The sequence below is a fragment of the Bradyrhizobium sp. LjRoot220 genome (genome assembly GCF_964252915.1).
Classification (GTDB): domain Bacteria; phylum Pseudomonadota; class Alphaproteobacteria; order Rhizobiales; family Xanthobacteraceae; genus Bradyrhizobium.
In genome coordinates this window covers 112,814-225,412 of the sequence record NZ_CAXUPS020000005.1, presented here as the reverse complement: position 1 = coordinate 225,412, position 112,599 = coordinate 112,814, and the positions used below count along the sequence as shown (strand labels likewise).

Sequence of the window (112,599 nt, the reverse complement as noted above, 5' to 3'; positions counted from 1 at the left end):
TGTGTCGAACACATAGTGGACGGTATAGGGACCGCAGGCCTCGTTGGAGAGCCGGATCGAGCCCGGACCATTGAACATGTTGATCTTGCCGCGCGCCTTGGAGATCTCGAGCGCAGCAAGCGCGGTCGCCGACGCCGCCACGTCGAACAGCATTTCGACCCCCTGATTGTCGAACATGTCGCGGGCGATGTTGGCGGCGAGGTCGGCCTTGTTGAGATGGTCGGCAGCGACGATCTCGATCTTGCGACCAAGCACCTCGCCGCCGAAATCTTCCACCGCCATTTTCGCAGCCAGTTCGCTACCCGGCCCGGTGATGTCGGCGTAGAGCCCGGACATATCGAGGATGCCACCGAGCTTGAGCGGAGGCTTGGCCTGCGCCAGGGCCGCGGTGCTCGACATCGCCAAGGTAATTGCCGAGACAGCTGCGAAAATGCCCGTGACAACCCGTTTCATGAAGCCTCCCTTTTCTGGCTGCCGCATTGCTTGCGGCTTTCAATTTCACGCGGCGCGATCATGCCGCATGGCCCCCACAGCGGCAAGGCGCGCGCGCAACGCGTTGCGCATGCGTTTTTCCGTTAAGCGGAATGGTGCCTCACAAAGTTCGTCATGCCCGGCCTTGTGCCGGGCATCCACGTCTATGTTTCACTAGTGAGAGAAAGACGTGGATGACCGGGCATAGGCGAGCGGAAGCGACGCCGTCCTTCGGCTACGCCCGGCCATGACGCAAGAGAGGAAAGCGTCTCGAAAGGAACGAGGCCAGGAACGACGACTGTGGCCTCATGGTTCGAGACGGCGCAAGCGCGCCTCCTCACCATGAGGATAATGATGCGGTATGCTCGACTGCCAACACAAGGAGCCAACACCGACGGTATGAGACATCCGCACCAACATAGTCACGTCTCGCGCATCGCAGCCATGCTCATCTGTGGCTCGGTCGTCATGGCCGTCACTCCGGCAAACGCCGCCGGCTGCAGCTTCGAACCGCAGGGCGAGGGCCGTGTCACCGCCGTGCTGGACGCACGCACTTTTCGGCTCGACGATGGGCGTGAAGTCCGCCTCGCGGGCATCGCGCCTTCAATCAACGACAAGACGGAGGCCACCGCAGCTCTGTCATCGATCGTCACCGGGCACGAGGTGACGCTGCGCGGCGAGGACGACGCGCCGGACCGTTATGGCCGCCAGTCCGCCTTCGTATTCCTGCCGGGTTCCGAGACGACAGTGCAAAGCGAGTTGCTGCGTCGCGGCGAGGCGCTGGTTTCGACCGAAATGGCCAGCAAGGACTGCGCCGCGGAGCTGGCGGCCGGCGAGGCCGAGGCGCGGCAGGCCAAAAGGGGAACCTGGGCCGATCCCACGGCCATAAAAAACGCGGAAAGTCCCGGCGATATTTTGGCCGGGATTGGGCGCTTTACGGTGGTCGAGGGCAGGGTTTTGTCCGTGCGGCAGGCAGGGGCAACGACCTATCTGAATTTTGGCCGGAACTGGACACGGGACTTTGCTGTGACTATTTCAAGGCGCATGGTACCGGCGTTCGAGGCGGCCGGGCTGTCACCTAAGTCCCTCGAAAATCGACGGATTCGTGTCCGCGGCTATGTCGAGGCGCGCGGCGGGCCACGGATCGACGTGCTCCGGGTGGGGCAAATTGAAGTGCTGGGTGGGAACTGAAGGGTTTTCGAGCGAAGTGGGTACCGTTCGCGTGAAGAAAACGCGTCAAAACAGGATTTCGGGCGAGCCGATTGAATCCAACCGGATCGCACCCTCGATTCAGAAGAGAAGAGTGGGCTGACGTGACGCAGCGTTCAGAACGGCGCGAGGGGAGTACAGGCCGCCGCCTTTTGGCTGCGCCGGCCGTGCTGTGCGCTGCGTTGACGCTGTCGGCCTGCGGCAGCGTCGGCGGCCGGTTCGAGACCGCAACGCCGACGACGGCTACGTCGCCCGCCAAGCCAGCCCGCACCGTGGCGCAGACACCGGCGAGCGAGCGCGAGCATGAGCGTATCCTCTCCTCCTATGGCGGCGCCTACGACGATCCGAAGCTGGAAGCGCTGATCAGCAAGACCGTCGACCGGCTGGTCGCGGCCTCCGATCGTCCCGACCAGGCCTATCGGGTCACGATCCTGAATTCCGGCGCGGTCAACGCGTTCGCACTGCCGACCGGCCAGCTCTATGTCACGCGCGGCCTGATTGCGCTCGCCAGCGACACCTCGGAATTGTCCTCGGTGCTGAGCCACGAGATGGCGCACGTGCTGGCGAAACACGCCTCGATCCGCGACGACAAGGCAAGGCAGGCCGCCGTCGTCACCCGCGTCGTCACCGACATGAGCAACGATCCGGATCTCACAGCGCTGGCGCTCGCGAAGACAAAACTCACAATGGCGAGCTTCTCCCGCGCGCAGGAGTTCGAGGCCGACGGCATCGGCGTCGGCATTTCGGCGCGCGCGCATTTCGATCCCTATGGCGCTTCCCGCTTCCTGAGCGCGATGGAGCGCAACGCCGCGCTGAAGGCCGGCAAGACCTCGCTCGATCCCCGCGCGCAGGATTTCCTGTCGTCGCATCCGGCAACCCCGGAGCGGGTGCAGAACGCGCAGAACTCGGCGCGGCAATATTCGTCGCCGGAAGGCGGCGAGCGCGACCGCGAGACGTATCTGGCCGCGATCGACAACATCGTCTATGGCGAGGATCCCAGCGAAGGTTTCGTGCGCGGGCGACGTTTCCTGCATCCCAAGCTGGGCTTCACCTTTGCGGCCCCCGAGACCTTCACGCTCGATAACACCGCGCAGGCCGTGATCGGCGTCCGCGAGGGCGGCACGCAGGCGATGCGCTTCGACGTGGTACGGGTGCCGGCGGAGCAGACGCTCGGCGATTATCTCAATTCCGGCTGGATGGACGGCGTCGAGAAGGCGTCGACCGAGGATATCACCATCAACGGCTTCCCTGCCGCGTCGGCCTCGGCACATGGCGACCAGTGGCAGTTCAAGGTCTACGCGCTGCGCTTCGGCAGCGACGTCTACCGCTTCATTTTCGCCGCCAAGCAGAAGACCACCGAGAGCGAACGCAACGCGCGCGAGACCGTCAATTCGTTCCGCCGCCTGACGCTCGAGGAGATTCAGGCGGCACGTCCGTTGCGCATAAAAGTCATCACCGTGCAGCCCGGCGACACCGTGGAATCGCTCTCGCACCGCATGGCCGGCGTCGACCGCCCGGCCCAGCGCTTCCGCATCCTCAACGGCCTTGACGCCAACGCCCAGGTCAAGACCCGCGACCGCGTCAAGATCGTGGTGGATTGACGCGCCAAAGGCGCGTCATCCCCGATGCGCAGTTGCGCATCAGGGAGCGCGATGCGAACCCGGGATCTCGAGATTCCACCACTGTCCACTGTCGTCACGGACAAGCGAAGCGCGGTCTCAGATGCGCAACTGCGCATCGGGGGACCTACAACCACCGATGTAGGTTGTCGCACGACGCTGTGGCTCCAGCGGCTTCCAACAACACGCATTCGTGGCTATGGGTCCCCGCGTTCGCGAGGACGACGAGTGAATGTATGGCGAGCGCTGCCGTCTACTCGCTCACGACCAAGCCTCAGTGCGTCGTGGGCTCGAGAACCACGACCACGCCGGTCATTTCCGGCTCATGCGGCCTCAGACTGGTGAGCGTTGCATCGCTCCAGTCCGCGAGACTGACGACTTCGCCGCTTTGAGCATCGGTCTCGGGCGCTCCCGCAGGCTCCAGAACCTTGAGGCCGCGGCTGTCGAGGAAGAACGTATGATTCCCGAACAAATTGTTCAGTTGGGGAACTGCCGGGTGATTGTCGGGAAGAACCTCAGCATCGAATTGGCTCAGGGTCTGTTTAACCTGCGTCGAGTTCAGCTTCATTATCTACTCCATCCAGTTTTCGACTTTTAGCCCGTCTGCGTGTGCTCTCCTCCCGGACGCGAAACCAGGCTGAGAGCTTCCCCGGCCACGCCATCGCCGTCGACATCCCCGAGCGACAGGATGCCCACAAGGCGCTTGTGGCGATCCAGCACCGGCATACGCCGGACCTGGATCTCGCCCATGTTGAGCGTCACATCCTCGATGTCTTGATCGTCAAAGCAGTACTTGACGTTGGTCGTCATGACGTCACGGACCTTGGCATCCGGGCCCTTACCCACTGCAACACCGCGAATGGCGATGTCACGATCGGTAATCATGCCAACAAGCCGGTCATCATCGCCGACAGGCAGAACCCCCGCGTCAAGTCCCGCCATGGCGATCGCCGCCTGCTGGATCGTTTCGTCCGGACTGGCGACGTAGACATCGTGCGTCATTGCTTCGCTCACTTTCATCCGACAAACCCCTTTGTGCTTATTACAGGTCTTACAGGTCCTTGTTACAGGTCCTTGCCGGGCTTGCTCCCGCCCGGACTTGCCTGCCGCCGCATGTGTGGCAGACCAATCCTGGGCAAAGCCGATCCACTTCGTTCCCGATTGAACAATGCAATGGATCGGTGCAGCCGAGCCTTGCTTGCCGACTACCTCCATCGAATGAACCCGCTCCAGAAACGTTCCCGACCATCGCGGTAAACTTTAAATCGGCTACGGTCGGGCTTCCGTGCTTTCGCTTACATGTCTCTCTTCTCTCTCGCGTTAGCTGCCGCCGGACTTGCCGAAATAGCCGACCCGCGGCTCAGGCGGCGACAAGCCGCTCTATCTCGGCAACCGGGTGCGACGTCAGCTCCTTTGGAATTTCCGCGGTCACACGCGCGATGACCTCCGCGTGAAGCGCCTTGCGAATATTGCCGAGCACTTTCGGCGGCGCGATGATGATAAGTTTCTCGAAAAGATTGGCGTGAGCATGGCGATATAGAGCGTCGGCGAGTTCGCCGGCAAATCGCTCCTCGGCAATGTAATGCCAGTCCGCTTCTTCCATGGCACTTCGGGCAACACCAACACTTGCATTGGTCCGGCCCGGACGATCGCTACCCTGCTCGCGGGTTGGCGGATTGTCGCGCTCGAGAACCTGCTCGACGACCAACCGGACCTTTTGCGCATGGCCTTTGTTGCGCAGGAACAACGCTTTTTGACCGTCGCCGACGAGAATGAGAGTATTGTGGGAGACGAGCGGCCTGGGTTCCGTGACCATTTCGATGATGGGCTCCATTGGCTGCTTCAAGTTGACGCGCGATCCGCAACGCTTTGATCTGGCGTTCAGACTAACGCGCCAGCCGTTGCGCAGTTTCCTAATTCGGTCGCCGGCATCGTGCGCAATTGCGCGCCACCCGCAGCGGGGACTGCACGGCTGCGACGCAAAGTAAAAATCATGAAACAAAAATGCCGGGAACGGATGGATCACCGATCCCGTTGTGTAAGCGCAGGGAGGCGGATGAAACGCGCGCCGATACGCCGGTTCCATCCTTGCCGCACACCTCGTATCGAAAGGGCAGCCATCATGGAAATCAGGAATTTCAGGGATATGTTCCTTGCGGAATTGCAGGAACTCGTTGACGTCGAGGGTCAATTGACCGATGCGTTGCTGCGCATGGCGGGGGCCGCATCGCATCCTGCATTGAAGCGTGCATTGGTTCATCATCGCGCCGAAACGGAGACTCAAAGGGAACGGCTGTTGACCATCCTGGGAAAACATGGCGCCAGTCCCACGGCGCATATCGACCAGGCTATGCAGGCGCTCATCGTCGAGACCAAGAAGATGCTCACCATGTTGAAGGTGGACGATCTGCGCGATGCGGGCCTGATCGCGTCCGCCCAGAAGATCGAACATTACGAGATTGCCGCCTACGGCACCGCCGCAGCCCTTGCTGGCCAGCTGGATCTGCGCGACGAGCAGAAAATGTTGCACCTCAGCCTCGAGGAAGAGCGACGGTTCGACGTGCATCTGACCGAGCTCGCCAAGCGCGAGGTAAATCCGGACGCACTGGCGGCGTAGGGAAGCGCGACTGGGCGAACATCGCGATGGATTGAGGCGCGAAAAGCGCGGCACACATTGCTCGGCGTCCCCGCGAACGCGGGGACCCATAACCACGACTGCTCGTTGCCGGAATCCGCCGTGACTTCAGCTTCGCGCGACGATGACCATCGGTGGCTATGGGTCCCCGCGTTCGCGGGGACGACGTGTTGATAGATCTTCAGCAAATAACAACCAAACAAAAAGCCCGGTCTCTCGACCGGGCTTTTCATTTCAAAATCCAAGAGAAACCGCTTACGCCGCCTCGTCCGCGACGGCCGCGTCGTCACCGTCGGCGTCGGCATCATCGCCGTCACCCTCGGCTTCCGCGTTGCCTTCGGTCTTGGCGCCGCGGCGCGGGCTCTTGGCGAGCTGGCTCTCGATTTCCTTGACCGCTTCGGTCTCCGTCGAATGCTGGACGACGGCGATTTCGCGCGACAGCCGGTCGAGCGCGGCTTCATAGAGCTGGCGTTCGCTGTAGGACTGTTCGGGCTGCGATTCCGAGCGGTAGAGATCGCGCACCACTTCGGCGATCGCAACGATGTCGCCCGAATTGATCTTGGCTTCGTATTCCTGCGCCCGGCGCGACCACATCGTGCGCTTGACGCGCGCGCGGCCCTTGAGCGTTTCGAGCGCCTTCTTGACCAGCGCCGGTTCGGACAGCTTGCGCATGCCGACATTGGCGACCTTGGCGGTCGGCACCCGCAGCGTCATCTTGTCCTTCATGAAATTGATCACGAACAGCTCAAGCTTGGCGCCGGCGATCTCCTGCTCCTCGATCGCCAGGATCTGGCCGACCCCGTGAGCGGGATACACCACGAATTCATTGGTCTTGAAGCCCTGGCGCTGGGTGAGAACCTTCTTCGGCTCCTCCACGCGCGGGGCGGCGGCCTTCGGGGCCACCACGGCAGCCTTCGGAGCCACAACGGCGGCCTTGGGCGCCACGACGGCAGCGCGAGGGGCGGTCATCTTGGGGGCAGTCTTGGCAGCGACCTTCGAGGCAGTGGCCTTCGAACCCGTCGCTTTCGCGGCGGTTTTTGCAGTCTTATCTGGCATTGAGCTTCTTTTGTTTTTCGAGGACTTTGTGGCCGCAGCCTTCTTGGCTTCCTTTACGGACGCCTTGGCACGGCCTTTGGTTGCGCTGCGGCTGGCCGCGGCGGCTTTTTTCGAAGTCTTTGAAACACTCTTTTTACGCGTTTTCTGTGACACAGCCTGCGCGCGGAACTGCCACGCCCCTGTTCGATGTTTTTTACGGACCACCGGGAGGGCCAAAGTTACGCAAGGCCGTGTCCGGCTTGTAATGTGCCCAATATAGCACATTTTCCGCAAAAATCAATGATTTACGCCCTGTTTCGGACCTTTGCAGGGACCTTTCGGTCATAAGTCCGTCAACAAGGTTAAATCGGCAGGCAATGTATGGGTCTGATGGCCCCGAATTAGGTTCAGATCAGGCTTGAAGCGCATTTTCGCGGGGGAACGGCGATCCAGCGAATCAGTCTCCGGTACCGGGTTCCTTGGAAAAATATTTCTCGAACTTGCCTTCCACGCCCTCGAATTCTTTCGCGTCGGGTGGCTGGTCCTTCTTCTGGGTGATGTTGGGCCAGGTCTTGGCGTATTCGGTGTTGACCTCGAGCCACTTCTCGAGCCCGGGCTCGGTGTCCGGCTTGATGGCGTCGGCGGGACATTCGGGTTCGCAAACGCCGCAGTCGATGCACTCGTCGGGATGGATGACCAGCATGTTCTCGCCCTCGTAGAAGCAGTCCACGGGGCATACCTCAACGCAGTCGGTATATTTGCATTTGATGCAGGCATCAGTGACGACGTAAGTCATCCAGGACTCCGAAAGGGTGGCTCCGAAACGATCAACTTTTTCCGGGGTTTGCGTAGCGCATGAACTGCGCAGCCGCAAGGGAAGTGGCAAAGGAAGAGCAAGGCAGCAGCAGGCCGGCCGGAGCGCCTGAAAGCACGGCTTTTCAAGGGTCAGACAGGCTCGTCCGCAGATAGTCATTCCCTGCGGTTCTGCAAATCCTCGTAAGTTACGCGGGCGGCCGCGGCATCGCCCCGCCGCTCGGAAAATCCGGCCACTTTCAGCACCCGCACCGAATTGTCGAGCCCGACGGTGACGACATCGCCGAGCTTCACCGTATGCCCCGGCGCTTTCTCGCGCACGCCGTTGATGCGAACGTGGCCGGCTTCGACGAGGGCGGCAGCACTTGTGCGGGCCTTCACCACCCGCGCATGCCACAGCCATTTATCGAGACGCTGTCGCTCCAGAGATTACCGATCCTTGTTGCCGGCGAGCTGTTCCTTCAGCGCCGCCAGTTTGGCGAAGGGCGAATTGGGATCGATCGGACGGTCGCGCTCGCGCGGCGCGGCACTGGTGGCGTATTGCCGGTGCGACGGGCCGCTATCGCGCTTGTCGCGGCCGCCCTTGTCACGCCCGCCGAAATCGCGGCCGCCTTTGTCGCGCCCGCCGCCCTTGTTGCGGTCGCCCTTGTTGCGATCGCCGCCGAATTTCTCCGGACGGCCACCACCGCCAGCCTTGTCGCGGCGGTTGTCATCGCGGCCCTTGCCTTCGAAGCGCTCGCGCGGCGGACGGCTGTCGGGACGCGCCTCCTGCGCCGGTGCGCCCTCGGCCGTTGGCGCGGCAGTGGCATCGACGGGCGCGCCCTCGCGGGGTTTGCGGAATTCGTTGTGGCGGCGGCCGCGGCGATGGCGCTGCTCGCGGCCTGCAGCAGCCTCGCCGCCTTCGCCCGCGGCCGCGGGCGCAGCCCCATCGGCGCTGCGTTCCTGCGGACGGCCGTGATGACGCTGGCGGTTGCGGTCGTGGTGCGGACGGCGCTCTTCCGAACGGCCACCGGGACGCCAGACCTCCACCAGCTCGGGCACGGCAGGCGTATCGGGCGTGGCTTCGGCAGCGGCTTCGGCCGGGGCGGCGTCGCCGGCGACGGTCTCGGTCGTTGCTTCCGCAGCAGCGGTTTCTTGAGGCGCCATTTCTTCAGGCGCAGTTGCCGCTTCGGGCGCTACTGCAACCGGCGTGTCCGCGACCGGTGTTTCCACGGCCGGCGTTTCGGCCGGCGCAGGCTCTGCGGCGGCTTCGACTACAGGGGCTGCTTCCACCGCGGGCTCTTCCGCCGGGGGCGGCGCGAGCGTGACTTCGGGCAGCAAGGCGGCCGACGGCGCGGGATCGCCGGAGACCGGCTGCGCCACCGTCTCGTTGGCGATTTCAGCGGTTTCAGCCGCGCCCTCCACCGGCGTGTCCGCAGCAGCGTCAGTTGGCGCCGCCTCAGCTATGGACGGCGTCTCGACGGCGCCCTCCGCCACCACTTCTGCAACATCAGGCGCTCCTGCAACCACCGGCTCGGTCGCCGCTACCGGCTTCGGCGGCAGCGGGGCGCGCTTTTCCATGCGGTAGCCGAGCGCGCGCAGGATCGAGGCGAAATCTTCGCCCGCCGAACCGGTCAGCGAGGTCATCGCCTGCGTCACCACAAAGCCGCGGCCATCGAACGCGCCGGCGGGCTTGGCTCCCGGCGAACTCTCGCGCCACGCCAGAGCGGGACGAATGAGATCGGCGAGACGCTCCAAAATATCGACGCGCACCGCGCGCTCGCCGGCCTGGCGATAGCCGAGCACGCGATAGGCATCGCGCGGCAGCGCCTTGTCGACCGGGAACGACGTGCGGCCGCTGCTCGCCAGATGCTGCGCATTCGACAGGACAGACATGTCGACATTGTCCTGCTTCTCGGCCCACAGCAGCGACGCCAGCGAGCGCGCCGCGGGTTTTAGCAGGCCGGGGAAATAGATGTGATAGGCGCCGAAGCGCACGCCATACTTGCGAAGCGTCGCGCGCGAGGGCTGGTCGAGATCCTTCATCTCGGCGGTGATTTTTGCGCGCTCCAGCACGCCGAGCGCCTCGATCAATTGGAACGCGATGCCGCGCGCGATGCCGGTGATGTCCTCGGCTTTCGCAAGGCCGAACAGCGGGCCCAGCAGCTTTTCGATATGCGTCTTCAGCCACAGATCGAGCCGCGTCTGCACGGCTTCGCGTGCCGCGCCATTGAGCCGATCGTCGGCGATGATGCGCAGGCGCGGATGCAGCGCGTCGTCAGCTGCGACCAGCTTCGCCACCGCATCGCCGGTCCAGCGGATGGTGCCGTCGGACGTCAGCACGAACTGATCGTCCGGGGCAGCGCTGAGCTTTTCGGCGCGTGCGTCGATCTCGCCGGCCAGCACCTGCTGTGCTGCCGCCTGCAACGCCTTGGCGTCGGAGCCAGCCTCTGCTGCATCTGGTGCGAAGGTGAATCCGTCGAGGCGGCCGATCACATGGCCTTCAACGATCACTTCGCCGGTCTTGCCAATTTCCGTATTCAAAACACTGTTCTCCCGCAGGCGGCGCATCAATACACTGGTACGGCGGTCAACGAAACGCTCCGTTAGCCGTTCATGCAGCGCATCGGACAATTTATTTTCAACCTCGCGCGTGATCCCCTGCCAGTGGTCGGGGTCACCCAGCCAGTCCGGCCGGTTGGCGACGAAGGTCCAGGTGCGGATTTGCGCGATCCGGCCCGACAGCGTGTCGATATCGCCAGTGACGCGGTCGGCCTGGTCGACCTGGGCGCCGAACCATGCGTCTGGAATCCGGCCCCTTTTCATCAGGAACCCGTAGAGCGTGGTCACGAGTTCGGCATGGGCGGCGGGCGCCAGGCGGCGGTAATCCGGGATCTGGCAGGCGTCCCACAGCCGTTCCACGGCAGCCGGCCCGTGGGCCATCTCCCGCACATCGCCGTCGCGTGCCGCATGATCGAGCACGCGCAGATCCTCGGCAATCGGCGCCCGGGTCAGCACTTCATGCTGCGGCGACAGCGCCAGCGAGACCTGCAGGCTGCCGAGCGAGGCGAAATCCAGCTTGGAATTGCGCCATTGCAGCATTTTGACGCTGTCGAAGGTGTGGTTCTGCAGCGCGTTCACCAGTTCCGGCTCGAACGGCGCGCAGCGGCCGGTGGTGCCAAAGGTGCCGTTGCGCGTGGCGCGGCCGGCGCGGCCCGCAATCTGTGCGAACTCCGACGGATTGAGGCGGCGGAACTGGTAGCCGTCGTATTTGCGGTCCGAGGCAAACGCGACATGATCGACGTCGAGGTTCAACCCCATGCCGACGGCGTCGGTGGCGACGAGATAATCGACGTCGCCGTTCTGGAACATCTCGACCTGCGCATTTCGTGTGCGCGGCGAGAGCGAGCCGAGCACCACGGCCGCACCGCCATGCTGGCGGCGGATCAACTCGGCGATGGCGTAGACTTCATCGGCCGAGAACGCGACGATCGCGGTCCTTCGCGGTTGGCGCGTGATCTTGCGGTCGCCGGCGAATTCGAGCTGCGACAATCTGGGGCGTGTGACGATCGACGCGCCCGGCAGCAGCCGCTCGATGATGGGCCGCATGGTCGCAGCCCCCAGCAGCAATGTCTCGTCGCGGCCGCGGCGGTGCAGGATGCGATCGGTGAAGACATGCCCGCGTTCGAGGTCCGCCGCGATCTGGACTTCATCGACCGCAAGGAACGACACGTCGATATCCCTGGGCATCGCTTCCACGGTCGACACCCAGTAGCGCGGGTTCTTCGGCTTGATCTTCTCCTCACCGGTGATCAGCGCGACGGCTTCCGTGCCGGCGCGCGCGGCGATCTTGTTGTAGACCTCGCGCGCCAGCAGCCGCAGCGGCAGGCCGATGATCCCGGACGAATGCCCCAGCATCCGCTCGATCGCCAGATGCGTCTTGCCGGTGTTGGTCGGCCCCAGCACCGCGGTGACGCCGGCGCCGGGAGCCCGTTCATGGCCGAACGTGGACGAATAGGAGAAAGCCATATTTTGCAGGTGTTTCTTGCTTATCGGGCAACGCCGCGCGGTTTGAATTGTGTGTCAGTTTGCGACGGTGATGCGGTCGCGGCTTAAGCTCTGGAACGAGTCTAGAACGAATCGCGCCCGAATCGCTGACTCTTACTGAAACTGGCTTCGTTCACCGCAACATCCAGCGTTAGTGTTCGTGATGCGGCACTAGATCAAGTTTGCCTGGGCTCCACAAGGCGGGGTTATTGGGCGAATTCCCTTAAAATTGAACGGGGCCGGAGTCGAATCAGAAGCGGTGAAGAGTCAATGGGATTCATGGGCTCCAATCCCTCCCCGTCATCCCCGCGCAACGGCTGCGCCGTTGTCGCTGGAGGTGCGAGCCTTGCGGTGCACTTGCACCGCTGGGCGAGCCTCGAAGGATGCACGGCCCGGGCTGTCGCCCTTCGAGGGCCGTGCTGCGCACGGCCACCTCAGGGTGACGGTCAAACAGCTGCGAAAATCCCTACTGCGTCTTCGCCACCTTTGGCGGCGCGGCGGTGGTGACAAAACTTGTGGCTTCCAGCATCGCGGGCCCGAAAGGCGTCGGGATGGTCATGCGGAACGGAACCAGGATGCGGGTGCCGGCGATCGGCACGAAGGCGATCTCGATGTTGCGCTGGCTGGCGAGGTGTTTGATCACGGGGCGATCGGGGATATAGCCCGCGACCGGCGTGAAATAGACCGCGCAGACCACCGCGGGCCCATGATAGCCGCGCTCGGCCCTCACATTCTCCATGCGCTTGTAGTCGAGCTTGAGGTCGTAGCGTAAGCGCCCATCGAAGATGCCGGTGCCGGTGCGGCAGGCCTCCGGCGACAGCGGATCGCCCGTGCCGGGCACGCGGATCATCGAGCCCGTCATCGGATCGAGCACGTTTTTGCGATGCGCTTCCGTCACGACGATGCGGTCGGCATCCACCGGCGGCTCCGGCTCGATCGAAAAATCCTTCACCCCGCCATTGGCGATCACCAGCCGCACGGTCTCGGATTTTTTCGAGCTCGTGGTGGTCGCGGTATAGGAATTGGCGACCAGCGCGCCGCCCACGACGCGGCCCTGCGAAGCCCCGGACCCCTTGCCGCCGGAGAACGCCTGCAGCAGCCCGGTGGAACCGCCCTGCGCGGAGGCCGAGAACTGGTCGTCGCCGATTTCGATGGTCCAGGTGCCCTTGCCGACGGGAATCCCCGCCAGCGTGGCTTCATAATGAGCATCGAGCCGGCCCTGCGCGGAGGCCCGCTGCGGCGCCAGCCACAGCACTGCGGCGGCCGCAAGACTGCCCAGCAGGCCGAACTGATGCGAAATGGCGCGTGTGGTCACGTAACTGACGGTCCTGCTGGCGCGAGCTCTTGTTTATCTAATCAAAAATATCCGGCAAACAACGCGTGGCGCCCTCGCGGTGGCTCAATCCGCAGGGAATAGGAGATGTCGGCGGGGATTGCGCCCTTTATATGGTCCTTAAAGCGTTGATATCCTTAAAGCCTTGATAGCTATAATACCTGGGAACCGCAGCCAAAGCGGCTTTGGCCCGGCTCCGGCGGGCGCGCAAAATCTCAGCCGAAACGGCGCAAAACCTTGACGCAATGGGCCTTGCGCCCTATACGTCCGCGGTTCCTGGAAATGGACATGATTTTGGACCCCCGCGCGGCGCCATGATGCGCTTGCTGGTTGCGGGGATGGAAGAGGATTTTTGCGATGTCTCGGCGCTGCGAACTGACGGCCAAGGGCCCGCTGGTGGGTCACAAGGTGAGCCACTCGAACATCAAGACCAAGCGCCGGTTTCTGCCGAACCTGGTCAACGTCACCTTCATCTCGGACGCGCTCGGCCGCAACGTGCGCCTGCGCGTCTCGACCAATGCGCTCAAGAGCGTCGACCACAATGGCGGCCTCGACGGCTATCTCTTGAAAGCCAAGGCCGACGTGCTGTCGCCCCGCGCGCTGGATCTCAAGCGCGCGATCCAGAAGAAGGTCGGCAAGCCGGTGTACGAGAAGAAGGCGAGCTGAGGGTTAGCTCCGCTTCATTGGCGGTGAGAGAGTTTTGAACGGCTGGGTCGAAAGACCCGGCCGTTTTTGTTTGTGGAGTGTTGCCGGAAATCAAAACTGTGTTGTAGCGACTTTCATCCTCAAAACCGGAAAGGCCACTCTCATGTCGACGGTAACTTCGTTTGACGACGCCATCAAGAATGCGGGCGGCGAAGATGGTTGCTCCCTGCTGCTGGGAAATGGCTTTTCAGCAAAGTATTTTAGTTACCGTTCGTTGCTTGAAAAGGCCGATATGAAAGCAGACGACCCAATTCGTCGACTTTTTGATCAGCTCAAAACGGTGGATTTTGAGCGCGTGGTCAATGCGCTTGAGGGGGCGTCTGAAGTCGAGACGGCCTACGGAAACAAAGAACACGCAGAGCAGCTCAACACCGACGCTCAACGCCTGCGCGAAGCGTTGGTCCATGCCATTCGCGGAACTCATCCAGCTCATCGAGACGACATCGAAGACATGATTCCTAGTTGTGTGACGTTCCTGTCTCATTTCAAGAAAGTATTTACGCTCAACTACGACCTCCTTCTAAATTGGGTGAGTCTTGCTGATACAGCAAATCTTACCGACGGGTTCGGTTTGGGTGAACGGCGAGGTGGATTTCAAGGACCCTTCGCCCTGAACGCATATTGCAAGGTCTTTAACCTCCACGGCGGGTTACACCTCTTTCGAAACGGCGAGGACGTCGAAAAGAGGCTGGCTGGCACCACGGGTGTGATTGATGCGATTGCGCAGACGATCACCGCAGGGAGACGGTTTCCTATTTACGTTGCGGAAGGTACTTCGCCCGCTAAGCTGGCGCGCATTAAGTCAAACAACTACCTTAGCCACTGTTATGAAAAACTTGGCGCAAGCGCGGGGTCCTTCTTTGTACTCGGCCACTCAGCCGACCCGAATGACGCGCACATATATCACGCAATATTTAGATCAAAGATAAAGCATTTATACTTCTGCATCTACCAACCCGATGCGGACAAGCTCAAAACCATTAGCGGCGAACTTGCGCGCTACAAAGAACGGGCTGGTTCAAAAATTGATTACACCTTCGTTGATTCAGAATCGGCACACGTCTGGGATCGAAAGCTCGCCGGCGCCGGCCGATGGCGTTAAGGGACAACGACATCAGGCACCTCTCGATCATGCCGAAACTAATGGCATCCTGTTGCATCGACCATAAGTAAGCACGATTTCAACGACTCTGGCCCTCTCCAGTACGGCTACGACAACACCAAACCGCGATCAAGAAGATCGTCGATATAGGCTTCGCGCGAAACTACAGGGTTGGCCTGGGCGGCCAGAATGAGTGCTTCGACAACTTGTCGTGCCAACGAACGCGCCAGAACCCGTTCCCTGGTCGAGATCGACTGCATGTTCCGGCCATGCAAATAAGCGCTTCGGATGTTGAAAAGCGCCTCATACTCGTCCGCAAAACGACGATCTCCCAAGAGACCTGCCACGCGGCTTCGCATCCGTTTGGTAGCGCCCATGCCTTTATTTCGATCAGGAGTGACACGAGCCTTCGGATTATAGTCAGCATGCAAACCGAGCGCGGCTTCGATCGTCGTGATGTGTGCGAGCATCTCATCGACTCCCTCACTCAAGAAAGCTCGGACAAAGAAATGAGCAACGGGCGTCTCGAAAAGTGGAGACCGCCGGATGAGACTGACTATGTCCCAACGCGATTGATCCCACACTAGAAGCTCAGACTGCGCGTCGTTGCTAAGCGGCAAGCCCACAGGACGCAAGACTTCGACCGTGCTTGCGCCATCCTGATAAATGCGCTCTTCCCAACTGAGGCTGTCTGGAGAGGGTGGAGATTTAGGCCCGACGAACAAATCGTCATCGATCGTATAGACCCAAGGAATACGGAAGCCCCGCCAATCTACTTCGTGGAATTCAGCCCAATTATCCCAGGGAGCTAACAGCAAAAAGAAGAGCGCATCTTCAATGGCGGCAGGAAAATGCCCCTTGTGTGGTTCAATCCGACCGAGATCCTCACTGAGATTGGTGAAAAGTAACGGAACCGCTCGCGCTTCCGGATTACGGTCAATATGCACCCGCTCCTCGACAACGAGCCAATGAAACTCAGAGAAGCGTTCGGCATCAAATTCCGCGGACGGAAACGCGCGTCGGAGCCGCGGGGCATCGATCACCGATAAGAGTTCCGACGCGGTGAACCGACCAACGCGCGCCGGCCCGAAAGTAATCGATGGCAATTCGTCCGCCATATCTAACGGCGCAAGATGGACACGCCGTGTGTGCGTAGCGCGCAATGCCGAATCTAGGCGTTGTACAGCCTCCAAAACTGGAAGGGATAACGTCGCCGCATCTGCCGGGAGAGTCCACGGCAACCCAAGCGATCTCAGTGCCGTCGAGAGCGCGAAACTGGGTCCACTCTTGCCCGTATTCTGGTAGCCATACCGACAAGCTTCGCGAACACGAACGAACGCTGGTTCTCGCAGTAAATTTTCGGGTGCAGGTGGCTGCAGCTGCCAGAGACCAGCCATGGCTTCGCGAAGCTCGGCGCTCGGTCCCGCATCGGTATTAATCATCCGGTTATACGGAGCTTACGCAACAACTTCGCCAAGACCTGTTCGTAGTTTTCCGGCCTGGTGAAGTCTGCGTAAAGCTTCCCCTTGAGAAATTCAGGAAGCTCGCACTTCTCGTAAAGCAGAGGCAAGACAACGACCTGACCCCTGGCGATTTCGCGATTCATCGCAACATCTAACTCCTTCTTAACCCAAGGCGCATCAATCGATTTCGTCGACAATACGGCCGCAATGTATCGGCTAAGCTTTAATCCTTCTTCGATTTTGGAAATTAGTGAGTCGCCGATCTCGATCTCGGCTTCATCGATCCAGACACGAGACACGCCCCGCGCCAGCAAATCGTCCCGAAGGCGCCGCACGAAGGGCTTGTCCGCACCAGTGTGGCTCAAGAATATCCCGTGATATCTCTCCTGCGAGGAATCGGCTTTATCCAGCGCCAAGCTGTCCCGCACGAGCTGATTTTCCGCCTCGGGAGACGTTGGCGGCGTTACGAGCCAACCAACTGTCGTGCCCAGAGCCACGCGCCCCCCGACGCTGTATCCCTCCGGCGTCGAGGCGATAGATGTGTAGCCCTCGACCTCATCACCCAAGCATAATGTCCAGCCCGCACGCGATAGGACTTCGTAATAACGCGTGAACGGACTATCTGTGTCGACAGTGCCCATGCGTCGGCCCTTCTTCACTAGTAGATTCGCGCGCGTGACTAGCGCGGCAACCTTTGGTGCGGCATAACCGAGATAGGTCTCGCGATAGCCGTAAAAATTCACCCGCTTCGGTTCAGACAGGCACCAAACAACAGTCGTGCCGGCAGCTAAAGCCGCCTCCATCTCTTTCTGCCGATCGGCGGCCAAGAAGGCTGAATCAATATCATAGTCGTCATTCTGACGCTTCAATTTGCCAAGTTCACCTTGATCGTCCGAAAACTCTCCGGGTGTTCCGAACAAGAAATGGCTGTAACTCTGCGGATTGATAATTATGGAGTCATATTCATAAAGCGGAAATGCTGAACGCTTGCGATCGACGCCAGGCTGGCAAAGCCCCAGATTTTCGATCTCGACGCCATCAAGGCTTTCACCCTTGTAGGTTATACCGACCGTCAGCATTCTTTTCATTTTGGTCCATCCACTGAATTTGATCCATCATAGCTGTTATCACGCTCAAGTTTTGAACTAAAATGAATCAGCTAGAGGTGATATACTGAGATTCGGTGCCCAGCTGAACCGTCCGGAAAGCGGATGCACCCTCGCCTCCCCCGCTAAGCTTCCAGCTGTACGAGGAACGGGGCACCCTCATGGAATCCAGAAACATCGTCATCTGCTGCGACGGCACCGGCAACGAGATTTCCGAGAACATCTCGAATGTGCTGAAGCTCTATCGCTGCCTGCGCAAGACCGAGAAGACCGAGCCGCGGCAGCTGGTGTTTTACGATCCCGGGGTCGGCACGCTGGCGCGGCCGGACACGTGGCAGCGGTTCAAGCAGAATTTCAACGCCATCCTCGGCCTCGCCACCGGCTATGGGCTCGATGACAATGTGCTCGCTGCCTATGGCTTCCTGGTGCAGAACTGGCGCGAGGGCGACCAGATCTATCTGTTCGGCTTTTCCCGCGGCGCCTACACCGTGCGGGTGCTGGCGGGGCTGATCCACAAGATCGGCCTGATCACGGAACAGCAGGCCAATCTCGCCGGCTCGGGCTGATCGCCTACAAGCAGTTCTCCAGCGACGAGGCGCCGAAGCTGCGCGCCAAGTTCAGGGGGATCCTTGATGCCGGCGCCGCGGAAGAGGCGCTGCCGCCCTCTCCGTTCGACAACGCCGCGCAGTTCGCGCGCATCACGTCCGCGCGCTGGCCCACCATCCGCTTCGTCGGCGTCTGGGATACGGTGGCGAGCGTGATCGTGCCGCGGCCCGACCGGTTCTATTGGCCGAGCCTGGAAGAACTGGCCTGGACGCTGCAGAACCCGAGCGTGCAGATTTTCCGGCAGGCGATCTCGATCGACGAGCGGCGCGCCATGTTCCGGCTGAAGAAGTGGGACACGCCGCAGACCTACAAGCCGGTCCGCTTCAACGACATCAAGAACGCGCCGCAGGATATTTCGCAGGTGTGGTTCGCCGGCGTGCATGCCGACATCGGCGGCGGCTATCCGGAAAAGCAATCAGGCGTCTCGAAGTATCCGCTGCTCTGGATGATCGAGGAGGCCGAAAAAACCGGCCTCAAATTCAACCACGCCAATGTCAACCAGCTCGCCTGGGGGATTCCGCGCAAGAACAGCCCGTTCAGCTATGTCGCGCCGGATGTGCGCGGCGAGGTGCATGATTCGCTTGTCGGCGCGTGGTGGATTTTGGAATTATTGCCGAAGCGCGCGAAGTACAGGGAATGGCCGGAACGGCAGGTGCATTTTGGACTTTACATTCCGGCCGCGGAGCCGCGGCTGATTCCGGAAGGCGCCGTGGTGCACGAGTCGGTCGTGAAGCGGATGGCGGAGGTCGGGAATTATCGCCCAGTGAACCTGCCCGAGAGGTACGAGACATGGCCGATGCCGGTGAAGGCGGAGGCGGCGGAGATGACGGAGGTGTGAGGCTCTTGCTTACCCTCCCCTGGAGGGGGAGGGTCGACGCGAAGCGGCGGGGTGGGGTGATCTCTCAACACGGGCACTGTTCGTGTGGAAACACCGTCACCCCACCCCGTCTCGCATTTCGCTGCGCTCATGCGAGCCGACCCTCCCCCTCCAGGGGAGGGTAAATAACTGCGGCGAAGTGGCACGACGGGCAAATCACTTCCGATTTACGGAAATCATGTCAAGCTAAAAATTGCAGTCAGCAGAAAATATTTCGCTTTCCCAGAATGGAAAATCAGTTTATATCTCCGCCATCCCGTCCCGCCAGAGGGGCGCATCATGATCGTCACGATCGTTGGGACGGGTCGCGGTGGACGCTGGTAGCGCCGATAACGAACGGCGCGAGAGCGTACGGCAAAGGCGTGTGGTCCTGACGTCGCGTTGCTGGCGTCAATGCACCTGGAGGCAATAGCTTTCAGGGCGCAACGGAGGCAAAAGAGCCGTTCTCCGGGGAGAGCACGTTATAAGCCGTAAAGCCATTGCGCAGGGAATGTCGGATGTTCTCCGCTGCCCTGTATGCTCGTGTGCGCACCTTTTTGTGCACATTGCACACGAGATCGCGGGTGCAGCGCGCATCCGGCATTCCCTGCGCCCTCTGGATTGGGGGTGGAGATTTGCAAGACCCGGGCGAAATGCGTCGCGGGAGGGTGAAGGTATGCGCGCAGTGCGTCTGCCAAACCCGTCATCCCCGCGCAACGGCTTCGCCGTTGTCGCTGGAGGTGCGAGCCTCTTCGGCGAGCCTCGAAGGATGAATCGGCCACAGCCGGGCCGTCGTCCTTCGAGGCGCGTAAGAGCGCGCACCTCCCGAGCGAACGCAATTGCGTTCGTCCGGGGATGACGGATTGGAGAGCGCGCGATGCCAACACCAACACAAATTGTCCCGAACGCAGCGAGCCAGTTCTCCGTAGTTTCACTGAGTGGCACCTCGGCCACGGCACCGGGCTTGTCCAGCTTGTCAGCGTTTTCCCAAATGCCGTTTCTTATTGTCTTGCAGGCACATCCGACAACACGCGGGCACTGCACAACGGGAACGAAGAAGCGTAGCCCGGATGAGCGGAGCGATATCCGGGGAACAACCAAGACCCGTCCCGGATATCGCGGAGCCTGTCATCGGGCGCGCATTCGCGCGACCCGTTGGCTCATCCGGGCTACACGCCGGCATGCTCAAATTTTACCGTCTCTTCAGCTATTGCTCCTACCCTTTTCCCTTGTGCCAGAATTGGCTTCGAACGCTCAGGACGAGCGATGCTAGAACAATCCATCGCCGATGAGGTCGAGGAGGCCATCCGGGCCGGCTCGGCGCAAAAACACCTCGAGACCTTCCGCCGCGTCACGGACCTGTTCCTGACCTCGGCCGACGGCTTCAACGGCGAACAGATCGAGCTGTTCGGCGACGTGCTCGAACGCCTGATCAAGACCATCGAGCTGCGCGCGATCGCCGACGTCAGCGCGCGCATCGCGCTCGCCGAAATGAGCAGCCAGCTCGCGTCGGTGAAGCAGGCGCCGCCTGCCGTGATCCGCCGCCTCGCCCACAACGACGAGATCTCGGTCGCGGCTCCCGTGCTGACCGAATCCGCGCGGCTGTCGGCCGAGGACCTGGTCGAGCTGGCGCAAACCAAGGGCGAGCAACATCTCTTGGCGATATCCGGGCGCTGGTGGCTGGCCGAGATCGTCACCGACGCGCTATTGGCGCGGCATTATCCGAGCGTCAGCCGCAAGATCGTCGCCAATCCCGGCGCGAAAGTTTCCGCTGAGGGTTTTGCGGTGGTGCTGGCGCAGGCCTTGCACGATCCGGAGCTCGCGGTCGAGACCGGCATCCGCATCGACCTGCCGGTGGAGCTGCGGCGGCAATTATTGCGCGACGCCACCGAAGCGGTGCGCTCGCGGCTGTTGTCGCGCGCGCCGCCGCATCTGTTCGAGGAAATCCGCGGCGCGATTGCGGCTGCCGCCGAGGACGCCAACCGCGAAATGTCGCGCGCGCGCGATTTTGCTTCCGCCAGGCGCTACGTGACGCTGCTCGCCAAGAACGGCCAGCTCAATGAATCTGCATTGCTGAGTTTTGCCAAACAGCGAAAATACGAGGAGACCGTGGCGGCGCTGGCCGAACTGTCGCGCTCCGGCATCGACGTCATCCGCCCCCTGATGCAGAGCCTGCGCGACGACGGCCTACTGATCCCCTGCCGCGTCGCGGGCCTGAGCTGGGACACCGTCAGCGCCGTGCTCGACAGCCGCTTTGCCTCGGGGAGTATGGGCCCGCACGAACTGGCCACGGCCAAATCGCAATACGCCAAGCTGACGCTGGATAACGCGCAGCGCATGCTGCGGTTTTGGCAGGTGAAGGCGACGGATGCACCGCCGGGGATGAATTGACGAATGCGCTAAAGCGCATTCGTCATCCCGGGGCGCATCGAAGATGCGAACCCGGGATCTCGAGATTCCGGGTCTGGTCCTTCGGACCATCCCGGAATGACAATCACTACGCCGCGCGAATCAGATTCGCGTCGAGATGCTTCAGCCGCGGCATCACTTCCTGCTTCAGGAGCCGCAACGAATGGTGCCACGCTTCCGGCTTGTGCTTGTAGTCGAAGCCAAACACCAAAAGCGTGCCGAAGCCGCCGACCTCGTGATAGATCTTCTCGATCTTCTCGGTGACGGTGGCCGGCGAGCCGACGATCCAGTTGCGCTTCGCGCAATAGTCGACGGTGACATCGCTATCAGGCACCTCGGGCGCGTGCTTGAGGTAGTCCTTGAAACCGAAATGCCCGAGCAGGGGGAGAAAATACTCACTCATCATCCGGCCCATCATGTCGCCGGTCGACAGCCGCCAGGCTTCCTCGTCGGTATCGGCGACGAACACCTCGCGCACCAGCCGCCAGTCCTGGCGGTTCGGCTTGCGGCCCGTCTTGGCGGCACCGATTTCCACGGATTCCCAATGGCTGCCGACATAGGCCGGGTTGAGGTTGAGGCTCATCGGAATATAGCCGCGCTCGCCCGCGAGCTTGAGGGTGTCCGATCCCTTGGACAGCCCCGCGACGCCGATCGGCGGATGCGGCGCCTGCAACGGCTTGAGGTGCGGCTTGAGAAAATCGAACATGGTGTCGGGCTTGTCGACCTTCCAGAACTTGCCGCGGTACGACCACGGCGCATCCTCGGTCCACATTTTGAGGATGATCTCCAGCGCCTCGCGCGTCATGTCGCGGTTCTGGCCACTCATCCCGTCGACGTTGAACATCGCCCAGTCGCTCGGCAGGCCCGACGCCGCGACGCCAAAGTTCAGGCGGCCGCCGGAGAGGTGATCGAGCATGGCGACACGGTTGGCCAGTTCCGCGGGGTGGTGATAGGGCAGCAAAAAGCCGCCGGGGCCGAGGCGGATATTCTTGGTCTGCAGGAACGCCTGCGCGAGGATCAGGTCGGGCGCCGGATGCGGCTCCCAGGGCGCGGTGTGATGCTCGCCGATCCAGGCTTCCTGATAGCCGAGTTCATCGAGCCACCGCAGCGTCTGCAGGTCCCAGTCGTGACCCTCCTTCAACCCGCACTCCGGCGGATGGGACGGCATCGTGAAATATCCGATCTCCATGGGGCGTCCTCTCGCTGTTTATTTTTCAAAACGCGTCTGTCGCGCGCAAGCGAGAGCATAGCACGCCGGGCGTGTGGCCGAGATATGACGAATCCAGCGGGCAGAGGTTCGTGGGTAATCATCGTCATTCCGGGATGGTGCGCTAGCACCAGACCCGGAATCTCGAGATTCCGGGTTCGATGCTTTGCATCGCCCCGGAATGACAGTCCGAAGAGTCGCCTAGCGCGTGCCGAACGTCGTGGCGCCGAACAGCGCCTTATGCGTCGAGGGTTGCGAACGCCAATATTGCGGCGGCGCAAACACTTCGCCGCCGAGTTCGGCGGCGGCATGCCAGCCCCAGCGCGGGTCGTAGAGCATGGCGCGGGCGAGCGCGACCATGTCGGCCTTGCCCGACGCCACGATCTCCTCGGCCTGCCTGGCTTCGGTGATCAGGCCGACCGCAATCGTCGTGAGCCCGGTCGCCTTCCTGATCGCCTCGGCGAACGGCACCTGATAGCCGGGGCCGAGCGGAATCTTTTGCAGCGGCGAAACGCCGCCCGAGGAAGCGTCGATCCAGTCGACGCCGCGCTTCTGCAACGCCCTGGCGTACTCGATGGTCTGCGCCAGATCCCAGCCGCCCTCGACCCAATCGGTCGACGACAACCGCAGGCCGACCGGCTTGTCGGAAGGGAACGCCGCGCGCACCGCGTCGAACACTTCGAGCGGAAAGCGCATGCGATTTTCCAGCGACCCGCCATATTGATCGGTACGCCGGTTGGAGATCGGCGACAGGAATTGATGCAGCAAATAACCGTGGGCGCTGTGCACCTCGATGGCGTCGATGCCGAGCCGCTCGGCGCGCTTCGTAGCCATTACGAACGCATCGCGCACCCGCGCGAGGCCCGCCGCGTCGAACGCCAGCGGCGGCGTCTCGCTCTCCTTGTGCGGAACGGCGGATGGCCCCTCCGGCCGCCAGCCGCCTTCGGAAACCGGGATCAACTGGCCGCCATCCCACGGCGTGTGGCTCGAGGCCTTGCGGCCGGCATGGGCGAGCTGGATCATCACGGCAGCCCTGGAGCGCTTGCGCACCGAGGCCAGGATCGGCTTCAGCGCCGCTTCGTTGGCGTCGTTGTAGAGGCCGAGACAGCCCGGCGTGATCCGGCCGATCGCTTCGACGGCTGTCGCCTCGATGCAGAAGATCGCGGCCCCCGACAGCGCCAGCGAATTGATGTGCGTGAAGTGCCAGTCATTGGCATCGCCGTCGACCGAGGAATACTGGCACATCGGCGCCACCATGATCCGGTTGGCCAGCTTCAGGCCGCGCAGCTGGATCGGGGAAAACAGGTTGCTCATAGGAAATATCCGGGACCAGGAGGGAAGGATGCCGGTGCCCAACGTAGCGAGCCGCCTGCCCCGTCTCAACCCGCCGCCTGCGCAACCCTCCCCTTACTGTTTGATCCCCGCAGCCTTGATCAGCTCCATATTGGCCGCGATCTCGCGCTTGAGCAGCGCGTCCATCTCGCCGGGCGTCATCGGCATCGGCTCGATGGCGAGCTTTTTCAAACCCTCCTGCGTCACCGGATCGGCCAGCACCTTGCTGCCTGCCGCATGCAGTTTGTCGACGATCTCGCGCGGCGTCTTCGATGGCACCAGGACGCCGAACCAGATCGCGCTGTCGGCATCCTTCAATCCGATATCGACCGGGCTCGGCACGTCAGGCAACTCGGCGGCGCGCTTGGCTGTCGACACCACGAGCGCACGCACCTGGCCCTGGCGGATCAGCGGCAGCGCGGTGGCAAGCGGGCAGAAATAGAAATCGATACGGCCGCCGAGGATATCGGCGATCACTTCGCCTCCGCCGCGATAGGGAATGTGCGTGGCTTCAAAGCCGGCGGCGAGCCGGAATTTCTCGGAGCTGATATGCACTGCGCTGCCGATCCCGACCGAGCCGTACGAGATCGATCCGGGCTTCGCCTTGGCGTCCGCTATGAAATCCTGGATGGTTTTCCACGAACGCGCGTTCGGCACGATCATCACATTGGCAGTGGAGCCGATCATCAGCACCGAGGCGAGGTCGCGCGCGGCATCGAAGGCGAGATTCGGAAAGATCGCCGGCGCGATCGTCAGCGCGTTGGAATTGGAGAGAATGCTGTAGCCGTCGGGATCGGCCTTGGCCACCAGCCCCGAACCGAGCGTTCCACCCGCACCTGCACGGTTCTCGATCACGATCGGCTGGCCAAGCTCAAGCGCCAGACGATCGAACAGCAACCGCGGCACGACGTCGGCCGCACTGCCCGCGCCAAAGGGGATGGTCGCCTTGATCATCCGGGTGGGCCAGGTCTCCGCTTGGGCCGCAGCCCCCGCGAAAATCATCGAAAGCACGCAAATGGCGCGAATGGACTTGTTCATCAAACACTCCGGTTTCGTTGCCGGGAGCATTGCAAGAACCGTTCCGCAAAACAGGCAAAAAGGGATCGGAGGTCAAAGGAGAATGCATTGCAGATAACGTCTCGCGATGACGCGGCAGGCGCTCAATCCACCAGCGTGAACTGCAGCAGCAGATTGCGCTGGATCATCGAAAAATTGTCGTCGGAGACCAGCGTCAGCACCGTATCGCCCGCATCCGTCACATGGGCGTCGATGCCTTCCAGATTGTCGATCTCGCTGCCGAGATCGGCGTTGAAGATCGTGGGACCGTCGATCACGGCGCCCGGCGCGATTGAATTCGGCGCGATGCGCCGGATCCGGACCCCGATGCCGCCGAGCATGGAGAACTTGCGTTCCAGCAACAGCAACTGCCCCGAAGGCAACAGCACCGCGTCGCTGACGTCGAAATTCTCGGTGCGGCGGATGCTGAACTGGCCGGGCGTCCTGCCGCCGATCAGAAAGCCGATGATGTTGCCGTCGCCGTCGAGCCCGCGTTCGGAGAAGGCGATCAGCGTTCCCGCCAGCGGTTGGCCCTTCGGCACCGTCACCAGCGCTTCGATACCTTTGTTGAACGGCAGCTTGCGCGCCGCCAGCGGCAGCGGCACCAGCTCGCCGGGCGCGCGCGTAAAGCCCTTGGCGAAATCGAACCGCAATATCTGATTGACGCGTTCGAGGGCGACATAGACATTCGCGCCGTCCAGCGCGACCGCCTCGGTATCGTACCAGCCGCGCGCGGTGATCGGCTTGCCATCGGGACCGAGGATCGGCGACGCCTCGACATCGTCGAGGCCGGTCATCTCGCGGCCCTTGTAGACGATGCGGCCGGTGAACCAGCCGCCCTTGTCGCTGATGGCGATGAAGCGCTCGCCCTTGGCGTCGAGCCGCAGCCCGGACAGGCCGCCGAAGCCGCGAAACCGCGAGGTCAGGATCAGCCCGCTGCGATATTCCAGCGAGCCGTATCGCACATGGGAGCGGTCACGGGTGTCGAACGACGGCAGCGGCCTTGCATGGACCTCGATCGAGACCGGCGCGGTGACCGAGTATTCATCCCGCATGGCCGGCTTCGGCGGCCGCTGAACCGCGGTCTGCGCCTGCGCGATGGCGGGCAGCGCCACGGCCGAGAAGCCCGCCGCTGCAGTTTTCAGAAAGCGGCGGCGGCTGAAGGTAGCGCGCATACTCTCAGGAATGCAGGCGACGCGGACGGCGCGTTGTCGTGGGCGCGGCGCCGTGGGTCTCACTGAAAAGCTCGGCGAGCTTTTCAGTGATGGCGCCGCCGAGTTCCTCGGCGTCGACGATGGTAACCGCACGGCGATAATAGCGCGTGACGTCGTGACCGATGCCGATCGCAATCAGTTCGACCGGCGAGCGGGTCTCGATTTCCTCGATGATATGGCGCAAATGCCGCTCGAGATAATTGCCGGGATTGACCGACAGCGTGGAATCGTCGACCGGAGCGCCGTCGGAAATCATCATCAGGATCTTGCGCTGCTCGGCACGTCCGAGCAGGCGCTTGTGCGCCCAATCCAGCGCCTCGCCGTCGATGTTTTCCTTCAAAAGCCCCTCGCGCATCATCAGCCCGAGATTTTTTCGCGCGCGACGCCAGGGCGCATCGGCGGATTTATAGATGATGTGGCGCAGATCGTTCAGCCGGCCCGGATTGGCCGGCTTGCCGGCGGCCAGCCACGCCTCACGGGATTGCCCGCCCTTCCAGGCGCGCGTGGTGAAGCCGAGGATCTCGACCTTGACGCCGCAACGCTCCAGCGTCCGCGCCAGAATGTCCGCGCAGGTCGCCGCCACCGTAATGGGCCGGCCGCGCATCGAACCGGAATTGTCCAACAGCAACGTCACCACGGTGTCGCGAAAGGTCGCTTCCTTCTCGTGCATGAACGAGAGCGGATGATAGGGATCGGTAACCACGCGCGACAGCCGCGCCGGATCGAGGATGCCTTCCTCGAGATCGAATTCCCAGGCGCGGTTCTGCTGCGCCATCAGACGGCGCTGCAGCCGGTTGGCGAGCCGGGCGACGATGCCCTGCAGATGCGCGAGTTGCTTGTCGAGATAGCTGCGCAGCCGTTCCAGTTCGTCATGGTCGCATAGATCTTCCGCCGCGATCACCTCGTCGAACTTCGGCGCAAAGGCGTGATATTCCGGCCCGCGCGGTTCGTTGGCGCCGCGCGAATTCGGCCGCGTCGCCTCGCCCGGGGTCTCATCGTCGCCAAGTTCGCCATCGTCGAACGTATCTGACGTGGATGCCTGCGCGCTTTCCATCGCGCTCTCCGACATTTCGTCGGTGGAGGCCTGGGCCTGATCGGCGCTCATTTCCTGCGCGGCGTCAGAGTCGGGCGAGCCTTCGGCGCCGGACTGATCGTTCTCGCCGTCCTGGTTCTCTTCGTTGTTCTCGTCGTCATCGGCATCGGCGTTGCGGTCGTCGCCAAGATCAAGCGCCGACAGCAGATCGTGCACGAGATCGCCGAACTTGGCCTGGTCCTCGGTAACCCGGCTCAATTGATCGAGCCGCGGGCCGATCTTGTCTTCCAGCACCGGGCGCCAGAGGTCGACCATCTTCTTCGCCGCCGTGGGCGGCGCCATGCCGGTCAGCCTTTCGCGCACCAGCATAGCGAGCGCGTCCGACAGCGGGGCGTCGGCGCGGTCGGTAATCTCGTCGAACTTGCCGCGATGGAAATGATCGTCGAGCATCGCGGTGAGGTTTTTCGCGACACCGGCCATCCGCCGCGAGCCGATGGCTTCGACGCGGGCCTGCTCCACCGCCTCGAACACGCCGCGCGCCTGCGGATTGCCCGGCATCAGCTTGCGATGCACCTTCGGATCGTGACAGGCGAGCTTCAGCGCGATCGAGTCGGCATGGCCGCGCACGATCGCGGCATCGCGCTTGGTCATCTTGCGCGCGGGTTCGGGCAACCGCGCTTTGCCCGGCGCCAGCCCCGGACGTTCGGCCGCGAACGTCACTTCGAGTTCGGGCGCTTTTGCGATTGCGCGCAGGCACGACGTCACGGCGCGCTTGAACGGCTCGGTCGGCGCTTCCTTGGATCCCGTGCGGAATTTGGAGTTGGATGTGCTCATAGCGCTTTCGTAAACCAATGGCGCGACACGCCTTCAGGATAGCCTTCGATCGAACCGAATTCCTCATAACCGCAGGCGCGGTAGAAACCCGGCGCCTGAAAACTCATCGTATCGAGATAGGACCGCGTGGCCCCAAACCGTCTCGCTTCGTCTTCAATCGCCTTGATCAGCTTTGTTCCGAAGTCCTTGCCGCGAAGTTTCTGTTCCATCCAGAAGAACTGAATGAACAGCACCGTGGTCCAGACCTCGCCGACAATCCCGCCGACGATCTTGTCGCGTTCGCGCAGTGAGATGGCGAGGCGCTTGTATTTTTGCTTCCCCATCTTCTCGGTGTTGTAGCCGATCAGTCCGCCGAGCACCGCCTTCTTGGTCTTTCCAATGGTGCGCTCGACGGAAATGGACGGCATCGGCTAGCTGAGCGCCACGTTGACCGAACTCTCGGCCAGTTCCGCGTTGAAACAGCGCTGATAGAATTCAGCCACCAGCGGCCGTTCCAGCTCGTCGCACTTGTTGAGGAAGGTGACGCGGAACGCGAAGCCGATGTCGGCGAAAATATCGGCGTTCTCGGCCCAGGTGATTACGGTACGCGGGCTCATCACCGTCGACAGATCGCCGTTGGCGAACGCATTGCGGGTGAGATCGGCGAGCCGCACCATCTTGTTGACGATGTCTTTGCCTTCCTGCGTGCGGTAGTGCTTCGCCTTCGCGAGCACGATTTCGACTTCCTCGTCATGCGCCAGATAGTTCAGCGTGGTGACGATCGACCAGCGGTCCATCTGGCCCTGGTTGATCTGCTGGGTGCCGTGATAGAGGCCCGAGGTATCGCCGAGACCGACCGTGTTGGCGGTCGAGAACAGGCGGAACGACGGATGCGGCTTGATCACCTTGTTCTGGTCGAGCAGCGTCAGCCGTCCGGACACTTCCAGCACGCGCTGGATCACGAACATCACGTCGGGACGGCCGGCGTCATATTCGTCGAACACCAGCGCGATGTTGTGTTGCAGCGCCCAGGGCAGAATGCCGTCACGGAATTCCGTGACCTGCTTGCCCTCCCGCACGACGATGGAGTCCTTGCCGACCAGATCGATACGGCTGATGTGGCTGTCGAGGTTGACACGCACGCAGGGCCAGTTCAGCCGCGCCGCGACCTGTTCGATATGGGTCGATTTACCGGTGCCATGATAGCCGGTGACCATGACGCGGCGATTCTTGGCGAAACCGGCCAGGATCGCAAGCGTGGTGGCGCGATCGAAGCGGTAATCCGAATCGATATCCGGCACATGGGGATCGACTTCGGAATAGGCCGGAACTTCAAGATCGGTATCGATTCCAAATACCTGCCGGACCGACACCTTCATATCGGGTAATCCGACGGGCTCCGTAACTTTGGTCATGGCGGCGGTCGTCATCAATCCTCCGAGGTCCCGGGCGTTCCCGAAACCAGATTTGTTGAATGGCTGCGGATGGGTGCTCCGATAAACCTAGCAGAGAGCAACGGCTGGCAGAAGCCCGCGGCGCAATGAAAGTTCCGCTGCCTTATCATTGAGATAGGGGCTGTATCAGGTTTTTGGAGGGCTGCCCTGCGAATCACGCCGTACTTTTGCCCGGTGGCCGGGCTGGTCGCCGGAGAGTCCGGTGGCCGGGAGGCCCTTCTCGCCCCCATGGCGAGTTGCTAGGTCTGAGCCATCAGGCGAACCACGCGACCGAAACGGGACTTTTGTGGCCTCATTTCTTGATCCTTTCATCGCATTTGTCTCGGCCCATCCGTGGCTTGCTTACCTGACGCTGTTCCTCGCGGCCCTGCTGGAGGCCGTGCCGGTGGTCGGTTCGCTGGTGCCGGGATCGACCATCATCCTCGCCTTGAGCGCGCTGGTCCCCGGCGGCGAATTGAAGCTGTGGGCAGTGCTGGCGGCGGCGATTGCCGGGGCCGCAATCGGGGACGGCAGCGCCTTCTGGATCGGCCATCGCTCGCAGCGCCAAATCCTCGGCGTCTGGCCGCTGAAGAACTATCCTGCCGTGGTGACACAAAGCGAAGCATTCTTCCAAAGCCGCGGCTCGCTCGCGGTGTTCTTTGCGCGTTTTGTGCCGCCGATACGCGCCTTCGTGCCGGTCACGGCGGGCGCGCTGGGCATGCCGCCGCTGCGGTTCTACGGCATCAATATTCCCGCGATCCTGGTCTGGGCGATGGCGCATGTGATGCCAGGCGTGCTGGCGGTTTCGGCGCTGCACGAATATTTCGGGCTGCCGCATCATCGCAGCACCGGCAAACATCTCTGGATGCTGGCGGTGCTGGGCGGCGCGCTGATCGTCGCGCTGGCGATTTGGATCATCCGGCGCCGCCGTGGCGGCGGCGTGATCGAGCCCGCCAAGCCGGTCAGGTAAACCGGGCGCGGCCCGGCGCCGGGCCGACATAGCGCGCACGCGGGCGGATCAGCCTGCCATGGCGCAATTGTTCGCTCGCATGCGCGATCCATCCGACCGTGCGGGCCATCGAAAACAACACCAGTTCATGGCCGGGCGGCAGGCCCAGCGTATGCACGAGCACCGCCAGCGCATAGTCGATATTGACGAATTCGCCGGTCGCTTCCGCAATCCGTTCCGGGATTTCATGGGTCAGTTTGCGGTCTGCGCCTGAGCGCGCGAGAGCCTCCAGCAAGGCTTGCGCGCGCGGATCGCCGAGTTTGTAGACGCCGTGGCCGAAGCCCGCGAAACGCTCGCCCAGCGCCACCCGCTCGCGGATCACGGGCGCGACGTCGCCCTTGGCCAGCGTCTTGAGCAACTGCGCCGCCAGCACGCCGGCGCCGCCATGCTTGGGACCTTTCAGGGCGACGAGGCCGGCGATCATCGCGTCGTAGAGGTTGAGGCCGGTCGATGCCGCGCAGCGCACCGTGAAGGTCGAGGCGTTCAATTCATGATCCGCCAGCAGCACCAGTGCGCGGCGGATCAGATCGGCGGCGTGCGTGTGATCGGGCGCCCAGACCTTGGCGACCTGCAGATGCAGCGGTTGCGACGATGTCTTCGCGTTCAGCATGGTCGCGACCACGAGACGCATGATGCGGCCGCCGACCATCGCGCGCCCCTCGGGCGCGCGGGTAAAGGCGCGGGGATCGGCAACGGCAGCAAGCGCCAGGACCGCAATCGTGCGATCGATCGCATTGGCGCCGCGGGCGGCGTCGGCGACCGCGCGCATTTCATCCGAGATCGAGGGGCAATTGTCCGGAGCGAACGGATCGACCCCGGTGACATCCCACAACAGCGTCGCGGCGTGTTCGAGCGTATCGCGCTCGGCGAGGTCGACGCAGTTGACGCCGCGATAGATCGGGCCGTCCTCGGTGATGGTCGCGATCGCCGAATCCATCACCGGCAAATCCGCATCGAAACTGCGCATTCCGCGCGGCTCCGGCGCCGGCGTGCGCCGCTCCTTCAGCGTGCGGACGTCCTCGGCCCGGTAGCGATGGCTGCGCGAATCGGCCGACGGTTCCGAGCGGATCAGGCCGCGGCTCACGTAAGCGTAGAGCGTCGCCTGCGAGATCGCGAGTTCGGCGGAGGCCTCCCGGGCCGAGAGATAAAGGCCGACGGATTTTTTCATATTGATTTACATAATCAAGATTGATCACTCTGTCGAGAGGACCGACCTTTGCAATGCACAAAGGGAGATCCATCATGAACATTCAGCTTTCCAAGACCCCGATCGGCCTCGACGGCGTTCCCGCCGCCGAAACCGTGCTCAGCCATGTCGATGGCGAGCGCGGCGAACTGATCATTGCCGGCGAACGGGTCGGCGACCTCGCCCGCAAGACCGGATTCGAGGGCGTGACCGCGCGGCTGTGGAGCGGCGGCATCGGCCAGCCGATCGGCGAGGCCGCGGTGCGCGCTGCGCTTGGCGCCGGACGCGAACGCGCTTTCGCCCGGCTGCCGGAACTGCTCGGAATCACGCGAGGCCTCTCGATCGTCGACGGCTTTCGGGCCGCAATCGCCGGACTGCGCGCGGAATCGGGACTGGCGCATGAGGCCACGATCGTCGGCGCATTTCCAGTCATCGCAGGCGCACTCGTGCAGCGCGCCAAAGGCAACGATCCCGTGTCGCCCGACCCGACCGCCAGCCATGCCGCCGACACGCTGTCGATGATGCTGGGCCGCAGGCCTGATGCGCGCCAAGCGGCGGCGCTCGATGCCTATTTCGTGACCGTCTCCGATCACGGCATGAACGCCTCGACGTTCGCGACGCGCGTCATCGCCTCGACCCATGCCGATCTGTTTGCGTCGGTCACCGGTGGCTATTGCGCGCTGACGGGGCCGCTGCATGGCGGGGCGCCGGAGCCGGTGCTGGAAATGCTCGATGCCATCGGCTCGAGCGAACGCATCAAGCCGTGGGTCGACAGCGCGCTGGCGCGCGGCGAGCGGCTGATGGGCTTTGGTCATCGCGTCTATCGGGTGCGCGATCCCCGCGCCGACGTGCTCAAGGGCGCGATCGAACGGCTCGCCGGCGGCGGCATGGATTTGCCGTTTGCGGGCGAAGTCGAGGCCTATATCCGCGACGCCTTGAAGAGGAAAAATCCGGACCGGCCGCTCGACACCAATGTGGAGTTCTTCACCGCGATTCTGCTCGACGCGCTGAAAATCCCGCGGCAGGCGTTTACGCCCATATTTGCGGTGGCGCGCGCCGCCGGCTGGACCGCGCATGCCCGCGAACAGCAGCGGACGGGGCGATTGATCCGGCCGAGCTCGGCCTATGTCGGGCCGATGCCGGGGTGATGGAGCAACGATGAAAAATCATCTCCGCCGTCGTCCCTGCGAACGCAGGGACCCATACGCCGCGGCCTGTATTGTTGGAGAAGGAAGATAACGAACAGCGGGCAAACAACGACCGCCGGTGGTTATGGGTCCCTGCGTTCGCAGGGACGACGGCTACTACACGCCGCGCACGACGGTCTTGAGATAATTATACGCCTTGATGATCTCGATCAGGCGGTCCTCGGTGGAGCGGTCGCCGCCATTGGCGTCGGGATGGTGCTGCTTCACCAGCGCCTTGTATTTCGCCTTCACCGTTTCCAGCGTCGCGTCGGGTCCGAGCCCCATCACCTGCAGCGCCTTGCGCTCGGCGTTCATCACTTTTCGGGTTTCAGGCTTGGCCTCGCCGGCAGCACCGCCTGGACCGGGCCGCCAGCGGCCACGGCCGTTGAGCTCGGAGAACATGCTGAACGGATCGGAAGCCGCGTCGATGTCAGGCTCGGCGCCGGCCTTGCCCTTCTTGCCGCCGTTGGCGCCCATCTTCCAGGTCGGGCGATGGCCGGTCAGCGCATCCTTCTGGTAGCGCGCGACGGCGTCGGCGTTCATGCCCTGGAAGAAGTTGTAGCCCTGGTTGTATTCGCGGACGTGGTTGAGACAAAAGTGCCAGTACTCTTTCGAGTTCTCGCGGCCCTTGGGCGCGCGGTGCGGGCCCTTGTTCTTGCACTCCGGCCATTCGCACAGGGCGGCTTCTTCGCGCGCCGCCGCCTGCTGCTTCGCGCTCAGCTTGTTGGGCTTGATGCGAATGGAGTCGAAGAATTTGGATGAATCGATTGGCATGGCTGACTTTGACTACGCAATGCCCAAGGCTTCAAGTCTTGACATTGCGAATACCTCTCTTCCGATGGGCCATTGACGAAAAACGGTCCCGGACGTAATGCCGCGGCCATGAGCACCAAGGACGTTATCATAAACAAGTTGCGTGAAGCTTTCGTACCCGAAAGCCTCGACGTGACGGACGAATCGCATCTGCATGAGGGCCATGCCGGCCACAGGCCCGGCGGCGAGACGCATTTCCGGGTATATATTGTGTCGCCGGCCTTCGAAGGGAAGAGCCGGATCGAACGCCATCGCATGGTCAATGCGGCGCTGGACGCGGAACTAAAGGGGTCCGTGCACGCGCTGGCGATCAAGGCACAGGCACCCGGGGAAACTCCGGACCGCTGATTTTATCACCCCTGCCGCATATGTGAGCGTCGGATGACTACGCTGAAGCTCATTGTTTTGGCCGGACTTCCCGGTTCCGGGAAGAGCACGCTGGCGGAAGGGCTTTCCCGGCATTTTTCGCTGCCGCTATTCTCGATCGATCCGATCGAGGCGGCGATGTGGCGCGGCGGCCTCGCCCGGGATCAAACGGGGATTGCGGCCTACGAGATCGCGCTAGCGCTGGCAGCCGAACAATTGCGGCTCAATCATTCCGTCCTGATCGACGCGGTCAATCCGGTCGAGGCCCCACGCGCGGCGTGGCGCAAACTTGCGGCAAAATTTCGCGCGGATTTGAAGATCATCGAATGCATCTGCGTGGATCAGGCGATCCATCGCCGCCGCGTCGAGGCCCGCGTCCGCAATATCGACGGGATGGCCGAGATCGACTGGGCCAGGGTCGAACAACGGCGCGCCGAATATGAGGCGTGGATCGATGCAAGGCTGACGCTGGACACCTCGGCGCAATCGTCGGAACGGCTGCTCACGGAAGCGATCCACTATCTGGCCTGAGCGTGCGGCCATGCCGATACGACGATCGGGCAAGGACAGTGGCAGCGCTTTCAACTTTGTGAGACAATCGGTGGCGCGATGGTTCGGTTTCATGAAAACGCAGGGTCGCGCTGACCCTGACGCACATCGCCATGTGATGGGGTCGTCCGATGCGTCCTTGGGCACATCAGGGGTTCGCGGCGGCCGTTCTAGCGTTGATGACCGGCTGTCCCTTCAATGCCCTCGCGCTCGACATGCCCGGCCCCGCCGCTCAGGAGGTGCTGGTGAAAAGCATCCTGGTGACGCTGAACGACGCGGTCGCAGCCGACAATTTCACCATCTTCCACGCCAAGATCTCAAAACCGTTTCGCGAGCAGTTCCCGCCGGAAAAGCTGCGGGCCGTGTTCAAGGACCTGGTCGAGAAGCACGCCGTGTTCGACGCCGTGGTCGCGCAAAAGATGATCCCCGACGAGGACGCCAGGATCGACGAGAAGGGCGTACTGAGCTTGAAGGGCCGCTTCCAGACGGCGCCCAAGCAGGTCAAATACCAGCTTGGCTTCATCGAATCGGAGGGCGCGTGGAAGCTCAGCGGCGTCGCGATCGATATCGAATAGGAAATGCCTGAGGCGGTGCGTGGCGCTCTAGCTAGAACGACGTACCCGCCCGCCTTGGCTTCTTTTCTTCGGCCTCGGAGTCGCGCGGCACCGGCACAATCCGCAAGGCGGTGATGCGGTTGCGCTCGCGGCGCAGCACGCGGAATCGGAAGCCGTGGAAGGTAAAGCTCTGGCCGCGCTCGGGGATCGAACGCGCCTCGTGAATCACGAGACCCGCGATCGTGGTCGCCTCCTCGTCGGGCAGATGCCAGTTCATGGCACGGTTGAGATCGCGGATCGGCACCGAACCATCGACCACCACGGAGCCGTCGGGCTGGGCGCGGACGCCCGCCACCACCACGTCGTGTTCATCGGAAATGTCGCCGACGATTTCCTCCAGAACGTCTTCCAGTGTCACCATGCCTTCGACTTCGCCATACTCGTCGACGACCAGTGCGAAGTGAGTCTTGCGGCGACGGAACGCCTTGAGCTGTTCGGACAAAGGCCGCATCTCCGGCACGAACCATGGCGGCAGCATGATGGCCGCAACATTGATACGCGAGGTATCGCCTTCGGAGGCGCGGATCGCGCGCAGCAGATCCTTGGCGTGCAGCACGCCGATGATGTTTTCCGACTTGTCGCGCCACAGCGGGATGCGGGTGTATTCCGTCGCCAGCACCTCGCGCACCAGCTCGTCCGGCGGCAGATCGGCATTGATCATCACCATGGCGGTGCGGTGGACCATGACGTCTGACACAGCAAGGTCGCCAAAGCGAAAAACATTATGAATGTATTCGGCCTCGCCGCTTTCGATGCCGCCATGCACGGCCGATTCCTCCACCAGCCCTTCGATCTCGGAGTCGGTGAGGATCTCATGCTGTGAGGATTCCTGCACGCCGAGCAGGCGCAAAATTCCGCGTGAGGCGTTGTTGAGGAGCCAGTTCAGCGGCCAGAAAACCAGATAGGACAAATAGAGCGGATACGCGATCCATTGCGAAACCGGCATCGGTTGCCTGATCGCCAACGTCTTCGGCACCTGCTCGCCGATCACGATATGCAACGAGGAGAACACCAGGAACCCGGCGAGGAACGACACAAAGTGCAACGTGGCTTGCGACATGCCGAGCGGGATCAGCAACGGTTCGAGCAGCGCCGAAACGGTCGGTTCGCCGACCCAGCCGAGGCCGAGCGAGGCCATGGTGATGCCGAGCTGGCAGCACGCGAGATAGGCCTCGATGTTGCCCATCATATCTTGCAGGAGCCGCGCGCCGAAGCGGTTCTGTTCGACCATCACCTTGATACGAAACCCGCGGCTCTTCACCAGCGCAAACTCGGCGGCCACGTAGAACGCGTTGGCGGCAAGCAGCAGAAACGCGAGCAACAGATTGAATGCGGTCGAACTCATATTGCCTCGCGATGGTCCAGGCCCTGGGCGATGCCGTCCGCGCGATACGCCCGGACAAGGTCGCTCTCATCCCGACAGCTTCTGTTGCAGGAAATCGCGAACCAATGCCGGTTCGACGTCGTTTGCGATCACCGCGCGCCCCACCGCCTCCAGCAGGATGAAGGTGAGCTTGCCGCGCTTGACCTTCTTGTCCTGCGCCATCAATGCCATCAGCGTATCGGCGTCCGCCAGCCCTTCCTGGGTGAAGCCGGCGATGTCCTGCAACCGGGTCGGCAGGCCGACCGAAGCCAGATGACGTTCGACACGCGCAGCGTCGGCTTGCGAGATCATGCCGCGCTCTGCGGAAAACTCCGCCGCCAGCACCGTGCCGATGGCAACGCCCTCGCCATGGAACAGGCGATCGGAGAAACCGGTTGCGGCCTCCAGCGCATGGCCAAAAGTGTGGCCGAGATTGAGCAGCGCGCGTTCGCCGGTTTCGCGCTCGTCGCGCGACACGATCGCAGCCTTGGCACGGCAGGAGGTGGCAATCGCATGCTCGCGCGCAGCACCGCCGGAGAAGATGCCGGCGTGGTTGGTCTCGAGCCAGGCGAAGAAGGCCTCATCGCCGAGCACGCCATATTTGGCGACTTCGGCGTAGCCGGAGCGGAACTGGCGCGGCGACAGCGTGTCCAAGACCGAGGTGTCGGCGATGACCAGCACCGGCTGATGAAACGCGCCGAGCAGATTCTTGCCTTGCGGCGAATTGATGCCGGTCTTGCCGCCGACCGAGGAATCCACCTGCGCCAGCAGCGAGGTCGGCACCTGTACGAAATCGACCCCGCGGCGCAGGATCGCCGCCGCGAACCCTGCGAGATCGCCGACCACGCCGCCGCCGAGTGCGATCACCAGGTCGTTGCGCTCGATTTTGGCTGCGATCAGCGCCTCGGAGACCTTCTCAAGTCCGGCATAGGTTTTCGAGCCCTCGCCTTCCGCGACGACGACATGCGACGTCGGGATGCCGGCCGCGGCCAGCGATGCCAGCGTTGGTTCCAACCAGTGTTTGGCAACGGTGCGGTCAGTGACGATAGCGGTTTGCACGCCCGGGCGGAGGGCTGCGATACGCGCCCCCAGCGACTGCAGGACGTCGCGGCCGATGACAATGTCATAGGCGCGGTCGCCGAGCGCGACGTCGACGGTGATGGGATCGGAGTGTTTCAGGGGGACCGTCATGACCGAGCGCTTATCCCGTCGTTTGTAGCAGTGCTTGTTGCATTGGTCTCCTGGGCCGCTGGCGCAGCGCCACACAGCCTGCCGCGCAAGGCGTCCATGCATTCATCGACAATCCGGTCATGCGGCACGTCGCGCGACAGGATCGTCAGATCAGCGCCCTGATAGACCGGCTCGCGGACTTCGAGCAGGCGGGCGACGGTTGCAACCGGATCCTCGGTCTGCAGCAGCGGCCGGTCGGCGCGACGCTTGACGCGCTTCATGATCACGTCGAGGTCCGCCTTGAGCCAGATCGACACCGCCTTGTCGGCGATCCGCTGGCGGGTTTGCTCGCGCATGAAGGCGCCGCCGCCGGTGGCAAGCACACAGGGGCCGCTATCGAGCAGCCGCGCGATCACCCGGGCCTCGCCATCCCTGAAATCCGGCTCGCCGCGGGTTTCGAAAATATCCGGGATCGACATGCCGGCCGCCGCCTCGATCTCGATATCGGCGTCGAAAAACGGTAGCCGCAGCCGGGCCGCCAGCCGGCGGCCAATGGTGGATTTGCCGGCGCCCATCATGCCGACAAGCACGACCGACCGTCGCCCCAGTGCCGCCGCGATCTCGGCCTCCTGGGGGGTGCTTGCGTGTGCCGGTATGGCGGTCTCGGGCATTCAAAACTCTGTCGCCTGCGGATTTTTCCGCGTTTCTGCGCCACCTATACTACCCCCGCCGATACCGTTGCCAGAGACTCTTGCAACGGGAATGGGAACATGTAGGTAGTCAGGCTGGTCCAACCCCGATGATTTCGATGGTTAATTCGCCGCCCAAGGCCACCTTCAAGGCGCCCTGATGCCCAGCCTGTTCCGGTTTTTGACGGTTGTCGGCATCATTGCCGGGATCGGCTATGGCGTGGTCTTCGCGCTGGCGAATTTCGTCAATCCGAAGCCGCGGGAAATGATCGTCACCATCCCGCCGGATAAGTTCCTCAAGAGATAGCGGCACGCAGCAGGCGCATAAAGAGCTGCATCCCCGCCTCGAGTTTCGCGCCGTCGCCGGGCGCGTGCTTGATGCCGTCCATGGCTGCGACGATCACGTTGGCGATATCGACCGGCTCTGAATTCAATCGATCCAAAGCAATGACGCGCGCGGCCTGCGCATCGGCCAATGCCTGCGCCAGTCGTTCCACCAATGTTGCGCGTGCAGCCAGCGTGATGTCCTTGGCCAGGGCCATGTTGACCTCGAACAGCTCCACTGCATCTGGGCTGGCAGCAAATGGCGCGATCAAACCGCGATGAAAGGCGGCGATCGCGTTTTCGATCCGGCTGAAAATATCGCCCTTGCCTTCCAACGCCGCCTCGACATTCCGCAGCGTGCTGGCATGGGCTCGTGTCGACCCCGCCCGGAACAATTCTTCCTTGCTGCCGAAGCTCAGATAGAGCGACGCTCGGGAAATCTTCGCCGCCCGAGCAATGTCCGCCATCGAAGCCTTGCGAAAGCCGTGGCGGACGAACACCGGCAGCGCCGCATCAAGAATGTGGTTGGATTTGGCATCAAGTTCGATCATTTGGACAGATTGACAGTTCTTGTCCGATGCGTCAAAAGACATATAGACTATAAATGTCTAATCGTCTAATTTACGCATCCGCCCGTGGAGGCATGCGAGACAAGGAACTGAACATGCGTTCGCACTCAGCAAATGGAGATGTCACTGTTCTAGTGACTGGAATCGGCGGTTTTCTCGGCGGGCACATCGCCCGGCAATTACTGGCCCACGGGTACTCTGTTCGTGGCAGCGTTCGCCACATGGGGCATTGCGACAAGATCAGGGACCAGGTCTGCCCGAACGTGGCGGCCGACGGTCACCGAATCAGCTTCATCGAAGCCGATCTTCGCTTCGATGCAGGCTGGGATGCCGCGGTCGCCGGATGCCGCTATGTGATCCACGCTGCCTCCCCCTTCCCGTCGGACCTGCCGAAGGATGAGGATGACCTGATCCGGCCCGCGCGCGAGGGCGCCTTGCGGGTGCTGCGGGCAGCGCAGCGCGCTGGCACGACGCGCGTGGTGATGACTTCCTCGATCGCGGCAACCAACCACGGCAACGGTCAAGCGCCCTATACGGAGGACGATTGGACCGATCCGACAAGCCTGCGGGCAACGCCTTACTACAAGTCGAAGACGCTGGCCGAGCGAGCCGCATGGGCTTTTGCCGACGAAACCGGACTTGATCTGGCCGTCATCAATCCCGGCATCATCTTCGGGCCGCTGCTCGGCCCGGACTATGGAACATCGGTGGGACTGATCCAGCAGATGATGAGCGGCAAGCTCAAGCGCATACCGCGGTTTGGTGTTGCCGTCGTCGACGTGCGCGATGCAGCCGATGCCCATATCCGGGCGATGACACATCCGGAAGCGTCAGGTGAGCGCTTTATCGCTGCCGGGAAGTTCTTCTGGATGCGAGACATGGCCGCCGCGCTAGCCAACGCATTTCCGGACTACGCCTCCAAATTACCCTCCGGCGAAGTGCCGAACTGGATGGTCCGCATGACGGCGCCGTTCAGCGCCCGTTCGCGCATGATCGTCCATGAACTGGACCGTGATCTCAGCGTCAGCGCCGCCAAGGCGACGCGGGTGTTGGGCTGGCAACCACGCTCCGAAAAGGAAGCGATCTGCGCCAGCGCGCAAAGTCTGATCGACCACGGCCTGATCCCGGCCTCCTGAACCTTCGCAAATATCAACAACGGAACCAGACATGACCTCATCAATAGCCGATCCGAATAACCATCTTGAAGCGGAGCATATTCGGAGCATTGAGCGCGCACGACTTCGTGCCCTCGTGAACGCCGACATGATTGCGGCCGAACCACTGCACGCGCCGGACTTCCAACTGGTCACGCCGATCGGCGCGACACTGTCGAAGGCCGAGTATCTCGGCGCCGTGGCCAGCGGGCAGATCAGATATTTGCTGTGGGAGCCGGGTGACATCGCTGTCCGCCTGTACGCAGCCAGCACGCTGATTCGCTATCGCGCCCGGCTCGAGGTCGTGTTCGGAGGCCACAAAGTGCCGCCAGGCGATTACTGGCACACCGACGCCTATGAATATCGCGACCAGCAATGGATGGTGGTGTGGTCGCAAGCGACCGCGATCAGTGCGCCCGCCTGACAAAAAACTGCGGCCACCTGGATCATGGGATATGATCGGACATGGTCACGAAAAATACGCCCGACGCAAAGCTGGTCAGCCTGTTCCTCGACATGCTGGCAGCGGAACAGGGCGCTGGCGATAATACCCTGGACGCCTATCGGCGGGACCTCGAGGATTTTTCGGAGTTCGCCGGCCGGGCGAATTCCGGCTTCATCGCTGCCAACACCCAGTTGTTGCGCAATTACCTTGAAGATCTCGATTCCCGCGGCTTCAAGTCCACAACCGTCGCGCGGCGTCTCTCCGCGCTGCGCCATCTGTTCCGGTTTCTGCTCAACGAACGGATGCGAACCGACGATCCCGCGGCGATCCTGTCCGGTCCGAAACGCGGCCGCGGCCTGCCCAAGGTCCTGTCGATCGCGGACGTCGACCGCATGCTGACGCGGTCCAGGGAATTGACGGAAACGGACGCCTCACCGGCGCAGCGGCTGCGTGCGCTGCGGCTGCATTGCCTGCTCGAAGTGCTCTACGCCACCGGGCTGCGCGTTTCCGAACTGGTGGCGTTGCCGCTGTCGGCGGCGCGCCGCGACGCGCGCATGATCGTGGTGCGCGGCAAAGGCAACAAGGAGCGGCTGGTGCCGCTGAACCAGGCGTCGCGGCAGGCGATGGCCGATTACCTCGCCGCCATGGAGGCGCTAAAGCCCGACAAGAAGAAAAACGCACTCGCCTCGAAATGGCTGTTTCCCTCCTTCGGCGAAAGCGGACATTTGACGCGCCAGCATTTCGCGCGCGACCTGAAAGAACTGGCATCCGCCTCGGGGCTGGCGCCGCGGCTGGTCTCACCGCACGTGTTGCGCCACGCCTTTGCCAGTCACCTTCTGCACAACGGCGCCGACCTGCGCATCGTGCAGACGCTGCTCGGTCACACCGATATTTCGACCACGCAGATCTATACCCATGTGGTCGAAGAGCGGCTCAAGAGCCTGGTGCGCGACCTGCATCCGCTGGCGGAGAAGTAGACTTCAGAGCATCCAGCAAGTATCCGCCTTGACTTCGACGCCTTCTCCCCCGAAACAGCCGTCACCTCATCACCACCTCCAGTGGGCATTCCCCCAGAATGTAAGCTAAATCATTGAAGAAGCTAATCTTCTTTCTCAAAGACGAAACCACTTCGCCCGCAGTTAAGTTCCTCCCTATATTGGTTTGATGCCGGATCAGATGCGCAGCTATCTCGACTTCGAAAAACCCGTCGCCGAACTCGAGGCCAAGGTCGACGAGCTGCGCGCGCTGGCTGCGAGCGGCAGCGACATCGGCGACGAGATTGCCCGAATCGAGGACAAGGCGTCGCAGGCGCTGACCGACCTCTATGCCAGCCTGACGCCGTGGCAGAAGACGCTGGTGGCGCGTCATCCGCAGCGGCCGCATTTCACCGATTTCATCAACACGCTGATCACGGAATTCACGCCGATGGCGGGCGACCGCAAATTCGGCGAGGACGAAGCGCTGATGGGCGGGTTCGGCCGCTTCCGCGGCGAAGCCATCTGCGTCGTCGGTCAGGAAAAGGGCGCCACCACCGAGAGCCGCATCAAGCACAATTTCGGCATGGCCCGCCCCGAAGGCTATCGTAAAGCCGTTCGTCTGATGGAACTGGCCGACCGGTTCGGCATTCCCGTTTTGTCGATCGTCGATTCGGCCGGCGCCTATCCCGGTATCGGCGCCGAGGAACGCGGACAGGCCGAAGCGATCGCGCGCTCCACCGATGCCTGCCTGTCGCTCGGCGTCCCCAATGTTGCGATCATCACTGGCGAAGGCATGTCCGGCGGGGCGATTGCGATCACCACCGCCAACCGCGTGCTGATGTTCGAACACGCGATCTACAGCGTGATCTCGCCGGAAGCGGCGTCCTCGATCCTGTGGCGGGACGGCACCAAGGCCCAGGAAGCTGCGACCAGCATGAAGATCACCGCCCAGGACATGCTGCGATTCGGCGTGATCGACCAGATCCTGAAAGAGCCTCCCGGCGGCGCCCATCGCGACCCTGCCGCCATCATCGCCTCCACTGGCGATGCCATTGCCCAGGCCTTCAACGAATTCCGTAACCTCGATGCGGACGCGGTGCGCAAGCAGCGGCGGCAGAAATTCCTCGATATCGGGCGCAAACTGGGCTGACTCGGCTTCGACCTCTCGCTTTTTTTGGGAAGGGACCGCCTGCCGCGAAAGCGGCCGCTCGATCGCAGAATCGCCGATTTTTCGCCAAATCGTTGATTTTGGCCGCAATTATGCCCCGACCCCGTTCTTTATGGTCTGTTGACCATGCCCGCCAACGAACCGGGTGGCGCAGCCTCTTCGAGTTGCGACAAAACGGCCTAAAGGGTAAGATTTTATACATCGGCTTCAGGGCATGACGCTGTGGTTGGGGTGCGACATCTGCCTGATGGGTGTGGAGCTTAGCTTTTGATTTATCGCTCGCTGGTTCGCGCGCTCATCACGTCGGCTGCCCTCGCGGCCAGCGTCATGCTGGCCGGCTGCAATAGCGACGAGATTTCGCTCGCCAATAACGCCAAGGCCAACCAGCCAGTTCCGCCAAAACTGGTCGCGGACATGGTCGCCAAGGATATGGACCTGAATTCGCCGATCCTGGTCCGGTTGTTCAAGCAGGAAGCCGAACTTGAGATCTGGAAGCAGAATCGTTCTGGCCGTTTCGCGCTGCTGAAGACCTATCCGATCTGCCGCTGGTCGGGCGATCTCGGACCGAAGATCAAAGAGGGCGACCGCCAGGCGCCGGAAGGCTTCTACTCGATCTCGCCGGCGCAGATGAACCCGCAGTCGGCCTACTATCTGTCATTCAACACCGGGTATCCCAACGCATTCGACAAGGCGCTTGGCCGCACCGGCTCGCAGTTGATGGTGCATGGCGACTGCTCCTCGCGCGGCTGCTACGCGATGACCGACGAGCAGATCGCTGAAATCTATTCGCTGGGCCGCGAATCCTTTTTCGGCGGTCAGAAATCGTTCCAGCTGCAGGCCTATCCGTTCAAGATGACGCCAATCAACATGGCGAAGCATCGCAACAACCCGCACATGCCGTTCTGGAAGATGATCAAGCAAGGCTACGATCATTTCGAGGTGACGAAGCAGGAGCCGAAGGTCGATTTCTGCGAGAAAAAATACGTGTTTGACGCCATCAAGGCGCCCAACGCCACGCGCGAGCCGGTGTTCGACGCGTCGGCCAAATGCCCGGCCTACGCAATATCAGAGGAAGTCGCCGACGCCGTGCGCGAGAAGCAGCAAGCCGAAGCGGCAGAAACCGCCAAGCTGATTTCGAAGGGCACACCGGTCGCGCGGCTGAACACCGGCATCGACGGCGGCATGCACAAGATATTCGCCGCGCGCGTTCCTGAAGCCAGCACCGGGCTCTCGGAAGGCGGCGACAGCCAGGGACTGGCGGCGCTCTCGCTGGCCCGCGCACCCGGCACCATCCCCTCCCACGTCAACCCGCCGCGCGCGCCCTCGGACAATCTCCTGCTCGGCGCGCCGCAGGAGCCGAAGCTTGCTGCGGTCGCCACCGCGCCAACGGCTGGACCGACAGCCTCGGCGCCGGCGCCCACCCGGGTCGCCAACGCCGCGCCGGCCTCGCAATCCGACGGATGGTTCTCCAGCCTGGCCCGCAAGGTCGGCATTGGCGGCGCCGCCGATGCGACCGCGAGCACCTCAAGCAACGCGCCGCCCGCGAAGCCGAAGGTCATCGAAGCCAAGCGGACCGAGCCGGCGCCACGTCCCGAGGCCGCCGCGCCGAAGACGTCAGCACCGAAGGCCGAAGCCAAGCAAACCGCCAGCCGGCCGCCGCTCAAACCGTCGGTAACCGATACCGCGGCCGTGGCACCCGCGCCCGCCACCAGGGAGAGCCAGGTGGCCGGATCCGCGCCGATCGTCTCGTCGAACTCGTTCGACAGCCGTTTTGGGGCGATGAAGTAAAGGGGCTTCGGCTCTTCCAGCAACTGAGAGCCGTCATGCCCCCATCGGGTCTCGCCCTCGGCGCGCCCGATCACGGGCTCCAGCGGGGCGGCCAGCATTTCCTGACATTTGGATTTGTCGAGGGTGCGTGGATTTGTCGAAGGCGCGCAGCGTACCGGATCAACCCGCTTTCGCGGCTGATGATTTCAGCCTGTGGTTGCTCAAAAGGCACAGACTGGATTCCAGTTCCATGAGACAGTTGGGCTGAATTTTTTCAGTGGATTGATTCGCCCATGAAATCAGCTTTGGCCTCGGCAGCACTACTGGTTCTCGGTTGCGTTTCGGCTTCGGCCGCCGACCTCGGCGCCAGGCCCTATACCAAAGCTCCGGCCGTGGTCGATGTCGGTTACAACTGGACCGGCTTCTACATCGGCGGTCACGCTGGATATGCCTGGGCGCCGGCGTCCTACACCCATAACGAAACCGCGGGCGTTGGCGGCGCCATCGTTACGTCGGTCGGCTACGGTCCCGAACCCGCCGGATTCACGGGCGGCGCTCAGGTCGGCTATCAGTACCAGTTCTCGAACCGCTTCGTCGTTGGCGTCGAAGGTGCCTATAGCTGGTTCGATCAGAGCGCCTCGGCCGCCGTCATCGCGGCGCCGCCGCGAACCCGCGCTACGACGGTTGGCGATATCTGGAGTGTTGCAGGCCGCCTCGGATACGCCTTCGGGGCATCGCTGCTGTACGTGAAGGGCGGTTATGCCAATTCCGAGTTGAAGTTCTCGAACACGCTGAATGCGACGGGCGCGGTTCTAGGGCAATCCAGCACCCGGGTTGACGGTTTTGTCGTCGGCACCGGCCTTGAGTACGGATTCGCGCGCAACTGGAGCGTGGCGGGCGAGTACAATTACTACGGCTTCGATGTCGGCAGACAGCAGCAGGCTTTGGGTGGTGTCGCGGTAGCCGCCTACAACGATGCCATCGATTTCAACATCCATCAGGTTCTGGTCAAGCTGAACTATCGCTTCGGCGGCTGAGTGCTTTTGTTGCCAGGTTCGGACCACTCAGTTTCAGATACCCCGGCTCCGGCTGCAACGCCCCGCCCAGGTGGCCTGATCGGCGCCGATGTTCTCGTCTAATTCATTCGTCAGCCGCTTCTCGGCGATGAAATAGGGCGTCCGATCCCATTTGACAGCCGTGTTGCGCCTCCGCGAACGGGGCTTTTGGTGATCCTGTCGTACGCGCTATGTAGGTGGAGGCAGGAACCTCCAGGCAGCAGGAATGTGGTCAGGTTGAAGCGACCGCGCATGAGGCCATTCAGAGAGTTCGTATGACGGACTGCGACCGAAGAACCATTCATTGCTGCAATTGCGGGACCGACTCGGATCACTGGATCCTCTTGAGTACGAACGCGTCCGGCTCGGCTGACCTCGATCAGCGCCCACCCGAGATGGAGCGCGACACGATGGAAATGTGGCTGCAGGAATGCCCTTCGTGCGGTTTTGTCGCGCGCAGCATCGACCAGGGACATGAGATAGATCGGACCAACGCCTCCAGTCCTGAATATCGAGCGCTGGTCGCAAGTTCGTTCTCGTCGTCCGTGGAACGGCGGTTTCTGTTACAGGCTGCCTTGTTTGCGATGAGGGGCGAGGCAGAGAGCGCATTCTCCAATGCGCTGTGCGCAGCGTGGGCTGCCGATGATCGTGGCACCGAGCAAGCCAGCGCGCACCGTGTCAAGGCGGCCGGCCATGTGTACGGCCGCGCCGGAGTATCGATCGATACGCGACTTCGCTTGCTGGATGTCCTACGTCGTTCGTCTCGCTGGGAGGCTGCCAGCGGCCTGGCTTCAGAATTGAACTCGGAGGAACTCGAACATCCCTTCGATGTCATCATCGGCTTTCACGTCGACAAAATCGCCGCGCGTGATGACGGCTGCTATACCATAGCGAGGGCGCTCGCCGATCGACGCCCGCCTCCCCCGAGTTCTCTTGATGCTGCAAACCGGAAAATATTGGCTGACTATCTGCGATACAGGCTCGAAGGGGAGTGATTGAGCGGAAGCGGGCGCGCAGCGAACCTTGCTCCTTCAATATCCGGCGCCCCATCTTCTCCTGAGATTGCTGCGGACCCTCTCCGACGCGACAATCAGCCGCTCGAGAAGACCAGTGCGCGGGCTATACAGGATAGTCCTGTTTCCGGGAGCATCCGTCATCTCCCAGTGGCTTGTCGGGTTTCTCGCGTCGAGAAGCGTTCGCATGACCGCAAAGGCTCGCTTCATCACCGGCTCGGCCAGAGCAGACCGCTTCTTCGCATATCCATCAGCCAGTTCGACGAGGATCCAGAGCAACGCAGCCGCGTCATCTCCGTAGACGCGCTCGCTTATCGACAGCAAGCGCTTCAACAACGGCTCGGCCTCCGAAAACTCTCCGCAATCAAGGTAGCTTCGCGCCGTGGCTTCCAGCGCCTTTCGCACTTCGAGGCTATCCGGCCCGAACAGGTCTTCCTTGATAGAAAGCGCTCGCACAATCATGGGCCGCGATTTGCTTTTGGCGTCGGCCTTGATGCCCCTGTGCTGCAGCGTGCTTGAATTGACGTAAACCACCGCAAGGGAAACCAACGCCGCCGCCACTTCCCCGCTGCTTGGCCCGAATAGGCGCTCCAGTGTCTTGATGCAGCGCTCAAGGTATTGGTCGGCCAGCTCCCTTTCCCTGGAGCGGAGACACACCTCGACCAGCGCTTCGAGAGCTACCGCCACCTCGGCGCTGTCAGCGCCATTAAGCCGCTCCCTGATCGCGAGGCTGCGCTCGAGAAACGTCCTGGCCTCATGCCATCGCTTTTGATCGTGATATCTCGCGGCGATGCCGTCGCATTGGTCGGCGATGCGCGGATCGACCTCCCCCAAAATGCCTGCCTCGATGGCAAGCCGCTTGAGGAGAAACGGCTCCGTGAGTTCGAAGCTGTTCTTGTCGATCCAGTCGTCTAGAGCGGCAAGGATCGATTCCGGGCCTTTGAGTGCCTCGCGTATCGCAATGCTGCGCTCGAAGTAAGGGACGGCGTCCGCCGCCTCTTGGTATTGGCAGATCAGGCGAGCCAAAGTATTGAGCGCGACCGCGACCTCTTCGCTGTCGGCCCCAAACTTGGCTTCCTGCTTGGCGATGTGGCGCAGGTGATTTTGCACGAGGTCGGAAGGCATGCGAGCATGTCTATTGGAAAAACGCCGCCGACTGAAGCGCCTTCCATCCGTGGCGTCCCGGACGCCTGCGCACTTCGACAACGAGAGCGTTGTCCGGGCGAAGCGTTCAGCTACCCCGTGAAATATGGCTAACCGTATTTGCCGTGGCAGTGCTTGAACTTCTTGCCGGAGCCGCAGGGACAATCCTCGTTGCGGCCGACCTTGCCCCAGGTGGCGGGGTTCTTGGGATCGCGGTCGGCAGCGGCCACCTCGGGCACCAGGGACACGTTGGCGAACGCCATTTCGTCTTCGCCGGTATCCGGATTGAGCTTGTGCGCTTCCATCTGCGGCAACACCGGCTGCTGCTCTTCCGGCGGAACGATCTCGACGCGCATCAACTGCGCCGTTACCGCCTCGCGCAGGTGCGCGATCATCGCCTCGAACAGGCTGAAGGCTTCCGATTTGTACTCCTGCAACGGATCGCGCTGGCCGTAGCCGCGCAGGCCGATCACCTGGCGCAGATGGTCGAGCATCACGAGATGCTCGCGCCAGAGATGATCCAGCGTCTGCAGCAGGATGGTCTTTTCGACGTAGCGCATCACGTCGGGGCCCCATTGCGCGACCTTGGCCGCCATCCGCTCATCGACATGCCTGTCGATGCGCGCCAGCAATTCCTCGTCGGCGATGCCTTCTTCCTTGGCCCATTCATCGACCGGCAGGTCGACGTCGAGCACGCGCTTCAATTCGTCCTTCAGTCCGGCGACGTCCCACTGCTCGGCATAGGCATGCTCGGGCACGTGCTTGGTCACGACGTCCTCGACAAAGGCGTGGCGCATGTCGGCGACCGTCTCGGCGACGCTGTCGTCCTTCATCAGGTCGACGCGCTGGTCGAAGATCACCTTGCGCTGGTCGTTCTGGACGTTGTCGAATTTGAGCAGATTCTTGCGGATGTCGAAGTTGCGCGCCTCGACCTTCTGCTGCGCCTTTTCCAGCGCCTTGTTGATCCAGGGATGGATGATCGCCTCGCCCTCCTTCAGGCCGAGCCGCGTCAGCATGGTATCGAGCCGATCGGACCCGAAGATCCGCATCAGATCGTCCTCCAGCGACAGGAAGAATTTCGAGCGCCCGGGATCGCCCTGACGGCCGGAGCGGCCGCGCAGCTGGTTGTCGATGCGCCGCGATTCATGGCGTTCCGAACCCATGATATAGAGCCCGCCGGGCTTGTTGACGGTCTTGGCCGGCTTCGAACCCTTGGCGGGCTCGATTTCGACGACGTCTTCGGCCTTCAGCACGATCTCGCGGAAACGCTCGATATCGGCCTTGATGAGTTCGATCTTGGCGGCTTTCTCGGCCTCGTCGGTGATGTCAGCGGTCTCCTGCAGGATCCGCATCTCGAGCGAACCGCCGAGCTTGATGTCGGTACCGCGACCGGCCATGTTGGTCGCGATCGTGATCGCGCCGGGCACGCCGGCTTCCGCGACGATATAGGCTTCCTGCTCGTGGAAGCGCGCGTTCAGCACCGCGAACAGTTTCGCAGGCTTGCCCGCGCGCGCCGCGGCATAGAGCTTCTCCATGCCGGACTCAGAACCGAAATCGATCTGCTTGTAGCCGTGCTTCTTCAGGTATTCGGCCAGCACTTCCGACTTTTCGATCGAGGCGGTGCCGACCAGCACCGGCTGCAGCCGCGCATTGGCGCGTTCGATCTCGGCCAGGATCGCGGCATATTTCTCATTCTGGGTGCGATAGACCTCGTCGTCCTCGTCGAGACGCGCCACCGGCACGTTGGTCGGAATTTCCACGACCTCGAGCTTGTAGATGTCGAACAATTCGTCGGCTTCGGTCAGCGCCGTACCGGTCATGCCGGCGAGCTTGGCGTACATCCGGAAATAGTTCTGGAAGGTGATCGAGGCCAGCGTCTGGTTTTCCGGCTGAACCTGGACATGTTCCTTGGCTTCCAGCGCCTGGTGCAGGCCCTCTGAATAGCGCCGGCCCTGCATCATGCGGCCGGTGAACTCGTCGATGATGATGACCTCGCCGTCGCGGACGATGTAATCCTTGTCGCGGTTGAACAGCGAATGGGCGCGCAGCGCCTGATTGATGTGGTGAACGACCGAGACGTTCTCGATGTCGTAGAGCGACTCGCCCTTGAGCTGGCCGGCGTCGCGCAGCAGGGTTTCGATCTTCTCCATGCCGGCTTCCGTCAGCGTCACCGTGCGCTGCTTCTCGTCGACGTCGTAATCGGTCTTGTCGAGCTTGGGCAGGAAGGTGTCGATGGTATTGTAGAATTCCGAGCGGTCGTCGAGCGGCCCGGAGATGATCAAGGGCGTGCGCGCCTCGTCGATCAGGATCGAGTCGACCTCGTCGACGATGGCGTAGAAATGGCTGCGCTGGACCATGTCTTCCAGGCGGTACTTCATGTTGTCGCGCAGATAGTCGAAACCGTATTCGTTGTTGGTGCCGTAGGTGATGTCGCGCGAATAGGCTTCCTTGCGCTCGGCATCGTCGAGGCCGTGGACGATCACGCCGACGGTCAGTCCGAGGAAATTATAGATCTGGCCCATCCATTCGGAGTCGCGGCGGGCGAGGTAGTCGTTGACGGTGACGACGTGGACGCCCTTGCCGGCCAGCGCGTTGAGATAGACCGCAAGCGTCGCGACCAGCGTCTTGCCTTCGCCGGTCTTCATCTCGGCGATGTCGCCCTCGTGCAGCACCATGCCGCCGATCAGCTGGACGTCGAAATGCCGTTGGCCGAGCGTGCGCTTGGCCGCCTCGCGCACCGTGGCAAAGGCCGGAACCAGGAGGTCGTCGAGCGTTTTGCCATTGGCGAGCTGCGCACGGAATTCGGCGGTGCGGGCCTTCAGCGCCTCGTCCGACAGCGCGGCGAGTTCGGGCTCGAGCGCGTTGATGGCGTTGACGCGGGACTGATATCCCTTCACCCGCCGGTCATTTGCGGAGCCGAAAAACTTGCGGGCGAGCGCGCCGATCATGCCGAATTCCTGTCTTTGCCTTAAGCCTCGGCCCTAAGTCCTGGCCGTGTCTTGCGTTGCAGCCGTGACGTGGTCCACCAGATTGCCTATCAACTCACCGTGACGCGTCGCGGCAAACACCCGATCCGGGGGTCGTCCGCCAAGTGAGTGGGATTTAGACAAGCTAAGGTTCAACGGCAAAAAGCCCAGTAAAATAAGCGCTATCGCCGTCGATGGGTTCCGGCAGAGATATGGCTGGGCCGGTGGGTTGTCAACGCCGCCAAGATGTCAAGGAATTCATCATTTTGACAGAGTTTTCGCGTTGCCAAGGTGCCACGATTGGGCGAGTGTCCCGCCGCCTCCGGCATTCCCATCTTCAAGACAAGGATTTTGCATGACCTCCCCGTTCCCGGAAACGAAAACCGGCCTGCGCTTCGGCTTGGCCTCCTTGAAGGTCACCTTGGCCCTGACGACCTGCCTGGCCGCGGTTCTGGCCGCCGGTCTGCCGGCCCGTGCCCAGGACAACCCCGTTCTGGCGAAGGTTAACGGCGTGGAGATCCGCCAGAGCGACGTCGCGCTGGCCGAAGAGGAACTCGGCCCCAGCCTCGCCCAGATGGACCCGGCGACCAAGAAGGACAACGTGCTGGCCTTCCTGATCGACCTGAAGATCGTCGCCAAGGCCGCCGAGGACAAGAAGGTCGAGAATTCAGAGGATTTCAAGCGGCGCATGGCGTTCACGCGCAGCCGGCTGTTGATGGACAGCCTGCTCGCCACCGAGGGCAAGGCTGCTACCACCGACGAGGCCATGAAGAAGGTCTATGAGGAGGCCTCCAAGCAGATCACCGGCGAAGCCGAGGTCCACGCCCGGCACATCCTGGTCGAGACCGAGGACGAGGCCAAGACGATCGCCGAAGAGTTGAAGAAGGGCGCCGATTTCGCCGACCTCGCCAAGAAGAAATCCAAGGATCCCGGCGCCTCCGACGGCGGCGACCTCGGCTTCTTCACCAAGGAGCAGATGGTGCCGGAATTCTCGGCGGTGGCGTTCGTGCTCGAGCCCGGCAAGATCTCCGACCCCGTCAAGTCGCAATTCGGCTGGCACATCATCAAGGTCGAGGAAAAGCGCAACCGCAAGGCGCCCGAGTTCGAGCAGGTCAAGCCCCAGATCGAAACCTACGTGACGCGCAAGGCGCAGGCCGACTACGTGGCGAAGCTGCGCGAAGCCGCCAAGGTCGAGCGCATGGACAAGCCGGCCGAGCCGGCGGCGAAGCCCGCCGAGGCCGCCAAGCCGGACGCCTCCAAGATGGCGCCGGCGAAGAAGTAAAATTCGCTGTCACTTCGGTGAAGCCAATAGTATCTACAGTCGTCATGGCCGGGCTTGTCCCGGCCATCTACGTCTTTAGGCATCGCTGAGCGAGACAAGGGCGTGGATGGCCGGGACACAGGCGAGCGTAAGCGACGCCGTCCTTCGGACGGCTATGCCCGGCCATGACGATCCATTTTTTCTTCTCCCGGATGCGCCCTCATGTCATCAGCCGTCTCCCCCCTCGCCCCGACCGAAGTTCCCGACATGCCCGAGATCGCGGGCGTGCGGCTTGCCACTGCCGCTGCCGGCATCCGCTACAAGGGGCGCACCGACGTTCTGCTCGCGATCATGGACGCGGGGACCAATGCCGCCGGCGTCTTCACCCAATCGAAATGCCCGAGCGCCCCGGTGGAATGGTGCCGCGCCCAACTCAAGGGCGGCACCGCTTCCAAGGGCGGGCTTGCCCGCGCGCTGGTGGTGAATTCCGGCAATGCCAACGCCTTCACCGGCAAGACCGGGCGGCAGGCTACGGCGCTGACGGCGTCGATTGCCGCCAAGGCGGTCGGATGCAAACCAAATGAGGTGTTTCTCGCTTCCACCGGCGTAATCGGCGAGCCGCTCGACGCCACCAAATTCGACGGCGTGCTGGGCACGCTGGCCGACAGCGCGGCCCCCGAGGACTGGATGAACGCGGCCAAGGCGATCATGACCACCGACACCTTTCCGAAAGTCGCCACCGCGACCGTCAAGCTCGGCAAGGCCAGGGTCACCATCAACGGCATGGCCAAGGGCGCCGGCATGATCATGCCCGACATGGCGACCATGCTGTCGTTCGTGTTCACCGACGCCCCGCTGTCGTCTGCCGTGCTGCAATCGCTGCTCAAGAGCGGTGTCGAGGACACCTTTAACGCCCTGACCATCGACAGCGACACGTCGACATCAGACACCCTGCTCGCCTTCGCCACCGGCACGGCCGCCGCGCACGGCGCGCCGAAGATCACGCGCGCCAGCGATCCGAGGCTGAAAGCTTTCACGAAGGCGTTTCGCGGCGTGCTCGCCGATCTTGCGGAGCAGGTCGCCCGCGACGGCGAAGGCGCGCGAAAACTGGTCGAGATCATCGTCGAGGGCGCGACCAGCAAAATCTCGGCGCGCCGGATCGCGATGTCGGTAGCCAATTCGCCGCTGGTGAAGACCGCGATCGCCGGCGAGGACGCCAATTGGGGCCGGGTCGTGATGGCGGTCGGCAAGGCCGGCGAGCCCGCCAACCGCGACAAGCTGTCGATCTCGTTCAACGGCATCCGCGTCGCCAAAAGCGGCGCGCGCGATCCGTCCTACAACGAGGCGGAGGTTTCCGAGGCGATGAAGGCGCCGAAGATCCAGATCAAGATCTCGCTCGGCCTCGGCAAGGGCCGCGACCGCGTGCTGACCTGCGACCTCACCAAGGAATACGTGGCGATCAACGGCGATTACCGGTCCTGAAATCGTCATTCCGGGACAGTCCGCAGGACTGAACCCGGAATCCTTGGATTCCCCGATGCGCAATTGCGCATCTGAGGTTCGATGCTTCGCATCGCCCCGGAATGACGGTGGTACTAGCTGCTGATCCGGGCGTCGGCGATGGCTTTCTGGAACAGCGCGTTCATCGCTTCGGCGATGCCCTGGGTCGGGCTGACCTCGAAATACAATCCGCTCGAGGCGCAGCTCTTCATGTTCTGCGCGATCTGGCTGTTCGGCGATGGCCCATAGGGCCCGGCGTTGAACGGCGCGATCCAGCTGTTGTACCAGGAGTTGGTGGGCAGCGCGAGATAGGTGGTGTAGAGCACCGCGATCTTGATGCCGCGATTTTTGATCGCGGTGCAGAGCGCCGCGTTGAGCGGCGACTGGCAGCGTCCGCTGGAGGTGGTCGGCTTGATGCACGATCCCGGATTGTACTCGTCGGCGACGCCGTCCGACACGAAGAACAAATACTTCAGCGGCGCCTCGGAGGTGCCGGCGCCGGGCGCGGTGATCACGTTGTTGATCGCGGGAATGATGTTGGTGAACTGGGTATCCTGGTCGTTGTTCTGGTTCTGGCCCTGGACGGTCATCAGGTCGATGTTGCCGGCCGCACTCTTGGCGCTCGACAGGCTGGACGACAGCGAGAACAGGGCTCGCAGCCCGGCCGTGCTCGCCGAGGCGCCAAAATCGTAGATCGCCATGCGGAACTGGCTCGAATAGGTCTGCGTCGCGGCGGCTGTATCCATCAGCTGCTGGGTGGCGCTGCGCAGCACGTCGATCCGCGTGGTCACGCCGAGGGTCTTTGCGAGCTTGTAGTAGTTGTTGGTGTTGTTGAGATCGTGACAGGCAAACGCGCATTTGTCCGACGTGTTGTTGACCATCTTGCTGACGTCGGCCGGCGTCGCGCCGACGCCCATCGATGGCGAATTATCCATCAGCAGATAGAAATCGATATAGAGCGGCATGCTGGTGGTAGCGGTCGAGGTGCCCGTTACGGTGACATTCTTCTTGCCGATCACGCCGAGGAACGTCGTCGGAACCGTTGCGGAGAACTGCACCGTCGAGGTGATGATGCTCCCGGCCTTGGTCATGACCGGCGTCATGCTGGTGAGCGTGTAGCCGGTCACGCCGTTCATGTTGGCGTTGAAGATATTGGTGGCATCGGTGACGCCGGCCGCGATCGGTCCATCCGAGGTCATCGACCCCGCGGCGATGAAGCCGGGCGAGAGCTTGGAGACCGAGCCCACGCTGGCCGCGTCGACCGCCGACTGCAATTTGCTGCGAAGCTGGGTGGCCAGCGAATAGTCCACCGCGCATCCAACCGCGGTCATGATGGGCAACGACGCGATCGCAAACAGCACGGCGATATTGCCGGAGCGGTCACGGCGAAAACGGTTGAGCAGGGCGGGAAGCGCGCGCATGGGACGGGCCTGTTCTGTGGCAAAATCGCGCAAATCCTAGCCGCGGCAGATTAACATCGAGCTTATTCGGACGCGCAAACCGCGTTAACAAAGCGTTTGGCGTCAGGCGATTTGCTCGTTAATAAAACCTTTCAGATGAAGCTCGATATTTCGGCGGACAAGGGGCGCATGGCCGACATCAAACTCACGCTCGTGGTCGCCTGCGCGCTGGTCGACGCCGACAAACGGGTGCTGCTGGCGCAGCGTCCGGAGGGCAAGCCGCTCGCCGGCCTGTGGGAATTCCCCGGCGGCAAGGTCGAGCCCGGCGAACGGCCCGAACAGACACTGATCCGCGAACTGCATGAGGAGATCGGCATCGACGTCAGCGAGCCCTGCCTGGCGCCGCTGACCTTTGCCAGCCACGCCTATGAGACCTTTCATCTCTTGATGCCGCTCTACATCTGCCGGCGCTGGGAAGGCCAGGTCGCCCCGCGCGAGGGCCAGCAACTGGCCTGGGTGCGCGCCGGCAAACTGCGCGACTACCCGATGCCGGCCGCGGACATTCCGCTGATCCCGCATCTGCTGGATTTGCTGTTGTGAAGTGGGCGGTCGACGGGATGACGTGGTGATCGAAACACGCGTGACAGACGCCCAGACGGTTGTCATCACCCGCGAAAGCGGGTGATCCAGTACGCCGCGGCTTCTCAGTTCTATCATCAGCTTCTCTGGAATACTGGGTCGCCCGGTCAAGCCGGGCGATGACAACTGAATATGTGTTTGCATTCTCGCGGCACATTGCGCCCGAGGTTTGCGTCCGTTTGCTCCTCTCCAGAAATGGAGAGGGCGCAGGGAATGCCGGATGCGCGCTGCACCCGCGATCTCGTGTGCAATGTGCACAAGGAAGTGCGCACACGAGCATACAGGGCAGCGGAGAACATCCGACATTCCCTGCGCAATGGCTTTACGGCTTATAACGAGCTCTCCCCGGTGAACGGCTCTTTTGCCACCGTTGCGCCCTGAGAAGCAGTTGCCTCCAGGTGCATTGACGCCAGCACCGCGACGTCAGGACCACACGCCTTTGCCGTACGCTCTCGCGCCGTTCGTTATCGGCACTGCCAGCGTCCACCGCGACCCGTCCCAACGATCGTGACGATCATGATACGCCCCTCTGGCGGAACGGGATGGGCGAAGACATAAACTGATTTTTGTTTCTGTAAAAGCGAAATATTTTTTATTTCAGGGCTTGACATGAATTCCGATAAGCAGAACTGATTTGCCCGTCGGGTTGATTTGTCGCACCCGGAACGCAGGATTGCGCTTGCCCGAGTGGGCGACGCAGTTCGGCTGGAAGGAAATTGCGACAGTCGCGCAGTCGCGCAGTCCGTAGTCCGTAGGGCGGGTTCCCTTTAACCCGCCATCTCGCAATCAAGCGGCGGGTTAAAGAGAACCCGCCCTACGAAGGCCAATGAGCGATTTCAATCCGCATCGCCTGTTGCGGACTGCCTTGAACGAACCTGCCACAGCGAACGTCGACTCCAAAAACACCCAAGCGAGCCTTGTGTAGGCGCCATCACGCCACTGGTAGCTGCCCAAGGTTCTTACGTACAAACTGCCTTGCTCGACGCAAAGCGCTCTCGCCGTCGCGGTGGCTGGCTTCTGCGAGCTCGTTCGGGAAATGTTGGCAGCAGCTTGGGACTGTTCGGCGAAGGCGATGTAATGCCAGCGCGAACGAGTTCGCCGAGCCCGTGCACGCCTGTCCTGATCACGCTGGTCCTCGACCAGCTGTACCCCGGCTCCAGCTGCTCAACCTTGCTGATGGAGGGCGCGGCGATGGGCGTGCCCTTGTCGACCAGTCTGGCTCTGTATTCAAAGAAGAGCTCTCCCGCGACACCTCCGGCCACCAACGCGACGCATATCATCGAAGCCAGGGTCTCGACACCATGAAACCAAATTACGCAGCTCACAACCTCAAGGAAAAGACCCACAAGCAGCACATAACCGGCTATGCGCGCGCGACGCAAATTGTGTTCAGTGTCGCTGCCGAGGTCTCTATCGAAATGAGCGTCGGAGTGTGTTGTCATGGCTGATAATCCCCTATCTGCCGCTCGGCGGTCCCATCCGCCCTCGTTCGTGATCTACACAAGCCTGCACGGCACCACTGTGATGGACGTCACTCGGCACGGACATATGGTCCGGACAGCCGCCGCTTACTTCGGCGCCCGCTTCACCGCCGCCTCGAGACTCGCTTTCGCTGAACCTGGCCGCAGCGGTTTGGGCTGGCTTTGATGCGGGGCCCAGCCGGACAGCCAGACCACGTCGAAGGTGGCGCGGATGCGGCCGTCCGCGTCGGCAAAGCGCTCGCCGTAAATCTGCGCCATTCGCAGCAGCGTGGCGCGGCGAGTCGGCGTCCGCCGCCGCTCGACCAGGACGTTGGTCGCGCCCATCCGTCTGAGATCGGTCATCAGCGCCAACGCGCTGTCGTAGCGCACTACCACGCGATCGACATCGGTGACCGGCAGCGCAAAGCCCGCGCGTTGCAGCAGCGCGCCGACATCGCGCAGATCGGCGAACGGCGCGACGCGCGGCGACACGCCGCCTTCGCATTCCGCCTCGGCTTGCGCAAAGGCCTGCCGGAGTTCGGTCAGCGTATCGCCGCCGATCATGGCCGCCAGCAGCAACCCATCCGGCCGCAGCGCGCGGCTGATCTGTGCGAGCACACCGGGCAAATCGTTGACGAACTGAAAGGCCAGCGCGGAGACCGCAAGATCGAGCGATTCCGGCGCAAGGCTCAGCGTTTCGGTTTCATCCGGTTCGATCCGGGCGATGGATTTGAAGCGATCGGCCAGCGGTTTGCGCAGCACCTCGCCCGGCGTCCAGATTTCAGCGGCGTCGGAAAACTCCCGAGTCACCGCGGCCAGCCGCTCTTCCATGTCCTCGGTGACGCGATCGAGCAGGAAGGTCGCGGGGCCCAGCCGCCGCGCGCGATCCTGCCGCGCGCGCAACAGCGCGCGGTCGAACAGGACGGGGGCTGTGGTCGGGTTCGGAGCCATGGCGGTTGGTACGCTGACTATCGGCTTGGTGGCAATCCGTCTCGATCCCTCATGGTGAGGAGCGCGGCTTCGCGCGTCTCCGGACGATGCTTCGCGTAGCCGGGCGAACCATGCGGCCCGTGGCCCATCCTTCGAGACGCGGCCAAGTGGCCGCTCCTCCAGCGACAACGGCGAAGCCGTTGCGCGGGGATGAGGATCTTTTGCTTGGTGAAATGCTCGGCATTCGCCGCTTGAGCCGCACGCACCCTGGCGCTAGCCTCGCCCCATGGGCGCCGAGGCATCACCACCACGCTCCATCTTCACCCATTTACGAGGCGCGTTGAGCGCCTGCCGCGAGGTGTTCGCGCATATTCCAAGGCTGGCGCTCGACATTGCGCTGCCGACGCTGTGCGTTTCCTGCCGTGAGCCGGTCGATGGCGAGGGCGTCTGCGCGGAATGCTGGGCCAAATTGTCGTTCATCGAACCGCCCTACTGCCCGCGGCTCGGCATTCCCTTTGTCTACGATCCCGGCCCGGAATTGCTGTCGATGGAGGCGATCGCCAATCCGCCGGCCTATCAGCGCGCCCGCGCCGCGGTGCGCTATGACGACGTCGCGCGCACGCTGGTTCATTCGCTGAAATACCAGGACCGCACCGATCTGGCGCCGGCGATGGGCCGCTGGATGGCGCGCACGGGGCAGGAATTGCTCGAAGAAGCCGATGTGCTGGTGCCGGTTCCCCTGCATTGGCGGCGCGGCTGGAGCCGCCGCTACAACCAGTCCGGCGCGCTGGCGCGGGTGATTTCGCGTCAAACCGGGGTGAAACTGGCTTCCGAAGCGCTCCGGCGGGTCCGGGCGACCGAACAGCAGATCGGGCTGTCGCGGCCGCAGCGCGCCAGCAATGTGCAGGGCGCCTTCAAGGTCGCCCCCGACCGCAGCGCCGACATCCAGGGCCGCCGCGTGGTGCTGATCGACGACGTCCTGACCTCCGGCGCCACCACGGACGCCTGCGCCCGTGCCTTATTGCGCGCCAGGGCCGCGCAAGTCGACGTGCTGGTATTCGCGCGGGTTGTGGACACCCATCGGGCCCCCATATAATTCAAAGACTTGTACTTCAAAGACTTGTCATTTCCGGACCTTGCGAACCAGAGCGTGCCATGACCGCCGTTGAAATCTTCACCCGCCCGGGCTGCGGTTACTGCACCGCGGCCAAATCGCTGCTGACGCGCAAGAAAGCCGCGTTCACCGAACTCAGCGTCTCCAGCGATCCCACCTACCGCGACCAGATGTACCATCGTGCCGGCGCCGGCGCGACGTTTCCGCAGATCTTCATCGGCGCAACCCACGTCGGTGGCTGCGACGAGCTTTATGCGCTTGACCGCGCGGGCAAGCTCGACGCGATGCTGGCGGGAGAAAAGGCAGCATCATGAGCGTCGCCCCGACCTTCACCGCCGCGATGGTGCAGATGCGGACCGGGTTATTGCCGGAGCCGAGCCTGGAGCAGGGCATCCGGCTGATCCGTGAGGCGGCGGCCCAGGGCGCCGACTACGTGCTCACCCCCGAGGTGAGCAACATGATGCAGCTGAACCGCACGGCGCTGTTCGAGCATCTGGCCAGCGGAGAGGACGACAAATCGCTGCAAGCCTATCGCGCGCTGGCGGCGGAGCTGAAAATCCATCTGCACATCGGCTCCCTGGCGCTGCGCTTCTCGCCGGAGCGCGCGGTCAACCGCTCTTTCCTGATCGGGCCTGAGGGCAATCTGCTCGCCAGCTACGACAAGATCCATATGTTCGACATCGACCTGCCCGGCGGCGAGAGCTATCGCGAATCGGCCAATTACCAGCCGGGCGAGACCGCCGTGATCTCCGACCTGCCGTGGGGCCGGATCGGGCTCACGATCTGCTACGATGTGCGCTTTCCGGCGCTTTATCGGGCGCTGGCCGAAAGCGGCGCCTCGTTCCTCACCGTGCCGTCGGCTTTCACCCGAAAGACCGGCGAAGCGCATTGGCATGTTCTGCTGCGCGCCCGCGCCATCGAGACCGGCTGCTTCGTGTTCGCCGCCGCGCAATGCGGCATGCATGAGAACAAGCGCGAGACCTATGGGCACTCGCTGATCATCGCGCCCTGGGGCGAGATCCTCGCCGAGGGCGGCGTCGAGCCCGGCGTGTTCCTCGCCGAGATCGATACCTCCAAAGTGGAGGCCGCGCGGAAAACCGTGCCGTCGCTGCAGCACGGTCGGCGCTTCGGCATCGTCGACCCCAAGGCCGGCCCGGAGCACCTGCATCTGGTCCGGGGGTCGGCATGATCCGCTACAGCCTGCGCTGCGAACGTGGCCACGGCTTCGAAAGCTGGTTTCAAAGCTCGTCGGCCTATGAAAGCCAGGAGAAGCGCAAGCTGGTGAGTTGTCCGTCCTGCGGCTCGGTCAAGGTCGAGCGCGCCATCATGGCCCCGCAGATCGTCAGCAAGAAGGGGCGCGAGGACGCGCGCACCGTGCCGGCCGCGGAAGTCACAGGCACGGAGGTAACGGCATCCGAGTCGACGCCGCTGCTGATGGCGCAGGAGCGCGAGCTGCGCGCCAAGATCAAGGAATTGCGCGATCACATCACCAGGAACGCCGACAATGTCGGCGAGCGCTTCCCCAACGAAGCGCGCAAGATGCATTACGGCGATATCGAGCACCGCCCGATCTATGGCGAGGCCTCGCCCGACGAAGCCCGCGCCCTGATCGACGAAGGCGTCGAGGTGTCGCCGCTGCCGGTACTGCCGGATGATCGGAATTAGCTTCCGTAGGGTGGGCAAAGCGAAGCGTGCCCACCATCTCACATCGACATGATGATGGTGGGCACGGCGCAAGTGCGCCTTTGCCCACCCTACGAATTTGGAATCACGCCGCCACCAGCAGCGCCACGCCAGCCACAATCAGCACAATCCCGGAGAATTCACGCGCCGACAGCGGCTGCTTGAACGAGTAATACGCCACCGCTTGCGCGAACAGCACTTCGACCAGCGCCAGCGTCCGGACGTTGGCGGCGGCCGTCAGCGCTAACGCCAGAAACCAGAATTGCGAGGCGAACGCGCCCATGAAGCCTGCCAGCATTGAGGGCTTCCACAATCCGAGGATCTTCCGGAGCACGTCGGGGGCGCGGGCGAGCAGGTAGATCGTCAGCACCAGCGTCTGCACGAACAGGCCGACCACCAGCGTGCAGGACGCTGCCGTTACGAACGACACGCCGGGCACGGAAATAACGGCCCCGCGAAAGCCGACCGCCGACAATGCGAAGAAGGCTGCGGCGACGAGGCCGACGATGGTCGGCTTGACCTCCGCAAAGCTCTTTTCGCCGCCGGGCCGCAGTGCTGTGATGACCACGCCCGCCGTCGCGATGACGATCGCGATCACCTTGAGCCAGGTGAGGTGATCGCCGAGAAAGATGAAGCCGAAGATCGCGGCCTGGATTGCTTCGGTCTTGATGTAGGCCGTCGTCACCACGAAGGAGCGGTCGTTCATCGCAACCAGCATCATGCCTGTCGCGACGATCTGGCTGAGCGCTCCGAGCAGGAGCCACGGCCAGAACACAGGCGCCGGCCATGGCACCTTGTCGCCGGTCGCAACCAGCACCACAGCCAGGAACAGGATCGAAAACGGAAAGCCGAACAGGAAGCGGATATTGGTCGCGCCCCAGGTGCCGAGCGGCCCCGTCAACGACCGCTGCATCGCATTGCGCGCGACCTGGCCGAGCGCAGCAACAAGGGTGAAGGGAATCCAGAGCGAGGCAATCGTGAACATGAAAATACCGGCGGGAGGGCGCCGCACCGTGCCGGTCGCCGCGCACGCGGTCAACCGAAACCGCGCATGACAGGATTGCGCTTACGCAAAAATCTCGTGTCGCAAACCCAAATCTCACGTCGTCCCTGCGAACGCAGGGACCCATACGCCGCGGCCGTTGTTACAAGGCACGCGGGGAGTGACCTTTTTTCAGTCGCCACATCGGTGGCTATGGGTCCCTGCGTTCGCAGGGACGACGTAGGGAGAGGTCTCGGATTGACGCAGGCATTGAGTCAGGAAGCACGACAAGGATTGCGATCACGCCAAGGTCTCTGGTTGCAGAGCCCAACTCATCGTCGTCCCTGCGAACGCAGGGACCCATACGCCGCGGCCGTTGTTACAAGGCACGCGGGGAGTGACCTTTTTTCAGTCGCCACATCGGTGGCTATGGGTCCCTGCGTTCGCAGGGACGACGTGGGGAGAGAGGTCGGGCTAAACCAGCAAATCGCTGAGGTCACGCCATTCAAGATTCTCACGCTCGATGAGCTCGATCTTCCAGTCGCGCTTCCAGCGTTTGAGCTGTTTCTCTCGCGCAATCGCTTCGTCCGCACGATCGTATGATTCGACGTAGACCAAACGAAACACGCCGTATGTCTTAACGAACGAAGAGCCCTCGCCGTTGCGATGCTGCTCGATCCGCTTCTGCAGGGAGTTCGTTACCCCGATGTACAGGGTCCCGTGGCGCCGGCTTGCGAGGATGTAGACGTGGTACATGCTCGGAACGCTGATCTTGTTTGGCCATTTCGGCCGGTGGTTATGGGTCCCTGCGTTCGTTCGCAGGGACGACGATAGAGTGTGCCTACATCTCCTCCGCGACCACCATGTAGTTCACGTCCATGTCGGACGAGATGCTCCATTTGTCGGCGAGCGGGTTATAGACCACGCCGGCCTGTTCGGTGATGGCGAGCCGGTTGTTGGCCAGATGCTGCGCGAGTTCGTCGGGGGTGACGAACTTGTTCCACTCATGGGTGCCGCGGGGCAGCCAGCGCAGCACGTATTCGGCGCCGACGATCGCCAGCGCAAAGCTTTTCCAGTTGCGGTTCAGAGTCGAGACCACCATCATCCCGCCGGGCTTGAGCATCGCCGCGCAGCGGTTGAGGAAGACGCCGACGTCGGTGACGTGCTCGACCACCTCCATCGCCAGCACGATGTCGAAGCGCTCGCGCACGTCCATCTGTTCGACCGTGGTGCAGCGGTAATCGATCGACAGATGGCCCTTGTCGGCATGCAGCCTGGCGGCGGCGATATTGCTGGCGGAGGGATCGATCCCGATCACCTGCGCGCCCAGCCGCGTGAACGGCTCGCACAAAAGGCCGGCGCCGCAGCCGATGTCGAGGATGCGCAGGCCACCGAGGCAATTCAGGCTTTTGACGTTGCGCTCGAACTTGCGGCAGGCCGCGTCACGGATATAGGTCAGCCGCAGCGGGTTGATCTTGTGCAGCGGGGCCATCTTGCCCCTGGGGTCCCACCACTCGTCCGACAGTTTTGAAAACTTTGCGACTTCGGCCGGATCGACCGTGCTGCCCGATGCGCCGGCGTGATTTGCTTGCATGGCCATGGGGGGCGCGCCGCTCCTATCGCGCAGTGATGGCATTGCGGAATTCCAGCGGCGAGGCAATGGTCTTGATGATCTTGCCGCCTTCACCGACGCCGAAGATCTCGACATCGCCGTAGTTGAGCAGGCGGCCGAGGATGCTCTGGCTGACGTCGACGCTCTCGACCTTGTCGAGGCTCATCTCGAACGTCTTGCGCTGGATGAAGCCGGTCTTGTGGACGACGCGCAGATTGGTGACGTCGATCTCGGTGATCCAGCGGTGGAACCAGGCGGTCACGGTCCTGTACAGGGCGAAGATCGCGACGATCGCGGCCAGTGACATGCAGACCAGCACAAGGGGGCCCGGCGGGACCATGCCCGAGACCACGAAGAGCGCGACGGCCACGACCCAAGCCATGATCGCCGGCAGGAAGAATATCCAGTGCGCATTGCTGGAATACAGCACCTTCTCATCGGGCTGCAGGATATCGTCGATATAACGCCCCATACACCTGACCTTGCACCTGACCTAAACTGCGCCTGACCTGAATTAACCCGCTACCACGGCATATTGCGCCATTTTAGACCGAAAATGCACCCGGATGCTTGCCCCGGGACGCGCCGCTATGTATACGCCGCTTTCGGCCCGGGCGCTCCATTTTCGTGCGGGCCACCATACTTATCCTCACAGGGAATGCACGCGTCGTCATGGGCCGCCTCGTGATGAAATTCGGCGGTACATCCGTCGCCAATATCGACCGAATCCGCAACGTCGCGCGCCACGTCAAGCGCGAAGTCGATGCCGGGCACGATGTCGCCGTGGTGGTGTCGGCAATGTCCGGCAAGACCAACGAGCTGGTGGAATGGTGCGGCGACGCCTCGCCGCTGCACGACGCCCGCGAATATGACGCCGTGGTGGCCTCCGGCGAACAGGTCACGTCCGGACTGCTGGCGATCGCGCTGCAGGCGATCGGGATTCAGGCCCGCTCCTGGCAGGGCTGGCAAATCCCGATCCGGACCTCGGATGCGCACGCCTCGGCGCGCATTCTGGAGATCGACGGGTCAGAGCTCATCAACCGTTTCAAGGACCGCAAGGAAGTCGCCGTCATCGCCGGCTTCCAGGGCATCAATCCGCAGACCAACCGAATCACCACGCTGGGGCGCGGCGGTTCGGACACGTCGGCGGTGGCGATCGCGGCCGCCATCCGTGCCGACCGCTGCGACATCTACACCGACGTCGACGGCGTCTATACCACCGACCCGCGCGTGGTTCCCAAGGCGCGGCGGCTCGACAAAATCGCGTTCGAGGACATGCTGGAACTGGCCTCCCAGGGCGCCAAGGTCCTGCAGGTGCGCTCGGTGGAACTCGGCATGGTGCACAACATGCCGGTGTTCGTCCGTTCCAGCTTCGACAAGCCCGAGGATATTGACCCGCACGCCAACCAGCCGCCGGGCACGCTGATCTGCAGCGAGGAGGAAATCATGGAAAGCCACGTCGTGACCGGCATCGCCTTCTCCAAGGACGAAGCCCAGATTTCCGTGCGCCAGATCGAGGACAAGCCGGGCGTTGCCGCCGCGATCTTCGGACCGCTCGCGGACGCCAACATCAATGTCGACATGATCGTGCAGAACGTCTCCGAGGACGGCAAGACCACCGACCTGACCTTCACCGTGCCGGCCTCCGACTATACCCGCGCCAAGGACACCATCACCGCGGCCAAGGACAAGATCGGCTATAAGCGGCTCGACAGCGCCACCGACGTGGCCAAGGTGTCGGTGATCGGCAGCGGCATGCGCAGCCATGCCGGCGTCGCGGCCCAGGCCTTCAAGGCGTTATCGGAGCGCAAGATCAACATCCGCGCCATCACCACCTCCGAGATCAAGTTCTCGGTGCTGATCGACGCCGCCTATACCGAGCTTGCGGTGCGTACGCTGCACACGCTCTACGGGCTCGACCAGGCGTAGCGCCTGATTCGTCGGGGCGAACTTGGGGCCGCATGGTTCGAGACGCGCGGCTTTGCCGCGCTCCTCACCATGAGGGTTTAAGGCCACATGCTGAGCTGCCAGCCCTCATCCTCGGATAAGCGCTTTGCGCTTACCGAGGGAGCGGCCGCTTGGCCGCGTCTCGAAGGATGAAGCCCCGGAACTAAGAAGCACGCTGGAACGAATTTCTCTTAGCGCCCGCAGCATTGGCCTGACACAGACGTTATTGCTGCTGGCAGGCGTTTTGCTTGGCAAAGCAAGCCTCGATTGGCTATACGGCCTGACAGGTGAGCTGCCGCAAACTGTGCCACAGTTTGGCGGTCCCGATTCGGCCGGGAACGATGGTTTGGTGGGCTTGCGGCGGCGCCGAATGAATAAAATTGTTGCTATTGTCGAGTTTCACGCCAGCGCCCGGCCACCCGGCACGCTGGCCTCGCGGGGGAGGATTTTGGCAGATGCGGAGCACGTCGGGAGGCCCCCGCGTCCTGTTGAGACGGCTCCGCGAAACCATGGCGGAGCAGGTCTCCGCGCAGGAGCGGCTGGACAAGATCGTGGTCCTGATCGCGGCCAACATGGTGGCCGAGGTCTGCTCGACCTACGTGCTGCGCGTCGATAACACGCTCGAACTCTACGCCACCGAGGGTCTGAACCGCGACGCCGTCCACAGAACGGTCCTGAGCGCGCATGAGGGCCTGGTCGGCCTCGTCGCCAGCGAGGCCACCCCGCTCAACCTCTCCGACGCGCAGACCCACCCGGCGTTTTCGTTCCGCCCGGAAACCGGCGAAGAAATCTATCATTCGTTCCTCGGCGTGCCGATCCTGCGCGCCGGCAACACGCTCGGCGTGCTGGTGGTGCAGAACCGCGCCAAGCGCACCTATGTCGAGGAAGAGGTCGAGGCGCTGCAGACCACCGCGATGGTGCTCGCCGAGATGATCGCCTCCGGCGAGCTGGCGGCGCTGGCGCAGCCCGGCGCCGAGCCGGCGGCGCGGCATTCGCTGCACAAGACCGGCGCGGTCCTGTCCGACGGCATCGCGCTCGGCCACGTCGTGCTGCACGAGCCGCGCGTCGTCATCACCAATTACATCGCCGAAGACCTGCCGAAGGAAATCAAGAAGCTGGACGCGGCGCTGACCAAGCTGCGCGCCGATCTCGACCGCATGCTGGAGCGCGGCGACGTCGCCGACGGCGGCGAGCACCGCGAGGTGCTGGAAGCCTACCGCATGTTCGCCAACGACCATGGCTGGTCGCACAAGCTGCACGAGGCGGTCGCCACCGGCCTCACCGCGGAAGCCGCCGTCGAACGCGTGCAATCCGACACCCGCGCGCGCATGCTGCGCTCCACCGATCCCTATTTGCGCGACCGGCTGCACGACCTCGAAGACCTCGGCCACCGCCTGATGCGGCAATTGGTCGGCCAGGACCACGCGCCGTCACGCGAACAGCTGCCCGACAACGCGATCCTGGTCGCGCGCGCGATGGGCCCCGCCGCGCTGCTCGACTATGACCGCAAGCGGCTGCGCGGCCTGGTGCTGGAGGAAGGCACCGCGAATTCCCACGTCTCGATCGTGGCCCGCGCGCTCGGCATTCCCGCGGTCGGCGAAATCCCGAACGCGCCGGGGCTGGCCGACCCCGGCGACGCCATCATCGTCGACGGCACCTCGGGCTCGATCTATGTGCGCCCTTCGGCCGAGATCGAATCGGCCTATGCCGAGCGGGTGCGATTCCGCGCGCGGCGGCAGGCGCAATATTCGGCGCTGCGCGACAAGCCCTGCGTCACCAAGGACGGCCAGAAGATCGAACTGATGATCAATGCCGGCCTCGTCATCGACCTGCCGCATATCGACGACACCGGCAGCGCCGGCATCGGGCTGTTCCGTACCGAGCTGCAATTCATGGTCGGCCAGAGCCTGCCGCGCACCTCCGACCAGCTTGCGCTCTATCGCACGGTGCTGGATGCCGCGGGATCGAAGCCGGTCACGTTCCGCACGCTCGACATCGGCGGCGACAAGGCGCTGCCCTATATGGAAACCGTGATCGAGGAAAATCCCGCGCTCGGCTGGCGCGCGATCCGGCTCGGCCTCGACCGGCCCGGCCTGTTGCGCGGCCAGATTCGCGCGCTGCTGCGGGCCGGCGGCGGCCGCGCGCTGAAGATCATGTTCCCGATGATTTCGGAAGTCGCCGAGTTCGATCAGGCCAAGGGGATCGTCGAGCGCGAACTGACCTATTTGCGCCAGCACGGCCACGCGCTCCCAGAACGCATCGACGTCGGCACCATGGTCGAAGTGCCGGCGCTGCTCTACCAGATGGACGAACTCCTGAAGAAGGTCGACTTCGTCTCGGTCGGCTCCAACGACCTATTCCAGTTCCTGTACGCGGTCGACCGCGGCAACGCCAAGGTCTCCGAACGATTCGACACCATGTCGGCGCCGATCCTGCGGGCGTTGCGCGACATCGTGCGCAAGGCCGACGCGGCAAAGAAAAACGCCTCGCTGTGCGGCGAGATGGCGTCCAAGCCGCTGGGCGCGCTGGCGCTGATCGCACTTGGCTACCGCTCGCTGTCGCTGTCGGCGACCGCGCATGGCCCGGTGAAGGCGCTGATCCTCGAGCTCGACGCCAAGAAGGCCGAGGCGATCATGATGCCGCTGCTGGACGCGCCGGCTGGCAGCGTCTCGATTAGGCAGAAGCTGACGGAATTCGCGGAAGCCGAGGGATTGTCGTTGTAGCGAGGCTCGGTCCCGGCAACGCCCTCTTCCCTTTCCGCTATTTGAGAATTTTCCAAATGTTACCCGAAGCCAAACTCGATATCCTGCTCGCCCACCACGCTTCGCTCGAGGCGGAGCTGCTTGGTCAGCTCTCATCCGAAAAATACGTTCAGATCACGCGCGAGCTCGCCGAACTCAATCCGCTGATCGATGCCGTCAAGGCCTACCGCGCCGCCCGCGCCGAAATAGCAGACACCGAAGCGCTGCTGGCGGATTCCGCGGCCGATCCTGACATGCGTGGCATGGCGGAAGCCGAGCTCGAAACGCTGCAGGCGCGTGTCGGCGAACTTGAGCAGAAAATCCGCGTCGCGCTGTTGCCGAAAGACGCCATGGACGACCGCAACGTGGTACTGGAAATTCGCGCCGGCACCGGCGGCGACGAGGCGTCGCTGTTCGCCGGCGACCTGTTCCGGATGTATGAGCGCTTTGCCGCCCTACAGGGCTGGAAGGTCGAGGTGATCTCCGCCAGCGAGGGCACCATGGGCGGCTACAAGGAAATCGTCGCCGAGGTGCAGGGCCGCGGCGCGTTCGCCAAACTGAAATTCGAATCCGGCGTGCACCGCGTGCAGCGGGTGCCCGACACCGAAACGCAGGGCCGCATCCACACCTCGGCGGCGACCGTTGCGGTCCTGCCCGAGGTCGAGGATGTCGACGTCGACATCAAGAACGACGATTTGCGGATCGAGACCATGCGCGCGCAGGGCGCCGGCGGCCAGCACGTCAACAAGACCGAATCCGCGATCCGCATCACCCACATCCCGACCGGCATCGTGGTCATGATGCAGGACAGCCGCTCGCAGCACAAAAATCGCGCCTCGGCGATGAACATCCTGCGCTCGCGGATCTATGACGCCGAACAGCAGCGCATCAATGCGGCACGCTCCGCCGACCGCCGCGAGAAGGTCGGCTCGGGCGATCGCTCCGAACGCATCCGCACCTACAACTTCCCGCAAGGCCGCGTCACCGATCACCGCATCAACCTGACGCTCTATAAATTGCCGCAAGTGATCGCGGGTGAAGCGCTGGGCGAACTGACCGACGCGCTGACGACCGAGCATCAGGCCGCCCAACTCGCCGCCCAGGGCGCGGCGGCGTGAGTACCAGTGGCTTGTCGTCCCCGCGAACGCGGGGACCCATACTCCGCGGCCCATCGAATTGGGCGGTGAGCGCTAATACTTCCCGCAGCAACTGGCTCATGTGGTTATGGGTCCCTGCTTTCGCAGGGACGACACCGAAATTGTGGCGCGTTCGCAGGGACGACGGGATGGATTTGCGCGAGCAAGCCGCATGACCGGATCCTTCGCCGGACAATCCGTAGAGACCGCGCGGCGCGCACTCACGGCGCGCTTCAAATCCAGTGCGATCGATTCCAGCGAGCTCGATGCACGGCTGCTGGTCGGCGCCGTGCTGGGCCTCGATCTCACCGGCCTGATCACGGCCGCGCAGCGGCGGCTCACGGCGGACGAAGCAACGCGGCTGGAGGATTTCGCGCAGCGCCGCCTGCAAGGCGAGCCCACCGCGCGTATTCTCGGCCACAAGGAGTTTTGGGGACTGCCGCTGAAACTCTCGGCCGCGACGCTGGTACCGCGGCCCGACACCGAGACCGTGGTTGAGCTGGCGCTGGAATTATTGGCTGCCGGCGGCGCGCTCGGCCGCACATTGCGTATCGCCGACCTCGGCACCGGCTCCGGGGCTATTTTGCTGGCGCTGCTGTCGGAGCTGCCGAACGCACACGGGTTCGGCACCGACATTTCGTCAGCCGCGCTGCAGACCGCCACCGCCAATGCCGCGGCGGCCGGGCTCTCCGATCGTGCGACATTCGTCGCCTGCGATTACGCGTCCGGATTGACCGGGTCGTTCGACCTGATCGTGTCGAACCCGCCCTATATCCGCTCGGCGGATATCGCAGGTCTTGCCGTCGACGTCCGGGAGTACGACCCGCCGGCCGCGCTCGACGGCGGCATCGACGGGCTCGATGCCTATCGCGCGCTGATTCCCCAGGCCGCTCGCCTGATGGCGCCGGGCGCTGCCCTGGTCGTGGAGGCCGGCGAAGGCCAAAGCGAGCAGATCCGGGCTTTGATGACGGCGGCGGGATTAACGCCCGCAGGCGCCCCAAAAGCCGATCTGGCAGGCATCCAGAGGGCCGTCGCGGCCCGCAAAATGGCCCGATAAAGCCCTAATCGAACGCAAAAAACCACTTGGAATATTGTCCGGGAGCGACTACGTTCCGCCTACAACATCGGTCTAGGGTTGCCGCCCTCCGTAGGTATAATCGGGTGGGGGCCAGAGTTCTCGAAATGAGAGCCCGCCGAGTGAAAGGTTCCAAAACGCAGGTCCGATCGAGCGCAATAGCCTGAGCTGTGCTGCTCCTGACCGCAAAGCGAACGAAAGCCCGATATTGCGCTTGAAGACTTACGCAAGAAACAGTCACGCAAAGCAGTTGCGCAGAGCCTGTGCTCGCGAGACTGTTGGTGTTGGGCGTATTTCGGTCGGGCTGGTTTTGGCAGGCTAAATGATTTGATCCAGCCGGCTGTGAACGCCGGCGGTCGGGGAACGCGTCTTTGCTGAACGCGATGGTTGGCGAAATCGACGTTGTGAATTTGAACGACACCGTGAATCGGAGTGTACAGGCGTGCGCCCGATTCGGTGAGGCTACGACGGCAACTGCATAACTTCAGGGCTGGAATAAAGGCGAGACATGAGAAACGGTCAGAACAACAAGCGGATGCGTAACCGGAATAACAACAACAATAACAACAACAACAATAATAACCGGCGCGGTCAAAACCCGATGACCCGGGTGTTCGAATCGAACGGGCCCGACATCAAGATTCGCGGCACTGCCTCCCACGTTGCGGAAAAATACGTCCAGCTGGCACGCGATGCACGCTCGTCCGGCGACCCCGTGGCGGCCGAGAATTACTACCAGCATGCCGAGCATTATTTCCGCCTGATCGCCGCCGCCCAGGAGCAGTTCCGGCAGAACCAGCCGCAGCCGCGCACCGAAAGCGAAATGCCGGTCGAGGAAGGCGAGGACGAGAGCGAGAATTTCTCCCATTTCGGCCAGGAACCAGGCTTCGTGCCGCAGCAGCAACAGCCGTTCGTGCCGCGCGAAAACAATCAGCAGCGCGATTTCCAGCCGCGTGACGGGCAGCCCTTCCAGCGCGACCGCGACCAGCCGCCGCGCGAGCATCATCGCGAACAACGCGAGCATCGTCCGCAGCCGCAATATCAGCCGCAGCCCCAGCCGGTGATTGCCGATACCGGCGGCGTCGATCGCCTGCCCTCCTTCATCACCGGACCGCAGCCGCAAGTGAACGGCGCGCCCGGTTTTGAAGGCAATGCCGGCGGTGAACGTTTCCCGCGCCGCCGCCGCCGCCCGCACGGCCCGCGCCCCGACAACGTGGCCGCCGCACCGGCCGCCCCGAGCGAAGATTTCAATCCGGGGAATGAGTAGTTAGGGCTCTCTCAACTTGTCGTCCCTGCGAAAGCAGGGACCCATACGCCGCGGCCGTCCTGATGAGCGACGGTGGTTGACGACTTCCTTAACTCACAACGCCCTGTGGTTATGGGTCCCTGCGCCCGTGCGCAATTGCGCACTAGGCAGGGACGACAGTGATGCGCGTCGCCGTCGACGACGGCACCAACACCGGCTGCAGCGACGGAATCAGCCGCGTGCGTTCGCGATGCGCGGGAATCGCGCGGTAGACCTGCTTGGTCGCCTCCACGACGTGCACGCCGGCAAACGGCAGCGACAGCGCCGCGCCAACGCGCTCCCACGCCATCGCCGAGCGCAGGAACCAGCCTTTGCCGACCGGCGGCACGAACAGCGCCTCGCCCCACGCCGTCGGCGTAAACCAGGTCTGCCGCAGCAATTGCGTGATCTGCGCGCGCGAATAGGGCCGGCCGTGACCGAACGGCGTGTTGTCGGTGCGCGTCCACACCCCGCGGCGATTGGGAATCACCGCAATCAGGCGCCCCGACGGCGCCAGCACGCGCCAGACCTCGCGCAGTAGCCGCTCCGGATCGTCGGACATTTCCAGCGCATGAACCAGCAGGACACGGTCCACTGCGGCGTCCGGCAACGGCATCGAGAACTCATCGATCAGTGTCGCCAGCGCCGGCCGTGCCGTCGGCCATTTCAGCACCCCCTGCGCCGCCGGCATGAAGGCAAGACAGCGTTCGGAATCTTCGCGGAACAGGCCGAGATAGGGCGTGGGATAACCGAGCCCGAGCACGCGCAGGCCTCCTGCATTCGGCCATCTCGCCCGGATGCCGCGGTTGATCAGCTGCCGCGCTACCATGCCGAGGCGGCGCGAATAAAAATCGCGGAGGTCGATGACGTCGATGGTCATGGGCTCAATCTATCACGCCGCTGTTCCCCAGGGGTTGCGGAAATTTGCATTGCCGCATGAGCGTTAACGCCATATTTCCTGCCCATATGTGGCGTGTTAGAGCATGGTCGGGAAAGGCATGCCCCGCACCGGGATAGCGGGGTGGCACCGGTTTTCCGAAGAGATCCTGCTCAAGCAAAAAATCAACGCTCATACTGTTCGTGGAGATACCATGGCTTCGGAAATTCGCACTTTCACCTGCCTCAACGACAATTTCGGCTATTTGATCCACGATCCCGCGACCAAGGCGACCGCCTCGATCGACGCGCCGGAAGCCGGGCCGATCCTCAAGGCGCTGGAGAGCGAAGGCTGGACGCTGACCGATATTCTGATCACCCATCACCACCACGACCATGTCGGCGGCGTCGCCGAGTTGAAGCAGAAGTATAATTGCCGCGTCGTCGCCCCGCACGACAAGTCCACCGCGATCGCCAATGTCGACCTGCGCGCCAGCCATGGCGACGTCATCAAGGTCGGCGACCTCCTGGTGCGCGTGCTGGAAACCCCCGGCCACACGCTCGACCACATCTCCTATGTGTTCGACAGCGAGAAGGCGCTGTTCGCCGCCGATACCTTGTTTTCGATCGGATGCGGCCGGGTGTTCGAGGGCAACTATCCGATGATGTGGGATTCGCTGTTGAAGCTGCGTGCGCTGCCGGACGACTTCAAACTCTATTGCGGCCACGAATATACCGCCGCCAACGTCAAGTTCGCCCTCACGGTCGAGCCTGACAATCCCGCGCTGGTGGCGCGCGCCGCTGAGGTGACAAAGCTCCGTGCGGAGAACAAGCCGACGATCCCGGTGCTGCTAGGCGCGGAGAAAAAATCCAACGTGTTCCTGCGCGCCGACGAACCGTCGGTCGCCGCCAAACTTCACATGAAGGGCGCCAGTGCCGCCGACGTGTTCGGCGAATTGCGCGAACGCAAGAACAAGTCCTGATGACGCTCCCGGCCAATGCTGCCGAGATGAGCGCCGCCGAGATCATCGCGCGGCTGGAGCTGAAGCCGCATCCGGAAGGCGGGCACTATCGCGAGACGTTTCGCGATACCCGTACGGATGCGAGCGGCCGTTCGCGATCCACCGCGATCTATTTCCTGCTGGCGCGCGGCGAGCGTTCGCACTGGCATCGCATCGATGCCGTCGAAGTCTGGCATTACTACGCCGGCAGTGCGCTGACCCTGAAGATTGCAGACGATGACGGGCGATGGAGCTTTAAACTCGGCCCGAACCTCGCCGCCGGCGAGCAGCCGCAGGCGATCGTGCCGCCCGATACCTGGCAGGCCGCCGAGAGCACCGGCGACTGGACATTGGTCGGCTGCACCGTGGCGCCCGGATTCGATTTTACGAAGTTTGAGATGGCGCCGAAGGATTGGGAGCCGGAGTGATTTGTCATTCCGGGATGCGCCACTGGGCGCAGGCCCGGAATCCATACTCCCGATCGTGGTTATGGATTCCGGGCTCGTGCTTCGCACGCCCCGGAATGACGAGATTGGCGAACACGCGTCAGCGCTTCCACACCATATCCCTTGCCGCGATCAACCCGCCGCCGGCGATCAGGATCGCAGCAATGGCAATCGTGGCGCTCGCCGTGGCAAAGCCTGCGAGGATCAAAAACGCGGTCGAGAGCAACGGCGTCGCATAGGACGCCGCGCCCAGCACGCGGATGTCGCCGCGCTTCATGCCGATGTCCCAGGTGAAGAACGCGGCGCCCACCGGGCCGACACCGAGCGCTGTGATGGCAAGCCACTGGCCGACTGTCTCAGGCCAGACCGTGGTCTCGACCATGCCGTGAACCAGTGCCGCGAGCAGCGCGGTCGCAAGGCAAAAACCGGCGACGGCATCGGTCGGCACCGCCTTGAGCTTGCGCGACATCACCGAATAGGCCGCCCACACAAAGGCGGCGACGAAGGCCGCCGCCAGTCCGGGGATCTGGTCCGGCGCGAAGCCGCCGCCGCTATTGCCTGACAACAGCAGCACCGTGCCGGCAAGACCGAGCAGCGCGCCGATGATGTGATGCGGCGCCAGCCGCTCGCCGGGCAGCAGCGAGGAGAACAGCACGATCAAGAGCGGCCAGAGATAATTCAAAAGCCCGGCTTCGGCCGGCGGCGCAAAGCGCAGCGCCAGGAAGTACAGGGCGTGATAGCCGAACAGCCCGCCGACGCCGACCACCCACGCGGTCGGCGATTGCCGCAGCGCGCCGAAGGCCGCGGGCCGCCAGATGAAGCTGATGAAAGCGACCCCAGCGCCGATCGCGAACGTCATCGCCGCGAGCTGGAACGCCGGAATTTTTCCGGTCGCAACCGTCAACACTGACAGCAGCGACCACATCAGGATCGCGGTCAGTCCGATTAGTGTGGCGGTGCGGGGGGTCATGCGGCCGTCAATGGTCGAAGTTGTTTTCGTCATGGCTGGGCTCGTCCCGGCCATCCACGTCTTCTTTGTTGTCGAGTTGTAAAGACGTGGATGCCCGGCACAAGGCCGGGCAAGACGACTTCTCGGTATGTTGTAACGGCGAACGACCGAGCGAACCCGAATCTCGGGATTCCGGGTCCACGCGTTACCGCGTGTCCCGGAATGACTGCGTCACATCACACCATATACTGCCCGCCATTGATCGTCAGCGTCGATCCGGTGATGGCGCCGGCATCGTCGGCGGCGAGGAACACCACCGCGCGGGCGATTTCCTCGGGCTCGCCGAGGCGATTGACCGGGATCAGCGGCAGGATGCTCTTCTCCAGCACGTCCTTCGGCACCGCCTGCACCATTTCGGTGTTGATGTAGCCGGGGCAGATCGCGTTCACGGTGATGCCGCCCTTGGCATTCTCCAGCGCCAGCGCCTTGGTGAAGCCGATATCGCCGGCCTTGGCAGCCGAATAATTGACCTGGCCGAACTGTCCCTTCTGGCCGTTGATCGAGGAGATGTTGATGACGCGGCCGAACTTGCGGGCACGCATGCCTTCGATCACCTGACGGGTCATGTTGAACAGTGAGCCGAGATTGGTGTTGATGACCGCGTTCCACTGATCGAGCGTCATCTTGTGGAAGGCGCCGTCCTTGGTGATGCCGGCATTGTTGACGAGAACGTCGACCGGACCAAGTTCAGCTTCGACTTTCTTGACGCCTTCCGCGCAGGCGTCGAACGAGCTGACGTCCCATTTGTAGACGGGAATGCCGGTCTCCGATTTGAATTTCTCCGCCGCCGTATCGTTGCCGGCATAGCTCGCCGCCACCTTGTAGCCCGCAGCCTTCAGCGATTTGCTGATCGCAGCACCAATGCCCCTCGTGCCCCCCGTAACCAATGCAACACGTGCCATGTCGTAGTCCTCCTCTGGTCTTTTTTAGAAGCCGGAATTGCCCCGGTCTTTGACGAAGCCTGACTGGTCGAGTCCGGCGCGCTCCTCACGCGGCAGCGCACCAGAGATGAAAATGCCCGGCGCGAGACCGGGCATTTCAGTTTTATCGATTTGCTCTGCGGTTGACAGATGAAGTTTTCATCAACAACGCATCCATTCTGCCTTTTTATCTTACTTACGCGTTTTCTTCACGCGAACCGGGATCCACTTCGCTTGAAAACGCTATGGTTCAGTCGCGTGCAATGCACATGGCAATGCCCATGCCGCCGCCGATGCACAGCGTGGCGAGGCCCTTCTTGGCATCGCGCTTCTGCATTTCGTGCAGCAGCGTCACCAGCACGCGGGCGCCGGAAGCGCCGACGGGATGGCCGATCGCAATCGCGCCGCCATTGACGTTGACCTTGGACGTATCCCAGCCGAGGTCCTTGTTGACCGCGCAGGCCTGTGCGGCAAACGCTTCGTTGGCCTCGATCAGGTCGAGATCGCCGATGTTCCAGCCGGCCTTCTTGAGCGCGGCACGGGAAGCCGGGATCGGCCCGGTGCCCATGATCTTGGGATCGACGCCGGCCTGGCCCCAGGAGACGATGCGGCCGAGGACTTTCCTGCCTTCCTTGGCGGCCTGCTTGGCGGTCATCAGCACGACCGCGGCGGCGCCGTCATTGATGCCGGACGCGCTGCCGGCGGTGACGGTGCCGTCCTTCTCGAAAGCGGGCTTCAGCTTGGCCATCGAGTCGAGGGTGGCGCCATGACGCGGGTATTCGTCGGCGCTGACGATGATGTCGCCCTTGCGGGAGTTGATGGTGACGGGAACGATCTCGTCCGTGAATTTGCCGGCCTTCTGCGCGGCCTCGGCCTTGTTCTGCGAGTGAACCGCGAATTCGTCCTGCTGGGCGCGGGTGATCTGGTACTGCCGCGCGACGTTCTCGGCGGTGTTGCCCATGTGGTAGCCGTTGAAGGCATCCCACAGGCCGTCCTTGATCATGGTGTCGACCAGTTCCAACCCGCCCATCTTGACGCCGCCGCGCAGATATTGCGCGTGCGGGGCCATGCTCATGGATTCCTGGCCGCCGGCGACGACGATTTCCGAATCGCCGTTGAGCAGCGCCTGATAGCCGAGCGCGACGGTGCGCAGGCCGCTGCCGCAGAGCTGGTTGACGCCCCAGGCCGGGCTTTCCACCGGGATGCCGGCCGCGATCGAGGCTTGGCGGGCCGGATTCTGGCCCTGCGCCGCGGTCAGGATCTGCCCCATGATGACTTCGGAAACGCGGCCGGGCTCGATGCCGCCCCGCTCCAGTGCGGCCTTGATGGCGATGGCGCCGAGGTCATGCGCCGGGGTGGTGGCGAACGCGCCGTTGAAACTGCCGACCGGGGTGCGGGCGGCGCTGACGATGACGACATCGTCTGACATGGACATCTCCTGTGGGCTTGAGGTTCTTGACGGCGGGCGGCCGGTTGGCGGGCCTGTCTCTTGGGCCTATCCTGTTAACCTAGGCATCCTGTGTCAATCGGCCAGGGGGCAAAATCCCGCCGCGGCGCATTCAAAATGGCGTCCCTGGCAGTTTCCATAGCAGTGCCCATGCCTTGGAATTAACCGTGGCGCACAAAACGGTAGCCGAACCGCATTGAAAATGCTTACTTTGCTGCGTTGCGTTGCTCGTCTGCCCGCCGGCGATGCCCGTCGGGTTCCCCGCTCTCGGTATCGATGTGTGAGCCCCATGGCCATGGCCAAGTCAGACCAACCCACGACGATCAAGAAATACGCCAATCGGCGGCTCTATAATACCGGCACCAGCACCTATGTGACGCTCGAGGATCTCGCGGCGATGGTGAAGGATGGCGAGGATTTTCTCGTCTATGACGCCAAGACCGGTGACGACATCACCCGCTCGGTGCTGGCGCAAATCATCTTCGAACAGGAAAACAAGGCCGGGCAAAATCTGCTGCCGACCACGTTCCTGCGCCAATTGATCCGCTTCTACGGCGACAGCATGCAGATGGTGGTGCCGAAATATCTGGAACAGTCGATCGACACGCTGACGCGCGAGCAGGAAAAATTCCGCAAGCAGCTCACCAATACGTTCTCGGGAACGCCGTTCGCGCCGCTCGAAGAGCACGTCCGCCGCAACATGGAACTGTTCCAGCAGACGTTCTCGATGTTCAAGCCGTTCGTGCCGCCGCGCGGCGGCGCGACATCGCCCGAGCCGGAGAAAGTGCCGGAGCCGGCGGCCGACGAAGCCAACATCGACGACCTTCGCCGTCAGATGAAGGACATGCAGGACCGCCTCGAGCGCATGTCGAAAGAGCCGAAGAAGGAAGAGTAGTTCTCTCTTCGGCGCTATAGAGCGACTCTCGCCACACGTCGTCCCGGGTTGACCTCAGATGCGCAATTGCGCATCGGGGGACCCATACGCCGCGGCCTATCAATGAGGCGCTGTGGTAGACGCCTTCGCGCAACAATAAAGATTTGTGGTTATGGGTCCCGGGTCAAGCCCGGGACGACACCGGAAAAATCAACGCAAGAATCCTAACTCGCCGCGGGCAACACGGCCGCGCCCGGCACGCTCCACGGCCGCTCCGGTGACGCGAGGCCGATCAGGCGGCCCTGGATATAGTCGCAGCCCCATTCGCGCAGCATCACCGCGGACTCCTCGTCCTGCACCCATTCCGCCACCGTCTTGATCTGCAGCCGGCGCGCCAGATCGATCAGCGTCTGCACGAAGGCGCGATCATCGGCCGAGCGCGCGATGTTCTGCACGAAGGCGCCGTCAATCTTGACGATGTCGACGCCAAGCTTGCGCAAATTGCGGAATGAGGTGTAGCCGGCGCCGAAATCGTCGATCGCGATCCGGCTGCCGAAATTCTTCAGCTTGGTGACGAAGCCTCTGATGTCGTCGATATCCTGGATTGCCACCGTTTCGGTGATCTCGACGATCAGCCGTTCTCCGACACCCGTATTGGCACGCATCAGCGATTCGATCGTGCTCCACCAGTCCGGGTCCATCGTGGTGGCGGGCGAGATGTTGAGGCTGAGCCGCACGTTCGGTGAAGCGGCTAGCTCGGCGACCGCGAGTTCAAGGACGCGGTGATCGACCAGCCGGATCAGGCCGAGCCGCTCGGCGACGGGCACGATATCGGGCGCCAGCAGCGCCTGGCCGTCGTCCTGCTCCATCCGCACCAGGCATTCGTAGAACGCCGGCTGCCGCGAGCGCGCTTCGACCACCGGCTCGAACGCGGTCACGATCCGGCGCTCGTTCAGCGCAGTGACGATTTCATCGGTGACGCGGATATTGACGCGGCGCTGGGCGTCGCGCTCGACATTCGGACGCCATAGCGAGAACGACCCGGCACGGCGGCTCTTGGCGGCATCCAGCGTTTCCTGGGCGCGGGTGACGGCCTCATCGGCGCTGCGGGCGTAACGCGGGATGCTGATCGCGCCGATCGATGCGGTCACCGACACCGGGCCGGACACGGTCGGCACCACCTCGTCGCGGATGCCGGCCAGAAACCGCTCGGCCGCGACATTGGTGTCGTCGACGGTGCAATTGCGCAGGATCAGCCCGAACTTGTTGCCGGAGAATCGCCCCAGCACGTCGCCGCCGCGCAGCCGCGCGCGAATGCGCTTTCCGACTTCCGCGATCACGCCATCGGCAACATCGAAGCCGAAGGCGTCGTTGATGCGCGCCAGATGATCGATGCCGATCAGCATGAAAGCGCAGGACGAGCGGAAGCGGGCGGCCTCCTCGATCGCCTCGGCGAGCGCGGCGATCAGGTGGCTGCGATTGAGTTCGCCGGTCAGCGGGTCGTGCCGCGAGAGCCGCACCAGCTGTTCGTCGCGGGCGTGGCGCTCATTTTCGACGCGGACGATGCCTTGCGCGCGCGCCGGCCTGCCGTCGGCGCCGGCGAACCAGCAGCCGGTTTCCTCGATCCAGATCACAGGCGCGGAGGTCGAGGCCCGCACGCCATATTCGATCCGGTAAGCGACGCCCTCGCCGCTGCGCGCCGGCGCAGTATGACCCAGCGCGTCCGAGCGGATCGAAGCTTTCGGCTCGATTAGCCTGGCGAATTCGGCGCCGCTTTTCAGCGCTTGCGCGGGAATGTCGGTGAAAACGGCGGCGGCGTTATCGCTCCAGGCGATGCTGTCGGTGACCAGATCCCAGACGAAAGTGGCCTGCCCGAGCGACGCGAGGATGCTGGAAGCTTGCGGGACAGCGGACATCAATGTCGCCTCGATTCAGGACAGCCCAGGGACAGGCCAAGGACAAGCAAGATGATTCTGGCAGCTTAAAGATAGTGGCTCTTGCGAATCAGACGCTAGGCAAAGTTCATAAATAATCTGGAAACCACGTTTTACGGATGTCGCAAACCCGGAAGGAACGAACCGGCACGCATCGGCATAGGGCTTGCGAGAAGCAAATCTCAGCGGGGCGGCACGTCCCAAAACGCGACAGTTTTTAGCCGGTTACGGTCTCCGATGCTCGATACCGAACAATCAGAAGATATCCTGGACGGCGAGGTCTCCGACGCCGACGCGCCGGCCTGTGTCGCGCTCGTGCCGGTGGCCCAACCGGTGCAATGGTCGCGGAAGTCGACCATGGCGCGGCCTGATCCGACCTTTGTCGCCCACCTCATCGCAACCGCCGATCAGGCGCCGCAGACCCGCAGCATGCGGCGCGCTTCGCCGGAGGATGTGCAGACGGCCTACGGCGCACACCCGCAGGAACGACGCAGCGTGGCACGGCGGACCCGGCAGGTCATCTGAACAAGAAATCCGATCCGACGACCGCTCAGCGCGGCGGCGTGTCCGGCGACGGCGTCGTGCCGCCACCCGGCTGTATCCCCGGCGAGGGGACTTCCGGCGAAGCCGCATGGGGCGCGGCCGCAGGCGCGGGTGCCGGTTCGGGGCGACCCTGCAGCACGGATTCAGCAACCGACGCAGCGGGCGGCACCGCCGCGGATGCCGGCGCAGGCGCAGGCTCAGGTTTCGGCTCGGCCACCGCCGGATCGGCCTTAGGCTCGGCCTTCGGTTCAGCGCTTCTTGCGCTTTTGGCGGAAGCCGCCGGTGCCGCGACGGCGCGACGCCGCGTGCGCAAGGCGAGGCCGGACAGGAAGTCCACCAGAGAAAGCGCCGTCAGCAGGAAATAGGTTGAGGTGCCGAACTTCGGCCACAGCACGAATTCGGCGGCGGCCGCACCGAACACGATCAGCGAGAGCAAATGGTCGGTGAGATATTTCGCGCCAGGACGCGCGCCTTTGACGATCTCGGCCAGCAGCAGCACGATGCCGAGCGAAATCAGCACATCGCTCAGCGTCACCTGCCATTCCGCGCCCGACATCAGCGTCAGCTTCAGCAGCGGCGTGCCGAAGGCGACCTCCGGCATCAGGAAGGCGATGATGTTGTAGATCGCGAGCGGAATCAGGAGGAGCGGAAATCCGACCATGGACATCGGCGAGGCCTTAACTCAAGGAAACCGGACTACAGGAAACCGGAACGTTCCCGGGCGAAGCATCGCGCCTCGCCCCTGGAACCGTGTTACCCTATTCGTTGGCCTAATTCAGCCAGGCACGGCGAGGGCCGCGCCTTAAGACCTGCGGCCCGGTCAGGATTCCTTCTTGGCCTTCAGAACCTGCCGGCCCTTGTACATGCCGGTCTTCAGGTCGAGGTGGTGCGGACGGCGCAATTCGCCCGAATCCTTGTCTTCGGCATAGGTCGGCTTCTTCAGGGCGTCCGCCGAGCGGCGCATACCACGCCGCGAGGGCGATGTTTTTCTTCTGGGAACGGCCATAACGGTCCTCTAGGGGTGTTGTCGGAGGCATCGTCCCGGTAGGACCGCCCAGCGCTTCAAAGCACGGGCTACGATGCCGATAAGGCCGCGCTTATAGAGGAAGGAATGGCGTAAAGCTAGGGTTGGGCGCGGTTAAAACGGCCCAAAATTGGCTCAGAAAGCACGATTCTCGCTCCAGCACCGCTGCGATGCGGCGACGTTCGCCCGGGCCATGTACGTCCCGGCCAAACGCCGCACCCCGGGGCCGGGATTGCGGGCGCTGCGCCTGACCGGATTGGGCAGGATCGCCGCCAGCAAGGCTGCCTCCCGCGGCGACAGGGCGGCGGCTGAACGCCCGAACGCGTAATGGGACCCCGCCTCGGCCCCGAACTGCCCGGAAGGGCCGAGTTCGGCGATATTGAGGTAGATCTCGAGGATCCGCTGCTTGGGCAATACCAGGTCGATCCACATCGCCAGCGGCAGTTCCAGCGCCTTGCGGACCACGCTGCGGCCCGGCCACAGGAACAGGTTCTTGGCCACCTGCTGGGTGATGGTCGAACCGCCGCGGGTGACCTCGCCCTCCTCGGCGTCGTCCATCACCTCGCGCAGCGCGCCCCAATCGACGCCATGATGGCTGCAGAATTTGGCGTCCTCGGAGCCCACCACCGAACGCGGCAGCGCCGGCGAAATCGCCTTGAAATCGATCCATTGCCGCGACACCGGCGCGCCCTTGAGCCAGCGCCAAGCCATCAGCGTCGAGACCGGATGGCCGCTGCGATAGAACGGCGTCACCAGATACGGCAGCAACAGCCCCACCAGCAAAATCAGCAATAAAATTCGAACGAAGCGCAAATTCGGATGCTTCCGGTTCAGCCGAGCCGGCTCGAGGAGCGACCAAGAGACCCCTTAATCGATGACATCACCATGATATTTCGCGGGTTTTCCAGCGCTTTTAAGGCGATTCCGGCCTGGCTGCGGAATTGACTGACGCCGTGCCATCAACGATTGTCCGGCCAAATTGACGACCAAGTTAACCTGGAGCCATTGTTAAATGACGAGCGCCACTGCCGACTTTACCAAGCGATTGGACCAGACCGCGGAGGATACCGAGGCCCTGCTGGCGAAGCTGTTGTCGGATACACTATTGCCCGACGAGATCGCACGGCCGAAGCGGCTGATGGACGCGATGCGCTATTCCAGCCTCGGCGGCGGCAAAAGGCTGCGGCCGTTTCTGGTAGTCGAGAGTTCCGCCGTGTTCGGGGTTCCGCGCGACGCTGCCCTGCTCGCGGGCGCGGCGCTCGAATGCATCCACTGCTATTCGCTGATCCATGACGACCTGCCGGCGATGGACAACAGCGACCTGCGTCGCGGCCGTCCGACGCTGCACAAGAAGACCGACGATGCCACCGCGATCCTCGCCGGCGACGGTTTGCTGACGCTGGCGTTCGACATCGTGACCCGCGACGAGATTCATAGCGACCCGACCGTGCGCCTGCTGCTGACGCGCGCATTGGCACGCGCCTCGGGCATCGGCGGCATGGTCGGCGGCCAGATGCTCGACCTCGCCGGCGAAGGCCGGTTCGGCGACCGCGAGCCGGTCGACGTGGCGCGGCTGCAGCAGATGAAGACCGGCGCGCTGTTGCGCTATGGCTGCATCGCCGGCGCGATCCTCGGCCAGTCGACGGAGCAGCAATATCAGGCGCTCGACGATTACGGCCGCGCGCTCGGCGAGGCGTTCCAGATCGCCGACGATCTGCTCGACGTCGAAGGCGATGCCGCCGCCCTCGGCAAGCCGGCCGGCGCCGATGCGGCACTCGGCAAGACCACCTTCGTCACCCAGCTCGGCATCGACGGCGCCAAGCAGCGCGTGCGCGATCTGTTGGCGCGTGCGGATTCCGCATTGTCGATCTTCGGCGCCAGGGGCGACGTGCTCAAGGCCGCGTCGCGTTTCGTCGCCGACCGCAAAAGCTGACGTGCCATCGCAGCAGCAGGAACTCGACGAGTTCGTCGACCGGTTCAGGGAAAAGCCGGTTCTGCTCCGTGTGGTCTATGGACGGCCACGCACCTTCATCGCGATCGCGGCCGGCATCGTCGCGTTCTTCCTGCTGCCGGGCTCGTTGCGGCTGGTGACGCGGCTGCTGGTCAGCTGGGACAGCTTCGTCGCGCTGTATCTGGTGCTGGTTTTCGCCATGGTGTTTCGCAGCGGCATGGCGCACATCCGGCGCAACGCGGTGCTGCAGGACGACGGCCGCTTCCTGATCCTGCTGCTGACGGCGCTCGGTGCGTTCGCCAGCATCGCCGCCATCGTGTTCGAACTCGGCGCCTCGAATCGCAGCACGCCGGGGCTGGTGCTGGCGACGGTGACCATCGCCCTGTCATGGGCAGCGGTGCACACGGCGTTCTCGCTGCACTACGCGCATGAATACTACCGCAGCGGCACACCGGGCGGCCTGCAGTTTCCAAGCGGCGACCGGCATGAGGACGCCGACTACTGGGATTTCGTCTATTTCTCGTTCGTGATCGGGATGACCGCGCAGGTCTCCGATGTCGGGATCACCGACAAGATCATTCGCCGCACCGCGACCGTGCACGGCATTATCTCATTCGTGTTCAATACCGCGCTGGTCGCGCTGATGGTCAATATCGCCGCGAGTGCGATCTAAGAAGCCTCAGCGGCACACCTCGACATTGCCACCGCTTGGCCATGGACCGCCCTGGGCAAACGTCTTGTATTCGACGCGGCAGCCGGCGCTCACGGAACGGCAGCCGGCCTGATCGCATACGACCTGACCGGATGCCCGGCCGGACGCTTGAGGCCTGGGCGCACCGGCCTCGGGCCGCGGCCGTTCGCGCACCGGACGCTCCGGGCGATCATCGGTGTCGCGCTTGGCCACCGGCTTGTTGGCGCGGCGCTTTTCGCACTCATTGTCATCGTTGAGCACCGAACCCTGGGCGCAGGTGATCCTGCTGCAGCGGTCGCCGTCGGCCTTGAAGCCATGTTCGCAGACCAGCGGACACACGCGGGACGGCTTCAGCTTGATCGCATCGAGCGCGTCGATGCTGGCCACTTTGGTATCGAGCCTGGTCCCGGCGTAGCGGTTGAACAGCGTCAGCGAGCGCTGCGAAGCCGGGTTCCAGTCGCCATCGGCGGCGCCGGTCAGGCAGCCGACACGGCGCAGTTCGGCCTGTACCGATCTGGTGATGTCGGCCGGGGCCGGTCCCGGCGGGAGAGCCGCGAGATTCACGGGCTTGTCCTTGCCGGCCGCAGGCGATTCAGCCGCGAGGCGCTTCTGTTCGGCGGCGGTGGCCTGGTCCTGCGCAATCTGCTTGGCCTTTTCGGCGGCGATTCGCGCCTGCTCGGCGGCCCTGGCGTCGGCATCGGCCTTCGACTGCTGCGACTTCTGGGCGCCCTCGGCGACCAGCCGTGCCCGCTCCTGCTCGGCCAGCCGTGCCTTCTCGGTGGCCGCGATGCGGATTTCCTCAGCGGCGATCTTGTCGAGCTGCAGCTTGGCGAGGCTGGCATAGAAGCCGTCAGGATATTGCTTGAGGAAGGCGTCGAGCGCGTGTTTGTTGCCGAGCTGCAGCGCCAGTTCGTAGTCGCGGCGGGCTTCGGCCTGCGCGCTGAGCGCCGGCGCCGGCGCGGCCACGGCGGGCGCCGCTTTGGCGGGTGCCGGCACCAGCGGCACGTCTTCGCCGCCCAGCGAACCATAGACAAATGGCTCCTGCCGGTTGCCGGTGGTCTTGAGCACTTCGTCACGGATGAATCCGAAAGCCCGGCGTACGTCGAGCCCCGGCGTCGCAATGTGGCGCGACAGCGCTGACGTGAACGGGCTGTTCGTGCCGTCGCCATCGGCTGCGGTGAACCCGGCCTTGGCCGAATAGGCGATCAGCACGTTGGGGCTGGTCGGCTCGACCTTGGCCAGGCCCTGCCCGATCGCACGCGAGGCGACGGTCCGCTTCATGGACTTGGCAAACGGATTGTCGCGGCAGGCGTCGAGAATGACGAGCCGCAATTTCTTGGCCGGCTCGATCGCGATCAGCACCCGATCCAGCGAGAGCGCCTCGTCGTAAACATCCGTATCGCGTTCCAGCTTCGCATCCACCGGAATCAGATAGTTCGAGCCGTCCACCTCGATGCCGTGGCCGGCGTAATAGACCACGGCGATGTCGGCATCGCGCGCGCGGTCGGCGAAGTCGCGCAGCGCACGCCGGGTTTCGGCCGCGGGCAGATCGCGGCGGGAATCGACGACATCGAAGCCGGCCTCCTTCAGCGTCGCGGCGATCCTGGCGCTGTCGTTAACCGGATTGGCAAGCTGCGGGACATTCTTGTAGGCGGAATTACCCAGCACCAGGGCGACGCGCTTCTCGGCAAACGCCGGCTGGCACACGGCCAATAGTGCGGCGGCGGCAAGAAGCCATCGATGCAATTTTGGAGATCCAGACCTGATCATGGCGCTTCCGGAGCCTCGCCTATTCTAACGCCCGACCTGCCTAACATGGGCTTCGGCCAGGCTTTGTGAGTTGGGTCACGAACCGCATCGACCTGGATCGCGCCGCCATTTTAGTCTCGTTAGTCTGGTTAGTCCGGCAACCAGGCCCCAGGTTTGCCCGTTGCCGATCATGCTTTACGCCGGGTTCCTCCGACCGCCAATAGCTACGCCGATTCCGCGCCTTCAGCGCGAGACAAGGTGGGCCTGGTACTGCGGCAAATCGTCGGTGATGGAGAACCAGGGCGCCTTGGAACCCACGAAGATGTGGGCGGTCGGGCGGATCGCGGGAGCGTCGACCAGCGTCCCCATCGCGACATGGACGAACGCGCCATCGCGTACCACCGAATAGAGCAAGGAGCCGCACCGCCGGCAGTGCGCGTCATGGCCGGCATCGTCGCCATGGATCATCACATTGTCGTCACCGCTGGCGATGCTGAGCCTGTCGCGCGCGATGCCGGCAAACGGCTTGAATGCCGAACCGGTGGTCCGCCGGCAATTCGAACAATGGCAATTGAGGGCATATTCGAATGAATCATCCACGGCGTAGCGCACCGCGCCACAGAAGCATTCTCCGGCCAGAATGCGAGCATTCGAATTTGCTGAACCCGTCATCAATTCATTCCCTGCGGCGATCTTGAACTCACCCATAGCGCAATTCATCTGTTCGTGGCTTACTTGAACTCGAACAATCCGGCATCTTTTGGGGAGGACTATTGTGAGCGAGAACCGATCGAGCGTCGAAGCCGTCGTCCAGGATTATTTCGACGGCCTGTATGAAGGCAATGCCGACAAGCTCGGCGCCATCTTCGATCCTACCGCCGATTTGCGCTGGGTGGAGAAGGGCGAACTGCAGGTGCTGACCGTGCCGGACTGGCTCGACCGCGTGCGCAAGCGGCCGTCGGCCAAGGCGGAAGGCAAGCCGCGCGAGGATTTCATCGTCACGATCGACCGCTCGGACGAATCCACCGCCTTCATCAAGGTGCGCTGCCAATTGCCGCCGCGTTATTTCACCGACTATCTGGTAGCGATGAAGCTCGCCGACGGCTGGAAGATCGTTTCGAAGTCCTACCGCTACGATCTGCGTGAATGATGGCTGCGCGCTGCGCGAGCCTGCATGTGAGGACCGCTCCGTGAACTATGACCGCTCGACCCTCGAGGCCGTGATCCAGCATTATTTCGACGCCGTCCATGAAGGCGACGTCGACAAGCTTGGCGCGATCTTTCATCCCTCCGCCGATTTGCGCTCGCTGGAGCGGGGCAGGCTGAAGGTCATCAGCATGCCCGACTGGCTGGATTACTTCCGCAAGCGGCCGTCGGCCAAGGCGGAGGGCAAGCCGCGCGAGGACTTTATCGTCACGGTCGACCGCTCGGACGAGTCCACCGCCTTCATCAAGGTGCGCTGCCAGTTGCCGCCGATGTATTTCACCGACTATCTGGTGGCGATGCAGCTCGCGGGCGGCTGGCAGATCGTCTCGAAGTCCTACTGCACTGATCTGCGCGAGTAGCCTGCGCTCCGATTTTCAGCGAAGCACGATCGCGTTCCGTCCGCGGGTCCATCCGACCGGATTGACGCGCGAGGGTTTCCCTGCGAATTGGGACGATCATGGAGGCCAAGTTTCAGATCTTTCTAATCCTGCTCGCGGTGCTGGCCGGCACCGCGCTGCTGGCCCGGCGTATCAGCCTGGCGCCGGCTATCCTGATGATGCTCGCCGGCATCGTACTCGCCTTCGTGCCGGGCATGCCCTCGATCGAACTGCCGCCCGAACTGGTGCTGCTGGTAGTGCTGCCGCCGCTGATCTATTCGGCCAGCGTCGCCATGAGCTGGCGCGATTTCAAATCCAACCTCCGCCCGATCGTCCTGCTGGCGGTCGGCTGCGTGATCTTTACCGCCTTCGCGGTCGCCGCGGCGACGCATTATCTGATCGGGCTGCCGTGGACCGTCGGCTTCCTGCTGGGCGCCATCGTCGCACCGCCCGACGTGGTGGCGCCGCTGGCGATTGCCCGCAAGCTTGGCTTGCCGCGCCGGATCCTCGTCGTGCTCGAGGGCGAGGGCCTGGTCAACGATGCGACCGCGCTGATCCTCTATCGCTTCGCGGTGGCGGCGATCACGACCGGCATGTTCTCGCTGCCGAAGGCCACCGGCACGTTCGCCGCCATCGTCGTCAGCGAACTGCTGTTCGGCCTCGCGGTGGGCTGGCTCAGCCTGCGCATGCGCCACCGCGCGCGCGACCCGCAGGTCGAGATCACGCTGTCGTTGATCACGCCCTACCTCGCGTTCTGGGTTCCCCACCATTTCGGCGGCTCCGGCGTGATCGCCACCGTCGCCTGCGGGCTTTACATGAGCTGGAACGGGCCGCTGCTGATCTCGTCGGCGACCCGCCTGCAGGGCATCTTCTTCTGGGACCTCGTGATCTACCTGATCGAGGGCTTTCTGTTTCTGCTCACCGGCTTCCAGATGCGCTCGCTCTACGAGAAGTCGAAGGCGTTTCCGCTCGACGACATCCTGATCGCCACCGCGCTGGTCGCCGGCATCATCATCGTGGCGCGTTTCGCCTGGGTCTATCCCGCGACCTACCTGCCGCGGCTGATGAGCAGGCGCCTGCGCGAGCGCGATCCGCCGCCATCCTGGCGCATCACATTCGTGGTCGCCTTCACCGGCGTGCGCGGCGCGGTGTCGCTGGCCGCGGCACTGGCGCTGCCGCTCGCGCTGCCCGGCGGCGATGCGTTTCCCCATCGCGACCTGATCCTGTTCGTTGCCTTCGGCGTCATCTTCATCACGCTGATCGGGTTGGGGCTCAGCCTGCCGGCGGTGGTGCGATGGCTCGGGGTGGCGCGGGCCGGCCGCGACGAACACATCGCCGAGCACGAATCCGAAATCGCGGCGCGGCGCGAGGCACTCGCTGCCGCGCTGAAATCGCTCGACGCCATCACCAACGACCGCGAATTGACCGACGAAGTCGTCAAGCTGCTGCGCGCGAGGCACGAATCCCGCACCAACCAGCTGCCCGGTGCGCTCGATCCCGGCGGCGAGGACGCCTCGACAGCCGGCATCGAACTGACACGCGAATTGATTGCGAAGGAGCGCAAATTCATCCACGCCCTGCTGCGCGACGGCAAGATCACCGACGAGACGCGGCGCCGGATCGAGCGCGACCTCGATCTGGAAGAAGCGAGTTTGAGCAATCGGGAGTATCGGCGGATTCCGCTTTAACTTTCGTCATTGCGAGGAGCCACCGGGTCGCGCGAATGCGCGCCCGATGACAGGCTCCGCGACGAAACAATCCATCAATCCGTTATGCCGTGACATGGATTGCTTCGCTGCGCTCGCAATGACAGCAGTGATAGTTTGCGTCCTACTCTCTCCATCGTCGTCCCGGCCTTGAGCCGGGACCCATAGCCACCGGCGGTCATTGTTTATGCACGCTGAGTGTTGTCTTCCTTTTTCAACAGGGTCCCTGCTTTCCGCAGGGACGACAGATTACTCCGCCGCTACATTCCGTCCGGGGCCACCGACAAACCCCGCCGCGTCACCAAAACGCTCGATCATCACGGCGGCGAGGTCTTTGGCCTTGCTGGTCACGCAGGCGCCGGACCGTATGGTGTAGCGATCCTGATGCCTGACGTGGGGCGGCGCTTCGCCCTGCTGCAGGGCGCGGGCGGCGTCCATCACCAGTTTTCGAAAATGCATGATGCCGAGATCCGTCGGGCCGAGATGTTCACGGGTGCGGTCGGCGATCGGGCCCTGGCTGTCCTGCACCGCGGCGTCCTGTTCGGAGACGCCCTTGATGCCGGTGTAGCTTTTGGTCTTTTGCAGCTTGCGATCGATCAGATAGTCGTTGGCCTTGTTGCGCAGCGGAATGTAATTCTCGTCGACCTCCGACATCACGCCGTTGCCACGGTCGTAGCCGTCGCGCTCTCCTTGCGTCAGCGGCCGCTCCGGATTCCACGCATAGGTGTAGATCCAGCAACTGGTGTCGGTCACCGGTACAAAGCTCTGGCCAAAAATGTTCTCGCCCGGCATCGAGCTTGGCGCATAGGCATGCACCGGCATCAGGAACTGGGCGATGCGCCAGTAGATGTTGTCGGAGCCGGTGAGCCGGCCGCCGGCGACGGTCAGACCAGCCTCGTGCGGGCTGATCTTGATCACCGGCCGCGGGTCCTCGGCGATCCAGCGCATGTGATCGGTCGCGACCCGCGTCAGCGGATTCACAAAGTGCTTCTTGATGTCGAGGATCTCGTTCTCTTCCTTCTCGAAGCTCAGATGCGCGAAGGTGAAATGCGCGGTGTCGATCGAGCCTTCCAGCGCCTGCACCCAGTTGCAGTCCTGCCATTTCTTGGTGACATAGCGGTGCGAGGCCGGCACCAGCGCCATTTCCAGCGCCGGCAGTTCCGGCATCTGGCCGGCCGGGCCCATATAGGCCCAGATCATCTCGCCCCATTCGCGCACCGGATAGGATTTGATCCTGATCAGGTCTTTTGCATTCAGATCGGGATAGGAGGTCGGCATGTCGACGCAGTTGCCGTCGGTGTCGAACTTCCAGCCGTGATAGACGCAGCGGATGCCGCATTCCTCGTTGCGGCCGAGCCAGAGATTGGCGCCGCGGTGCGGGCAATATTGATCGATGACACCGACCACGCCTCTGCTGTCGCGGAACGCCAGCAGTTCCTCGCCCATCACGACGATCTTCTTCGGGGTGCCATCGGCCTCAGGCAGTTCTTTCGACAGCAGCACCGGCATCCAGAACCGGCGCAGCAATTCGCCCATTCCGGTTCCCGCACCGCTTTCGGTCAGGAAGGCGTTGTCTTCGGCGCGGAGCATGGCGTGACCTCCGGATTGTTTTGGTTTTGGTGAAGATTGGCGCAGGTCGCGCGGAGCGTCAACGTTTTCAACGTCGTCATTGCGAGCGGAGCGAAGCAATCCATGCCTCTGCTTGCGGCGCTATGGATTGCTTCGCTCCGCTCGCAATGACGGGGATAGAGGACTCCTCGTCGCCAGTCGTTTAGATCGGCCGCTCGCCCTTCACCGTCACGCGCGTGCCTGACCTTGTGTGCGGCCAGTAATCCCACATCGCGCGGTGCTGGGCGCAGCGGTTGTCCCAGAACGCGATGGCGTTCTCGGTCCAGCGGAAGCGGCACTGGAACAGCGGATTTTCCGCGTGCTGGTAGAGATAGGCGAGCATCGCGTCGCTCTCGTCGCGGGGAACGCCGATGAGAAAGCGCGTAAAACCGCGGTTGACGTAGAGCGCCTTCTTGCCCGTCACCGGATGCGTGCGCACGACGGGGTGTTCGGCGCGCGGATATTCCGGCCGGTCTTTGACGCCGTAATTGGCGTAGAGCCCGCGATAGGTCTGCTCGCCGTCATGCAGCGCGGTGAGCCCGTCGAGATAGGCCTTCATCCGGTCCGACAGCGATTCATAGGCCGCGTACATGTTGGCGAACAGCGTATCGCCGCCGCGCGGCGGGCACTGCTTGATGTAGAGGATCGAGCCCATCGGCGGTTCGACGTCGCAGGACACATCGGTGTGCCAGCCCTCGCCATTGGCGCGCGGCGAATCCTTGTCGGCGTAGATCTTCATCAACGCCGGGTCTTCGCCTTCATGGGGCGCGGCGGGATGGATGTGCAGTTCGCCGAACTGGCGGCCGAAGGCGAGATGCTGCTGCGGGGTGATGTGCTGGTCGCGAAAGAAGATCACGAGGTTTTCGGCGAGCGCGCGATGGATTTCGTCCATCGTCCGGTTCGACAGCGAGCTTGAAAGATCGACACCCGAAATCTCCGCACCGATGATCGGCGTCAGCTTCTCGACGCCGATCGTCTCATAGCGTTCGCTCTCGCCGGCGACGTGCCGGTAGCGCGGTCCCTGCTTGCTGGAGAGTGAGCTCATGGAGTGTTTCTCCCGATCATTATTGATTGGGAGTCATCGTAGCCCAGGCGATGCCGAGCGCAATGCAATAGGTGTCGTCCCGGCCTTGAGCCGGGACCCATAACCACAGGAGCACGTATTTGTGAAAGCTGGAGCGACAGCCCGGGCATAACCACGAGGCCCTGTGGTTATGGGTCCCCGCGTTCGCGGGGACGACGTGTGGAGAAGCCTACTCCGCCGCTGTCACCGGCGCCTTCGCGCCCGCGCCATAACGCTGATCGATGTAATCGATCACCAGCGCCTTGAAGTCGGCCGCGATGCTCGGGCCGCGCAACGTGCGGAACTTCTTGCCGTCGACGAACACCGGGGCGGCCGGGGCTTCGCCGGTGCCGGGCAAGGAGATGCCGATATTGGCGTGCTTGGATTCGCCGGGGCCGTTGACGATGCAGCCCATGACCGCGACGTTCAGGGCTTCGACGCCGGGATACTGCGTCTTCCAGCCCGGCATTTCCTCGCGGATGAAATCCTGGATCGAGCGCGCCAGTTCCTGGAACGTGGTCGAGGTGGTGCGGCCGCAGCCGGGACACGCGGCGACCAGCGGCACGAAGGTGCGGAAGCCCATGGTCTGCAGCAGTTCCTGCGCGACTTGCACTTCGAGGGTGCGATCGCCGCCGGGTTCGGGCGTCAGCGAAATCCGGATGGTGTCGCCGATGCCTTCCTGCAAGAGGATGCCGAGCGCCGCGGACGAGGCCACGATGCCCTTCGATCCCATGCCGGCTTCGGTGAGGCCGAGATGGATCGCGTAATCCGAGCGCTCCGCGAGCACCTCGTAAACCGCGATCAGATCCTGCACGGCGGAAACCTTCGCCGACAGAATCATCCTGTTCTTGGGCATGCCGAGTTCTTGCGCGCGGGCCGCCGACAAGAGCGCCGACTGCACCATCGCTTCACGCATCACCGCGCGCGCATCGCGCGGGTTCGGCAAGGCGGTGTTCTCGTCCATCAGCTTGGTGAGCAGTTCCTGGTCGAGCGAACCCCAATTGGCGCCGATGCGGACCGGCTTGTCGTTCTTGTTGGCGATCTCGATGATGTCGGCAAACTGGGTGTCGCGCTTGTTCTTGAAGCCGACATTGCCGGGATTGATGCGGTATTTGTCGAGCGCCTCGGCGCAGGCCGGATAATCCGCCAGCAGCTTGTGGCCGATGTAATGGAAGTCGCCGATCAAAGGCGTGGTGATGCCGCGCTTGCGCAGGCCGTCGCGGATGTGCGGAACGGCGGCGGCGGCTTCTTCGCGGTCCACCGTGATGCGGACCATTTCCGAGCCGGCGCGCGACAGGGCGGCGACCTGGGCGATGGTCCCGTCGATATCGGCGGTGTCGGTGTTGGTCATCGACTGCACGACGATCGGCGCACCCCCGCCGACGGCGACATTGCCGACCATGACCTGGGTGGTTTTGTGCCGGGCGCTGGGGCCGGCGATGTCGTCTTGCGGCGGTTTTTCGGGCTTGTTCATGGCGTCTCGAATATCAGGTTTTGGTGACATTCACCAAGGGGACGGCGACGGGCCGAGCGGCCGCATCCGAATTTGAATTTTATCTCTATGTTTTCAATGACTTGTATGGGTCATTGCGGTTGGAGGCCCGACGTCGGCGCCCGGGCCACCCTCTCCCGCTATATTGGACAGGAATCGCCGGATTGAAAGGGCGGGATACGCCAGGCGGGCCCGCCTTTTCTTCTGACGTTGCAACCCCTAGCATCGTTCAAAATAACGGGAGGTTGCAATGTCGGAGCTCATCAGCACGGTGGAACTCGCTGGCATACTCGATAGGCCCAACCTGCGGCTGTTCGATTGCACGACCTACCTGGAACCGGCGCCCGACGGCAGCGGGGTTCCCTATATTGCGGTGCCCGGCGACCAGACCTTCGCGGCCGGCCATATTCCCGGCGCGGACTTTCTCGACCTGCAGGGCGAATTCTCCGATTCCAGTACTGGCCTTCGCTTCATGATGCCCGATATCGCACAGCTCGAGGCGGCGTTCGGGCGGCACGGCGTCGACGCCAACAGCCGCGTCGTGCTCTATTCGATCGGCACGCCGATGTGGGCGACGCGGTTCTGGTGGATGCTGAGATCGCTCGGCTTTGACAATGCCGCGGTGCTCGATGGCTGCTTCGACAAATGGAAGGCGGAGCAGCGCGAGATCGAAACCGGGCCGGCAAAAGGATATCCACCCGCGACCTTCAGGGCAAAACCGCGACCCGGCTTTTTCGTCGGCAAGGACGAGGTGCTCGCCGCTATCAGGGATCACAGCGCCGTCGTCGTCAATGCGCTCGGCCCGCAATTCCACCGGGGCCTGGAGCCAAGCCGCTATGGCCGGCCGGGCCGCATTCCCGGCAGTTGCAACGTTTCAGCCGCCACGCTGCTCGATCCGTCGACGCGAACCTTCGTGCTGCTTGCGGACGCCGAGGCGAAATTCGCGACCCAGGGCCTGCGCAAGGACAAGCAGGTGATCGCCTATTGCGGCGGCGGCATCTCGGCCACGGTCGATCTGTTCCTGCTGCACCGGCTCGGCTACGACAACCTCACCCTCTATGACGCCTCGATGGGAGAGTGGGCGAAGGACGAGTCGCTGCCGATCGAGACGGATTAGCAATTTCATCGGAGTGAGTGCACTGCTCGCACACACATACCGCTGTCATCGCCCGGCTTGACCGGGCGACCCAGTATTCCAGAGAAGCCAGCGATAGAAGCGATAGGCCGCGGCGTACTGGATCGCCCGGTCAAGCCGGGCGATGACAGCTTTTATTGTAGCTGCCAGTTCACAAACCCTCACACATTCGGATCCGGCGCCACTGCCGCCCGCGCCGCTTCCGGGCGGTTGACGAGATAGAGTCCCGCGATCACCAGCAGCGCCGCGACACCGAACGCTATCGTCAGCGTGTCGTGCAGCATGAAATACGCGGCCACCACGCCGAACAACGGCGTGATGAAGGTGAAGGCCGATAGCTTGCTGGCCGAATAGGTCTTCACCAGTGCGAACCACAACAGGAACGTCAGGCCGACCACCCAGAACGCCTGGTAGGCCAGTAGCGCCAGCGACAGCGGCCCGGGGATATGCGTGATGGTCTCGCCCGAAATCCACGCCGCAAACGCCAGAATCGGGATCGAGACGGCCACCTGATAGCCGAGCCCCTTTTCCGCCGGCGCCTTGATCAGCGCGGTCGCCTTGACGATCAGCGTCGTGGCCGCCCACAGCGAACCGCCGGCGACGATCAAGAGATCACCGATCAACACCTTGGCGTCGACATTTGCCTGGGGCACGCCGATCGCCAGCGCCACACCGGCGAAACTGAGGGCGAGCCCGCCCCATTGCGAGGCGCGCAGCCGCTCGCCGAGAAAGACATAGGAGCCGAGCGCGACAAAGAACGGCGCGGTGTAGAGAAACACCGCCGCGCGCGACGCCGACGTCAGCAGCAGGCCGCGATAGATCAGCACGAACTCAATGCCGAAGATCATGCCCGCAATCAATCCGGGCCACAGCGTGCCGTCGCGCTCGAAGAATTTGACGCCGCGAAACCAGCCGATGATCAGCAATACCGGCAACGCGCCAAGCGAGCGGGCCAGCGCCTGCAGCATCGGCGGCACCTCCGGCAACACCAGCTTCACCGCGATCTGGTTGAACCCCCAGCTCAGGCACAGCATCAGCATCAAGGCGATAGCGCCCGGGGTGAGCGCACGCCCGGCGGCAGAGATCACAGGATTGGGTGACATTTATCCTCGTGGCCGGCTTGGCGCCGTGTTGGTTTTGGCATGATCCCTGAAAAGTGGGATTCCGGTTTTCGGATAAGGATCATGCCCTTATCTAAAGAGCTTTCTGACAATGCGCGCAGGTGCCGGCAATCTCAACGACGGAAAGCTTGGGTGCAAAGCCTGTGGCGCGCGCCGCCGCATTGAGACTCTGCGCGACGGGGGCCGCGGGAATTTCACCGACCGAGCCGCAATGGTCGCAGATCAGGAACGCCACCATCGAGGTTTCGTCATGGTCGTGCGCGCAGGCCAGAAAGGCGTTGCGGCTTTCGATACGGTGGACGAGGCCGTTCTCCATCAGGAAATCCAGCGCGCGATAGACCGTGATCGGCGCCGGCCGCGGCATCGTCTTGGCGAGTTCGTCGATCACCTCATAGGCGCCGAGCGGACGGTGGCTGGACAGCAGCGCCTGCAGCACCTGACGCCGGATCGGGGTGAATTTCTGCGCCCGTCTGGCGCAAACCTGCTCGGCATGCGCGATCGCATCCGCGGCGCAGCGGCCGTGATCGTGGCCGGGTGCGGGAAAGGTGGGTTTTGCCAGGGTCATTGCCGGCGGTTTGTAGCATTTTGGCGGGCAATGCCAAAGCCCGGCGGTTCCGCAGTTCCCAGCCATGTTCTGAAAGCGGGGCTGCTCAACCGTTAACCCGGCAGCGTGCTATCGCGCCTCGCCTGGCTTGGTCCGCAGGCACAAATACATGCCGCCAAGCGACAGCGCGCCGCCGATCAGATGGATCATGGTCGGTGCCTCGCCAAGAAAGATGATCGACAGCACCGCACTGACGACCGGACCGAGATAGAGGCTCAGCGAGGTCGATACCGCGCCGAAGCGCGCTCCGAGAAAGGCGTAAGCCGCATAGGCGAACAGCCCGGGGACGAGGCCTGCGAATAAATACACGAGCGCGGCGCGGCCGGTGAATGCGGCTGACGGCGCCTGCCAGATTTCGTGGACCGCAAACGGCAGCGAGAACAGCGCGCCGGCGGCCGCGAACAGGCCGATCCGCGCCAGGAAGCTGACGCCTTGGCCGACGCGATTTTGCATCAGGGTGTATCCGGCCCAGCCCAGCATCGCGAGCAGCGCCAGCAAATCGCCGGTCGACAAGCCGGTCCCGACCGAGGCCTGTCCCTTGGTGATGATCAAGAGCGCCCCGGCGAGCGCGACCGCCATGCCGATGATCTGCCGCCGGGCGATGGATTCCCGGCCGGTGGCGAAGGAAAACAGCAGCACGACGATCGGCGACAGCGCCATGATCAGCGCGAGGTTGATCGCCGACGTGGTGATCCCGGCGACATAGACCGGGCCGCCGCAGATGAACATGCCGAGGAAGCCGGCCAGCGCGACGCCCGGCCACTGCCCGCGCAACGCGGCGGGCTTCTCGCGCAGCGCCATCACGACGACCGGCAGCAGGCCGAGCGCCACGATGCTCCAGCGGAAGAACGCGATCGAGAACGGCGGCACGCTGCCGGCCACACCGCGCGCCAGGATCATGTTGGAGACCTGCGCGGTGGCAACCAAGAGAAAGCCGAGCAGGCCCAGCATTTCGTGGGTCCGCCCGGCTGTTGCCGTTGGTGGCTCGCTCATGGTCGATCGCTTCCGGCTGATATTCCCGATGCCCTATCAGGTATCATAGCCGCGCTTCGCCATCACGCTGTCGAAGGAGCGGGACCGGCCCTGCGTTACGGACTGACCAGGTTGTCCATCGCATCGAGCCGCGCATAGCTCGCTTCCATGCCGTGCTCCATTCCGGTCGCCAGCATGGCTTCGCGCGTCGCGGCATCGGGCAGCGTCATCCGCAGCGTGAACAGCGTGCCGTCGCCGTCCGGCTTGAACGTCGTTTCGACCCGGTTGTCCGGCGTGGGATCGGGCAGATGCATGCGCTCGACATGGACGATGCGGCTGAAGGGCTCGAGCTCGAGATACTCGCCTGTCAGGTGAAATCCACCGCCCTTGCCGTCCGTCCATTCAAATCTGATCCGGCCGCCGGGCCGCGCTTCGCTGACACAAACCGGCATCGTCCAGCCGTCCGGGCCGAGCAGCCATTTCTGGAGTAGCGCCGGCTCGGTGTGCGCGCGGTAGACCGCCTCCGGCGGCGCATCGAAGCGGCGGGTGACAACGACGTGCTTGTCGCCTTCGGTCTTCAGCGTCAACTTGCTCATGGATTGCCTTTCTCGGTTTTCATGGCGGCCAGAACGTCGTCCAGCCGGTTGTAATTTTTCGCCAGGGCTTCGCGCAGCATCGCAAGCCACTGGTCGATTTCAGTCACGGCCGCCGGTGCGAGCCGGCATGGCCGCTTGGTGCCATCGACGCGGCGGAGGATCAGTCCGGCCCCCTCGAGGACCTTGAGGTGGCGAGAGATCGCCGGTTGCGTCAGCTCGAAAGGCTCAACCAGTTCCATGACGGTTGCTTCGCCCAAGGCGAGACGGGCCAGGATCGCCCGGCGGGTCGGGTCGGCAAGCGCGGAGAAGGCAGCGTCGAGGTGAACCAAAGCATGTCTCATCTATTATATAACTTCGCTATTATATAACGATGTGCTGATTGTCAACGTGATTTTTTGCCGGCGAGAACGATCGGATTGCGGGAATGCAATCAGCGCGTCAGTGGCAGCCGAAGCTCTTGGCCTGCGTCACCGACCCGATCCCATTCCATGTCGTTTTCAGCGGATAGACGCAGATGGGATAGCTGACGCTGTTGTCGCGCGACGTCAGTGTGATCTCGTCGGGTGCGATGCCCTTCTCGACCCAATCGACCAGTGCGGTGAAGAACTGGTCCTGCTCGCGCGCCGGGGTCTGGTTGGCATTCCCGGGTAGTTTCGGCATTGGCACGGTGTCGTTCTTGCCGCCGACCGTGTAGGCGCGGCCCTGCGAACTGTGCGCCACGCCCGGCACCAGATACATCCGCATGAACTTCGCCACCTCGGCATGGCCGCCCATCGCCGCCAGCACGCGCTCATGATAATTGACGTTGCCGGCCGGCGGGATCGCGTCATCGGCAAGGCCGGTCCACACCACCACCTTGCGGCCGAGGTCGCGCAGTTTTGCAAGGTCCGCCTTGTCGGTGATGAGGTTGCTGAACAGCGTCGGCTGCAGCCCGACGTTCTTGCCGATCGCGTCGGCCAAACCGGCATAATCGAGTTCGAGCCATTTGTTGCGCACATTTGTCGAACCGTTACGGATCGGTATGGCGACGGTCGCACTGGCGTCGGCGGCATAGCTGACGTCCTGCATCGCCTGGGCCACGCTGTCGGCGCTGGCGCTGGTGATCTGAGTGCCGATGCCGGTGCCCCGGGTGAACGCCCACCAGATTTGTTTGGGGCCGAGCGACTTGCCGCTGCGGCTGTCAGGCGTCTGGGCGGCGTCGAAACTGCCATCCGGCGTTGGGCCGTACCAGATCCGGTTCAGCGCCATCGCCTCCTTCGCACTCAAGCAAGTCGCGGCATCGGGATGGCTGCCGGTCACGCCGTCGCCGACAGCACCGGCACAAAGAGCTGCGGGATCGCGCGCGGGATTGTAGTTGCAGGCAAACGGATCGAGCAGGAAGCCGAGCCCGGCGGTGTCGCAGGCGGCGACGGCGCGCGCGTTGGCGGCGGCGACCTTGACGGCGAAAGCTTTCGCCGCGTCCTTGTCCACCGACGTGAAGCCCAGCTCGGTCTTCATCACGATCTGCGCATACAATCCGGACGGCCCGAACTTGGCGATGCTGAGCGCCGGCTGCCCGATCATGTAGCCGTCGTAAAGCTCCGGATATTCCTGAGCAATCTTCAAGCCCTGCCGGCCGCCCTGGGAATGGCCGTCATAATAAGTGTATTTGGGCGCCTTGCCGTAATAGAGGCTGGCCAGCGCCTTGGTCTTGTTGGCCTGCTCCACCATCGCACGCACGGAAAAATCGCGCAGCGACTCGGTATTGAGCTTGCCGTCGGAGAGAAACGTGAACGAGCCGTCCTGGTACCAGGGCTGGCCGGCATCGGTGGTGCCCGACGCATAGCCGATATTGGCGTTGACGATGGCCGGGACCTTGCTGCCGATCTTGTCGGCATAGCGATGCCCGCCGCCGACCCATCCGCCGCCGCCATAATTGCGGATGCGCTCATTCCAGTTGGAGGGCGTCGGCAGCCAGACCTCGATGCCGATGCCCTCGGAGTACGAGCGTGCGCTCTTGTCCTTTTCCGCGGTGGCGCCGGGGCCCACCAGCAGTTTTACCAGACACAGATCGGCGGCCGCCGTCACCGGCTTCGGTGCGTCGGGCGCCAGCAATTCCTCGCCCTTCTTGACCTGACGAACCGCGACAACCGTCGTATCGGCGTCGGGTTTGAAAGCGGTCTTGATGCTATCGTCGCATGGCAACTGCTGGGCCAAGGCCGGTGTTATCTGGCCGCAGACCGCCAGCAACACGATCGCCCAGATACGCTTGCCTGTCATGATCGACATCGTTTCGCTCCCCCGGTGATTTTTGCTGTAGTTGTCGCCTATGCGGATGGCTGATCGATCGCGCCGCCCAGAAACAACTGGCCGACGCGGGGATTGCTGAGCACCTTGTCGGCCCTGTCGATGAGCCGGGTCTGGCCGAGTTCGAGCACGATGCCGTAATCGGAGATCTCGAGCGCCGAGCGCGCGTTCTGCTCGATCAGCAGGATCGAAACGCCGCGATCGCGCAGGTCCTGCAGGATGCCAAAGGTCTGCCGGATCATCAGCGGCGAAAGCCCGATCGACGGCTCGTCGACCAGCATCAATTGCGGATTGAGCAACAAACCTCGCGCGATTTCGAGCTGCTTCTGTTCGCCGCCCGACAGCGTGGACGCTTGCTGGGTTGCCCTCCGACGCAGAATGGGGAATCGATCGAGCGCAGCTTCAATGCGCGCCGGCAGATCCGCGATATCGCGTCCTGCGACCACCGCGCCGAGTTCGATATTGTGGCGCACGGACAGTTCCGGGAAGATGTTGCGGCCCTGCGGCACGTAGCAGATGCCCGACGTCAGGAGCTCGCGCTGGCTGAGGCCGGTGACGTCGCGGCCCCTGAACGTAACTTTTCCTTCGCGCAGTTTCAGCAGGCCGAAGATCGCCTTGAACACGGTGGATTTTCCGGCGCCGTTCGGCCCGATCACCGTGGTGATGGTGCCCGCCGGGACCGAAAAGCTGGTGCCATTGAGGATGGTCATCTTGCCGTAACCGCCGACCAGGCCTTGAACGTCGAGGATGGGTTCGCTCATCGGTCTGTTCCCCACCGGTTCAGTGGCCGAGATACGCGTCGATAACCGCGCTGTTGGCGCGGATCTCGGCGGGCGTGCCGATCGCCAGCACCTTGCCTTCCGCCATCACCACCACGCGCGAGCACAGCGACATCACGAATTCCATGTTGTGCTCGATCACGACGAAGGTGGCGCGCTTCTCGCGGTTGATCTCGGCCAGCCGGGCCTTCAAATCGCCCAGCATGGTGAGATTGACGCCGCCGGCGGGCTCGTCGAGCAGCACCAGGCGGGGTCCGCCCATGAAGGCCATCGCGGCATCGAGCAGCTTCTGCTGGCCATAGGACAATCCGCCGGCCAGTTCCCCGGCGAGATGGCCGAGCTTGAAGAACTCGATCATCTGATCGGCCGCTTGGCTGAGACCGGCATCCGATGGACCCAGCAGCCGCGACAGCATGTTGCCCTGATGTTCCTGACCGGCGAGAATCAGGTTTTCCCGCACCGACAATTTCGGAAACACCTGCAGCAATTGGAAGGTGCGGCTGACGCCGAGCCGATTCAGATCCGACGGCCGAAACCCGGTGACGACCTTGCCATCGACCTTCACCTCGCCGGCGCTCGGCTGCAACTGGCCGAGGATGCAATTGAACAGGGTGGATTTGCCGCAACCGTTGGGACCGATCAGGCCGAGGATTTCACCCTCCTGAACGTCGAAGCTGACGCCGTCGACCGCATGGATGCCGCCAAAATTCTTCTTGATGTTGCTGATTTCGAGGACCGCGGTCATGGCGCCGGCTCCAACCCGGATTTTGCGACGGCCCGCAGCGCGGACGCCGCCCTGGTGCGGCGCTCGGTCAGATAGCGATCGATGATCCCCAAAATGCCGGTCGGCGAATAGATCAAGAGCAGGATCACGGCGACCGCATAGAGCATCAGATAATAGCCCTGCGTTACCTCGCGCAGCCATTCCGGCAGCAGCACCGCAATCATTGCGCCGAGGAACGGGCCGAAGAAGAATCCGGAGCCGCCGACAATCACCATCAGCAACAGATCGAGCGAGAGCGAGAGGTTGAACGGAACGGGGTCGATATACTGCGTCAGCGGCGCGTACAGCGTGCCGGCAACGCCGCCGAGCACCGAGCCGATCGCGAACGCCATCAAGGTATAGCGCCGTGTATCGATGCCGAGCGACAGCGCCCGCACCGGGTTTTCGCGCAAGGCCACGAAGGCGCGGCCCCAGGGCGAGCGGATCAACCACCAGGTCGCCAGCGATACCAGCGCCAGCGAGCCCAGGCAGACATAATAGAACGGCAGCGGCCGGTTGGTCGGGTATCCCAGGATCACCGGGCGCGGAATGTTGCTGATGCCGTAGATGCCGTTGGTGAGCCAGCTCTCGTTGCGGAACACCAGGAAGGCCAACGTAGAGAACGCCAGCGTCACGAAGGCGAGGTAATGATGCTGCACCCGCAACGCCGGATAGCCGAGGATCCAGCCGATCGCAAAGCACAACACGATGGCGACGCCGAGTCCCGCGATCAGCGGCATTCCGTTCGCGGTCATGATCGCCGCGGTGTAGGCGCCGATGCCGACGAAGGCGCCCTGCGCCAGCGAGACCTGTCCGGCATAGCCCAGCGTCAGATTGAGCCCCATCGCGGCGATGGTCATGACAGCCCATTGGCTCAGGATGAACAGACCGTAGCGATTGAGGTACATCGGCGCGACGATCAGAGCCGCGATAACCACGATGCCGAGCGCGACACGCCAATATTGCTTGAGCACGCTCATACCGTACGCTCCTCGGCGCGACCGAGCAGTCCCTGCGGACGCAGCAGGATGATCAGGATCAGAAGCACCATCGGCACCGCAGCGCGATACTGCGTCGAGACATAGGCCGCGGCGAGATTGTCGACGACGCCGATCAGCAGGCCGCCGGCGATCGCGCCGCGCACCTGATTGAACCCGCCGACAATCGCCGCGATGAACGCCGCCTGCCCCAGCACTTCACCGCTGGAGAATTTGGCGAGATAGATCGGCGTGATCAGCAGCGAAGCCAGCGCCACCAGAAAAGCGTTGATCAGGAACGTCAGCAGGATCATGCGCTCGACGGGAATGCCGATGATGCGGGCTACGACAGGATTCTGCGCGGTGGCCTGCATCTGATGGCCGATGGAGGTGCGGTTCAACAGCGCGGTCAACCCGACCACCGCGGCGATGGCGAGCGCGAGCACGCCGACGCTTTGCAGCGCGACCTGGCGGCCGAGGATCGAAATATCGCCTGAAGGCACAATCGAAGGAAACGGCGAGGCTTCGGCGCTGAAGAACTGCTTCACCGCTTCCTTGAGACCGATCGCCAGCGCCATGGTCGCGATCGCCAGCGGCAGCACGCCGTGGCGAAGCATCGGATCGACCAGCAGCATCTTGAAGCCGAGGCCGAGCAGCAGCATCGACAGCAGCATGCCGATAAGGATGGCAAGCCAGAACGGCGCGCCGGCATGCATCGCCGCCAGCATCAGGAACGCCGGCAGCATGACGAATTCGCCCTGCGCGAAGTTGATGGTCTGCGACGTCTGCCACAGCAGCGTGAAGCCGACCGCAACGATCGCATAGATCGCCCCTGTCGCCAGCCCCGCTATCAGAAGATCAAGCAGATTGGACATGCTGGTGTCTGACCTTCAAAGTCCATGATAAATTTAGATCGACTAACGCGCCACCGTCATTGCGAGGAGCCCTTGCGACGAAGCAATCCAGCCTTACCTCACGATTCTGGATTGCTTCGCTTCGCTCGCAATGACGAAGAACGATGCCGCGACCTCACTTCAGCTTCGGCAGCACCTGCTTGATGACCTGCTTGCCGTCGACGATCTCGACCAGGAAGCCCTGGCGGTCGATATCGCCGTTCTGATCGAAGGTCGCGTCCATCAGGATGCCGGGCTCGCTGGCCGCCTTGATGGTGAGGCCGTGCAAATTGTCGGCGAACGCCTTGGAATCGACCTTGCCCATTTTCTCGGTGGTGGCCTTGATCATGTAGATCGCCAGATAGCCCTTGAGGCCGTTATGGTCGGGCACGTAATTGTACTTCTTGACGAACTTTTCCCGGAACGCCTTGATCAGATCGACCGGGGCATCGGTGGTGAGGCCGACATGGCCGCGCGCGCCGTTCGCCGCGTCGCCGGCGAGTTCGACCACTTTCTGGCCGACCAGCGTGGTTTCGCCGATCAGGGGCACCGTGACGCCCTGGCGCTTCAGCTCTTTGAGGATGCGGGCGCTTTCCTCTTCGTTCAGATAGACGAAGACCGCATCGGGTGCGGCGGCCTTGATCTTGCTGACGTCGGCGGCGAAATCGGCCTGGCCTGCTTCGGTGGAAAGATCGGCGGCGACCTTGATGCCGAGCTTGGCGAATTCCTTGGTGATGACGTCGCGGCCGCCGCGACCGAAATCATTGTTGACCCAGACGATCGCAACCGATTTCGCCTTCACCTCGTCGTTGATGTATTTGGCGACCTTCGGCATCGAGGATTGCTGGCCGAACGAAGTGCGGAACAGAAACTTGTTGCCGCCTTGGGTCAGCTCGGCAGCCTCGCCGCCCATGATCTGGGCGATGCCGGCTTCGGCCGCCAGCGGCGCGGTGACCTTGACCGATCCGGAATAACCGGGGCCGAGCAGCACGTAGGGCTCGCCGTCGAGTGCCTTCTGGACCTGGGCGCGGGCGACGCCGGGGTTCGACTGCGAATCGGCGTGGCTGACTTCCAGCTTGCGGCCGAGCACGCCGCCCTTGGCGTTGACTTCCTCGATCGCAAGATCGATGCCGTTTTTCCAATTGGTGCCGACGGTGGCGCCACCACCGGAGAGTTCGGCCACATTGGCGAGCTTGATGGGTGCGCCGGATTGCGCCAACGCCACACCGGCCGCCATGGTTGCGAGCAGGATACCTGCCAGAATGCCTGATTTCATTTCCATCCCCTTTTGTCTTGATCTTTTGATCTTGTCGACGCGCGCCTTGTGACCGGCTACGCGTCCGATGTCGCAGCGTAGCGTCTTGCCATCACGGCGTCGAATGCATTTCCCATTTCGACGATAGACGGCTTCATTCCGGTAAATAATTCGAAGGCGTCCGCGGCCTGATGGATCGCGAGATCACGCCCGGTCATGATCTCAGCGCCCTTGGCTTTGGCCGCGGTCAGGAGCGGCGTCCATAGCGGCGAATAGACCGCGTCGGCCACCCAGACGTCGCGACGGAGCAGCGCGTCGGGCACCGGCGTACCGCGGTCCGGCAGCATGCCGATCGGCGTTCCGTTGACCACGCCGACGGCGCCGCGCAGCGCGTCTTCCACCGTTGCCGCAATCCGGATCTGCTGGCGACCGCGCAACTGCGCCGCGATCTGTTCGGCCTTGGCGCGGTCGGTATCGAAGATGCTGAGTTCGGCGACACCGAGCGCCGCCAGCGCATGTGCGATCGCCTTGCCGACGCCGCCGGCGCCGATCAGGGCAACGGGGCCATGCCCGGATGCCTTCACCAGATTGCCGACCGCCCGCTCGAACCCGGTGGCATCGGTATTGTATCCGACCAGCCTTCTGTCACGCACGACCACCGTATTGACGGCGCCGATCGCGCGCGCGGCTGGCGACAAATCGTCGAGCAGCGGGATTACCGCTTCCTTGTAGGGAAACGTCACGTTGACCCCAGCAAAGCCGATGCGCTTGATGCTGTCGAGCAACGTGCGCAGCTCGGCCGAGCTCTGGCCGGCGACCTCGATCAATTGATAATGACAACGGACACCCAGTGCAGCGGCCGCCTCTTCGTGCATCGCCGGCGACGCCGAATGCGCAATCGGGGCTCCGATCAGGCCGGTGAGGAATTTTTGACCGATCAAAGGCAGGCGTTTGGACACGTCGCTAATGTCTCGCATATCAACACGGGATCGCGCGGCTTAGAGCACCAAAACCACGCAAACGATACCGCCTTCGCCAGATAACACAATTACCCATTTATTCCACAAACATAACATGATGTTATTTTCTGCGGGCTCGTGATGCCGCCGTTGCCGGGCTTTTCCGGCTGGGCTCGAGCGCACGCATCTCCGAGCGCAGGCATTCGATGAAGTGCTCGACATGCAGCGAGAGCGAGGCGCCGCGCTTCACCGCGATGTAGGTGTCGAATCTCGTCGGCTCGACGATCCGAAGCAGCTCGACGCCGGGATAGCCGCCATGCGCGACGGTGAACTGATCGATGACGGCAATCCCGAGCCCGGCCTTGACCAGCGCGCAGACGGTGGTGCCGAACCGCGCCCGGATCGTGATGTCGTAGGACAATTTATTGCGCGCGAAGATCTCGGCCATGATGCGCCCATAGGGATCGTTGGGGTCGATGCCGATCAGGGGGTAGCGGATGATTTCGGCGGCGGAGACCTGTTTGCGGCCCGCCAGCTCGTGTCCCTGCGGCACGATGCAGAACAATTCGCCTGACGCCAGCGGCATGAAATCGAGGCCGGGATGATCGAGCCGATAACTCATGGCGACGCAATCGCCCTTGCCGAGCAACAGATAGTCGATCGCCTCCTCGATCTTGAGGATGTTGATGTCGATGCGCAGATCAGGATAGCGCCGCCGGATGCGTTCGATCGCGCGCGGCACCATGATCTGGGAGATGCTGGGCACCGAGCCGATGCGCAGTTCCGACAGCGTGCCGCGCCCGATCTTGGAAATGATTTCGGTGAGATCGTCGACCTTCTTGTAGACGCCGTTGATCTGCTCGAAAATGTTCTGGGCTTCGGAGGTCGGGAAATAGCGTCCGTTCTGGCGCTGGAAAAAGCGGATGCCGAGCGAGCGCTCGGTATATTTCACCAGCCGGCTGATGCCCGGCGCCGACACGTTGAGCAGTTTTGCCGCACCGCCGATCGTGCCCGTGATCATCACGGCCCTGATAACCTCGACCTGGCGCAGCGTCATCATGTGCAGCAATCCCGAAAATGAACCTGAGAGATACTCCCATGTTCGATCGGCGCAAATGACCTTATCAAGCGCCATCGCGGGATCGGGCTATCAGATTCCGCGCCGCATCGAGCGCGCGCTGGGCGCGATCCTTTGCCCCGACCGTCTTCGCAAGCTCGGCGGTCGGGACTTCTATGCTGATGGTGATATCCGCGGGCATGGCGCGGGTCAGCGAGATGAGGTCAATGCCGCCGTCACCCGGAAACAGCCGCTCATAGCGGGCAGCGTGGATCAGTTCCTCGTTCGTCGCGGGCCGCTCCGCCGGGCCGTCGCATAGCTGCCAATAATGCAGCCGGTGAGCGGGCACGGCGCCAAGTTCGGCGAACGAACTCTTCGACCGGTCAAAATGCAAGGCATCGACCAGGATGCCGGCATTGGCCTGCCGCATCGGCGCGACGATGCTGGTGGCCGTCGCCAGATCCGGGACATAGGTCCAGGGCATGAATTCGAGATCGGCGGTCAGCCCGTATGGCGCGGCGGCCTCACAGAATGCCGCATAGGTGTCCCTGAACCGGCCGAGATCGGGATCATAGGCCGCGACCAGGATGTGCCTGGCGCCGAGCCGGGCACCGGTTTCGAAAAACGTGGAGAACGCGGCAATCTCGGTTTCCGGCCGCAGCGCCACCACTTCGAGGTCGGCCACGGTGATGCCCGTTGCATCCAGCCGGGCGAGGGTTTCCTTGAGGCTCGCTTCGTCATCCAGCGGATAGGCGATGCCGCCGGGCATCGCGGGCAGCAGCCGGATTCCGACGGCGTCATAGCCGCAGCTAGCTGCGACGTCGATCAGCGCGGGCGGCGCCAGTTCGAGGACGGTCAGCGCGGCGAGCGAGAACGACGGCATTTATTCTCTGTCTGCGATACGGGCGTCGAGTGCGAACATGCCTTGGTAGACCTCCGGCTCGCCGGCGCCACCGAGACCAGGCGCCAGTTTGGCCGCTTCACGCAATGCGCCGCGAAGCGCTTCTTCGTCAAGCGCCTCGATGATCAGGAGGCCCGCGAAAATCCCCTCGTCTTTCCGCATGCCCTTCTCGACCGTCGGCACCGAGGTGCGCGCCAGATCGGTGGCGCCGATCTGCACCGCGGCAATGCCATCGAGCGCGACCAGCGCATCAGCGAGTTGCCGGGGGTTCTCCGGCAGACGTTCGATGCGCAACGCGGCGATGGTCGATCCCTCGCCGCGGCCGGCGCGCGCCGTCATGACGCCGCCGCCGCGAACGAAATTGCCCAAGCGGGGCATGGTCCGCTGTGACCACGGCGTCGGCGCATTGAGCCGCGCCAGATAGGCGGGCCCGTCGAGCACTTCGGGGGCTTCCAGTTCGTAGAGAATGAAGAAGCGATTAGTGTCATCGCGCGCGGCGCGGAACACGCGGACACCAAGAAATCCCTTGGTCGTGACCCGTTCGGTGGTGTGCTCGCGCGTCAGCCAGTGCCGGTAGTCGGTCAGATGGTCGGGCTCGACGTCGCTCCAGACCGCCAGAAAACCAGCGCCGCGCATCCTCATCTCCCCTTAAGGCCGTGCAGCGGTGCCGGAACCGCGTCCGGCAGCTTGCCCAGCTTTTGCACGGCCGCCAGCATCGCCGCGACATAGCCGTAAGGGCCGAGACCGCAAATCACGGCGGTGGATGCGCTCGACGTGATCGAATGCCGGTGCAGTTCGTCCCGCGCATGAATATTGGAAATATGAACCTCGATTTTCGGGCCTTCGAAGATCTTGAGCGCGTCGATCAGCGCGATCGATGTAAAAGAATAAGCCGCCGGGTTCATGATGATCGCATCATAATTGCCGTGCGCCGACTGGATCCAGTTGACCAGTTCGCCTTCGAGGTTGGACTGGTGGAACGAAATCGTAACCCCGAGAACCTTTGCGACCGCCTCACAGCTCGCTTCGATCTCTCCAAGCGTGGTCGGGCCGTAGATGTGCGGCTCCCGAATTCCCAGGAAGTTCAGATTGGGTCCGTTCAGGATCATGATCTTGGTGGCCATCGTGGCTCCCCTTTACGACTATCCGGGTTCTAGCCGGCAAACCATTTGGCCGGGATTGTCACCAATTCCGGGAACAGCACCATCAGAAACATCACGACGAGCTGGGCGATCAGGAACGGCCAGACGCCCTTGATCACCTCTTCCATGCTGATCTTGCTGACACCGCAGACGACGTTCAATACCACACCGACGGGCGGCGTGATCAGGCCGATGGCATTGTTGATGATGAACAGGACCCCGAAATAGACCGGATCAATGCCGGCCGCCTTGATGATCGGCATCAGGATCGGGGTCAAGATCAGGATCGTCGGCGTCATGTCGAGCGCGGTGCCGACGATGACCACGACGACCATGATCGCGAACATCAGCAGCGTCTTGTTGCCCATGAAGGGTTTCAGGAGATCGACGACCTGGGCCGAAATCTCCGATACCGTGATCAGCCAGGACGACACCAGCGCCGCGGCGACCAGGAACATCACGATGCTGGTGGTCAAGGCCGCCGAGACGAACACGCCATACAGCTGCGACCATTTCAGTTCCCGGTAGATGCAGGTCGTCACGAACAGCGAATAGACCGCGACCACCACAGCCGCCTCGGTCGGCGTGAAGATGCCGAAGCGGAGGCCTACGATGATGATGGCCGGCAGCATCAGCGCCCAGAAACCGTCGATCACGGCGTGGGCGACTTCCCTGAACGACGCCCGCGGCGGCGGCGTCAGGTCTTCCTTGCGAACCACCCACCACCAGGCGACGCACAATCCGGCGCCCAGCATGATGCCGGGAAAGATGCCGGCGAGAAACAGCTTGGAGATCGAGACGCCGGCGGCGACGCCAAAGATGACAAAGCCGATGCTGGGCGGGATCACCGGGGCGATGATGCCGCCGGCGGCGACCAGCCCGGCCGCATAGTGCTTCTTGTGACCCGCGGCCACCATCATCGGCACCAGCAGCGCGGCCAGCGCAGCGGCATCGGCCGCGGCCGAGCCGGACAACGAGGCCAGGATGCACGAGGCCAGAATGGTGACATAGCCAAGCCCGCCGCGCAGATGGCCGACGGCGACGAGGGCGACTTTTACGATGCGCTTGGCGAGGCCACCCTTGTTCATCAGCTCGCCGGCCAGCATGAAGAACGGGATCGCCATCAGCGGAAAGCTGTCGGCGCCGTTGATGATGTTCTGCGCCACGATCTGGGAATCGAACATGTTGATCGTGCTCATCAACGCGACGCCGCAGATGATCAGCGCAAACGCGATCGGCATGCCCAGCGCCATGGCGCCGAGCAACGAGAGGGCAAAGACCGCGATGGTCATCAGTGCTCCTCCGATTCCCGGACCGCGACCATGTCGGCTTCGCTGGCCTGGCCGGAGACGACCCGGAACAGATCGTAGAGCAGCATGATGCCGGCCGAGACGCCGAACACGACGCCGGCGAAATAGAATATGCTGAGCGACAGGCCGGTTGCCGGCGCGCGGTCGTCGAGGTTGATGATGGTCTGGCGCCAGCTTCCGGTCAGCAGCAGCCAATCCGCAAACAGCATCAGGCAATAATTGATGATGAAGCAGATGCGCTTGCCCGTCGGCGACAGCATCCGGACCAGGGAATCGACGCCGAGGTGGCTATGCTCGCGAACGGCGACGATGGCGCCGAGGAAGGTCAACCACACCAATAGCCAGCGCGACATTTCCTCCGAGATCGTAATCCCGGAATTGAAGCCGTAGCGCAGCACGACGTTGCCGAACACCAGCACCACCATGACCGCAAGGCAGAGCGCGATGACGCCCTTGAGCACCGCGCAATAGAGATCGAGGATGCGTGCCATCGGCGCCGTCTGGAGCTGGAGTTGGTGCAGGGCCGCTGGACGGCAGCCCTGCTTGCGCTGATATCAGCGGCGCGTCACTTGACCTCTTTGCGGACCCGATCAAGCTCCGCGTTGAACAGCTTCACTGTGTCCGGCTTCAGCGCTGCCGAGATCTTGTCGACCACGGGCTGGGCGGCTTTACGCATCCGCTCCAGCTCTGCCGGCGCCACGGCGTTGTAGGTCATGCCCTTGGCCTGCAATTCGGAGAGCGCCTTTTCGGTCTGCAGGCGCGTCTGCTCCTTCTGGTAATCGCGGCTTTCGTTATACGCCTCTTGCATCATCTTCTGCTCGGCCGGCGACAGCTTGTCCCAGAAGATCTTGCTGACGATGATGATGTTCTCGGTGAAGGTGTGGTTGGTGGCCGAGACGTATTTCTGAACCTCAAAGAATTTGTTGGAGAGAATCACCGTGTAGGGATTTTCCTGACCATCGACCGTGCGGGTTTCCAGCGCCGTGTAGAGTTCACCGAACGCCATCGGGATCGGATTGGCCTTGAAGGCGCTAAAGGACTCCAGATAGACCGGATTCGGAATCACGCGCAGCTTGAGGCCGGCGAAATCCTCCAGCTTCATGATCGGATGCTTGCTGTTGGTGACGTTGCGGAAGCCGAGCCCCCAATAGCCGAGCCCGACCAGTCCGCGCTGCGGCAGCGCGTCGATCATCGCCTTGCCGAACGCGCCCTGCACCAGCGCGTCGGCCTGGTCGGTGGTGGTGACGATGAACGGGAAATCAAGCAGGCCGAATTCCGGAATGACGGTCGCCAGCGAGGTCGTGGAGGCCGACAGCATTTCCTGCGTGCCGCCGCGCAGCGCCGATTGCTGCTGCAACTCATTGCCGAGCTGGGATGACGCAAACTCGCGGATCTTGAGCTTGCCGCCGCTCTTGGCAAGCAGGATTTCGGCGAATTTCTTCACGCCGAAGCTGACGGGATGGTCGGTGTTGTTGAGGTGCCCCCAACGAATGGTCCGCTCCTCTTGCGCGGACGCGGGGCCGACCAAAAGCGCGGCGCCGAACACGGCCGCGGACAGAACTGCAAACAGCCTCATCTCAACCTCCCCTGAACGATCCGGTGCCCAGCCACGGCTTTTGCCGCGATTTTTCGTGTCGGCCCGGTCCTTTTTCGGTGGAAACCATATAGCGAAATCATTGTCAAATGATAATCAATGAAATATATGAGGTTTATGTTTTTACCGGATGAATGACATTTGCGGTAAAGCCGCCATTCGCGGTTATGTTTCGCCTGCGAGTCGTCCAGCCGTCGCGGGCCCAAGAGCGGAATTGAACCTTGACGATCCCGGTGCAGCCCCAGTCCCCCATGTCGGCCGGCGACAGCGGCTATCGCCGCATCCGCTCCGACATCATTTTCGGCGTGCTCAATCCGTCCGGACGGCTGAAACTCGACTCGATGAAGGAGGATTACGGCGTCAGTGTCAGTACGCTGCGCGAGATCCTCAACCGGCTGGCCTCGGAAGGCTTTGTCGTTGCCGAAGGCCAGCGCGGGTTTGAAGTAGCTCCGGTCTCGATCCAGAATTTGCGCGAGCTCGCGCAGCTGCGAATCCTGCTCGAACACCACGCGATGACGGAATCCTTCCGGGCCGGCGACATGGAGTGGGAAGGCCGCGTGGTGTCGGCGC

Annotated in this window: 107 protein-coding genes and 1 pseudogene (2 of these 108 only partly in view); 44 read left to right on the top strand and 64 right to left on the bottom strand. The window is 63.1% G+C overall.

Going from position 1 to position 112,599, the window contains the following annotated elements:
• Positions 1-453, bottom strand: partial view of an ABC transporter substrate-binding protein gene (locus tag ACSQ84_RS22320; protein ID WP_436213863.1) — the 5' end (the start) only. The gene continues 765 nt to the left of window position 1, outside the view; the window shows 453 of its 1,218 coding nt (coding positions 1-453); the start codon lies at positions 451-453; its stop codon lies beyond the left edge, outside the window.
• A gap of 462 nt (positions 454-915) precedes the next feature.
• Between ACSQ84_RS22320 and ACSQ84_RS22315 the strand changes: the two genes are divergently transcribed.
• Both ACSQ84_RS22315 and ACSQ84_RS22310 read left to right on the top strand, forming a co-directional pair.
• The gene (locus ACSQ84_RS22315) at positions 916-1,662 is read left to right on the top strand and encodes a thermonuclease family protein (protein WP_436213862.1); all 747 of its coding nucleotides are present in this window, start codon (positions 916-918) and stop codon (positions 1,660-1,662) included.
• A 122-nt stretch (positions 1,663-1,784) separates the two neighbouring features.
• Positions 1,785-3,281 (top strand): M48 family metalloprotease, encoded by a 1,497-nt coding sequence (locus tag ACSQ84_RS22310; RefSeq protein WP_436213861.1) that lies wholly within the window; start codon positions 1,785-1,787, stop codon positions 3,279-3,281.
• A gap of 292 nt (positions 3,282-3,573) precedes the next feature.
• Here ACSQ84_RS22310 and ACSQ84_RS22305 read toward each other — a convergent pair whose 3' ends face one another.
• The 3 genes from ACSQ84_RS22305 to ACSQ84_RS22295 all read right to left on the bottom strand — a co-directional run bounded on the left by ACSQ84_RS22305 (position 3,574) and on the right by ACSQ84_RS22295 (position 5,133).
• Positions 3,574-3,867 (bottom strand): hypothetical protein, encoded by a 294-nt coding sequence (locus ACSQ84_RS22305; RefSeq protein ID WP_436213860.1) that lies wholly within the window; start codon positions 3,865-3,867, stop codon positions 3,574-3,576.
• A 26-nt stretch (positions 3,868-3,893) separates the two neighbouring features.
• Positions 3,894-4,319, bottom strand: a complete 426-nt coding sequence (locus tag ACSQ84_RS22300; protein ID WP_436213859.1) for a CBS domain-containing protein — start codon at positions 4,317-4,319, stop codon at positions 3,894-3,896.
• Positions 4,320-4,659: 340 nt separating this feature from the next.
• A complete protein-coding gene (locus tag ACSQ84_RS22295) occupies positions 4,660-5,133 on the bottom strand; it encodes a host attachment family protein (RefSeq protein ID WP_436213858.1) in 474 nt (157 codons plus the stop codon).
• 222 nt (positions 5,134-5,355) lie between these two features.
• Between ACSQ84_RS22295 and ACSQ84_RS22290 the strand changes: the two genes are divergently transcribed.
• A complete protein-coding gene (locus ACSQ84_RS22290) occupies positions 5,356-5,916 on the top strand; it encodes a ferritin-like domain-containing protein (protein WP_436213857.1) in 561 nt (186 codons plus the stop codon).
• A 273-nt stretch (positions 5,917-6,189) separates the two neighbouring features.
• Here ACSQ84_RS22290 and ACSQ84_RS22285 read toward each other — a convergent pair whose 3' ends face one another.
• From ACSQ84_RS22285 to ACSQ84_RS22265, 5 genes are all read right to left on the bottom strand, one after another.
• Positions 6,190-6,990 carry a CarD family transcriptional regulator gene (locus ACSQ84_RS22285; protein ID WP_436213856.1) on the bottom strand — a complete coding sequence of 267 codons (801 nt, stop codon included), beginning with the start codon at positions 6,988-6,990 and terminating at the stop codon, positions 6,190-6,192.
• A 436-nt stretch (positions 6,991-7,426) separates the two neighbouring features.
• Positions 7,427-7,765 (bottom strand): ferredoxin FdxA, encoded by a 339-nt coding sequence (gene fdxA, locus ACSQ84_RS22280; RefSeq protein ID WP_436213855.1) that lies wholly within the window; start codon positions 7,763-7,765, stop codon positions 7,427-7,429.
• Positions 7,766-7,938: 173 nt separating this feature from the next.
• A complete protein-coding gene (locus ACSQ84_RS22275; RefSeq protein ID WP_436214087.1) occupies positions 7,939-8,208 on the bottom strand; it encodes an RNA-binding S4 domain-containing protein in 270 nt (89 codons plus the stop codon).
• Between the two features lie 3 nt (positions 8,209-8,211).
• Positions 8,212-11,790, bottom strand: a complete 3,579-nt coding sequence (locus tag ACSQ84_RS22270) for a helicase-related protein (protein ID WP_436213854.1) — start codon at positions 11,788-11,790, stop codon at positions 8,212-8,214.
• A 484-nt stretch (positions 11,791-12,274) separates the two neighbouring features.
• Entirely contained in the window at positions 12,275-13,123 is an 849-nt protein-coding gene (locus ACSQ84_RS22265; protein ID WP_436213853.1) for a DUF3108 domain-containing protein, read from the bottom strand.
• Between the two features lie 375 nt (positions 13,124-13,498).
• On the opposite strand from ACSQ84_RS22265, the gene rpmB reads away from it, so the two are divergent.
• Both rpmB and ACSQ84_RS22255 read left to right on the top strand, forming a co-directional pair.
• Positions 13,499-13,807, top strand: coding sequence for a 50S ribosomal protein L28 (gene rpmB, locus ACSQ84_RS22260; RefSeq protein WP_436213852.1), 309 nt, complete (start codon positions 13,499-13,501; stop codon positions 13,805-13,807).
• Positions 13,808-13,841: 34 nt separating this feature from the next.
• Entirely contained in the window at positions 13,842-14,948 is a 1,107-nt protein-coding gene (locus tag ACSQ84_RS22255) for a DUF4917 family protein (protein ID WP_436213851.1), read from the top strand.
• A gap of 107 nt (positions 14,949-15,055) precedes the next feature.
• Here ACSQ84_RS22255 and ACSQ84_RS22250 read toward each other — a convergent pair whose 3' ends face one another.
• Together ACSQ84_RS22250 and ACSQ84_RS22245 are read right to left on the bottom strand one after the other, a co-directional pair.
• A complete protein-coding gene (locus ACSQ84_RS22250; protein WP_436213850.1) occupies positions 15,056-16,066 on the bottom strand; it encodes a hypothetical protein in 1,011 nt (336 codons plus the stop codon).
• A 320-nt stretch (positions 16,067-16,386) separates the two neighbouring features.
• Positions 16,387-17,499 (bottom strand): toll/interleukin-1 receptor domain-containing protein, encoded by a 1,113-nt coding sequence (locus ACSQ84_RS22245; protein ID WP_436213849.1) that lies wholly within the window; start codon positions 17,497-17,499, stop codon positions 16,387-16,389.
• Between the two features lie 179 nt (positions 17,500-17,678).
• Here ACSQ84_RS22245 and ACSQ84_RS22240 point away from each other — a divergent pair.
• Positions 17,679-18,961 (top strand): annotated as a pseudogene (locus ACSQ84_RS22240) (DUF2235 domain-containing protein).
• 1,284 nt (positions 18,962-20,245) lie between these two features.
• Positions 20,246-21,370 carry a DUF2336 domain-containing protein gene (locus ACSQ84_RS22235; protein WP_436213848.1) on the top strand — a complete coding sequence of 375 codons (1,125 nt, stop codon included), beginning with the start codon at positions 20,246-20,248 and terminating at the stop codon, positions 21,368-21,370.
• A gap of 106 nt (positions 21,371-21,476) precedes the next feature.
• On the opposite strand, the gene ACSQ84_RS22230 is transcribed toward ACSQ84_RS22235, so the two are convergent.
• The 7 genes from ACSQ84_RS22230 to cobS all read right to left on the bottom strand — a co-directional run bounded on the left by ACSQ84_RS22230 (position 21,477) and on the right by cobS (position 29,473).
• Positions 21,477-22,577 carry an LLM class flavin-dependent oxidoreductase gene (locus ACSQ84_RS22230; RefSeq protein WP_436213847.1) on the bottom strand — a complete coding sequence of 367 codons (1,101 nt, stop codon included), beginning with the start codon at positions 22,575-22,577 and terminating at the stop codon, positions 21,477-21,479.
• A 219-nt stretch (positions 22,578-22,796) separates the two neighbouring features.
• Complete coding sequence (locus ACSQ84_RS22225; RefSeq protein ID WP_436213846.1) at positions 22,797-23,909, bottom strand: NADH:flavin oxidoreductase/NADH oxidase; 1,113 nt, start codon at positions 23,907-23,909, stop codon at positions 22,797-22,799.
• A gap of 93 nt (positions 23,910-24,002) precedes the next feature.
• Entirely contained in the window at positions 24,003-24,965 is a 963-nt protein-coding gene (locus ACSQ84_RS22220) for a Bug family tripartite tricarboxylate transporter substrate binding protein (RefSeq protein WP_436213845.1), read from the bottom strand.
• A gap of 122 nt (positions 24,966-25,087) precedes the next feature.
• The gene (locus ACSQ84_RS22215) at positions 25,088-26,158 is read right to left on the bottom strand and encodes an esterase-like activity of phytase family protein (RefSeq protein WP_436213844.1); all 1,071 of its coding nucleotides are present in this window, start codon (positions 26,156-26,158) and stop codon (positions 25,088-25,090) included.
• 4 nt (positions 26,159-26,162) lie between these two features.
• Positions 26,163-28,064, bottom strand: a complete 1,902-nt coding sequence (gene cobT / locus ACSQ84_RS22210) for a cobaltochelatase subunit CobT (RefSeq protein ID WP_436213843.1) — start codon at positions 28,062-28,064, stop codon at positions 26,163-26,165.
• Positions 28,061-28,471, bottom strand: a complete 411-nt coding sequence (locus tag ACSQ84_RS22205) for a GNAT family N-acetyltransferase (RefSeq protein ID WP_436213842.1) — start codon at positions 28,469-28,471, stop codon at positions 28,061-28,063. The genes cobT and ACSQ84_RS22205 overlap by 4 nt, the downstream gene beginning before the upstream one ends.
• Before the next feature lie 3 nt (positions 28,472-28,474).
• Complete coding sequence (gene cobS, locus ACSQ84_RS22200) at positions 28,475-29,473, bottom strand: cobaltochelatase subunit CobS (protein ID WP_436213841.1); 999 nt, start codon at positions 29,471-29,473, stop codon at positions 28,475-28,477.
• Positions 29,474-29,783: 310 nt separating this feature from the next.
• On the opposite strand from cobS, the gene ACSQ84_RS22195 reads away from it, so the two are divergent.
• Positions 29,784-30,446, top strand: a complete 663-nt coding sequence (locus ACSQ84_RS22195) for a DedA family protein (RefSeq protein ID WP_436213840.1) — start codon at positions 29,784-29,786, stop codon at positions 30,444-30,446.
• Here ACSQ84_RS22195 and ACSQ84_RS22190 read toward each other — a convergent pair.
• Positions 30,439-31,653 (bottom strand): citrate synthase family protein, encoded by a 1,215-nt coding sequence (locus ACSQ84_RS22190; protein ID WP_436213839.1) that lies wholly within the window; start codon positions 31,651-31,653, stop codon positions 30,439-30,441. The genes ACSQ84_RS22195 and ACSQ84_RS22190 overlap by 8 nt on opposite strands.
• 74 nt (positions 31,654-31,727) lie before the next feature.
• Here ACSQ84_RS22190 and ACSQ84_RS22185 point away from each other — a divergent pair, with 74 nt between their 5' ends.
• A complete protein-coding gene (locus ACSQ84_RS22185) occupies positions 31,728-32,819 on the top strand; it encodes a citrate synthase/methylcitrate synthase (protein ID WP_436213838.1) in 1,092 nt (363 codons plus the stop codon).
• A 156-nt stretch (positions 32,820-32,975) separates the two neighbouring features.
• On the opposite strand, the gene ACSQ84_RS22180 is transcribed toward ACSQ84_RS22185, so the two are convergent.
• Complete coding sequence (locus ACSQ84_RS22180; protein ID WP_436213837.1) at positions 32,976-33,632, bottom strand: J domain-containing protein; 657 nt, start codon at positions 33,630-33,632, stop codon at positions 32,976-32,978.
• Positions 33,633-33,740: 108 nt separating this feature from the next.
• Here ACSQ84_RS22180 and ACSQ84_RS22175 point away from each other — a divergent pair, with 108 nt between their 5' ends.
• The 3 genes from ACSQ84_RS22175 (at position 33,741) to ACSQ84_RS22165 (ending at position 35,161) form a co-directional block, all read left to right on the top strand.
• On the top strand, positions 33,741-34,019 hold the full coding sequence (locus tag ACSQ84_RS22175) for a BolA family protein (RefSeq protein ID WP_436213836.1): 279 nt from the start codon (positions 33,741-33,743) through the stop codon (positions 34,017-34,019).
• Positions 34,020-34,052: 33 nt separating this feature from the next.
• The gene (locus tag ACSQ84_RS22170) at positions 34,053-34,568 is read left to right on the top strand and encodes an AAA family ATPase (protein WP_436213835.1); all 516 of its coding nucleotides are present in this window, start codon (positions 34,053-34,055) and stop codon (positions 34,566-34,568) included.
• A gap of 149 nt (positions 34,569-34,717) precedes the next feature.
• On the top strand, positions 34,718-35,161 hold the full coding sequence (locus tag ACSQ84_RS22165) for a hypothetical protein (protein ID WP_436213834.1): 444 nt from the start codon (positions 34,718-34,720) through the stop codon (positions 35,159-35,161).
• Between the two features lie 31 nt (positions 35,162-35,192).
• On the opposite strand, the gene ACSQ84_RS22160 is transcribed toward ACSQ84_RS22165, so the two are convergent.
• From ACSQ84_RS22160 to ACSQ84_RS22150, 3 genes are all read right to left on the bottom strand, one after another.
• Positions 35,193-36,545 (bottom strand): hemolysin family protein, encoded by a 1,353-nt coding sequence (locus ACSQ84_RS22160; RefSeq protein ID WP_436213833.1) that lies wholly within the window; start codon positions 36,543-36,545, stop codon positions 35,193-35,195.
• Between the two features lie 66 nt (positions 36,546-36,611).
• Complete coding sequence (gene aroB / locus ACSQ84_RS22155) at positions 36,612-37,754, bottom strand: 3-dehydroquinate synthase (RefSeq protein ID WP_436213832.1); 1,143 nt, start codon at positions 37,752-37,754, stop codon at positions 36,612-36,614.
• A complete protein-coding gene (locus tag ACSQ84_RS22150; RefSeq protein WP_436213831.1) occupies positions 37,751-38,404 on the bottom strand; it encodes a shikimate kinase in 654 nt (217 codons plus the stop codon). Before ACSQ84_RS22150 ends, aroB begins: the two co-directional genes overlap by 4 nt.
• A gap of 178 nt (positions 38,405-38,582) precedes the next feature.
• Here ACSQ84_RS22150 and ACSQ84_RS22145 point away from each other — a divergent pair, with 178 nt between their 5' ends.
• A complete protein-coding gene (locus tag ACSQ84_RS22145; protein WP_436213830.1) occupies positions 38,583-38,729 on the top strand; it encodes a histidine kinase in 147 nt (48 codons plus the stop codon).
• Here ACSQ84_RS22145 and ACSQ84_RS22140 read toward each other — a convergent pair.
• Positions 38,719-39,297 (bottom strand): TetR/AcrR family transcriptional regulator, encoded by a 579-nt coding sequence (locus ACSQ84_RS22140; RefSeq protein ID WP_436213829.1) that lies wholly within the window; start codon positions 39,295-39,297, stop codon positions 38,719-38,721. The genes ACSQ84_RS22145 and ACSQ84_RS22140 overlap by 11 nt on opposite strands.
• Before the next feature lie 113 nt (positions 39,298-39,410).
• Between ACSQ84_RS22140 and ACSQ84_RS22135 the strand changes: the two genes are divergently transcribed.
• The 7 genes from ACSQ84_RS22135 to ACSQ84_RS22105 all read left to right on the top strand — a co-directional run bounded on the left by ACSQ84_RS22135 (position 39,411) and on the right by ACSQ84_RS22105 (position 46,876).
• Positions 39,411-40,451, top strand: coding sequence for an SDR family oxidoreductase (locus tag ACSQ84_RS22135; protein WP_436213828.1), 1,041 nt, complete (start codon positions 39,411-39,413; stop codon positions 40,449-40,451).
• A gap of 31 nt (positions 40,452-40,482) precedes the next feature.
• On the top strand, positions 40,483-40,893 hold the full coding sequence (locus ACSQ84_RS22130; RefSeq protein ID WP_436213827.1) for a nuclear transport factor 2 family protein: 411 nt from the start codon (positions 40,483-40,485) through the stop codon (positions 40,891-40,893).
• A gap of 41 nt (positions 40,894-40,934) precedes the next feature.
• The gene (gene xerD, locus ACSQ84_RS22125; RefSeq protein WP_436213826.1) at positions 40,935-41,891 is read left to right on the top strand and encodes a site-specific tyrosine recombinase XerD; all 957 of its coding nucleotides are present in this window, start codon (positions 40,935-40,937) and stop codon (positions 41,889-41,891) included.
• Positions 41,892-42,078: 187 nt separating this feature from the next.
• Positions 42,079-43,041, top strand: a complete 963-nt coding sequence (locus tag ACSQ84_RS22120) for an acetyl-CoA carboxylase carboxyltransferase subunit alpha (RefSeq protein ID WP_436213825.1) — start codon at positions 42,079-42,081, stop codon at positions 43,039-43,041.
• A 285-nt stretch (positions 43,042-43,326) separates the two neighbouring features.
• Positions 43,327-44,847 carry a L,D-transpeptidase family protein gene (locus tag ACSQ84_RS22115; RefSeq protein ID WP_436213824.1) on the top strand — a complete coding sequence of 507 codons (1,521 nt, stop codon included), beginning with the start codon at positions 43,327-43,329 and terminating at the stop codon, positions 44,845-44,847.
• Between the two features lie 272 nt (positions 44,848-45,119).
• Positions 45,120-45,863, top strand: a complete 744-nt coding sequence (locus tag ACSQ84_RS22110) for an outer membrane protein (protein WP_436213823.1) — start codon at positions 45,120-45,122, stop codon at positions 45,861-45,863.
• Positions 45,864-46,291: 428 nt separating this feature from the next.
• Complete coding sequence (locus ACSQ84_RS22105) at positions 46,292-46,876, top strand: hypothetical protein (RefSeq protein ID WP_436213822.1); 585 nt, start codon at positions 46,292-46,294, stop codon at positions 46,874-46,876.
• Between the two features lie 36 nt (positions 46,877-46,912).
• Here the strand turns inward: ACSQ84_RS22105 and ACSQ84_RS22100 are convergent, their stop codons facing one another.
• Together ACSQ84_RS22100 and secA are read right to left on the bottom strand one after the other, a co-directional pair.
• Positions 46,913-48,019 carry a tetratricopeptide repeat protein gene (locus ACSQ84_RS22100; RefSeq protein WP_436213821.1) on the bottom strand — a complete coding sequence of 369 codons (1,107 nt, stop codon included), beginning with the start codon at positions 48,017-48,019 and terminating at the stop codon, positions 46,913-46,915.
• Positions 48,020-48,147: 128 nt separating this feature from the next.
• On the bottom strand, positions 48,148-50,985 hold the full coding sequence (gene secA / locus ACSQ84_RS22095) for a preprotein translocase subunit SecA (protein ID WP_436213820.1): 2,838 nt from the start codon (positions 50,983-50,985) through the stop codon (positions 48,148-48,150).
• Between the two features lie 373 nt (positions 50,986-51,358).
• Here secA and ACSQ84_RS22090 point away from each other — a divergent pair, with 373 nt between their 5' ends.
• Both ACSQ84_RS22090 and argJ read left to right on the top strand, forming a co-directional pair.
• The gene (locus ACSQ84_RS22090; protein WP_436213819.1) at positions 51,359-52,285 is read left to right on the top strand and encodes a peptidylprolyl isomerase; all 927 of its coding nucleotides are present in this window, start codon (positions 51,359-51,361) and stop codon (positions 52,283-52,285) included.
• Positions 52,286-52,486: 201 nt separating this feature from the next.
• The gene (gene argJ, locus ACSQ84_RS22085) at positions 52,487-53,746 is read left to right on the top strand and encodes a bifunctional glutamate N-acetyltransferase/amino-acid acetyltransferase ArgJ (protein ID WP_436213818.1); all 1,260 of its coding nucleotides are present in this window, start codon (positions 52,487-52,489) and stop codon (positions 53,744-53,746) included.
• Positions 53,747-53,859: 113 nt separating this feature from the next.
• Here argJ and ACSQ84_RS22080 read toward each other — a convergent pair whose 3' ends face one another.
• Positions 53,860-55,185, bottom strand: a complete 1,326-nt coding sequence (locus tag ACSQ84_RS22080; RefSeq protein WP_436213817.1) for a TadE/TadG family type IV pilus assembly protein — start codon at positions 55,183-55,185, stop codon at positions 53,860-53,862.
• Positions 55,186-55,353: 168 nt separating this feature from the next.
• Between ACSQ84_RS22080 and ACSQ84_RS22075 the strand changes: the two genes are divergently transcribed.
• Both ACSQ84_RS22075 and ACSQ84_RS22070 read left to right on the top strand, forming a co-directional pair.
• Positions 55,354-55,764, top strand: coding sequence for a (deoxy)nucleoside triphosphate pyrophosphohydrolase (locus tag ACSQ84_RS22075; RefSeq protein WP_436214086.1), 411 nt, complete (start codon positions 55,354-55,356; stop codon positions 55,762-55,764).
• Between the two features lie 1,116 nt (positions 55,765-56,880).
• Positions 56,881-57,108, top strand: a complete 228-nt coding sequence (locus ACSQ84_RS22070; protein ID WP_436213816.1) for a hypothetical protein — start codon at positions 56,881-56,883, stop codon at positions 57,106-57,108.
• A 263-nt stretch (positions 57,109-57,371) separates the two neighbouring features.
• On the opposite strand, the gene ACSQ84_RS22065 is transcribed toward ACSQ84_RS22070, so the two are convergent.
• Positions 57,372-58,214, bottom strand: a complete 843-nt coding sequence (locus ACSQ84_RS22065; RefSeq protein ID WP_436213815.1) for a methyltransferase domain-containing protein — start codon at positions 58,212-58,214, stop codon at positions 57,372-57,374.
• Between the two features lie 265 nt (positions 58,215-58,479).
• On the opposite strand from ACSQ84_RS22065, the gene ACSQ84_RS22060 reads away from it, so the two are divergent.
• The 4 genes from ACSQ84_RS22060 to ACSQ84_RS22045 are packed head-to-tail and all read left to right on the top strand — an operon-like array spanning position 58,480 to position 60,972.
• Positions 58,480-59,289, top strand: a complete 810-nt coding sequence (locus tag ACSQ84_RS22060) for a ComF family protein (RefSeq protein ID WP_436213814.1) — start codon at positions 58,480-58,482, stop codon at positions 59,287-59,289.
• A gap of 59 nt (positions 59,290-59,348) precedes the next feature.
• Complete coding sequence (gene grxC / locus ACSQ84_RS22055) at positions 59,349-59,621, top strand: glutaredoxin 3 (protein WP_436213813.1); 273 nt, start codon at positions 59,349-59,351, stop codon at positions 59,619-59,621.
• Positions 59,618-60,496: a carbon-nitrogen hydrolase family protein gene (locus tag ACSQ84_RS22050; protein ID WP_436213812.1), complete on the top strand. Its 879-nt coding sequence runs from the start codon at positions 59,618-59,620 to the stop codon at positions 60,494-60,496. Before grxC ends, ACSQ84_RS22050 begins: the two co-directional genes overlap by 4 nt.
• Positions 60,493-60,972, top strand: coding sequence for a DUF1178 family protein (locus ACSQ84_RS22045; protein WP_436213811.1), 480 nt, complete (start codon positions 60,493-60,495; stop codon positions 60,970-60,972). Before ACSQ84_RS22050 ends, ACSQ84_RS22045 begins: the two co-directional genes overlap by 4 nt.
• A gap of 103 nt (positions 60,973-61,075) precedes the next feature.
• Here ACSQ84_RS22045 and ACSQ84_RS22040 read toward each other — a convergent pair whose 3' ends face one another.
• From ACSQ84_RS22040 to ACSQ84_RS22025, 4 genes are all read right to left on the bottom strand, one after another.
• Complete coding sequence (locus ACSQ84_RS22040; RefSeq protein ID WP_436213810.1) at positions 61,076-61,975, bottom strand: EamA family transporter; 900 nt, start codon at positions 61,973-61,975, stop codon at positions 61,076-61,078.
• Positions 61,976-62,446: 471 nt separating this feature from the next.
• Positions 62,447-62,728, bottom strand: a complete 282-nt coding sequence (locus ACSQ84_RS22035) for a GIY-YIG nuclease family protein (protein WP_436213809.1) — start codon at positions 62,726-62,728, stop codon at positions 62,447-62,449.
• Between the two features lie 85 nt (positions 62,729-62,813).
• Complete coding sequence (gene ubiG, locus ACSQ84_RS22030) at positions 62,814-63,572, bottom strand: bifunctional 2-polyprenyl-6-hydroxyphenol methylase/3-demethylubiquinol 3-O-methyltransferase UbiG (protein WP_436213808.1); 759 nt, start codon at positions 63,570-63,572, stop codon at positions 62,814-62,816.
• 16 nt (positions 63,573-63,588) lie between these two features.
• Positions 63,589-64,056 carry a PH domain-containing protein gene (locus tag ACSQ84_RS22025; RefSeq protein ID WP_436213807.1) on the bottom strand — a complete coding sequence of 156 codons (468 nt, stop codon included), beginning with the start codon at positions 64,054-64,056 and terminating at the stop codon, positions 63,589-63,591.
• A gap of 200 nt (positions 64,057-64,256) precedes the next feature.
• On the opposite strand from ACSQ84_RS22025, the gene ACSQ84_RS22020 reads away from it, so the two are divergent.
• The 5 genes from ACSQ84_RS22020 to ACSQ84_RS22000 all read left to right on the top strand — a co-directional run bounded on the left by ACSQ84_RS22020 (position 64,257) and on the right by ACSQ84_RS22000 (position 71,750).
• Entirely contained in the window at positions 64,257-65,513 is a 1,257-nt protein-coding gene (locus ACSQ84_RS22020; RefSeq protein WP_436213806.1) for an aspartate kinase, read from the top strand.
• Positions 65,514-65,986: 473 nt separating this feature from the next.
• Positions 65,987-68,254: a phosphoenolpyruvate--protein phosphotransferase gene (ptsP, locus tag ACSQ84_RS22015; protein ID WP_436213805.1), complete on the top strand. Its 2,268-nt coding sequence runs from the start codon at positions 65,987-65,989 to the stop codon at positions 68,252-68,254.
• A 56-nt stretch (positions 68,255-68,310) separates the two neighbouring features.
• Complete coding sequence (gene prfA / locus ACSQ84_RS22010; RefSeq protein WP_436213804.1) at positions 68,311-69,390, top strand: peptide chain release factor 1; 1,080 nt, start codon at positions 68,311-68,313, stop codon at positions 69,388-69,390.
• A 190-nt stretch (positions 69,391-69,580) separates the two neighbouring features.
• Positions 69,581-70,465 (top strand): peptide chain release factor N(5)-glutamine methyltransferase, encoded by an 885-nt coding sequence (gene prmC, locus ACSQ84_RS22005; protein WP_436213803.1) that lies wholly within the window; start codon positions 69,581-69,583, stop codon positions 70,463-70,465.
• A 526-nt stretch (positions 70,466-70,991) separates the two neighbouring features.
• A complete protein-coding gene (locus ACSQ84_RS22000; protein ID WP_436213802.1) occupies positions 70,992-71,750 on the top strand; it encodes a DUF4167 domain-containing protein in 759 nt (252 codons plus the stop codon).
• Positions 71,751-71,892: 142 nt separating this feature from the next.
• On the opposite strand, the gene ACSQ84_RS21995 is transcribed toward ACSQ84_RS22000, so the two are convergent.
• Complete coding sequence (locus tag ACSQ84_RS21995) at positions 71,893-72,648, bottom strand: class I SAM-dependent methyltransferase (RefSeq protein ID WP_436213801.1); 756 nt, start codon at positions 72,646-72,648, stop codon at positions 71,893-71,895.
• A 211-nt stretch (positions 72,649-72,859) separates the two neighbouring features.
• Between ACSQ84_RS21995 and gloB the strand changes: the two genes are divergently transcribed.
• A complete protein-coding gene (gene gloB, locus ACSQ84_RS21990) occupies positions 72,860-73,627 on the top strand; it encodes a hydroxyacylglutathione hydrolase (RefSeq protein ID WP_436213800.1) in 768 nt (255 codons plus the stop codon).
• The gene (locus ACSQ84_RS21985) at positions 73,627-74,073 is read left to right on the top strand and encodes a cupin domain-containing protein (protein ID WP_436213799.1); all 447 of its coding nucleotides are present in this window, start codon (positions 73,627-73,629) and stop codon (positions 74,071-74,073) included. The genes gloB and ACSQ84_RS21985 overlap by 1 nt, the downstream gene beginning before the upstream one ends.
• Before the next feature lie 118 nt (positions 74,074-74,191).
• On the opposite strand, the gene yddG is transcribed toward ACSQ84_RS21985, so the two are convergent.
• The 3 genes from yddG to ACSQ84_RS21970 all read right to left on the bottom strand — a co-directional run bounded on the left by yddG (position 74,192) and on the right by ACSQ84_RS21970 (position 77,449).
• Complete coding sequence (yddG, locus tag ACSQ84_RS21980; RefSeq protein WP_436214085.1) at positions 74,192-75,061, bottom strand: aromatic amino acid exporter YddG; 870 nt, start codon at positions 75,059-75,061, stop codon at positions 74,192-74,194.
• Between the two features lie 215 nt (positions 75,062-75,276).
• Positions 75,277-76,002, bottom strand: a complete 726-nt coding sequence (phbB, locus tag ACSQ84_RS21975) for an acetoacetyl-CoA reductase (protein WP_436213798.1) — start codon at positions 76,000-76,002, stop codon at positions 75,277-75,279.
• 268 nt (positions 76,003-76,270) lie between these two features.
• Positions 76,271-77,449 carry an acetyl-CoA C-acetyltransferase gene (locus tag ACSQ84_RS21970; RefSeq protein ID WP_436213797.1) on the bottom strand — a complete coding sequence of 393 codons (1,179 nt, stop codon included), beginning with the start codon at positions 77,447-77,449 and terminating at the stop codon, positions 76,271-76,273.
• Between the two features lie 313 nt (positions 77,450-77,762).
• On the opposite strand from ACSQ84_RS21970, the gene phaR reads away from it, so the two are divergent.
• The gene (phaR, locus tag ACSQ84_RS21965) at positions 77,763-78,362 is read left to right on the top strand and encodes a polyhydroxyalkanoate synthesis repressor PhaR (RefSeq protein WP_436213796.1); all 600 of its coding nucleotides are present in this window, start codon (positions 77,763-77,765) and stop codon (positions 78,360-78,362) included.
• A gap of 203 nt (positions 78,363-78,565) precedes the next feature.
• Here phaR and ACSQ84_RS21960 read toward each other — a convergent pair whose 3' ends face one another.
• A complete protein-coding gene (locus ACSQ84_RS21960) occupies positions 78,566-80,257 on the bottom strand; it encodes an EAL domain-containing protein (RefSeq protein ID WP_436213795.1) in 1,692 nt (563 codons plus the stop codon).
• Between the two features lie 255 nt (positions 80,258-80,512).
• Here ACSQ84_RS21960 and ACSQ84_RS21955 point away from each other — a divergent pair, with 255 nt between their 5' ends.
• Positions 80,513-80,800 carry a hypothetical protein gene (locus tag ACSQ84_RS21955; protein ID WP_436213794.1) on the top strand — a complete coding sequence of 96 codons (288 nt, stop codon included), beginning with the start codon at positions 80,513-80,515 and terminating at the stop codon, positions 80,798-80,800.
• A 25-nt stretch (positions 80,801-80,825) separates the two neighbouring features.
• On the opposite strand, the gene ACSQ84_RS21950 is transcribed toward ACSQ84_RS21955, so the two are convergent.
• The 3 genes from ACSQ84_RS21950 to mtgA all read right to left on the bottom strand — a co-directional run bounded on the left by ACSQ84_RS21950 (position 80,826) and on the right by mtgA (position 82,655).
• The gene (locus tag ACSQ84_RS21950; RefSeq protein WP_436214084.1) at positions 80,826-81,479 is read right to left on the bottom strand and encodes a hypothetical protein; all 654 of its coding nucleotides are present in this window, start codon (positions 81,477-81,479) and stop codon (positions 80,826-80,828) included.
• A gap of 159 nt (positions 81,480-81,638) precedes the next feature.
• Positions 81,639-81,824 (bottom strand): 50S ribosomal protein L32, encoded by a 186-nt coding sequence (gene rpmF / locus ACSQ84_RS21945; protein WP_027540899.1) that lies wholly within the window; start codon positions 81,822-81,824, stop codon positions 81,639-81,641.
• Between the two features lie 153 nt (positions 81,825-81,977).
• Positions 81,978-82,655 carry a monofunctional biosynthetic peptidoglycan transglycosylase gene (gene mtgA, locus ACSQ84_RS21940; RefSeq protein WP_436213793.1) on the bottom strand — a complete coding sequence of 226 codons (678 nt, stop codon included), beginning with the start codon at positions 82,653-82,655 and terminating at the stop codon, positions 81,978-81,980.
• Positions 82,656-82,854: 199 nt separating this feature from the next.
• Here mtgA and ACSQ84_RS21935 point away from each other — a divergent pair, with 199 nt between their 5' ends.
• Together ACSQ84_RS21935 and ACSQ84_RS21930 are read left to right on the top strand one after the other, a co-directional pair.
• On the top strand, positions 82,855-83,775 hold the full coding sequence (locus tag ACSQ84_RS21935; protein WP_436213792.1) for a polyprenyl synthetase family protein: 921 nt from the start codon (positions 82,855-82,857) through the stop codon (positions 83,773-83,775).
• A 1-nt stretch (position 83,776) separates the two neighbouring features.
• Positions 83,777-84,466, top strand: a complete 690-nt coding sequence (locus ACSQ84_RS21930; protein WP_436213791.1) for a DUF1345 domain-containing protein — start codon at positions 83,777-83,779, stop codon at positions 84,464-84,466.
• A 6-nt stretch (positions 84,467-84,472) separates the two neighbouring features.
• On the opposite strand, the gene ACSQ84_RS21925 is transcribed toward ACSQ84_RS21930, so the two are convergent.
• Together ACSQ84_RS21925 and ACSQ84_RS21920 are read right to left on the bottom strand one after the other, a co-directional pair.
• Entirely contained in the window at positions 84,473-86,254 is a 1,782-nt protein-coding gene (locus ACSQ84_RS21925; RefSeq protein ID WP_436213790.1) for a caspase family protein, read from the bottom strand.
• Between the two features lie 222 nt (positions 86,255-86,476).
• A complete protein-coding gene (locus tag ACSQ84_RS21920; protein WP_436213789.1) occupies positions 86,477-86,905 on the bottom strand; it encodes a GFA family protein in 429 nt (142 codons plus the stop codon).
• Positions 86,906-87,008: 103 nt separating this feature from the next.
• Here ACSQ84_RS21920 and ACSQ84_RS21915 point away from each other — a divergent pair, with 103 nt between their 5' ends.
• The 3 genes from ACSQ84_RS21915 to ACSQ84_RS21905 all read left to right on the top strand — a co-directional run bounded on the left by ACSQ84_RS21915 (position 87,009) and on the right by ACSQ84_RS21905 (position 89,504).
• On the top strand, positions 87,009-87,383 hold the full coding sequence (locus ACSQ84_RS21915) for a nuclear transport factor 2 family protein (RefSeq protein WP_436213788.1): 375 nt from the start codon (positions 87,009-87,011) through the stop codon (positions 87,381-87,383).
• Between the two features lie 40 nt (positions 87,384-87,423).
• Positions 87,424-87,798: a nuclear transport factor 2 family protein gene (locus tag ACSQ84_RS21910; RefSeq protein ID WP_436213787.1), complete on the top strand. Its 375-nt coding sequence runs from the start codon at positions 87,424-87,426 to the stop codon at positions 87,796-87,798.
• Between the two features lie 98 nt (positions 87,799-87,896).
• On the top strand, positions 87,897-89,504 hold the full coding sequence (locus ACSQ84_RS21905; RefSeq protein ID WP_436213786.1) for a Na+/H+ antiporter: 1,608 nt from the start codon (positions 87,897-87,899) through the stop codon (positions 89,502-89,504).
• Positions 89,505-89,771: 267 nt separating this feature from the next.
• Here the strand turns inward: ACSQ84_RS21905 and ACSQ84_RS21900 are convergent, their stop codons facing one another.
• The 3 genes from ACSQ84_RS21900 to ispG form a co-directional block, all read right to left on the bottom strand.
• The gene (locus tag ACSQ84_RS21900) at positions 89,772-91,112 is read right to left on the bottom strand and encodes a Rieske 2Fe-2S domain-containing protein (protein WP_436213785.1); all 1,341 of its coding nucleotides are present in this window, start codon (positions 91,110-91,112) and stop codon (positions 89,772-89,774) included.
• A 181-nt stretch (positions 91,113-91,293) separates the two neighbouring features.
• Positions 91,294-92,175 carry a TauD/TfdA dioxygenase family protein gene (locus tag ACSQ84_RS21895; protein WP_436213784.1) on the bottom strand — a complete coding sequence of 294 codons (882 nt, stop codon included), beginning with the start codon at positions 92,173-92,175 and terminating at the stop codon, positions 91,294-91,296.
• A 208-nt stretch (positions 92,176-92,383) separates the two neighbouring features.
• Positions 92,384-93,667 (bottom strand): flavodoxin-dependent (E)-4-hydroxy-3-methylbut-2-enyl-diphosphate synthase, encoded by a 1,284-nt coding sequence (ispG, locus tag ACSQ84_RS21890; RefSeq protein WP_436213783.1) that lies wholly within the window; start codon positions 93,665-93,667, stop codon positions 92,384-92,386.
• Positions 93,668-93,935: 268 nt separating this feature from the next.
• Here ispG and ACSQ84_RS21885 point away from each other — a divergent pair, with 268 nt between their 5' ends.
• A complete protein-coding gene (locus tag ACSQ84_RS21885; protein WP_436213782.1) occupies positions 93,936-94,802 on the top strand; it encodes a sulfurtransferase in 867 nt (288 codons plus the stop codon).
• A gap of 179 nt (positions 94,803-94,981) precedes the next feature.
• On the opposite strand, the gene ACSQ84_RS21880 is transcribed toward ACSQ84_RS21885, so the two are convergent.
• The 19 genes from ACSQ84_RS21880 to ACSQ84_RS21790 form a co-directional block, all read right to left on the bottom strand.
• Positions 94,982-95,923, bottom strand: coding sequence for a DMT family transporter (locus ACSQ84_RS21880; RefSeq protein ID WP_436213781.1), 942 nt, complete (start codon positions 95,921-95,923; stop codon positions 94,982-94,984).
• Between the two features lie 91 nt (positions 95,924-96,014).
• Entirely contained in the window at positions 96,015-96,506 is a 492-nt protein-coding gene (locus ACSQ84_RS21875) for a Fur family transcriptional regulator (protein ID WP_436213780.1), read from the bottom strand.
• Positions 96,507-96,614: 108 nt separating this feature from the next.
• On the bottom strand, positions 96,615-97,538 hold the full coding sequence (locus tag ACSQ84_RS21870) for a DMT family transporter (RefSeq protein WP_436213779.1): 924 nt from the start codon (positions 97,536-97,538) through the stop codon (positions 96,615-96,617).
• Between the two features lie 95 nt (positions 97,539-97,633).
• Positions 97,634-98,113, bottom strand: coding sequence for an SRPBCC domain-containing protein (locus tag ACSQ84_RS21865; protein WP_436213778.1), 480 nt, complete (start codon positions 98,111-98,113; stop codon positions 97,634-97,636).
• Positions 98,110-98,442: an ArsR/SmtB family transcription factor gene (locus ACSQ84_RS21860; protein ID WP_436213777.1), complete on the bottom strand. Its 333-nt coding sequence runs from the start codon at positions 98,440-98,442 to the stop codon at positions 98,110-98,112. Before ACSQ84_RS21860 ends, ACSQ84_RS21865 begins: the two co-directional genes overlap by 4 nt.
• Positions 98,443-98,551: 109 nt before the next feature.
• On the bottom strand, positions 98,552-100,381 hold the full coding sequence (locus ACSQ84_RS21855; protein WP_436213776.1) for a tannase/feruloyl esterase family alpha/beta hydrolase: 1,830 nt from the start codon (positions 100,379-100,381) through the stop codon (positions 98,552-98,554).
• 38 nt (positions 100,382-100,419) lie between these two features.
• Positions 100,420-101,160 carry an ABC transporter ATP-binding protein gene (locus ACSQ84_RS21850; protein WP_436213775.1) on the bottom strand — a complete coding sequence of 247 codons (741 nt, stop codon included), beginning with the start codon at positions 101,158-101,160 and terminating at the stop codon, positions 100,420-100,422.
• A 19-nt stretch (positions 101,161-101,179) separates the two neighbouring features.
• Complete coding sequence (locus ACSQ84_RS21845) at positions 101,180-101,923, bottom strand: ABC transporter ATP-binding protein (protein ID WP_436213774.1); 744 nt, start codon at positions 101,921-101,923, stop codon at positions 101,180-101,182.
• Entirely contained in the window at positions 101,920-102,921 is a 1,002-nt protein-coding gene (locus ACSQ84_RS21840) for a branched-chain amino acid ABC transporter permease (protein WP_436213773.1), read from the bottom strand. Before ACSQ84_RS21840 ends, ACSQ84_RS21845 begins: the two co-directional genes overlap by 4 nt.
• Positions 102,918-103,793 (bottom strand): branched-chain amino acid ABC transporter permease, encoded by an 876-nt coding sequence (locus ACSQ84_RS21835; RefSeq protein ID WP_436213772.1) that lies wholly within the window; start codon positions 103,791-103,793, stop codon positions 102,918-102,920. The genes ACSQ84_RS21840 and ACSQ84_RS21835 overlap by 4 nt, the downstream gene beginning before the upstream one ends.
• 154 nt (positions 103,794-103,947) lie before the next feature.
• A complete protein-coding gene (locus tag ACSQ84_RS21830; RefSeq protein ID WP_436213771.1) occupies positions 103,948-105,087 on the bottom strand; it encodes an ABC transporter substrate-binding protein in 1,140 nt (379 codons plus the stop codon).
• Between the two features lie 56 nt (positions 105,088-105,143).
• The gene (locus ACSQ84_RS21825) at positions 105,144-106,025 is read right to left on the bottom strand and encodes a shikimate dehydrogenase (RefSeq protein ID WP_436213770.1); all 882 of its coding nucleotides are present in this window, start codon (positions 106,023-106,025) and stop codon (positions 105,144-105,146) included.
• 121 nt (positions 106,026-106,146) lie between these two features.
• Positions 106,147-107,085 (bottom strand): LysR family transcriptional regulator, encoded by a 939-nt coding sequence (locus tag ACSQ84_RS21820; RefSeq protein WP_436213769.1) that lies wholly within the window; start codon positions 107,083-107,085, stop codon positions 106,147-106,149.
• 64 nt (positions 107,086-107,149) lie between these two features.
• Positions 107,150-107,965, bottom strand: a complete 816-nt coding sequence (locus ACSQ84_RS21815; RefSeq protein ID WP_436213768.1) for a sugar phosphate isomerase/epimerase family protein — start codon at positions 107,963-107,965, stop codon at positions 107,150-107,152.
• Complete coding sequence (locus ACSQ84_RS21810) at positions 107,966-108,619, bottom strand: hypothetical protein (protein WP_436213767.1); 654 nt, start codon at positions 108,617-108,619, stop codon at positions 107,966-107,968.
• Between the two features lie 2 nt (positions 108,620-108,621).
• A complete protein-coding gene (gene aroQ, locus ACSQ84_RS21805) occupies positions 108,622-109,107 on the bottom strand; it encodes a type II 3-dehydroquinate dehydratase (protein ID WP_436213766.1) in 486 nt (161 codons plus the stop codon).
• A gap of 29 nt (positions 109,108-109,136) precedes the next feature.
• Positions 109,137-110,417, bottom strand: coding sequence for a TRAP transporter large permease (locus ACSQ84_RS21800; protein ID WP_436213765.1), 1,281 nt, complete (start codon positions 110,415-110,417; stop codon positions 109,137-109,139).
• Positions 110,417-110,926 (bottom strand): TRAP transporter small permease, encoded by a 510-nt coding sequence (locus ACSQ84_RS21795; RefSeq protein WP_436213764.1) that lies wholly within the window; start codon positions 110,924-110,926, stop codon positions 110,417-110,419. Before ACSQ84_RS21795 ends, ACSQ84_RS21800 begins: the two co-directional genes overlap by 1 nt.
• 74 nt (positions 110,927-111,000) lie before the next feature.
• A complete protein-coding gene (locus ACSQ84_RS21790; protein WP_436213763.1) occupies positions 111,001-112,011 on the bottom strand; it encodes a TRAP transporter substrate-binding protein in 1,011 nt (336 codons plus the stop codon).
• A gap of 269 nt (positions 112,012-112,280) precedes the next feature.
• Here ACSQ84_RS21790 and ACSQ84_RS21785 point away from each other — a divergent pair, with 269 nt between their 5' ends.
• Positions 112,281-112,599: the 5' portion of a GntR family transcriptional regulator gene (locus tag ACSQ84_RS21785; protein ID WP_436214083.1), read on the top strand. The gene runs 317 nt beyond the window's last position; only the first 319 of its 636 coding nucleotides appear in the window; the start codon lies at positions 112,281-112,283; its stop codon lies off the right edge, out of view.

Bases quoted from the DNA above. Each gene is read 5' to 3' on its own strand.
- ACSQ84_RS21795 (WP_436213764.1), bottom strand. From the start codon at position 110,926: ATGGCACGCATCCTCGATCTCTATTGCGCGGTGCTCAAGGGCGTCATC.
- ACSQ84_RS22080 (WP_436213817.1), bottom strand. From the start codon at position 55,185: ATGCGCGCGCTTCCCGCCCTGCTCAACCGTTTTCGCCGTGACCGCTCC.
- ACSQ84_RS22225 (WP_436213846.1), bottom strand. From the start codon at position 23,909: ATGAGCAACCTGTTTTCCCCGATCCAGCTGCGCGGCCTGAAGCTGGCC.
- ACSQ84_RS21900 (WP_436213785.1), bottom strand. From the start codon at position 91,112: ATGCTCCGCGCCGAAGACAACGCCTTCCTGACCGAAAGCGGTGCGGGA.
- ACSQ84_RS22215 (WP_436213844.1), bottom strand. From the start codon at position 26,158: ATGCGCGCTACCTTCAGCCGCCGCCGCTTTCTGAAAACTGCAGCGGCG.
- rpmB (WP_436213852.1), top strand. From the start codon at position 13,499: ATGTCTCGGCGCTGCGAACTGACGGCCAAGGGCCCGCTGGTGGGTCAC.
- ACSQ84_RS22230 (WP_436213847.1), bottom strand. From the start codon at position 22,577: ATGGAGATCGGATATTTCACGATGCCGTCCCATCCGCCGGAGTGCGGG.
- ACSQ84_RS21955 (WP_436213794.1), top strand. From the start codon at position 80,513: ATGCTCGATACCGAACAATCAGAAGATATCCTGGACGGCGAGGTCTCC.
- ACSQ84_RS22145 (WP_436213830.1), top strand. From the start codon at position 38,583: ATGCCCAGCCTGTTCCGGTTTTTGACGGTTGTCGGCATCATTGCCGGG.
- prmC (WP_436213803.1), top strand. From the start codon at position 69,581: ATGACCGGATCCTTCGCCGGACAATCCGTAGAGACCGCGCGGCGCGCA.
- aroQ (WP_436213766.1), bottom strand. From the start codon at position 109,107: ATGGCCACCAAGATCATGATCCTGAACGGACCCAATCTGAACTTCCTG.
- ACSQ84_RS22160 (WP_436213833.1), bottom strand. From the start codon at position 36,545: ATGAGTTCGACCGCATTCAATCTGTTGCTCGCGTTTCTGCTGCTTGCC.
- ACSQ84_RS21800 (WP_436213765.1), bottom strand. From the start codon at position 110,417: ATGACCATCGCGGTCTTTGCCCTCTCGTTGCTCGGCGCCATGGCGCTG.
- ACSQ84_RS22270 (WP_436213854.1), bottom strand. From the start codon at position 11,790: ATGGCTTTCTCCTATTCGTCCACGTTCGGCCATGAACGGGCTCCCGGC.
- ACSQ84_RS21810 (WP_436213767.1), bottom strand. From the start codon at position 108,619: ATGCGCGGCGCTGGTTTTCTGGCGGTCTGGAGCGACGTCGAGCCCGAC.
- ACSQ84_RS22290 (WP_436213857.1), top strand. From the start codon at position 5,356: ATGAAACGCGCGCCGATACGCCGGTTCCATCCTTGCCGCACACCTCGT.
- ACSQ84_RS22090 (WP_436213819.1), top strand. From the start codon at position 51,359: ATGACCTCCCCGTTCCCGGAAACGAAAACCGGCCTGCGCTTCGGCTTG.
- ACSQ84_RS21830 (WP_436213771.1), bottom strand. From the start codon at position 105,087: ATGAAATCAGGCATTCTGGCAGGTATCCTGCTCGCAACCATGGCGGCC.
- ACSQ84_RS21995 (WP_436213801.1), bottom strand. From the start codon at position 72,648: ATGACCATCGACGTCATCGACCTCCGCGATTTTTATTCGCGCCGCCTC.
- ACSQ84_RS22175 (WP_436213836.1), top strand. From the start codon at position 33,741: ATGAGCACCAAGGACGTTATCATAAACAAGTTGCGTGAAGCTTTCGTA.
- ACSQ84_RS22170 (WP_436213835.1), top strand. From the start codon at position 34,053: ATGACTACGCTGAAGCTCATTGTTTTGGCCGGACTTCCCGGTTCCGGG.
- ACSQ84_RS22110 (WP_436213823.1), top strand. From the start codon at position 45,120: ATGAAATCAGCTTTGGCCTCGGCAGCACTACTGGTTCTCGGTTGCGTT.
- xerD (WP_436213826.1), top strand. From the start codon at position 40,935: ATGGTCACGAAAAATACGCCCGACGCAAAGCTGGTCAGCCTGTTCCTC.
- ACSQ84_RS21960 (WP_436213795.1), bottom strand. From the start codon at position 80,257: ATGTCCGCTGTCCCGCAAGCTTCCAGCATCCTCGCGTCGCTCGGGCAG.
- ACSQ84_RS21985 (WP_436213799.1), top strand. From the start codon at position 73,627: ATGACGCTCCCGGCCAATGCTGCCGAGATGAGCGCCGCCGAGATCATC.
- ACSQ84_RS22120 (WP_436213825.1), top strand. From the start codon at position 42,079: ATGCCGGATCAGATGCGCAGCTATCTCGACTTCGAAAAACCCGTCGCC.
- ACSQ84_RS22250 (WP_436213850.1), bottom strand. From the start codon at position 16,066: ATGGCGGACGAATTGCCATCGATTACTTTCGGGCCGGCGCGCGTTGGT.
- phaR (WP_436213796.1), top strand. From the start codon at position 77,763: ATGGCCAAGTCAGACCAACCCACGACGATCAAGAAATACGCCAATCGG.
- secA (WP_436213820.1), bottom strand. From the start codon at position 50,985: ATGATCGGCGCGCTCGCCCGCAAGTTTTTCGGCTCCGCAAATGACCGG.
- ACSQ84_RS22205 (WP_436213842.1), bottom strand. From the start codon at position 28,471: ATGCCGTCCATTTCCGTCGAGCGCACCATTGGAAAGACCAAGAAGGCG.
- ACSQ84_RS22105 (WP_436213822.1), top strand. From the start codon at position 46,292: ATGGAAATGTGGCTGCAGGAATGCCCTTCGTGCGGTTTTGTCGCGCGC.
- grxC (WP_436213813.1), top strand. From the start codon at position 59,349: ATGACCGCCGTTGAAATCTTCACCCGCCCGGGCTGCGGTTACTGCACC.
- ACSQ84_RS22045 (WP_436213811.1), top strand. From the start codon at position 60,493: ATGATCCGCTACAGCCTGCGCTGCGAACGTGGCCACGGCTTCGAAAGC.
- argJ (WP_436213818.1), top strand. From the start codon at position 52,487: ATGTCATCAGCCGTCTCCCCCCTCGCCCCGACCGAAGTTCCCGACATG.
- ACSQ84_RS22060 (WP_436213814.1), top strand. From the start codon at position 58,480: ATGGGCGCCGAGGCATCACCACCACGCTCCATCTTCACCCATTTACGA.
- ACSQ84_RS21855 (WP_436213776.1), bottom strand. From the start codon at position 100,381: ATGTCGATCATGACAGGCAAGCGTATCTGGGCGATCGTGTTGCTGGCG.
- ACSQ84_RS22245 (WP_436213849.1), bottom strand. From the start codon at position 17,499: ATGAAAAGAATGCTGACGGTCGGTATAACCTACAAGGGTGAAAGCCTT.
- ACSQ84_RS22185 (WP_436213838.1), top strand. From the start codon at position 31,728: ATGAACATTCAGCTTTCCAAGACCCCGATCGGCCTCGACGGCGTTCCC.
- ACSQ84_RS22220 (WP_436213845.1), bottom strand. From the start codon at position 24,965: ATGAACAAGTCCATTCGCGCCATTTGCGTGCTTTCGATGATTTTCGCG.
- ispG (WP_436213783.1), bottom strand. From the start codon at position 93,667: ATGAACAAGCCCGAAAAACCGCCGCAAGACGACATCGCCGGCCCCAGC.
- ACSQ84_RS22100 (WP_436213821.1), bottom strand. From the start codon at position 48,019: ATGCCTTCCGACCTCGTGCAAAATCACCTGCGCCACATCGCCAAGCAG.
- ACSQ84_RS22305 (WP_436213860.1), bottom strand. From the start codon at position 3,867: ATGAAGCTGAACTCGACGCAGGTTAAACAGACCCTGAGCCAATTCGAT.
- phbB (WP_436213798.1), bottom strand. From the start codon at position 76,002: ATGGCACGTGTTGCATTGGTTACGGGGGGCACGAGGGGCATTGGTGCT.
- ACSQ84_RS22165 (WP_436213834.1), top strand. From the start codon at position 34,718: ATGCGTCCTTGGGCACATCAGGGGTTCGCGGCGGCCGTTCTAGCGTTG.
- cobT (WP_436213843.1), bottom strand. From the start codon at position 28,064: ATGAGCACATCCAACTCCAAATTCCGCACGGGATCCAAGGAAGCGCCG.
- ACSQ84_RS22295 (WP_436213858.1), bottom strand. From the start codon at position 5,133: ATGGAGCCCATCATCGAAATGGTCACGGAACCCAGGCCGCTCGTCTCC.
- ACSQ84_RS21840 (WP_436213773.1), bottom strand. From the start codon at position 102,921: ATGAGCGTGCTCAAGCAATATTGGCGTGTCGCGCTCGGCATCGTGGTT.
- prfA (WP_436213804.1), top strand. From the start codon at position 68,311: ATGTTACCCGAAGCCAAACTCGATATCCTGCTCGCCCACCACGCTTCG.
- ACSQ84_RS21850 (WP_436213775.1), bottom strand. From the start codon at position 101,160: ATGAGCGAACCCATCCTCGACGTTCAAGGCCTGGTCGGCGGTTACGGC.
- ACSQ84_RS21920 (WP_436213789.1), bottom strand. From the start codon at position 86,905: ATGACGGGTTCAGCAAATTCGAATGCTCGCATTCTGGCCGGAGAATGC.
- ACSQ84_RS22075 (WP_436214086.1), top strand. From the start codon at position 55,354: ATGGCCGACATCAAACTCACGCTCGTGGTCGCCTGCGCGCTGGTCGAC.
- ACSQ84_RS22025 (WP_436213807.1), bottom strand. From the start codon at position 64,056: ATGGGGCGTTATATCGACGATATCCTGCAGCCCGATGAGAAGGTGCTG.
- ACSQ84_RS22035 (WP_436213809.1), bottom strand. From the start codon at position 62,728: ATGTACCACGTCTACATCCTCGCAAGCCGGCGCCACGGGACCCTGTAC.
- ACSQ84_RS22135 (WP_436213828.1), top strand. From the start codon at position 39,411: ATGCGTTCGCACTCAGCAAATGGAGATGTCACTGTTCTAGTGACTGGA.
- ACSQ84_RS22180 (WP_436213837.1), bottom strand. From the start codon at position 33,632: ATGCCAATCGATTCATCCAAATTCTTCGACTCCATTCGCATCAAGCCC.
- yddG (WP_436214085.1), bottom strand. From the start codon at position 75,061: ATGACCCCCCGCACCGCCACACTAATCGGACTGACCGCGATCCTGATG.
- ACSQ84_RS21880 (WP_436213781.1), bottom strand. From the start codon at position 95,923: ATGTCACCCAATCCTGTGATCTCTGCCGCCGGGCGTGCGCTCACCCCG.
- ubiG (WP_436213808.1), bottom strand. From the start codon at position 63,572: ATGGCCATGCAAGCAAATCACGCCGGCGCATCGGGCAGCACGGTCGAT.
- ACSQ84_RS21790 (WP_436213763.1), bottom strand. From the start codon at position 112,011: ATGAGGCTGTTTGCAGTTCTGTCCGCGGCCGTGTTCGGCGCCGCGCTT.
- ACSQ84_RS22000 (WP_436213802.1), top strand. From the start codon at position 70,992: ATGAGAAACGGTCAGAACAACAAGCGGATGCGTAACCGGAATAACAAC.
- cobS (WP_436213841.1), bottom strand. From the start codon at position 29,473: ATGACGACCGCCGCCATGACCAAAGTTACGGAGCCCGTCGGATTACCC.
- fdxA (WP_436213855.1), bottom strand. From the start codon at position 7,765: ATGACTTACGTCGTCACTGATGCCTGCATCAAATGCAAATATACCGAC.
- ACSQ84_RS21935 (WP_436213792.1), top strand. From the start codon at position 82,855: ATGACGAGCGCCACTGCCGACTTTACCAAGCGATTGGACCAGACCGCG.
- ACSQ84_RS22070 (WP_436213816.1), top strand. From the start codon at position 56,881: ATGCCAGCGCGAACGAGTTCGCCGAGCCCGTGCACGCCTGTCCTGATC.
- ACSQ84_RS21970 (WP_436213797.1), bottom strand. From the start codon at position 77,449: ATGTCAGACGATGTCGTCATCGTCAGCGCCGCCCGCACCCCGGTCGGC.
- ACSQ84_RS21950 (WP_436214084.1), bottom strand. From the start codon at position 81,479: ATGGTCGGATTTCCGCTCCTCCTGATTCCGCTCGCGATCTACAACATC.
- ACSQ84_RS21815 (WP_436213768.1), bottom strand. From the start codon at position 107,965: ATGCCGTCGTTCTCGCTCGCCGCGCTGACCGTCCTCGAACTGGCGCCG.
- rpmF (WP_027540899.1), bottom strand. From the start codon at position 81,824: ATGGCCGTTCCCAGAAGAAAAACATCGCCCTCGCGGCGTGGTATGCGC.
- ACSQ84_RS21820 (WP_436213769.1), bottom strand. From the start codon at position 107,085: ATGATGACGCTGCGCCAGGTCGAGGTTATCAGGGCCGTGATGATCACG.
- ACSQ84_RS22140 (WP_436213829.1), bottom strand. From the start codon at position 39,297: ATGATCGAACTTGATGCCAAATCCAACCACATTCTTGATGCGGCGCTG.
- ACSQ84_RS21870 (WP_436213779.1), bottom strand. From the start codon at position 97,538: ATGAGCGAGCCACCAACGGCAACAGCCGGGCGGACCCACGAAATGCTG.
- ACSQ84_RS21905 (WP_436213786.1), top strand. From the start codon at position 87,897: ATGGAGGCCAAGTTTCAGATCTTTCTAATCCTGCTCGCGGTGCTGGCC.
- ACSQ84_RS21845 (WP_436213774.1), bottom strand. From the start codon at position 101,923: ATGACCGCGGTCCTCGAAATCAGCAACATCAAGAAGAATTTTGGCGGC.
- ACSQ84_RS22050 (WP_436213812.1), top strand. From the start codon at position 59,618: ATGAGCGTCGCCCCGACCTTCACCGCCGCGATGGTGCAGATGCGGACC.
- ACSQ84_RS22065 (WP_436213815.1), bottom strand. From the start codon at position 58,214: ATGGCTCCGAACCCGACCACAGCCCCCGTCCTGTTCGACCGCGCGCTG.
- ACSQ84_RS22150 (WP_436213831.1), bottom strand. From the start codon at position 38,404: ATGCCCGAGACCGCCATACCGGCACACGCAAGCACCCCCCAGGAGGCC.
- ACSQ84_RS21895 (WP_436213784.1), bottom strand. From the start codon at position 92,175: ATGAGCTCACTCTCCAGCAAGCAGGGACCGCGCTACCGGCACGTCGCC.
- ACSQ84_RS21875 (WP_436213780.1), bottom strand. From the start codon at position 96,506: ATGACCCTGGCAAAACCCACCTTTCCCGCACCCGGCCACGATCACGGC.
- ACSQ84_RS22285 (WP_436213856.1), bottom strand. From the start codon at position 6,990: ATGCCAGATAAGACTGCAAAAACCGCCGCGAAAGCGACGGGTTCGAAG.
- ACSQ84_RS22020 (WP_436213806.1), top strand. From the start codon at position 64,257: ATGGGCCGCCTCGTGATGAAATTCGGCGGTACATCCGTCGCCAATATC.
- gloB (WP_436213800.1), top strand. From the start codon at position 72,860: ATGGCTTCGGAAATTCGCACTTTCACCTGCCTCAACGACAATTTCGGC.
- ACSQ84_RS21925 (WP_436213790.1), bottom strand. From the start codon at position 86,254: ATGATCAGGTCTGGATCTCCAAAATTGCATCGATGGCTTCTTGCCGCC.
- ACSQ84_RS21835 (WP_436213772.1), bottom strand. From the start codon at position 103,793: ATGTCCAATCTGCTTGATCTTCTGATAGCGGGGCTGGCGACAGGGGCG.
- ACSQ84_RS21865 (WP_436213778.1), bottom strand. From the start codon at position 98,113: ATGAGCAAGTTGACGCTGAAGACCGAAGGCGACAAGCACGTCGTTGTC.
- ACSQ84_RS22300 (WP_436213859.1), bottom strand. From the start codon at position 4,319: ATGAAAGTGAGCGAAGCAATGACGCACGATGTCTACGTCGCCAGTCCG.
- ACSQ84_RS22130 (WP_436213827.1), top strand. From the start codon at position 40,483: ATGACCTCATCAATAGCCGATCCGAATAACCATCTTGAAGCGGAGCAT.
- ACSQ84_RS21885 (WP_436213782.1), top strand. From the start codon at position 93,936: ATGTCGGAGCTCATCAGCACGGTGGAACTCGCTGGCATACTCGATAGG.
- ptsP (WP_436213805.1), top strand. From the start codon at position 65,987: ATGCGGAGCACGTCGGGAGGCCCCCGCGTCCTGTTGAGACGGCTCCGC.
- aroB (WP_436213832.1), bottom strand. From the start codon at position 37,754: ATGACGGTCCCCCTGAAACACTCCGATCCCATCACCGTCGACGTCGCG.
- ACSQ84_RS22235 (WP_436213848.1), top strand. From the start codon at position 20,246: ATGCTAGAACAATCCATCGCCGATGAGGTCGAGGAGGCCATCCGGGCC.
- ACSQ84_RS22190 (WP_436213839.1), bottom strand. From the start codon at position 31,653: ATGAAAAAATCCGTCGGCCTTTATCTCTCGGCCCGGGAGGCCTCCGCC.
- ACSQ84_RS22315 (WP_436213862.1), top strand. From the start codon at position 916: ATGCTCATCTGTGGCTCGGTCGTCATGGCCGTCACTCCGGCAAACGCC.
- ACSQ84_RS22040 (WP_436213810.1), bottom strand. From the start codon at position 61,975: ATGTTCACGATTGCCTCGCTCTGGATTCCCTTCACCCTTGTTGCTGCG.